General features: G+C 45.4%; 90 protein-coding genes, 1 tRNA gene and 1 pseudogene. 48 read left to right on the top strand and 44 right to left on the bottom strand.

What is annotated here, in order from left to right; genetic code table 11:
• Together rlmB and QUA42_RS05995 are read left to right on the top strand one after the other, a co-directional pair.
• Positions 1-1,002, top strand: a 1,002-nt coding sequence (gene rlmB, locus QUA42_RS06000) for a 23S rRNA (guanosine(2251)-2'-O)-methyltransferase RlmB (RefSeq protein WP_333135973.1), incomplete at its 5' end; no start/stop codon positions are given.
• 296 nt (positions 1,003-1,298) lie between these two features.
• Positions 1,299-1,577, top strand: a complete 279-nt coding sequence (locus QUA42_RS05995) for a DUF1816 domain-containing protein (protein WP_006632385.1) — start codon at positions 1,299-1,301, stop codon at positions 1,575-1,577.
• Between the two features lie 129 nt (positions 1,578-1,706).
• Here QUA42_RS05995 and QUA42_RS05990 read toward each other — a convergent pair whose 3' ends face one another.
• The 3 genes from QUA42_RS05990 to QUA42_RS05980 all read right to left on the bottom strand — a co-directional run bounded on the left by QUA42_RS05990 (position 1,707) and on the right by QUA42_RS05980 (position 4,571).
• Entirely contained in the window at positions 1,707-2,543 is an 837-nt protein-coding gene (locus QUA42_RS05990) for an alpha/beta hydrolase (protein WP_333135970.1), read from the bottom strand.
• 56 nt (positions 2,544-2,599) lie between these two features.
• Complete coding sequence (locus QUA42_RS05985) at positions 2,600-3,901, bottom strand: serine hydrolase (protein ID WP_333135968.1); 1,302 nt, start codon at positions 3,899-3,901, stop codon at positions 2,600-2,602.
• A 214-nt stretch (positions 3,902-4,115) separates the two neighbouring features.
• Positions 4,116-4,571 carry a helix-turn-helix domain-containing protein gene (locus QUA42_RS05980; RefSeq protein ID WP_333044446.1) on the bottom strand — a complete coding sequence of 152 codons (456 nt, stop codon included), beginning with the start codon at positions 4,569-4,571 and terminating at the stop codon, positions 4,116-4,118.
• A gap of 1,232 nt (positions 4,572-5,803) precedes the next feature.
• Between QUA42_RS05980 and gatA the strand changes: the two genes are divergently transcribed.
• Positions 5,804-7,264 carry an Asp-tRNA(Asn)/Glu-tRNA(Gln) amidotransferase subunit GatA gene (gene gatA / locus QUA42_RS05975; protein ID WP_333037285.1) on the top strand — a complete coding sequence of 487 codons (1,461 nt, stop codon included), beginning with the start codon at positions 5,804-5,806 and terminating at the stop codon, positions 7,262-7,264.
• A 118-nt stretch (positions 7,265-7,382) separates the two neighbouring features.
• Positions 7,383-8,366: an alpha/beta fold hydrolase gene (locus tag QUA42_RS05970; protein ID WP_333135966.1), complete on the top strand. Its 984-nt coding sequence runs from the start codon at positions 7,383-7,385 to the stop codon at positions 8,364-8,366.
• A 104-nt stretch (positions 8,367-8,470) separates the two neighbouring features.
• Here QUA42_RS05970 and QUA42_RS05965 read toward each other — a convergent pair whose 3' ends face one another.
• Positions 8,471-9,214: a pentapeptide repeat-containing protein gene (locus QUA42_RS05965; protein ID WP_333135964.1), complete on the bottom strand. Its 744-nt coding sequence runs from the start codon at positions 9,212-9,214 to the stop codon at positions 8,471-8,473.
• 608 nt (positions 9,215-9,822) lie between these two features.
• Here QUA42_RS05965 and QUA42_RS05960 point away from each other — a divergent pair.
• The 3 genes from QUA42_RS05960 to QUA42_RS05950 all read left to right on the top strand — a co-directional run bounded on the left by QUA42_RS05960 (position 9,823) and on the right by QUA42_RS05950 (position 13,523).
• Positions 9,823-10,473 (top strand): ATP-binding protein, encoded by a 651-nt coding sequence (locus tag QUA42_RS05960; RefSeq protein ID WP_333135962.1) that lies wholly within the window; start codon positions 9,823-9,825, stop codon positions 10,471-10,473.
• A gap of 298 nt (positions 10,474-10,771) precedes the next feature.
• A complete protein-coding gene (locus tag QUA42_RS05955) occupies positions 10,772-11,110 on the top strand; it encodes a DUF3593 domain-containing protein (protein ID WP_333073253.1) in 339 nt (112 codons plus the stop codon).
• A 325-nt stretch (positions 11,111-11,435) separates the two neighbouring features.
• Positions 11,436-13,523: a serine/threonine-protein kinase gene (locus QUA42_RS05950; protein WP_333135961.1), complete on the top strand. Its 2,088-nt coding sequence runs from the start codon at positions 11,436-11,438 to the stop codon at positions 13,521-13,523.
• Here QUA42_RS05950 and QUA42_RS05945 read toward each other — a convergent pair.
• From QUA42_RS05945 to QUA42_RS05935, 3 genes are all read right to left on the bottom strand, one after another.
• A complete protein-coding gene (locus QUA42_RS05945; RefSeq protein ID WP_333135958.1) occupies positions 13,500-17,339 on the bottom strand; it encodes a DNA polymerase III subunit alpha in 3,840 nt (1,279 codons plus the stop codon). The two genes, QUA42_RS05950 and QUA42_RS05945, sit on opposite strands and share 24 nt — an antisense overlap.
• 189 nt (positions 17,340-17,528) lie before the next feature.
• A complete protein-coding gene (locus tag QUA42_RS05940; protein ID WP_333135957.1) occupies positions 17,529-17,948 on the bottom strand; it encodes a lysozyme inhibitor LprI family protein in 420 nt (139 codons plus the stop codon).
• A gap of 16 nt (positions 17,949-17,964) precedes the next feature.
• The gene (locus QUA42_RS05935) at positions 17,965-18,279 is read right to left on the bottom strand and encodes a DUF2499 domain-containing protein (protein WP_333135955.1); all 315 of its coding nucleotides are present in this window, start codon (positions 18,277-18,279) and stop codon (positions 17,965-17,967) included.
• Between the two features lie 290 nt (positions 18,280-18,569).
• Here QUA42_RS05935 and csaB point away from each other — a divergent pair, with 290 nt between their 5' ends.
• The 3 genes and pseudogenes from csaB (at position 18,570) to trmB (ending at position 21,190) form a co-directional block, all read left to right on the top strand.
• Positions 18,570-19,613: a polysaccharide pyruvyl transferase CsaB gene (csaB, locus tag QUA42_RS05930; RefSeq protein WP_333135953.1), complete on the top strand. Its 1,044-nt coding sequence runs from the start codon at positions 18,570-18,572 to the stop codon at positions 19,611-19,613.
• A 31-nt stretch (positions 19,614-19,644) separates the two neighbouring features.
• Positions 19,645-20,398 (top strand): annotated as a pseudogene (locus tag QUA42_RS05925) (Uma2 family endonuclease).
• Positions 20,399-20,557: 159 nt separating this feature from the next.
• Entirely contained in the window at positions 20,558-21,190 is a 633-nt protein-coding gene (trmB, locus tag QUA42_RS05920; protein ID WP_333135951.1) for a tRNA (guanosine(46)-N7)-methyltransferase TrmB, read from the top strand.
• Between the two features lie 148 nt (positions 21,191-21,338).
• On the opposite strand, the gene QUA42_RS05915 is transcribed toward trmB, so the two are convergent.
• Positions 21,339-22,853, bottom strand: coding sequence for a phospholipid carrier-dependent glycosyltransferase (locus tag QUA42_RS05915; RefSeq protein ID WP_333135949.1), 1,515 nt, complete (start codon positions 22,851-22,853; stop codon positions 21,339-21,341).
• Between the two features lie 87 nt (positions 22,854-22,940).
• On the opposite strand from QUA42_RS05915, the gene QUA42_RS05910 reads away from it, so the two are divergent.
• Positions 22,941-26,309 (top strand): tetratricopeptide repeat protein, encoded by a 3,369-nt coding sequence (locus QUA42_RS05910; RefSeq protein ID WP_333135947.1) that lies wholly within the window; start codon positions 22,941-22,943, stop codon positions 26,307-26,309.
• Between the two features lie 142 nt (positions 26,310-26,451).
• Here QUA42_RS05910 and acsF read toward each other — a convergent pair whose 3' ends face one another.
• Positions 26,452-27,528, bottom strand: a complete 1,077-nt coding sequence (acsF, locus tag QUA42_RS05905) for a magnesium-protoporphyrin IX monomethyl ester (oxidative) cyclase (RefSeq protein ID WP_333135945.1) — start codon at positions 27,526-27,528, stop codon at positions 26,452-26,454.
• Here acsF and QUA42_RS05900 point away from each other — a divergent pair, their 5' ends adjacent.
• The 3 genes from QUA42_RS05900 (at position 27,529) to rpmF (ending at position 28,761) form a co-directional block, all read left to right on the top strand.
• Complete coding sequence (locus QUA42_RS05900) at positions 27,529-27,684, top strand: hypothetical protein (RefSeq protein WP_333135943.1); 156 nt, start codon at positions 27,529-27,531, stop codon at positions 27,682-27,684.
• A gap of 246 nt (positions 27,685-27,930) precedes the next feature.
• Entirely contained in the window at positions 27,931-28,407 is a 477-nt protein-coding gene (locus QUA42_RS05895) for a TM2 domain-containing protein (RefSeq protein WP_333135941.1), read from the top strand.
• Between the two features lie 180 nt (positions 28,408-28,587).
• Positions 28,588-28,761, top strand: a complete 174-nt coding sequence (rpmF, locus tag QUA42_RS05890) for a 50S ribosomal protein L32 (RefSeq protein ID WP_006632406.1) — start codon at positions 28,588-28,590, stop codon at positions 28,759-28,761.
• A gap of 42 nt (positions 28,762-28,803) precedes the next feature.
• Here the strand turns inward: rpmF and queA are convergent, their stop codons facing one another.
• On the bottom strand, positions 28,804-29,943 hold the full coding sequence (gene queA / locus QUA42_RS05885) for a tRNA preQ1(34) S-adenosylmethionine ribosyltransferase-isomerase QueA (protein ID WP_333135939.1): 1,140 nt from the start codon (positions 29,941-29,943) through the stop codon (positions 28,804-28,806).
• Positions 29,944-30,091: 148 nt separating this feature from the next.
• On the opposite strand from queA, the gene QUA42_RS05880 reads away from it, so the two are divergent.
• Positions 30,092-30,481 (top strand): hypothetical protein, encoded by a 390-nt coding sequence (locus QUA42_RS05880; protein WP_006632408.1) that lies wholly within the window; start codon positions 30,092-30,094, stop codon positions 30,479-30,481.
• A gap of 198 nt (positions 30,482-30,679) precedes the next feature.
• Here the strand turns inward: QUA42_RS05880 and QUA42_RS05875 are convergent, their stop codons facing one another.
• Positions 30,680-31,249, bottom strand: coding sequence for a YraN family protein (locus QUA42_RS05875; protein ID WP_333135937.1), 570 nt, complete (start codon positions 31,247-31,249; stop codon positions 30,680-30,682).
• 14 nt (positions 31,250-31,263) lie between these two features.
• On the opposite strand from QUA42_RS05875, the gene QUA42_RS05870 reads away from it, so the two are divergent.
• A complete protein-coding gene (locus QUA42_RS05870) occupies positions 31,264-31,788 on the top strand; it encodes a pentapeptide repeat-containing protein (protein WP_333135935.1) in 525 nt (174 codons plus the stop codon).
• Positions 31,789-31,945: 157 nt separating this feature from the next.
• Here the strand turns inward: QUA42_RS05870 and dnaG are convergent, their stop codons facing one another.
• Both dnaG and QUA42_RS05860 read right to left on the bottom strand, forming a co-directional pair.
• Positions 31,946-33,964, bottom strand: a complete 2,019-nt coding sequence (dnaG, locus tag QUA42_RS05865) for a DNA primase (protein WP_333135933.1) — start codon at positions 33,962-33,964, stop codon at positions 31,946-31,948.
• A 50-nt stretch (positions 33,965-34,014) separates the two neighbouring features.
• Entirely contained in the window at positions 34,015-34,140 is a 126-nt protein-coding gene (locus QUA42_RS05860; protein ID WP_333135929.1) for a hypothetical protein, read from the bottom strand.
• A 48-nt stretch (positions 34,141-34,188) separates the two neighbouring features.
• On the opposite strand from QUA42_RS05860, the gene QUA42_RS05855 reads away from it, so the two are divergent.
• Both QUA42_RS05855 and QUA42_RS05850 read left to right on the top strand, forming a co-directional pair.
• A complete protein-coding gene (locus QUA42_RS05855; protein WP_333135927.1) occupies positions 34,189-35,130 on the top strand; it encodes an NAD-dependent epimerase/dehydratase family protein in 942 nt (313 codons plus the stop codon).
• Between the two features lie 462 nt (positions 35,131-35,592).
• The gene (locus tag QUA42_RS05850; RefSeq protein WP_333135925.1) at positions 35,593-37,734 is read left to right on the top strand and encodes a tetratricopeptide repeat protein; all 2,142 of its coding nucleotides are present in this window, start codon (positions 35,593-35,595) and stop codon (positions 37,732-37,734) included.
• A 67-nt stretch (positions 37,735-37,801) separates the two neighbouring features.
• Here the strand turns inward: QUA42_RS05850 and QUA42_RS05845 are convergent, their stop codons facing one another.
• Both QUA42_RS05845 and QUA42_RS05840 read right to left on the bottom strand, forming a co-directional pair.
• Complete coding sequence (locus QUA42_RS05845) at positions 37,802-38,539, bottom strand: hypothetical protein (protein WP_333135923.1); 738 nt, start codon at positions 38,537-38,539, stop codon at positions 37,802-37,804.
• Positions 38,536-38,862 carry an MgPME-cyclase complex family protein gene (locus QUA42_RS05840; protein ID WP_333042436.1) on the bottom strand — a complete coding sequence of 109 codons (327 nt, stop codon included), beginning with the start codon at positions 38,860-38,862 and terminating at the stop codon, positions 38,536-38,538. Before QUA42_RS05840 ends, QUA42_RS05845 begins: the two co-directional genes overlap by 4 nt.
• A gap of 114 nt (positions 38,863-38,976) precedes the next feature.
• On the opposite strand from QUA42_RS05840, the gene QUA42_RS05835 reads away from it, so the two are divergent.
• Together QUA42_RS05835 and QUA42_RS05830 are read left to right on the top strand one after the other, a co-directional pair.
• The gene (locus QUA42_RS05835) at positions 38,977-39,183 is read left to right on the top strand and encodes a hypothetical protein (protein ID WP_333135921.1); all 207 of its coding nucleotides are present in this window, start codon (positions 38,977-38,979) and stop codon (positions 39,181-39,183) included.
• A gap of 384 nt (positions 39,184-39,567) precedes the next feature.
• A complete protein-coding gene (locus QUA42_RS05830; RefSeq protein WP_333135919.1) occupies positions 39,568-40,767 on the top strand; it encodes a glycosyltransferase in 1,200 nt (399 codons plus the stop codon).
• A gap of 388 nt (positions 40,768-41,155) precedes the next feature.
• Here the strand turns inward: QUA42_RS05830 and QUA42_RS05825 are convergent, their stop codons facing one another.
• The 3 genes from QUA42_RS05825 to QUA42_RS05815 form a co-directional block, all read right to left on the bottom strand.
• Positions 41,156-42,064 (bottom strand): MoxR family ATPase, encoded by a 909-nt coding sequence (locus QUA42_RS05825; protein WP_333135917.1) that lies wholly within the window; start codon positions 42,062-42,064, stop codon positions 41,156-41,158.
• A gap of 164 nt (positions 42,065-42,228) precedes the next feature.
• Positions 42,229-43,446 carry a bifunctional riboflavin kinase/FAD synthetase gene (locus tag QUA42_RS05820; RefSeq protein WP_333135915.1) on the bottom strand — a complete coding sequence of 406 codons (1,218 nt, stop codon included), beginning with the start codon at positions 43,444-43,446 and terminating at the stop codon, positions 42,229-42,231.
• 239 nt (positions 43,447-43,685) lie between these two features.
• The gene (locus QUA42_RS05815; protein WP_333135913.1) at positions 43,686-44,588 is read right to left on the bottom strand and encodes an MBL fold metallo-hydrolase; all 903 of its coding nucleotides are present in this window, start codon (positions 44,586-44,588) and stop codon (positions 43,686-43,688) included.
• 909 nt (positions 44,589-45,497) lie between these two features.
• On the opposite strand from QUA42_RS05815, the gene QUA42_RS05810 reads away from it, so the two are divergent.
• Complete coding sequence (locus QUA42_RS05810; protein ID WP_333135911.1) at positions 45,498-46,430, top strand: hypothetical protein; 933 nt, start codon at positions 45,498-45,500, stop codon at positions 46,428-46,430.
• Here QUA42_RS05810 and QUA42_RS05805 read toward each other — a convergent pair.
• Positions 46,398-47,012: a hypothetical protein gene (locus QUA42_RS05805; RefSeq protein WP_333135909.1), complete on the bottom strand. Its 615-nt coding sequence runs from the start codon at positions 47,010-47,012 to the stop codon at positions 46,398-46,400. The genes QUA42_RS05810 and QUA42_RS05805 overlap by 33 nt on opposite strands.
• Positions 47,013-47,541: 529 nt before the next feature.
• Here QUA42_RS05805 and QUA42_RS05800 point away from each other — a divergent pair.
• Positions 47,542-48,447, top strand: coding sequence for an alpha/beta hydrolase (locus tag QUA42_RS05800; RefSeq protein WP_333135907.1), 906 nt, complete (start codon positions 47,542-47,544; stop codon positions 48,445-48,447).
• 73 nt (positions 48,448-48,520) lie between these two features.
• On the opposite strand, the gene QUA42_RS05795 is transcribed toward QUA42_RS05800, so the two are convergent.
• Both QUA42_RS05795 and QUA42_RS05790 read right to left on the bottom strand, forming a co-directional pair.
• Positions 48,521-49,045, bottom strand: a complete 525-nt coding sequence (locus QUA42_RS05795) for a DUF4330 domain-containing protein (RefSeq protein WP_333135905.1) — start codon at positions 49,043-49,045, stop codon at positions 48,521-48,523.
• A 137-nt stretch (positions 49,046-49,182) separates the two neighbouring features.
• On the bottom strand, positions 49,183-49,314 hold the full coding sequence (locus tag QUA42_RS05790; protein WP_333135903.1) for a hypothetical protein: 132 nt from the start codon (positions 49,312-49,314) through the stop codon (positions 49,183-49,185).
• A gap of 102 nt (positions 49,315-49,416) precedes the next feature.
• Between QUA42_RS05790 and QUA42_RS05785 the strand changes: the two genes are divergently transcribed.
• A complete protein-coding gene (locus tag QUA42_RS05785; RefSeq protein ID WP_333058817.1) occupies positions 49,417-50,268 on the top strand; it encodes a M48 family metallopeptidase in 852 nt (283 codons plus the stop codon).
• A gap of 177 nt (positions 50,269-50,445) precedes the next feature.
• Here the strand turns inward: QUA42_RS05785 and QUA42_RS05780 are convergent, their stop codons facing one another.
• From QUA42_RS05780 to rfbF, 6 genes are all read right to left on the bottom strand, one after another.
• Entirely contained in the window at positions 50,446-51,216 is a 771-nt protein-coding gene (locus tag QUA42_RS05780; protein WP_333135901.1) for a metallophosphoesterase family protein, read from the bottom strand.
• A gap of 329 nt (positions 51,217-51,545) precedes the next feature.
• Positions 51,546-52,292: a DUF1995 family protein gene (locus QUA42_RS05775; RefSeq protein ID WP_333135900.1), complete on the bottom strand. Its 747-nt coding sequence runs from the start codon at positions 52,290-52,292 to the stop codon at positions 51,546-51,548.
• Positions 52,293-52,468: 176 nt separating this feature from the next.
• On the bottom strand, positions 52,469-53,200 hold the full coding sequence (locus tag QUA42_RS05770; protein ID WP_333135898.1) for a cyclase family protein: 732 nt from the start codon (positions 53,198-53,200) through the stop codon (positions 52,469-52,471).
• Between the two features lie 66 nt (positions 53,201-53,266).
• Positions 53,267-55,381 carry a tetratricopeptide repeat protein gene (locus QUA42_RS05765; protein ID WP_333135896.1) on the bottom strand — a complete coding sequence of 705 codons (2,115 nt, stop codon included), beginning with the start codon at positions 55,379-55,381 and terminating at the stop codon, positions 53,267-53,269.
• Positions 55,382-55,511: 130 nt separating this feature from the next.
• A complete protein-coding gene (locus QUA42_RS05760; RefSeq protein WP_333135895.1) occupies positions 55,512-56,579 on the bottom strand; it encodes an acyl-CoA dehydrogenase family protein in 1,068 nt (355 codons plus the stop codon).
• A 157-nt stretch (positions 56,580-56,736) separates the two neighbouring features.
• Positions 56,737-57,510: a glucose-1-phosphate cytidylyltransferase gene (gene rfbF / locus QUA42_RS05755; protein WP_333135893.1), complete on the bottom strand. Its 774-nt coding sequence runs from the start codon at positions 57,508-57,510 to the stop codon at positions 56,737-56,739.
• Between the two features lie 318 nt (positions 57,511-57,828).
• Between rfbF and QUA42_RS05750 the strand changes: the two genes are divergently transcribed.
• Together QUA42_RS05750 and QUA42_RS05745 are read left to right on the top strand one after the other, a co-directional pair.
• Positions 57,829-58,368 carry an RNase A-like domain-containing protein gene (locus tag QUA42_RS05750; protein WP_333135891.1) on the top strand — a complete coding sequence of 180 codons (540 nt, stop codon included), beginning with the start codon at positions 57,829-57,831 and terminating at the stop codon, positions 58,366-58,368.
• Positions 58,365-58,664 carry a contact-dependent growth inhibition system immunity protein gene (locus QUA42_RS05745; RefSeq protein ID WP_333135889.1) on the top strand — a complete coding sequence of 100 codons (300 nt, stop codon included), beginning with the start codon at positions 58,365-58,367 and terminating at the stop codon, positions 58,662-58,664. The genes QUA42_RS05750 and QUA42_RS05745 overlap by 4 nt, the downstream gene beginning before the upstream one ends.
• A gap of 95 nt (positions 58,665-58,759) precedes the next feature.
• On the opposite strand, the gene QUA42_RS05740 is transcribed toward QUA42_RS05745, so the two are convergent.
• From QUA42_RS05740 to QUA42_RS05730, 3 genes are all read right to left on the bottom strand, one after another.
• Positions 58,760-60,088, bottom strand: coding sequence for a GH39 family glycosyl hydrolase (locus tag QUA42_RS05740; RefSeq protein ID WP_333135887.1), 1,329 nt, complete (start codon positions 60,086-60,088; stop codon positions 58,760-58,762).
• A gap of 71 nt (positions 60,089-60,159) precedes the next feature.
• The gene (locus QUA42_RS05735; RefSeq protein ID WP_333135885.1) at positions 60,160-63,666 is read right to left on the bottom strand and encodes a glycosyltransferase; all 3,507 of its coding nucleotides are present in this window, start codon (positions 63,664-63,666) and stop codon (positions 60,160-60,162) included.
• A gap of 136 nt (positions 63,667-63,802) precedes the next feature.
• Complete coding sequence (locus QUA42_RS05730) at positions 63,803-66,370, bottom strand: glycosyltransferase (RefSeq protein WP_333135883.1); 2,568 nt, start codon at positions 66,368-66,370, stop codon at positions 63,803-63,805.
• 164 nt (positions 66,371-66,534) lie between these two features.
• Between QUA42_RS05730 and QUA42_RS05725 the strand changes: the two genes are divergently transcribed.
• The 4 genes from QUA42_RS05725 to QUA42_RS05710 all read left to right on the top strand — a co-directional run bounded on the left by QUA42_RS05725 (position 66,535) and on the right by QUA42_RS05710 (position 77,836).
• On the top strand, positions 66,535-68,853 hold the full coding sequence (locus QUA42_RS05725) for a tetratricopeptide repeat protein (protein ID WP_333135881.1): 2,319 nt from the start codon (positions 66,535-66,537) through the stop codon (positions 68,851-68,853).
• Positions 68,854-69,036: 183 nt separating this feature from the next.
• On the top strand, positions 69,037-70,329 hold the full coding sequence (locus tag QUA42_RS05720; protein WP_333135879.1) for an ATP-binding protein: 1,293 nt from the start codon (positions 69,037-69,039) through the stop codon (positions 70,327-70,329).
• Positions 70,330-70,744: 415 nt separating this feature from the next.
• Entirely contained in the window at positions 70,745-75,940 is a 5,196-nt protein-coding gene (locus QUA42_RS05715; RefSeq protein WP_333135877.1) for a PAS domain S-box protein, read from the top strand.
• A 510-nt stretch (positions 75,941-76,450) separates the two neighbouring features.
• A complete protein-coding gene (locus tag QUA42_RS05710) occupies positions 76,451-77,836 on the top strand; it encodes a lipid-A-disaccharide synthase-related protein (protein ID WP_333135874.1) in 1,386 nt (461 codons plus the stop codon).
• Positions 77,837-77,972: 136 nt separating this feature from the next.
• On the opposite strand, the gene QUA42_RS05705 is transcribed toward QUA42_RS05710, so the two are convergent.
• Positions 77,973-78,764, bottom strand: a complete 792-nt coding sequence (locus QUA42_RS05705; RefSeq protein WP_333058798.1) for a 2-phosphosulfolactate phosphatase family protein — start codon at positions 78,762-78,764, stop codon at positions 77,973-77,975.
• Positions 78,765-78,853: 89 nt separating this feature from the next.
• Here QUA42_RS05705 and QUA42_RS05700 point away from each other — a divergent pair, with 89 nt between their 5' ends.
• Positions 78,854-79,747: an EI24 domain-containing protein gene (locus tag QUA42_RS05700; RefSeq protein WP_333135872.1), complete on the top strand. Its 894-nt coding sequence runs from the start codon at positions 78,854-78,856 to the stop codon at positions 79,745-79,747.
• Between the two features lie 3 nt (positions 79,748-79,750).
• On the opposite strand, the gene QUA42_RS05695 is transcribed toward QUA42_RS05700, so the two are convergent.
• Both QUA42_RS05695 and QUA42_RS05690 read right to left on the bottom strand, forming a co-directional pair.
• Positions 79,751-80,005, bottom strand: coding sequence for a hypothetical protein (locus QUA42_RS05695; protein WP_333038214.1), 255 nt, complete (start codon positions 80,003-80,005; stop codon positions 79,751-79,753).
• A gap of 173 nt (positions 80,006-80,178) precedes the next feature.
• A complete protein-coding gene (locus QUA42_RS05690) occupies positions 80,179-80,307 on the bottom strand; it encodes a hypothetical protein (RefSeq protein ID WP_333135870.1) in 129 nt (42 codons plus the stop codon).
• A gap of 5 nt (positions 80,308-80,312) precedes the next feature.
• Here QUA42_RS05690 and QUA42_RS05685 point away from each other — a divergent pair, with 5 nt between their 5' ends.
• From QUA42_RS05685 to QUA42_RS05670, 4 genes are all read left to right on the top strand, one after another.
• A complete protein-coding gene (locus QUA42_RS05685) occupies positions 80,313-81,818 on the top strand; it encodes an MBOAT family O-acyltransferase (protein WP_333135869.1) in 1,506 nt (501 codons plus the stop codon).
• Positions 81,819-81,888: 70 nt separating this feature from the next.
• Complete coding sequence (locus tag QUA42_RS05680) at positions 81,889-82,782, top strand: hypothetical protein (protein WP_333135867.1); 894 nt, start codon at positions 81,889-81,891, stop codon at positions 82,780-82,782.
• Between the two features lie 171 nt (positions 82,783-82,953).
• A complete protein-coding gene (locus QUA42_RS05675; protein WP_333058793.1) occupies positions 82,954-83,685 on the top strand; it encodes a DUF7873 family protein in 732 nt (243 codons plus the stop codon).
• A gap of 457 nt (positions 83,686-84,142) precedes the next feature.
• Positions 84,143-85,099: a serine/threonine-protein kinase gene (locus QUA42_RS05670; RefSeq protein ID WP_333135865.1), complete on the top strand. Its 957-nt coding sequence runs from the start codon at positions 84,143-84,145 to the stop codon at positions 85,097-85,099.
• On the opposite strand, the gene QUA42_RS05665 is transcribed toward QUA42_RS05670, so the two are convergent.
• From QUA42_RS05665 to QUA42_RS05655, 3 genes are all read right to left on the bottom strand, one after another.
• Positions 85,093-85,719, bottom strand: a complete 627-nt coding sequence (locus QUA42_RS05665; RefSeq protein WP_333135863.1) for a DnaJ domain-containing protein — start codon at positions 85,717-85,719, stop codon at positions 85,093-85,095. The two genes, QUA42_RS05670 and QUA42_RS05665, sit on opposite strands and share 7 nt — an antisense overlap.
• A 130-nt stretch (positions 85,720-85,849) precedes the next feature.
• A complete protein-coding gene (locus tag QUA42_RS05660; RefSeq protein WP_190657906.1) occupies positions 85,850-86,443 on the bottom strand; it encodes an ATP-dependent Clp protease proteolytic subunit in 594 nt (197 codons plus the stop codon).
• 161 nt (positions 86,444-86,604) lie between these two features.
• Positions 86,605-87,264: an ATP-dependent Clp protease proteolytic subunit gene (locus QUA42_RS05655; RefSeq protein WP_190741967.1), complete on the bottom strand. Its 660-nt coding sequence runs from the start codon at positions 87,262-87,264 to the stop codon at positions 86,605-86,607.
• Positions 87,265-87,336: 72 nt separating this feature from the next.
• On the opposite strand from QUA42_RS05655, the gene QUA42_RS05650 reads away from it, so the two are divergent.
• The 4 genes from QUA42_RS05650 (at position 87,337) to thrB (ending at position 90,903) form a co-directional block, all read left to right on the top strand.
• On the top strand, positions 87,337-88,572 hold the full coding sequence (locus QUA42_RS05650; RefSeq protein ID WP_333135860.1) for a VWA domain-containing protein: 1,236 nt from the start codon (positions 87,337-87,339) through the stop codon (positions 88,570-88,572).
• 222 nt (positions 88,573-88,794) lie between these two features.
• Positions 88,795-89,361: a Uma2 family endonuclease gene (locus QUA42_RS05645; protein WP_333135858.1), complete on the top strand. Its 567-nt coding sequence runs from the start codon at positions 88,795-88,797 to the stop codon at positions 89,359-89,361.
• A gap of 3 nt (positions 89,362-89,364) precedes the next feature.
• The gene (locus tag QUA42_RS05640; RefSeq protein WP_333135856.1) at positions 89,365-89,856 is read left to right on the top strand and encodes a tetratricopeptide repeat protein; all 492 of its coding nucleotides are present in this window, start codon (positions 89,365-89,367) and stop codon (positions 89,854-89,856) included.
• Between the two features lie 90 nt (positions 89,857-89,946).
• Positions 89,947-90,903 carry a homoserine kinase gene (gene thrB / locus QUA42_RS05635; protein ID WP_333135855.1) on the top strand — a complete coding sequence of 319 codons (957 nt, stop codon included), beginning with the start codon at positions 89,947-89,949 and terminating at the stop codon, positions 90,901-90,903.
• A gap of 281 nt (positions 90,904-91,184) precedes the next feature.
• Here thrB and QUA42_RS05630 read toward each other — a convergent pair whose 3' ends face one another.
• On the bottom strand, positions 91,185-92,432 hold the full coding sequence (locus QUA42_RS05630; RefSeq protein WP_333135853.1) for a response regulator: 1,248 nt from the start codon (positions 92,430-92,432) through the stop codon (positions 91,185-91,187).
• 464 nt (positions 92,433-92,896) lie between these two features.
• Here QUA42_RS05630 and QUA42_RS05625 point away from each other — a divergent pair, with 464 nt between their 5' ends.
• The 3 genes from QUA42_RS05625 to QUA42_RS05615 all read left to right on the top strand — a co-directional run bounded on the left by QUA42_RS05625 (position 92,897) and on the right by QUA42_RS05615 (position 96,853).
• Entirely contained in the window at positions 92,897-95,599 is a 2,703-nt protein-coding gene (locus tag QUA42_RS05625) for an endonuclease MutS2 (protein WP_333136119.1), read from the top strand.
• Positions 95,600-95,764: 165 nt separating this feature from the next.
• On the top strand, positions 95,765-96,010 hold the full coding sequence (locus QUA42_RS05620) for a hypothetical protein (RefSeq protein ID WP_333135851.1): 246 nt from the start codon (positions 95,765-95,767) through the stop codon (positions 96,008-96,010).
• A gap of 39 nt (positions 96,011-96,049) precedes the next feature.
• Positions 96,050-96,853 carry a hypothetical protein gene (locus tag QUA42_RS05615; protein ID WP_015176537.1) on the top strand — a complete coding sequence of 268 codons (804 nt, stop codon included), beginning with the start codon at positions 96,050-96,052 and terminating at the stop codon, positions 96,851-96,853.
• A gap of 6 nt (positions 96,854-96,859) precedes the next feature.
• Here QUA42_RS05615 and QUA42_RS05610 read toward each other — a convergent pair whose 3' ends face one another.
• Complete coding sequence (locus tag QUA42_RS05610; protein WP_333136117.1) at positions 96,860-97,147, bottom strand: transposase; 288 nt, start codon at positions 97,145-97,147, stop codon at positions 96,860-96,862.
• Positions 97,148-97,348: 201 nt separating this feature from the next.
• Here QUA42_RS05610 and QUA42_RS05605 point away from each other — a divergent pair, with 201 nt between their 5' ends.
• The 3 genes from QUA42_RS05605 (at position 97,349) to QUA42_RS05595 (ending at position 99,605) form a co-directional block, all read left to right on the top strand.
• A complete protein-coding gene (locus tag QUA42_RS05605) occupies positions 97,349-98,290 on the top strand; it encodes a site-specific DNA-methyltransferase (protein ID WP_333135848.1) in 942 nt (313 codons plus the stop codon).
• A 492-nt stretch (positions 98,291-98,782) separates the two neighbouring features.
• Positions 98,783-98,852 (top strand) — tRNA-OTHER (locus QUA42_RS05600).
• 36 nt (positions 98,853-98,888) lie between these two features.
• Positions 98,889-99,605: a hypothetical protein gene (locus tag QUA42_RS05595; RefSeq protein WP_333135846.1), complete on the top strand. Its 717-nt coding sequence runs from the start codon at positions 98,889-98,891 to the stop codon at positions 99,603-99,605.
• A gap of 295 nt (positions 99,606-99,900) precedes the next feature.
• Here QUA42_RS05595 and QUA42_RS05590 read toward each other — a convergent pair whose 3' ends face one another.
• Both QUA42_RS05590 and QUA42_RS05585 read right to left on the bottom strand, forming a co-directional pair.
• Positions 99,901-100,092 (bottom strand): hypothetical protein, encoded by a 192-nt coding sequence (locus QUA42_RS05590; protein ID WP_333135844.1) that lies wholly within the window; start codon positions 100,090-100,092, stop codon positions 99,901-99,903.
• Positions 100,082-100,294: a helix-turn-helix transcriptional regulator gene (locus QUA42_RS05585; RefSeq protein ID WP_333135842.1), complete on the bottom strand. Its 213-nt coding sequence runs from the start codon at positions 100,292-100,294 to the stop codon at positions 100,082-100,084. Before QUA42_RS05585 ends, QUA42_RS05590 begins: the two co-directional genes overlap by 11 nt.
• A 166-nt stretch (positions 100,295-100,460) precedes the next feature.
• On the opposite strand from QUA42_RS05585, the gene QUA42_RS05580 reads away from it, so the two are divergent.
• Genes QUA42_RS05580 through QUA42_RS05570 form a run of 3 tightly spaced genes read left to right on the top strand, consistent with a single transcriptional unit; the run spans position 100,461 to position 102,943 of the window.
• Complete coding sequence (locus QUA42_RS05580) at positions 100,461-100,661, top strand: hypothetical protein (protein WP_333135840.1); 201 nt, start codon at positions 100,461-100,463, stop codon at positions 100,659-100,661.
• Positions 100,662-100,679: 18 nt separating this feature from the next.
• Positions 100,680-101,285, top strand: coding sequence for a DUF3038 domain-containing protein (locus tag QUA42_RS05575; protein WP_333044296.1), 606 nt, complete (start codon positions 100,680-100,682; stop codon positions 101,283-101,285).
• Between the two features lie 59 nt (positions 101,286-101,344).
• Positions 101,345-102,943, top strand: coding sequence for a DUF4335 domain-containing protein (locus QUA42_RS05570; protein ID WP_333135838.1), 1,599 nt, complete (start codon positions 101,345-101,347; stop codon positions 102,941-102,943).
• Between the two features lie 281 nt (positions 102,944-103,224).
• Here QUA42_RS05570 and QUA42_RS05565 read toward each other — a convergent pair whose 3' ends face one another.
• The 3 genes from QUA42_RS05565 to QUA42_RS05555 all read right to left on the bottom strand — a co-directional run bounded on the left by QUA42_RS05565 (position 103,225) and on the right by QUA42_RS05555 (position 106,174).
• Positions 103,225-103,608 (bottom strand): VanZ family protein, encoded by a 384-nt coding sequence (locus QUA42_RS05565; RefSeq protein WP_333135836.1) that lies wholly within the window; start codon positions 103,606-103,608, stop codon positions 103,225-103,227.
• Between the two features lie 121 nt (positions 103,609-103,729).
• On the bottom strand, positions 103,730-105,088 hold the full coding sequence (locus tag QUA42_RS05560) for a DUF3370 domain-containing protein (RefSeq protein WP_333135834.1): 1,359 nt from the start codon (positions 105,086-105,088) through the stop codon (positions 103,730-103,732).
• Between the two features lie 162 nt (positions 105,089-105,250).
• Positions 105,251-106,174 carry a nucleoside hydrolase gene (locus tag QUA42_RS05555; RefSeq protein ID WP_333135832.1) on the bottom strand — a complete coding sequence of 308 codons (924 nt, stop codon included), beginning with the start codon at positions 106,172-106,174 and terminating at the stop codon, positions 105,251-105,253.
• A 79-nt stretch (positions 106,175-106,253) separates the two neighbouring features.
• Between QUA42_RS05555 and QUA42_RS05550 the strand changes: the two genes are divergently transcribed.
• Positions 106,254-108,215, top strand: coding sequence for a S9 family peptidase (locus tag QUA42_RS05550; protein WP_333135830.1), 1,962 nt, complete (start codon positions 106,254-106,256; stop codon positions 108,213-108,215).
• Positions 108,216-108,381: 166 nt separating this feature from the next.
• On the opposite strand, the gene QUA42_RS05545 is transcribed toward QUA42_RS05550, so the two are convergent.
• Positions 108,382-108,498 carry a transposase gene (locus tag QUA42_RS05545; RefSeq protein ID WP_445301293.1) on the bottom strand — a complete coding sequence of 39 codons (117 nt, stop codon included), beginning with the start codon at positions 108,496-108,498 and terminating at the stop codon, positions 108,382-108,384.
• Between the last annotated feature and the right edge of the window lie 81 nt (positions 108,499-108,579).

The raw sequence follows: 108,579 nt of genomic DNA, 5'->3' as shown, positions 1-108,579 counted from the left end.
CAGCCGGCCCGCAACAATTTCCGAGACAGAGACAGAGACAGCAGCCCGCAGCCGGCCCGCAACAATTTCCGAGACAGGGACAGCAGCCCCCAGGAATCCAGGGGCAATTATTACAAAGACAGAGACAAAGACAATAGCCCGCAGGAATTCCGGGGCAACCATTTCAGAGACAGAGACAAAGACAGAGACACTCGCCCTGTTGACAGTGCCTCAAATACAGTCGTGCAACCAGACGCAGACACAGACGACATGATTTACGGCCGCCATGCGGTGCAAGCAGCTTTAGAAACAAACCAAGTCCTCAACCGGATCTGGGTTGTTCCGCACCTGCGCTACGATCCCCGCTTTCATAGCTTGCTAACCGAAGCCAAGGCCAACGGCAGCATCATTGACGAAGTTGACGATTTGCGCCTCGACTACATCACGCGCAAAGCAAACCACCAAGGCGTAGCCGCTCAAGTATCAGCCTACGAATACCTGGATTTGAGCGAACTGATCGCGAAGGCTAAGTCGGCTTGCGAAGATCCAGTAATTGTGGTAGCAGAAGGACTCAACGACCCGCACAATCTAGGGGCGATCATTCGCACCGCAGAAGCATTGGGCTCTCAGGGCATGGTGATTCCGCAGCGGCGCGCTGTTGGTATTACCTCGGCAGTAAGAAAAGTGGCAGCAGGGGCATTGGAAAGCCTGCCCGTGGCCAGGGTTGTCAATCTTAATCGGGCGCTGGAAGAACTGAAAGAGGCTGGATTCTGGATTTATGGCACTGCAGCAGGCGTCGGTCAATCTATAGAGACAGTCAAGTTCTCCGGACCCACTGTTTTAGTGGTGGGTGGTGAAGCTGACGGTTTGAGCCTTTTGATACAGCGCGGATGTGACGGATTAGTTTCAATTCCTTTAAGGGGCCATACTCCTAGCCTGAATGTCTCGGTAGCAACGGGGATGGCTTTATACGAAATTTACCGTCAGCGCGGGCCCAAAAAGTTTCACGTACACGGCTCGTAAAGGTGCTTGAAAAAAAGAGCACAACAGAGTAGTTTATTGTGAATGCTGCCCAGAATGGATCAGCACCACACCCGGAACAAGTAAGGAGAGCCGATCGACTGTCGTTACTTGTTCAGGCGAAAGTAGAAGGGGCCAGCCCCCCAGGTTCAAACAGGAATTCGACACCAATCTATTTAGATATCAGCTTTAAATAGGTTTGGATCGGTTCTTGGCAGCAGTCAGCCACGTGTAAATAACAACAGCCTAGGCGTGTTCGCAGCACCCTGAAAACACCGTCAAATACATTAGAAAAGCAGATGAAAGAATTCTTGATTAGCTTGCTCAACTTTTTCGGATTGGCTTGGTGGGTTGAAGTTAAAACTTCAGCGCCGCGGTGCATTTACTATTTTGGCCCGTTCTTAACCGATGGAGAGGCGGAAGCTGCAAAAGCAGGATATGTAGAAGACATAGAAAATGAAGGGGCAGAAGGTGTTAGTGTTTCGATTCAGCGCTGCAAACCAATTACTTTAACTGTTGCAGAAGATTTGGGAAAGCTTGGTGATGGAGGGCTGTGGCCGGTTTTGAGCGGTCAGTAGAAGCAGGGGGAATTTTGAGTTTTGAGAGGGCTACGCTTCCCTCGCAACGCTGTGCGGTTTTGAGGTGTGAGTTATAACTTCAAAACTCTTGAGTGTTGGGTAATAAATTGCTTGTGACAAACTCAAAACTCAACACTCGCAATTGTCAACTGCTTCGGGGTGACTCTCAATCCAGCGATCGATGTCTGCGAGTACCCGATCGGGAATTTCCCAAGGAAACAAGTGGGCTGTATTGGGATAGCACTGCCACTGACAGTCGTGCAGGTGGCGGGCGGTTTCTAAACTGGATGCTGAGGTGATGTGCCGATCGCCCTCTCCGGCCAACACCAAGCAGGGACATTGAATGTCGCCCAGGTGCATCAGTCGATCGTATCCAGCCCTCAGAGCGGTATTTAACGCCTTGGTTGCCGTGTTGGAAGTCTTGAGGTAAGCGGTGGTACCTGCCTGTGCTAAGTAGCGGTAAGGGGTGGCTGTATGCTGCTGTATCAAGTAGCGAAAGAGCGATCGCCTAGCAAAAGTATCAATATTCCACTGCCAACCGGGTATCGCCCAATTGATAATTCCGGCTAAACCGGTGTAAAGGTTATCTTGCCAAGAGATGGGAGGGTGACTTCCTCGCGGTTTGGCTGCGGATGCAAGTAGAATCAAACCAGTGACTCGCTGGGGATATTTCATGGCTAATTCCAGGGCTAAAATCCCTCCCAAAGACCATCCGATCACCAAACACCGATCGACTCCTAATCTGTCTAATAGTGCTTCTAAATCGACCAGATGATCGGTCATTTCAAAGAAAGTTGAGGTGCGGCTGTTGCCGTATCCGCGCAAGTCTGGGGCGATCGTTTGGAAGCGTTTTGATAGGTGTTCTGTGAACACCGACATACAATCGCCGGAACCTGGATGGCCGTGCAAGCAGAGAATGGGAAATCCTTTGCCTTTGACCGAAACGCTGAGTTGTTGATGCGGCATTTTTTAACTGTTTGGGCGGTGCGTTGTCCCCCGCTATAAATTGTATATTCCAGCGATTAAAAGTTGGGGTTTCTGACTATGTAATCGGCAATTTTAGAAATAGACTGGCGCATTTGTAGCTCGCCGCTGCGGCTGTCAATCACAGTAATCACATAGGCCTCGTCGTCAACGCTCATCGCTAAAGTTGTGCCGAGTACCCGAGAATTTTGGCCTGTTTTTTCGCCCAACCACTGAGCTTTAGTTCCTTCCAAGGCGGCAAATCCCAGAGCGTGATCGTACTGGCGGTTGAGAGTTTCTATTAATAGTTTAGCACCCGGTGTTTCGCCGTTGTAAATTTGCACCATCATTTCGGTTAGTTCGTTAGCAGTCAGGCGGTTGCGACCAGAACCGGGGTTGGAGGGCATAATTCTTTCCCCCATCAACTTGAAGTTGACGCGGGTGACTTCGTAGCCGCTATTATCTAAATATTGATTGATGTAATCCGATCCCAAATAATCGATTAGTTGATTGGTGGCGATATTGCTGCTGCGATAGATCATTTCTTCTAACAGTAGCTGTAGCGGGTAATTGCGATTGGACCTAATCTTTGCCGATGCGTCTTCGGTGAAATTACCGCGACTGACTAATACTTCCTGATTCAGACTAATTTTTTCTTTTTCGACTTTTTGCATCAGGGCAACAGCAATCGGCAATTTAATTAAGCTGGCTGGACTGGCTGGAGGTACATCGCCCCGCAGGTTTACGCATTCTCTATAAAGGTTGCAAACACCGATCGAAGCTTGAGCTGACAAACCGCTTTCTCGGGCAAGCGCACCCAAAAAATCAGATTTTGCTTGCTGCACTTGAAAGGTTGCTGCTGTTAAATTTTCCCGGTATTCTTGAGTTTTTGAGGCAGTGAGCGAAGCTAAAAATGAATTTTGAGGAACTTCCTGCAAGTTGTTGAGCGCCTGATGCCAGAAAAATTGAGTTTGCTGCGAAGATTCGATCGACTTATTTTGCTGCCGTTGAGTTTCTACGGCTCGGTTGGCTAAACGGACTGCTTGCTGTAAGTCGTCCTTAGCCCTCTGTTCTACTAATATTTGAGCTTCCACCGCTTGCAACTGCTGTAGCAGTTGTTCTTGAGGATTGGCGGCAACGGGAACTAAGCGCGAGAGCAGGGTTGGTTCTGGGGAGGGAGAGGGGGGTTGTTCTAATTCGGTGATCAGCCGATCGCGAGTTTTGTAGAGTTCGTCTAGGGAACGCGGGTTAGATGATTGAGAAAATGAACTTGCGATGGTTAACATCTGAACCAGTCCGATGCCGGCTACTACTGCCGCCATCTTGTTGGCGATCGACAAAAAACACCTGATATCTCGCATCTTTAACATCCTCAACACCACCACATTCAATATAAGCAGCTCTTGTTACATCAGTCAAATGGTTTGAGATTTTAGATGGGAGATTTTAGATTGAAGAACAACTCTAAAATCTCAAATCTCAAATGGTTTTAATCACGCCAATGTGGCAAAATAACCAAGATAAAGGGAGCGATCGCACCAAAGCAATCAACCCCCTTTAAATATTGGGAACTATCTACTTTTTGCGCCGCCGTCGCCAGTCAGCACCCAACCGCTTGAGGTAATCCCAGCCGCGTTGGGGCCAGACATGATCGCTACCGATTTTTTCGGCAATCCAGCGAGCTACTTTGGGGCCTGTCCAGTCTCCGCCGTCGGGGGCAGGGCCTTGCAGCGCTTGTCGCAGTTCTTCTTGCTCTTCAGGATTCAGCAAGGATTTCGCAGGAGGGGGCTGGCGGTCTCCGCTGCGATTTCTCACAGAGTTAGGCCCTTCTCGGTTGTAGCGCTGGACAATTTCTTTGGCGTAGTCGTAGTTGAGGCCTACGACTTGGGCTGCTTGTTTGATAGTCCAATTTCTGGAAACTAAGAGCAGCAAGTGCCAGCGGCGCGACTCTGTGGTGTTTTGTGCCTGCCGGTAGCGAATTTTGAGTTCCTCTGCCGTCAGGTGGGATTCTAAGTGAGCTTTAGGTGGCATTCCTCCAACGGGGCATCGGGAACTTCTTACCATATATCTTTGGTTTTGGGGATAATTCCGGATGAAATTATTTTCCTGGGGATCGTTCGGACAAATAAGTAGCTTTTTTTACCCCAGATGCACGCAGCTAGTCGCACTTGAGGAAGGACTGCTGTTTTTTTGCAGGTGCGCGCAACAAAAGACCTCGGCGTGGCGGTGAGCGTTTCGAGCTTTTTTGTGAACCCCAGATTTCTGACAGGCTTTTTGACCTCTGGCACAATGGGGGTGTATCAGAAAAGGTCGATCGCTATTTTCTTCGACCATCGCGCAGACGCCATTAATTCACTCGGATGACTGATAACTTTCATTCAGTTGACAGTTGACAGTTGACAGTTGACCTGGGATAGCGACCTCTACCTGGAAGGAAGAGGATGGGAGTAATGAATAGTCTTCTTTTAATTTCTCCCTACAAGGGTCCCGGCTTTAAACCAATTTTTATTGGTAATTTTTGGCTCAAAAATTTCCTTTCATAATATGGTTATAATTATTAGGGGATGTGCTGCCATTATCTAATATTTTATTTTTCGTATTTTTTTGTTTGGAGTTGATTCGTGGATAAGCAGGAGGCGAGTAATCTCGTAAAAAATCAGCTACAGATGCTTCAAAATATGTCTTTAAAAATAAATTATCTCTCACAAAACAGGTAAAATATTATTAGTATATATTTAATATTATCTGAATATTTGCCGGAATAAAGCAGTAATTATCGGGGATTAGTGTATTTTGAGACAATCTTTTTATAGCAAATCCTGGGTTGCATCGAAGAGAACCTGGGTTATAATATTTGATAATTTAGATGACCGAATTGGGAATGACTGATTTCCTAATGAGTGTGATCTTGCATACACATTCTTGGAGACAGAACTTAATTATGTAGAGACCAGATTGCACACCTTACCCCTTACTCATATAAATCTCGCGTCAAACAACTTTTGGCATCAGTCCTGATACACTTGCATACTTGGTTTGTTAAAAGATTAGGTAAAAAATTCGATCGCTATTTTGTGTTCTGTGGGATTTGGGGAATTTAATCTATTGTAGATAAAATGACCGATAGCGCCTTAGCGGAACCCTCTTCGAGACTCGAACTTTCGCCACAAAAATAGCAGACTTTGCCTTCGGGCTGTAAGCAGGTACAATTGCCAGTTATATTAACTGTATTGTCTCAAAGTAGAAATGATAAAGGTACGAGCATGGCATCCATCCGCGAGTTGCACCGACAACTGGTCAATAAAGAACGCTCTGCTGTGGAAATTACTCAAGAAGCATTAGACCGAATTACCCAGCTAGAGCCGAAGTTGAAAAGCTTTCTGTGCGTGACGGCAGACAGCGCATTGGCGCAGGCCCATAAAGTGGATGCCCAAATCGCAGCCGGAGAGCAAATTGGCCTGTTGGCCGGCATCCCGATCGCCGTTAAAGATAATATGTGTACCGAGGGCGTTCCCACAACCTGCGCCTCTCGGATTTTGGAGAATTTTGTGCCTCCCTACGATGCAACCGTCGTCTCCAAACTCCAAGCAGCCGGTGCGGTGATTGTGGGTAAGGCGAATATGGACGAGTTTGCAATGGGGAGCTCGACAGAAACTTCTGCCTATCAAGTTACCGCGAATCCTTGGGACTTGGAGCGCGTGCCCGGAGGGTCTTCTGGCGGCTCGGCCGCAGCAGTGGCCGCTGGAGAATGCGTCGTGAGTTTGGGTTCGGATACTGGGGGCTCGATCCGCCAACCTGCTGCTTTTTGCGGGTTGGTGGGGCTGAAACCGACTTATGGGTTGGTTTCTCGCTACGGTTTGGTGGCCTATGCTTCTTCTCTCGATCAAATAGGGCCCTTTGGTCGGACTGTTGAGGATACGGCGATTTTGTTGGGGGCGATCGCCGGTTACGATCCGAGAGATTCCACGAGTCTGAATGTCCCAATTCCTGACTACGCTCAAGCTTTAAGACCCAGTTTGCGACCGAAGGGTCAGATTAGAATTGGTGTAATTAAAGAAACTTTTGGTGTAGGGCTGGACTCGGGGGTTAAAGACGCTGTTACTAAGGCGATCGAGCAATTTCAACAATTGGGCGCAGAAATTCAAGTCATTTCTTGTCCCCGCTTCCGCTACGGTTTGCCCACTTACTACATCATTGCTCCCTCGGAAGCTTCGGCAAATTTGGCGCGATATGATGGAGTCAAGTACGGCTTCCGGTCTCCAGACCCCGATAATCTTTTGGATATGTATGCCAAAACCCGCTCTCAAGGGTTCGGTGCGGAAGTTAAACGCCGGATTGCGATCGGCACTTACGTATTGTCGGCTGGATATTACGATGCCTATTATCTAAAAGCTCAAAAAGTTCGGACTTTGATTAAAGAAGACTTTGAAAAAGCTTTTTCTCAAGTTGATGTTTTAGTCTGTCCCACTGCTCCTACTACCGCATTTAAGGCAGGCGAAAAATTCAATGACCCCCTGAGTATGTATTTGTCAGATTTGATGACTATTCCCGTGAATCTTGCTGGTTTGCCAGCTTTGAGTTTGCCCTGCGGATTTGATGATAAAGGACTGCCCGTGGGTATACAACTGATTAGTAATGTTTTGCAAGAATCTCGGTTGTTTCAAGTGGCTCACGCTTACGAACAGTCTACGAATTGGCACTTACACCACCCGGAATTGCATTAATTTTTGAAAATCGGCGGAATGCTGCGGCGGAAGTTAGTAATCGATCTTGGCTAATTGTCTGAATTAATTATTTGCCATTAGCTTTTGAGCGATCTCTACTTTCCCGCGTGCTCTATCTATGAACAATTTGCTAGTATTCCTTTTGTCTAAATCGCTAATAGCTTTTGGGATAGTTTTTGCCGTTGCTTATTCTGCTGCTTGTGTATTCCTATTTGTAGCGCAAGGTAAGTTTATCTTTTTTCCTGCGCGGGCGATCGAAACTACGCCAGATGATTTTCAGTTGAAATATCAAGATGTTTGGCTGCCAATTCCAACTAAAACAGGCGCGGTGGACAGCGTGCACGGGTGGTGGATTCCTGCCTCGGAAAATCCCCCCAGCCCCCCCAAAGCTTGGGGTGGAGCAAGAAAGGGGGAGTCGTTTCTGGCGACGGCCCGAAGTGACAAACAGGCCATCGCTGCGGTTCCCGCGCTTAACAAGGGGCTAGGGGGGGTAGTTTTGTACCTGCACGGTAATGCTTCAAATGTGGGAGCAAATGTCGAACACGCTCATCGATTTCATCGGTTAGGTTTGTCGGTATTTGTGATGGATTATCGTGGTTATGGAAAAAGCCAGGGCGATTTTCCGAGTGAATCTCAGGTTTATGAGGATGCTCAACTTGCTTGGGATTATTTGGTGAAACAGCGGGGGATTAACCCGAATCAAATTTATCTCTACGGTCATTCTTTGGGAGGGGCGATCGCGATCGATCTAGCGGTGCGTCACCCGGAGGCTGCGGGGTTAATAGTAGAAGGCTCTTTTACTTCGACGCGGGCGATGGTTAATTTCCAAAAAGGGCTGTTTTGGATGTTTCCGATCGATTTTTTGCTGACACAGCGGTTTGATTCTCTTTCAAAAGTCGATCGCCTGCAAATGCCGGTGCTCTTTATTCACGGGACTGCTGACAATGTAGTTCCTGTAGAAATGAGCAAAAAACTGTTTGATGCAGCACCTGAGCCCAAACAGCTTTACATAGTTCCTGATGGAGGTCACACTAATGTGGCGCAGATCGGGGGCGCAGAATATCTGCAAATACTGAGCCAATTTTTAGGTTCTTCAAAGTAGATAAAAGCTATTGGCGGTAACAGGTTAAGTTTGATATCTGTACCGCCTGCTCGCTCTTCTCACTGTACATATCTAAAGCAGAGAAGTTATCCCGATGATATCGCTTAGTAAAACCTTAATACATTCAGCCACCAGTCATTTAAGGCATAGCAATAATTGCAGTAATTGTTCGTGCTTATAGGTTGTTCTTTCTTAACTTCGCAGCCTCGCCGAGATGTTTTTCTGTTCGGCATCCGGGCGCCGCAGAGATTGGCATCTGTGAGATTAGCTTTGTTCAATCTCGCATCCCTCAAGTCGGCAGATCTAAGGTCGGCACCGCTGAGATTTGCACCGCTTAAATCGGCTTCTTGGAGGTCGGCACCCCTGAGATTTGCACCGCTTAAATCGGCATTTCTCAGGTCGGTTCTACTTAGTTTAGCGGCGCTCAAATTACTGCATTTTAAATTAGCCAACTGGAGCGATGCGTCTCGCAGAAAACTCTCGCTGAGGTTGGCATTTTCTAAGTTGGCTCCCCTGATGTCTGCCCTGCTCATGTCTGCTTTGCTGAGGTCGGCGTCAGCCAAAAAGGCGTTTCTCATGTTGGCGTTGTTTAAATTAGCTTCCATTAAGTCAGCCGCAGTCAAGTCGGCATCAACTAAGTCAGCCCTGCTGAGAGTGGCGCGGCTCAAGGAAGCGCCAAACAAATCTGCACGGCTCAAGGAAGCGCCAAATAAGTCGCATCCGGGACATCCTCTGGTTTCTAGCAGCCGCTTGACTAGAGACAGATTTTGAGCTTGTAAGGGAAGTGCGGCGCAAAATGGGAGTAGCATTATCGCTGCAGTCAGAATTTTCAGTTTGATTTTGGTCATAGTCTGGGTAAGTCCTGTAACTGCCTTTCATCACCGATTTGTCTGCTGGACTTACGTGCGGGAGACCAAAAACCCGGTTTCCTCGTTAATTCCTCGCTGTCAAACCCAATATTCTAAGCAGAAACTGGGTTGTTTGCGTAAGTCCTAGTCTAGTGGATGGACGTGAATCGACGGTGTAAGGTTCGTAGGCGTAAGCCGGGGCGTAGCCATCGCACTCACGGATATTACTTAGGGGTTGGGGATGAAAGCCCGCACATCAAGGCTCCGTGGCAGCGAACGGCGAACGGCCGGAGGCGCTAAATACCAGGGATTCTGGAGCTGGCGACGGCTGCGACAAGTGGCCGACTCCTACAACGGATAAGTATTTGTAATCGATGCAGTTGGATTTAGCTGCCGAGGGCGATCGTTCTCCGTACAGGGGATAGGTAAATAAGCCAATTGGCTTAGACTCTTAAGACATATTGCTGATGCGCTGCCTTCTCTAAAAAAGATAGCATTTTTGTATGATCCCCGAAATAATACCGAGCAAGCAAGTATAAAAAAAGTACCAAATGTCTCGGCGGGTGGGAAAATAGGGTACAGCTAATACTTTCAAACGAGGAAAATAGATGTCGAACAGCATAGATCAACTTGCAGAAGGCGGCAGGGGGATCAAACTCATGTGGCAGATTGCAGACGAGATCAGTTACACCCGGACTCTCGACAATCGAAATTGTTTGTCCCTGAGCAAAAGTTACGCAGTAGAAGGTCGCAATCGCTCCCAAAATATAAAAAAAGCTAGCGTTTTAGATGGGTTAATGAATTTATTAAACACCTGGGATTGGCAAACTGAAACAGAGCAGGAAGAAGAACTGCATGAAACTTGTATTCAACATATTAGCCTGCAAGTCAACACAGATGTCAATGCTTTAACTCAAGTTTTGTTGTGGTTTGAACAGTTGAAATATATATCGCTCCCCAATGAGGTTTGGTGTAAGTTTCAGTTGGCGTTGGCTGAAGGTTTCACTAATGCAGTTCGCCACGCTCACAAAAATCTGCCAGTAGAAACTCCTGTTCAACTGGAAATTAGGGTGTTTAACGGACGGTTGGAACTCAAAGTTTGGGATTGCGGCCCGTGTTTTGATTTTGATGCTAAGCTGAAAGAAATTCTGGCAGCAGATAGAAATAACGGCTTGGATTTAGAGGTTTTGAACGATGCTTGCTTGATGCCTAGCAGACAGAAAACTGTGGAACAGTCTCTATTTCTAATTGCTGGGTAGCTTTGGAGTGAGGGACAATTAAGAGACTGGCACGGTGAAAAATGTGTTATGCTAAAAACGGTGTTAGGGGAAAAGTTACGGGTTTTGTCTCCGCGTGGGTGAGGGTTTTTGAATAACGCCAACCTGCTGCGGCTTGGGTTAAGAGCTATGGTCTTGGGTGATTCTATACCGGTTCGATAGAAACGGGTGCATCTGTCTAATTAAATATTAAAAACTAAACATTACAAAGTTAAAAAATATTCACACTAATTTTTGACTTTTTAACTTATCATAGTATCTGGTCGCTCGCCCATTACTAATGATTTCCAAAGAAACTTTATTTGTTCTGTCTCTATTTCCCTACTTGGGATTTCTCTGGTTTTTGACTCGCTCGGGAAAAACACCCCGTTTAGCTCTGATGGGATTTTACGGCACTCTCGTTTTTGTGGCTGTGACGATTCCCGCCGCAATTTACGCAAAAGTTGCCTACAACGAATCCTTAGCAAATGTCGATTGGCTGCACGGTTCTGCGGAATTATTCTTAACACTTGCCAATATTTTATTAGTTTTAGGCTTTAGAGAAGCGGTGATTAAAGCCAAAGCATCGTCACAGAAGGGCGGCGAGGAGCAAGAGTGTCTTTTAGATGGGGGAGAATAGCCGGGATCGTCTCAGTGTTGTATTTACTCTGGGCATAAATGCTCCAGAATAGCCGTAGTTAACAGTTAACTGTTGACATACCAGTTTGTGAGCCGCCAACCTGCAAAATTTGAGGAAAGCATTAGAATATATGGAAACTCACATCAAGCACTTCTAGTGTCCTCACCTGGGTTTCTTGCCACGGGCTCAACCTGAGAGCCGAGATTTTGGGTCAAGAAAGCGAGTTTCTCAGGTATTATCGAGAATGGTGCTCTGGGCGTGAGTGGAAACAGACTACCATGTTGCTAAGTTTAGCTGTGGTGGGAATCTCCAGGCCGGAAAAAAGATGAGCTATTGCCTCAATCCCCATTGCCAAAAGCCGCAGAATGCTGACTCAACCAATTTTTGTCTGGCGTGCGGCTCTAAATTGCTACTGAAGGAGCGTTACCGCGCCATTCAGCCTATCGGTGAAGGAACATTTGGCAGAACGTTTTTAGCTGTCGATGAAGATAGGTTGAAAACTCCCTGCGCCATCAAACAATTTTTCCCCCAAGTTCAAGAAAAAGCTGAATTAGAAAAGGCAACTGCACTGTTCAAACAAGAAGCTCACCGGTTGCACGAACTCGGAGAACACCCGCAGATTCCCAGTTTGCTGGCTTCTTTTGAACAAGCAAAACGTCTGTATCTTGTGGAAGAGTTAATCGAGGGAAATAATTTGTTTCAGGAGTTGCAGCAGCAGGGAGCTTTTAGCGAGGAACAGATTTGGGAATTGTTGATCAATTTGTTGCCTGTTTTGCAATTTGTTCACGAGCAGCAGGTGATTCATCGAGATATTAAGCCGGAAAATATTGTGCGGAGAACTCCCCAAACCATGCGGGCGGCGGGATATCCCAGCTCGACTCCTGGTAAACGAAAAGGAGGGGCAAATTTACCTCAATCTTCTGCTGGTATGAAACGGCTAATTGTCGCTGAATCTCCTGCTGTACAGGGGAAGGCCAGGGGGGGTCAGTTTGTGCTAGTAGATTTTGGAGTTGCTAAGCACATTACCGGCCTTTCTGAGGCGCAAACTGGGACGATAACTGGAACTGCGGGCTATGCGCCGATCGAACAAATTCGCAGCGGCAAGGCGTATCCGGCGAGCGACCTTTACAGTTTGGGCGTTACCTGCATTCACCTGCTAACTGGGGCGGTATTGAAGGATTTGTTCGATGCTTTGGAATGCAAATGGATTTGGCGATCGCACTTGGCGCAAAAAGGCATAAAAGTCAGCCATAAATTAGCAACTATTTTGAATAAATTGCTCAAAGATTCGGTAAGAGAGCGATATCAATCCGCTACTGAAGTGTTGCAAGAATTGGTAAATGTTGGGCAATATCCCCGCTCTCAAATCAGTTATAATTCGCCCACCCAAATAGCTATTAATTCGCCAGTAACTAACTCGCAGACCAATACAGCAACCGCCGTCTCGGCCGCGCCGCCCCAGAAGATTCATGTTGTGCCATCCGCTGGCAATCCGAGGTTATTGTCGTCTAATAACTGGCGGTGCGAGCGCATTCTCCAGGGCCATTCAGCCCCGGTTAATGCTGTGGTTATTAACCCTCAAGGTAATATTCTCGCGAGCGCCAGCGACGATAAAACAATTAAGCTGTGGAACCTGCAAACAGGTGAATTCATCCATACTTTTTTCGGCCATTCCGCAACGGTTGATGCTGTGGCAATTAGCCCAGACGGGAGAATGATGGTTAGCGGCAGTTTTGACAGAAAAGTCATTGAGTGGAAGCTGGATAAAAAGGCGATGATTCGCGAATTTTACAGCGATTTTGGTTCGCCGTACAGTCATCGCTACGGCTCCGTGTATTCGGTGGCTTTTAGTTGCGACTCTGGAGCGATTGCGAGTGCCAGCGGCGACAAGAGTATTAAATTGTGGAACCAGCGCAACGGAGAATTGGTTCAAAAACTTTCGGGACATTCTGACAAGGTTTTATCTGTTAGTTTTCGCCCTCAAAGTATGATGCTTGCCAGCGGCAGTGCTGACACCACTATCAAGATGTGGCTTGTAGGTATTGGGGAGAGTGTACGGACTTTTGTCGGTCATTCAGATTGGGTTTATGCGATCGCATTTAGTCAAGACGGCAAAACGATTGTCAGTGGAAGTGCCGACGCTACTGTTAAATTGTGGAATGCCGATACAGGGGAATTAATTAATACTTTGAGCGGGCATTCTGATGCGGTGATTTCGGTGGCGATTAGTCCAGATCGCGAAACTATGGCTAGCGGCAGTCGAGACGGTACGGTTAAACTCTGGAACCTGGAAACAGGAGAATGTTTGTGCTCTCTTGCTGGGTGCAATCCGGTGGCTTTTAGTCCTGACGGTCAAACTTTAGTCACCGGTGGGGATGGCGGCGAAGTGCTAATTTGGCGGGCGTCTGTTTAGTTGGGCGAGATAATTGACGTACTTGTGAAGGCGATCAGTGTCAGTGTGCAGTAAACGACTGGCCCAAGAATGTACATTAAGTTGCGATCGCATTTCTCGAAACACCGCAGCATCCCCGCGATTGTGTAGAGGAAAAACCCAAGCATCAAATCCAGCCGACTTGAGACGGCTAACAGTTCCCTCGCCATCTTGAACCCACAATTGAGGGTTAATGCGAAGGGGTTGACAGGAATATTCACCGACAACAATTCCTCCCACAGAAACGCTAGCACCTTCTCCACGATTGGAAAGTTCTTGCAAAATAGCTTTGAGGGAATTGAGTTTTTTCCCGTCTTGTACTTGCTGCGGTGTCAGCTTGACAATCACCATTTCTAAAACTTCCACAGGTTTTGTCGATCGTACAATGTTGACTGGTTCCGCCGGCCAATGGTTATTTATTTCCGGTTCGACCCTCTCGATTTCCTCTGTAACCTGTACTGTTTCAACCGGCTTTGCAGTGTCTACAATTATCTGAATTTCCTCGCCATCTTTCTCAATTTTTCCACTAATCTGTAAGATAGCATTCTCTACAATGTAAGGTTTCACTTGTTCGTAAGCCTTGGGGAACACAACAGCTTTTATTTGATGTGTCAAATCTTCTAATTGCAAAATTGCCATCGCATCGCCTTTTTTTGTCACTACCATTTTGATAGCGCTGAGCATGACAATAACTGATACTTTCCCCTTTTTCTCTGCTAACTGTTCGAGAGTCACTACATCGGGGTCTGGGTTGGCTTGCAGGAGAAACTTTAGGGGATGTTCTGACACATAAAAGCCAAGCAGTTCTTTTTCTAAACGCAATTTCTCTTGTTTTTCAAAATCTTTTACCACTTTAGATTTTGGCGCAGACTCATAGGTATTGACCGACTTCCCGAAGCTATTCGCACCTAACAAGTCAAAAAGATTACCTTGGCCGCTTTCTCGGTCTCTTTTGCGCTCTTGGGCCCATTTAATCACCCCTTCGAGGTCGTGTACTAATTGATTGCGGTTGTTTTCAATTTTATCAAAAGCACCGCATTGAATTAATGCTTCTAAAGCGCGGCGGTTGACAGAATGAAGATTTACGCGATCGCACAAATCCGGCAGCGATTTAAACTTACCCCCTTCGTGCCTCGCTGCCAAAATATTTTCAATCGCCGCTTCTCCCACATTTTTAACAGCAGAAATCCCAAACAAAATTTTATCCTTTGCAGCTCCAGTCCTCTGTTTGGGAAGCGGTGTAAAAGTAAGTTCCGAGCTATTAACATCTGGCGGCTCAACCTCAATACCCAGCTTGAGACAATTGGCAATATATTTCTGTACTTTATCCTGATCGCCCCTGTTAGCAGTCAGCAGTGCAGCCATGTATTCTAGAGGATAATTCGCCTTTAAATAGGCAGTTTGATACGTGATATAGGCATAAGCCATTGAATGGGATTTATTAAAACAGTATTCAGCGAATTGCAGCATCTGCGCGAACAGTTTATCAGCAATTCTTTGACTGACTCCATTCTTAGTTGCGCCGTCGATAAACGTTTCTTTTTGCTTCTGCATTTCATCAGCTTTCTTCTTGCCCATTGCGCGCCGCAGCAAGTCAGCTTGACCCAAAGAATAGCCCGCCAAATCTTGAGCCATCCGCATAATTTGCTCTTGAAAACAAAGCGTTCCGTAAGTCTCTTTTAAAATCGGCTCTAATAGCGGATGATCGTACTCAACTGTTTTACCGTGCTTACAGTCAATAAACTGAGGAATCAAACCTGCATCCAGCGGGCCAGGTCGGTAAAGTGCCAAAATAGAAGAAATATCATCCAGACAGGAAGGTTTGAGTTTTTTCACTACATCCAGCATTCCAGAGGATTCTAACTGAAAAATACCTTCTAAATCTCCTCTTTCTAAAAGTCTATAAGTTTTATCTACATCATTTGGTAACTTTTTGATTCTGGCAAAAGCCTCTTGAGCTCTGCGCTCTATATCAGAAGGCAGCATTTCTGGATCGACTATTTGATTTTGGGTGTGCTTAATATAATCAACTGTTTTCTGGAGCGTTGTTAAATTTTTTAATCCCAAAAAGTCCATTTTCAGCAGCCCCAAAAATTCCAAATCTTCCATGAAATATTGGGTAATTACAGCACCCTCATTATTCTTTTGCAGCGGTACAATTTCATCCAACGGTTCTGAAGAAATTACCACACCGGCCGCGTGAACGCCATAGGTTTTGTTGGTTCCTTCAATGCGAATTGCCATGTCAATCCACTGACGAACAGGGACTTCTGTACCTGTTTCTTCATTAATGCAAATTGTCTTTTCATAGTTTTCTTTAAATTCCTGTGCAGGTGTGTCATCGGAAATCATTACTTTAAGTTTTTCCGGCTTTCCCCTGGACACGGGAATTAATTTTGCCATTTCGTCGGCTTTTTTGTAGGGAATACCTAACACTCTGGCAACATCTTTCAAAACAGCTTTTGATGTCATTCTGTTGAAAGTAATAATTTGCGCTACGCGGTCGCTACCATATTTTTCAGTAACATATTTAATCATGTCATCCCGCCTTTCTATGCAGAAATCGCTATCAATATCTGGCATGGATTTGCGTTCGGGATTGAGAAATCTCTCGAATAGTAGTCCGTGGTGTACGGGGTCTATATTGGTAATTTTGAGGACATAGGCAACTAGAGAGCCTGCGGCAGAACCGCGTCCTGGGCCTACTGGAATATTGTTATCTCTAGCATATTTTATGTAGTCCCAAACTACTAAAAAATATTCCGAAAAGCCCATCTGCTGAAGCATTTTCAGTTCGTATTCTAGTCTTTGTTTGTAGACGGGGGGGATTTCATTTCTGGTGCGGGCTTTGAGGCGTTCTAAGAGTCCCAGCCAGGATATTTCTTCTACATAAGTATCGGCTGTATGTTCTGGGGGAATTGGAATTGTGGGAATTCGAGCTTCTCCTGTCAGCTCGTATCTCGATACTTTATTTGCGACTTCTAAAGTGTTGTCGATCGCCTCTTTGATTGTTTCATCATCCAAATGGTCTCGAAACAGTTGCGCCATCTCCTCCGCAGACTTAAGATACTCAGTGCCGCTGTAGCGCATCCGCTTGTCTTCTTCAATCAGTTTGTTGGTGTTAATGCACAGCAAAGCATCGTGTGCTTCTACGTCGTTGCAGGAAATATAGTGAGAATCATTGGTGGCAATTATTTTAATCTTGAGTTCACGGGCAATTTTAACGATTTCAACATTAACAATCCGGTCTTCCGGGGAACCGTGGTCTTGAATTTCTATATAGTAATCTTCCCCAAATACTTCTTTATACCATGTGGCTACTTCACGGGCAGTATCTAGCTTGTTTTGCAGAATCATTTGGGGAACTTCGCCACCCAAACAAGCACTGGTGACAATTAAACCTTCGGAGTATTGTTTTAGCAGTTCCTTGTTGATGCAGGGGCGGGCAAAAATACCTCTTTCAGGCATTCCCTTTAAATGGGAAATTGTGGTTAGTTTGACGAGGTTTTTATAACCTTGGGTATTTTTAGCTAAAACAACTTGATGGTATTTTCTTCTACCTCGAACTTTTACTTCGATGTCGCCGTTGACGACATACATTTCATTGCCAATAATCGGCTTGATATTTTTATTTCGGCAAACTTTGATTAGCTCGATCGCCCCGTACATCACCCCGTGGTCTGTAAGGGCGATCGCGGGCATCCCCAATTCCACCGCCCGTTCTGCGAGCTGTTGTAGCTGAGAAGCCCCGTCCAGCAGGCTATAATCGCTATGAATGTGCAAACCAACGAAGGACATAGGGATTTAAAATATAAGATTTGAGAATTTAGATTTTACACCATCGGCGTGTCAAAGGGTAAAATAAAAAACAAAGCTTTATATCACTCTTGAGCTGGTTTGTGTTGGGGCTTATAAAAGTGCAAAAGATGAGGTTGTCGCTGTATTGATGATTGAATGGGTAAATTATTCTTGATCGCGATCGAACTTTTACAAATTGGCTTGTTTCAAATAACCTTCCAAATCTTTAATCCGTTCTTGCGTCACTCTGGCCCGGCAATAACCGTAGGTAGAAGCAGCCAAAGAACCGCCTTCAAACTGTCCTTTTGCATAATCACAATTTTCATCTCTAAATTTTATCCAAGTACGCTGTGCCGCAGTCAATCTCTGCTTTTGTCTACTGCTGATTTTTGCTTGCAGTTGCTGATAGACTTGATTGAGCTTTTTGTCTGCAGTCTCAAACTCTTGACTGGAACAGACATTCATCTCTAGCGTGGTTTGAGGACTTTTGCAGTTAGGCTGTTGGGCGACTTGTACAGGGATGTTGCTGGCTTTGCTGGGAAGCAAAAATCCGGCTTTCAACAAAAGCAAACTTGCCACAAATTTTACCCAAATAGTGCTATTTTTCACTTAGTTTCTCTCTTTTTTAATCTTTAATTTTCTCTGCTGGCTGAGCCGATCGCCAAATCCACCAAGCCGCCGCCCATAGAGTAAAATTGCCAATGAGAGTCATCGCCGCTTGCAGGGTAACGATCCATTCTAGGGCGGGAGAGTTGTCAAAATAGTGCCATGTACAGGCACACATAGCGCTGACAAGAGCGGGCAGCATTGCGGCGGAAAGGGCCCACCAAGCTCGGTTTTGAGTGACTTCGCCGTAAGTCCAAATTAACCAGATGGCGGCAATCCACTCGACGACGCTAGAGATGTGAATAATCCAGGTGGGAATTGACAAAGCGTGCATTTTTTGTATTGTGAACGAAGATGAAAGATTTATCGATAACGAAGATGAAAGATTTATCTATCGGGACTTACGCAACTGTCATATAAAGTATGATGCGTCATACAATTTTAGATTAGCGATTTGAGATTTTATTAGATTTGCGATTTGAGCTGACTTATGACGTAAAGCCGTGAAGCTTGCTGACAGTAGCATTTTTTGGTAGTAGGATCAAATCTCAAATATCAAAAAAATCTAAAATCTAAAATCTAAAATAGTTAGATTCCCCATCACAAACAAAGAAAAGAGTAGAAATGCGAGCAATTTTGTGCGGCTATTACGGTAAAGGCAACGGCGGCGACGAGGCGCTGTTGGCATCGCTATTGCAAATGTTACCAGATGGCGTGACGCCGATCGTCCTGTCTGGCAATCCTGTCGAGACAAATCAGCGGTACGGGGTAGCTGCGCGCGATCGCATGAATGCGTTCCAAGTTCTCGAAGCACTCCGCACATCCGACGCGCTAATTTGGGGCGGCGGTAGTTTAATTCAAGACGCTACTAGCATTGCGAGCCCTTTCTATTATGGGGGTTTGATGGGATTAGCGCAGCGGATGGGCTTAAAAACAGTTGCTTGGGCCCAGGGAATTGGGCCTTTGAAGCGCGAAATGACTCGCAAGTTATCTCAGCGCTGTTTTGCTGGATGCACCGCCGTCAGCGTGCGCGATAAAGGTTCAGCTACTTTACTTGCAGATTGGCAAATTCCCTTTACTTTAGCGCCCGATCCCGTGTGGGCTTTGGAGAATTCCCCCGTGTCGGGTTTGTGGGATTTACCGGCGCCCAGAGTTGCTGTTTGTTTGCGTTCTCATCCTACACTAACTCCCGCTCGTTTGTCAATCTTAACTCAAGCTTTAGTTGACTTTCAAAAAGCAACTCGCACCTTAATTTTGCTGCTGCCTTTTCAAGCATCTCACGACTTAGAAATTGCCAAACATTTGCATGAAGCCCTGCCCAAAACGAGCCGCATTCTCAGTTTAGACGATCCGAGAAAATTGAAAGGAGTGTTCCGGGGAGTCGAAATGGCGATCGGGATGCGCTACCACAGTTTAATTATGGCAGCATCCGAAGAATGCCGCTGTTTTGCCCTCAGCTACGATCCGAAAGTAAGCCAGTTAATGGAAGAGCTAGAAATGCCAGGATACTTATTATCAGAATTGCCAGACGATCCTTATTTAATTAGCAAAACCTGGATGGAACACTATGCTAACGGCGACGCCTTATCTCCAGACAGGATAAAATTTATAGTAGAGCGATCGCTCTTTCATCGCGAAGTATTGCGAGCCGCGCTCCAGCAGTCTTAGTAATAGCAGTCTTAATAAGAGGTAAAATACCGTGACAGTCAGTACAACCGACTTGAAAATTACCTGGGAAAAATTGCCAGACGACTTCATTTTAGAGGAGCAACCTCTGCAAAATATCGACCAGCCCTTACTCGCTGCCGCCTTGCGAGAAATCTTAGAAATCGCGGGGCTAATTTTGGAAGGAACATTAGTTGCCCCTAATCTGGGGATTTGTGCCACCTTAGATAATAAGCTAGTTATCAAAGCTCCAGATTTGTTTTATGCCCGCAACGTACCGTCGCTTTCTAGTCAAGAAATTCGCCGCAGTTACACTCCCAACTTAGAAGGGGAAATTCCGGCGATTGTCATGGAATTTTTGTCAGCTAGTCCCAACGATGAATATTCTAGTAAACAAACTTATACCCCCGGCAAATGTTTTTTTTTACGAGCAAGTATTGCGAGCACCAATATATGCTCTTTTTGAACCAGCCAGTGGATTCCTAGAAATGTACCAGTTGGATTCATCAGGAAAGTATCAAGTACAACAACCAGATTTAAATGGTCATTATTGGATTGCAGGAGTGGGGTTATTTCTGGGGGTTTGGCAGGGAACAAAAGCTGAAAGAACCGGATATTGGTTGCGGTGGTGGGATGAGAGCGGAGAGATGTTATTGTGGGGAGCAGAGATGGTAGAAAGGGAACGGCAGCAAAGGGATATCGTTCAACAGCAAGCCGAACAAGAACGAGAACGATCCGAAAGATTAGCCGCCCAATTAAGAGCAGCAGGCATGGAACCAGAAGCCTAATGCAATAATGAGCCGTTTAAAATTGTCCCTCTACAATTTAAGATTGCTCATTAATTAAAAAGTATTGAACAATATCGCAAAAATCAATATTTATCTGCGTTAATTCACGTTCATCTGCCCTAATCCGCGGTTAAACAATACATTCAGGAGACAGCAAAATTGGCAAGAGTAAGAGTGCGGGAACACGTCAATCCCCTATCAATTAGATATCAAGCATCTGCAAGTCCCCCGGATTGGACTAAAATCTATGCCGACTTAAATTTACCGCTGCATTTAGATATCGGCTGCGGCAGAGGACGGTTTTTGTGGCACATGGCGCAAATCCAAACAGACTGGAATTTTCTCGGATTAGAAATTCGGGAACCTCTGGTAGAGGAGGCGAATCTTTGGCGGGACGAAAAAGGCTTGACAAATTTGCACTATTTGTTTTGCAATGCGAATAGTTCTCTCAAACCAATTTTAGAAACTTTACCCGCAGGTATTTTGCAGCGGGTTAGCATTCAGTTTCCCGATCCGTGGTTCAAGAAAAAGCACCACAAACGGCGGGTGGTGCAGCAGGAATTAGTCAACGAATTGGCAACTTATTTGGCAATTGGCGGCGAAGTGTTTATTCAGTCAGATATTGAGGAAGTAGAAAGAGAAATGTGCGATCGCTTTTCATCTCACCCTAGTTTTAAACGTCAAAATGGGGGCGAATGGTTAGCAGAAAATCCCCTGCCTGTTGCTACTGAAAGAGAAATTGCTACTCTGAAACGGGGCGAACCAGTTTATCGAGCACTGTATCAAAAATAATGCTCGCTTTTGCAAACTCACCTTGGTAATAAATGTTATAAATTATATCTTGCACCTTGGTTAGGAACAGGCAAGATGCCAGTTCCACATAAATTAATTTTCTTGTGGAACTGGCATCTTGCCCGTTAATAAAAGAATTATTTCTAACTTAAACCCAAGACGCCAGCCACATCCTAATTTTCCATTCCATTTGCGACAAAGGCAGTCCCAAATAGATAGGCATCCAGAAAATAAAAGCACCCAAAACCAGAAAAATAATTGTTACCCCCATCCCTCGGAGTCGAGTTTGAGGGCTGTGCAGCCACCTGTCAACCCACCAAGCAAGTGCTAAGGCTGCAAACACAGAACAGCCCATATAATGGTACAAAAATATGCAGCGAGTCACCTTCACCCAAGGCAGCAAATTAGCGGCCCAATTAACTATTAAATATAACGCCAGCCACATTTCAGCAGTCGGCGGAAACAAAATCGGCCGCTGCTGTTCTATTGTGTCAGCAGAAGCCTCGCTGCGCGTTTGCAGCCACACCAAAATCCGGTGAACTAAAACTCCTATTACTAGCAGTAAAGCTAAGGTTGACAGCCACCAAAGCAATGGATTTCCCATTGCGTGAACGTCAAAATTTGCCTGAGTTGCACCTTCAGGTAAAGGGGGCAAAACCGGATCTGGTTGGGCATTGCTGCTAGCAGTTTTGTAGAAGTAAACTATGGGGCGCAGCATCAAAGGCCAACTGTACCACGTGGAACAGTAAGGATGTACATCTGGGCCGCTTTTAATCCGCTGGTGATAAGTCAAAATCTCCGTTTGCATCTGCCAGAAATTGGGAGTTGGATTAAAGTGCAGGTGAGGAATCCAAGAGATGCTGTAAACTAGAATAGGAATAATAGCTAGACTCAAGCAGAGTTCTATAAAATTGAGTTTAGTCAGTTTTTGTACGGGACTTTCGGCAGGAATTAGAGGTGAATTTACCTCGCGGCTTTGTTCTTCATTTTCTCTGTTACCCTGGATAAAACGCACTGCCCAAGCACAGATTAAAATTAGATAAGTACCGAAAAGAAACCACAATCCGTTCCATTTAATAGCAGCAGATGCGCCGAAACCTATTCCGGCGAGTACCAGCCAACGCCAGCGCTTTTTGCCTTCTGCTTCTACGGCTTTTAAAATAAATAACTGACCTAAAATTCCAAATAAAACCAGATAAATGTTGTTCAGCGCGTACCGAGACTCAACTAAAAACAGACCGTCGCAGGCGATCAATAAAGCAGCAATAAAAGCAAAGGTGCGGCGCGGAACTAGCTGATAAGCTAGTGCTCCCACAACTAGCGGAATAAAGGAACCCGTGAGAGCATTCAGCCAGCGGTAATCCCAAGGGGAAAGCAGGGAACCTGCCATACTGTTGACGGCTGTTTTGCCGAATGGAAGGTGAGTGCCGATCCAAATGCCGATCGCAATTATGTACTGGCTCAGAGGCGGGTGAGCGTTGAAAAACGGAGTTTTGGTGAGATAATCGTTGGCAAATTTAGCGTAATAAACCTCGTCAAATACTAAAGTGTTAAATCTCTCTAGTTCCCAAAAGCGGAGAGTTAAGGAAAAGAGGAACACCCCGAGCATTCCCAGGGCAAAAACAAAGATTGATTTGTGGGATTGTTTTTTGTTGGGGTTCATAAAACATCAAAAAATAGTAGATGCTAGGTTTGGGAGCGATCGCTAATTTAAAAATACTGAGTTGAGAATAGCGTAAAAATTACAGTTATGACTTTTAACCTTCGCGGAGGCAAATCCGCTGCGGGCGATCGCGCTTATCAGGTGCGGCACTACGTGCAGCGGCGGGATCGCACAATATGCCCCCGACGCAATCGGCACGCAGTCTGGGAAACCGCACCTGACAACCTGCAATCGACTATGATAGCGGTTAACCAGGTCTTGTTTGAGCAGGTGTTTATGAATCTCAGGCTGTGGGTTTGGGGGATCGCTGTAGGTGCGAGTATCCTGCTAGGAGTCCCGGCGGTAGCTGCGCCCAGCGTTATAAAAATTAGCCAAGGGGTATCGCAGCAGGGAGGGGGAAACCCGGTGGCGGATGCTCAAAGAGCCTTTACAGAAGGGGATCAACTGTACCAGCAGGGGACGGCGGAATCTTTAAGACAAGCGATCGCCAAGTTTGAAGAACTATTAAAGCTGTATCGGCAAGCGGGCGATCGCGCTGGGGAGGCTACCACCCTCCACAGCATCGGCAAAGTATACTCAGATTTGGGAGAAAAACAGAAAGCCCTAGAGTATTACAGCCAGTCTCTTCCCCTGAGTCGGGCAATAGGCGATCGTTCAGGGGAAGCTGTCACCCTCACCGACATCGGCAGAGTCTACTCAGTTTTAGGAGAAAAACAGAAAGCCCTAGACTATTACAATCAGTCCCTTTCTTTGAGCCGGGTAATAGGCGATCGCCAAAAAGAAGCCTACAACCTTTTAGGTATTGGCATGATCTACGCAGAATTTGGAGAACAGCAGAAAGCGCTAGAGTATTACAATCAGTCCTTTTCTTTGAGCCAGGAAATAGGAGATCGCCGTTGGCAAGCTTTCACCTTGATCGTCGTTGGCAATGTCTATTCAGGTTTGGGAGAGAAACAGAAAGCCCTAGATTATTACAACCAATCTCTTCCCCTCAGTCGAGAAACAGGCGATCGCTCTGTTGAAGCCTTCGCTCTGATTTGTGCTGGTAGAGTCTACTCAGAAGTGGGAGAGAAACAAACAGCCTTAGACTCTTACAACCAGTCCCTTAAATTGTTGCTGGCTATAGGTGAACGCGAACAAGAAGCTCGTACCCTTAACTACATAGGTATTGTCTATTCAGAAGTGGGAGAAAAACAGAAAGCCCTAGAGCATTACGGCCAGTCTCTTCCCATCAGCCAAGCTGTGGGCGATCGCTCTGGGCAAGCTGTTACTCTAATCAGCATTGGCCATGTCTACTCTGAATTGGGAGACCAACAGAAAGCTTTAGAGTATTACAGCCAGTCCCTTGCAATTTTCCAGACTCTAGGCGATCGATCCTCAGCAGCAACCACTCTCACCAGCATTGGCATTGCCTACTCAGAATTAGGAGACAAAGAGAAAGCCTTAGAATATTTTAACCAATCCCTTATCCTCAAGCGAATAGTAGGCGATCGCTCGGGAGAAGCTCGCACCCTCACTGGCATTGGTAACATATACGCAGAATTAGAAGACCAACAAAAAGCCCTAAACTATTACAATCAGTCTCTTTCTTTGAGCCGGGAAGCACGCGATCGCCAAAGAGAAGCCTACAGCCTTATAGGTATCGGCAGGAGCTACGCAGAATTAGGAAACAAAGAGAAAGCCTTAGAGTATTTCAATCAATCCCTTCCTCTGACTCAAGCCACCCTCGATCGCTCCTTAGAAGCTCTTACCCTCTATAGTATTGCTACTATCAAACGTGACTCTGGTAATCTTAACGAAGCTCTCACTGAGATTGAAGCCTCCCTCAAAATTATTGAAAGCCTCCGCACCAAAATTGCCAGCCCAGAACTCCGCACCTCATACTTTGCCACCGTACAAAACTATTACCAGTTCTACATTGACCTGTTAATGCAACTGCACAAAACGCAACCCAGCTCTGGTTATGATACCAAAGCCTTTGAAGCCAGCGAACGTTCCCGCGCCCGCAGTCTCCTCGAACTTCTGCAAGAAGCAAATGCCGATATTCGCCAAAGTGTCGCCCCTGAATTATTGCAGCGAGAACGCAGTGTGCAACAGCAACTCGATGCCATTGAAAAACGGCGCGTCGAAGTTCTCAATCGCCCCAACTACACTCCCACCCAAGAAGCAGAATTAGAACAACAGCGGCAAACTTTACTTGCACAATATCAGGACATTCAAACACAAATCCGCGCTACTAGCCCCCGGTACGCAGCCCTCACCCAACCGCAACCTCTAACGCTTGCACAAATTCAACAACAAATCCTCGATGAGAATACAATTTTACTCCAGTATTCTCTAGGAAAAGACCGCAGCTATCTGTGGGCTGTGACTAAAACCACCATCACCAGTTATGAATTGCCTCCAAGCGCCGACCTCGAAAAAGCCGCCCGCAATTTCCGCGATGCTGTAACCGATCAGCGCTACCGAAACATCCCCGATCGAGTCGCTGAAGCTAACAACACGCTTAGTCAAATTATTTTACAGCCCGTAGCAGCACAACTCGCTCAAAAACGCCTGCTGATAGTTGGCGATGGCATTCTCAATTACCTCCCTTTTGCCGCCCTCTCGCTCCCTGGAAAATCAGGTGAAAAGGGGAATCCGCCTTTAATAGTAGACCATGAAATCGTGCTGCTGCCTTCTGCTTCCACCTTGGGAATATTAAGACAAAACTACAGTGACAGACAACCTCCTACTCGGACTTTAGCGATTCTCGCAGATCCAGTTTTTAGCCCGGAAGATGAACGAGTCAAAAACCAGTCAACCGCCACCAATCTGCAAGCAATAGAATCAGTAAATCAGGGTTTAAGCCGCTCTGGTCGCGACAATAACTTACAGTTGAGCCGTTTACAATTCACTCGCCAAGAAGCTCAAATCATTCAAGCGTTAGTACCAGCTAATTCTCGCACCGAATCTTTGGATTTTGAAGCCAGCCGCGCCGTCGCAACCAGTCAGAACTTAAGCCAATATAAAATCATTCATTTTGCCACTCACGGTTTAGCGAATAGCACTAACCCGGAACTATCGGGAATCATCTTGTCACTGGTAGATGAAAAGGGCAATCCCTTAAACGGATTCCTGCGACTTACTGATATTTTCAATCTCAAATTAGCAGCAGATTTAGTAGTGTTAAGTGCCTGTCAAACCGGAATGGGGCAGAACATTCAAGGCGAGGGCATGGTAGGATTAACACGGGGATTTATGTATGCCGGGGCTCAGCGAGTGGTTGTGAGTTTGTGGAGTGTGGACGATGAAGGAACGGCTACGTTAATGTCGAGTTTCTATCAGGGAATGCTGCAAAAAGGGTTAACGCCAGCGGCAGCATTGAGGGCGGCGCAACTGGAAATGTTGAAGCAGGAAGAGTGGCGTTCTCCTTATTATTGGGCGGCTTTTACTCTTCAGGGCGAATGGCGATAAATTTTATGAAAAAAACCAGCATTAATTCCCATTCCGGGGGAGTGTAAGTCTGGCGAGAACTTTTTGCGGTGAATCTGGATACCAAAAAAAAGCGGCTCCGCTTGTCGCAGAACCGCCGTCACAGAGGATGAAAAATCAAAACTTAACGCACAGCGCCTTGTACTGAAGGTGATTCAATTGTTTTCATGAAGTACAGCTTCACTAATTGCCAGCCGTTCGAGAGATACAAAGGCAATTTTTGGAAGAATTGCAAGAATTTCGGAGTGTTAGAAGCAACAATTGCGGTCAACTTCTGATTGTTCTTGAGGCAAACATCCAGCCGTTCATAAAACTCGGGATTGTTCACGTCGAGCATCACGGGGAATACGCGGCCTGCTGTTTCGTTGGTCTTTTTAATCACTTCGATGTCGTATTCGCGAGCATCGAGACCGAGCGATCGATAAAAACCACCGCGCTGGATATCATTGAGATACATTGTCGCAAATACTGACAGCAAGAAGAAACGGCACCAAAGCTTAGCGCGCCAATCATTCAACATCTGAGGCTGAGCTCTCATCACCGCATCAAAGAAATCTCCGTGGCGGTTTTCATCTTGGCACCAATTTTCAAAGAATCGGAAAATCGGATAAATCTGGTCTTCAGGATGCGCTTTTAAGTGCTGGTAAATCGTGATGTAGCGCCAATAACCGATCTTTTCCGACAAGTAAGTCGCGTAGAAAATAAACTTCGGCTTAAAGAATGTGTAACTGCGGCTCTTTGTCAAGAAACCCAAATCCAGGGACAAATTAAAGTCCGAGAGGGCTTTGTTGAGGAATCCGGCGTGCCGCGCTTCGTCCCGCGACATCAGCAAGAAACCTTCGGCTAGCACTGGATTTTTGTCCTTGAGCTTGCGTGCCAATTCTTTGTAAAGCAAGAATCCAGAAAACTCAGCGGTGCAAGAGCGTTCCAGGAATTCAATGAACAACTGGCGCTTTTCGCCGTCGATGTGTTCCCAAGATTGATCGAACTCGGCATCACGCACGAAGTGGTTGCGGTTGTAGTCAACGCGGAACTCTTCAATAATTGCTTTTAGTTCGGCTTCATTTACCGAGATGTCCATTTTGGCCATCTCGTCAAAATCTGTTGTGTAAAATCTCGGCGTGAGAATAGTTTCTTTGGCTGGGGCTTTCACTCCCGGCCGCAGTTCTTCAAAAGTGGGTTTTTTGAGGGAATCTACCATATGTTTATTGGATTTTTGCTTATAACTACTCGCTTGTTTCCATTTTCGGGTACTGCGGGCGATCGCGCTCGTGTATGTCCGGCCAGCGCGGGCGGCGCGCTCGGTTTGGCGCTCGGTTTGGCGCTCCCTGTGGAATCCAGTTCTAAGCTGCTGTAATTTCCACGCCCTCCAGTTTACCAAGCTCTCGCCCGCGCAAATATGTTGCTGGCGTTAAGAATTGCTACGCAAAATTACTCATGGGCTTCCAGACAAGGTATTGGGAAACCAAATTCTGCCTTTTGTCAGTTTATTAGGCTACCACACAAATAAATTCCCCTGTCAAGCTGTTTAAACACCGCATAGAAAGTACAAAATGTATAGAGGGACTCCAATTCTAGAATAATCAGGCAGGACGGTCAGAAAATGAGCAATTTAGGTGTTAGTTACCTTTTATGGGCAGCTTGTTTTTTCGGCCCCTTCGGACTCCACCGCCTCTACAACGGCAAGATTGGTAGTGGTTTGCTGTGGCTGTTTACCTTTGGTTTGTTTGGGTTTGGGCAATTGTTTGACTTGCTGCTGCTGCCGAACATGGTGGACGAACGCAATGCCACTCTCAGGGGCAAACTCGGCGTCTCTCGCGAAGGTATACCGCTATATCCAGTCAGCGGGGCGATCGCCGCGACATATCCCAAGCCAACTCCAGACCAGTTAGGGGTTAAACTCCTGAAGGCAGCTTATACCAAGAACGGAAGATTATCTGTCACCCAAGGGGTGATGGCAACCGGCGCTACTTTTGCCGAAGTGGAGGAGGCTTTCACGGCAATGCTCAAAACTGGTTATGTGAGTATCGAGAACGATGCCGTAACTGGGGTCGTGATCTACCACTTTCACGAACTTTAGCTGCTGCGGGTGCGTTACCTAGGGGATTTTGTCTATTTTTCCAGAAGCTAATCGCTGACGCACCCTACTACTTAATATTGCTGACCGAGCAGTTATTGCCGTTTTTTGAGTAAGCATTGCCGGCAAAATCGGCTAGAATGTTTGTTTGTCTATATAAGCAAGCACAAAGTATTTAGCGTCATGGCAGTCCCTAAGAAGAAAACCTCCAAATCCAAGAAGAATATGCGTAAGGCCACATGGAAGCGCAAAGCTGTAGTGGCAGCTCAGAAAGCTCTGTCTCTGGGCAAATCTGTTCTGACTGGACGTTCCAACAGCTTCGTGTATCCCGGCAATGAAGAAGAGGAGGAAGAATAGAAACGGAATACCGGGCATGGGGCGAACCCGATGCCCGATCGATCAATCCTTTTTTGCTGTTGGTAAAATCAGCATGGCATCGCCAAAGGAATAAAAGCGGTACTGTTGCTCGATCGCTTCTCGGTACAAATCCAACAGCCGAGGCCTTCCAATCATCGCACTTACCATCATCATCAAAGTAGAGCGGGGCAAGTGAAAATTGGTAATCATCCCCTCTACAACCCGCCACTTGTAGCCCGGGTAGATAAACAAATTGGTCGGGCCGCAAAAAGGTTGCAAGGAAAAATCGCCACTCGCGGCGGCCGCTCCCTCTAAAGCTCGCACTGCTGTGGTACCCACGGCAATGATCCGCCCGCCTCGGGCTTGAGTTTCCCGGATTTTCTCGACGGTGGCGGGGGGTACTTCCACCCATTCGCCGTGCATTTTGTGAGCCGTCACGTCTGCCACCTCCACCGGGCGAAACGTCCCTACTCCGACGTGTAAGGTGACAAAAGTTTTTTCTATTCCCCGCTGTTCCAAGCGGCTGAACAATTCTTCGGTGAAGTGCAGGCCTGCTGTGGGGGCAGCCACGGCCCCAAGCCGATCGGCATAAACAGTCTGGTACTGTTCCGCTGAAGCTTGGGAATTTTCGATGTAGGGCGGCAGGGGTATGTGGCCGTATTCGTCCAAAAACTTCGCCAGATTTTCATCTGTGGGGATGTCAAACTCCAACAGCCGTCCTCCTGTTGCGTCGTCCCTCTCTATAACTGTTGCAGTCAATCGACGACGATCGGGCATAGTGGCATCGGGAAGGCAACAGCAAGGAGCTGTGGTCGAGTCCTCACAGCCAGGGGCGATGGGATCAAACTCAATTTTTGCTCCCAATTTTAAGCGTTTCCCCGGTTTAACCAAAGCCAGCCAACAGTTGTGCTGCCGTTCTTCCATCAACAATATCTCCACAGCCGGGCCGTTGGGTTTGTGCCCGTAGAGTCTCGCTGGCAGCACGCGGGTGTTGTTCAGTACCAGCAAGTCCCCTGGTTGCAGCAAATCGGGTAAATCCCTAAAAATCCGGTGTTGGTGGCTGCTGGGAGAATCTACAGCCAGCAAGCGAGAACTGTCCCTCGGCACTACGGGATTTTGGGCAATGCGTGAGGGCGGAAGTTCGTAGTCGTAGCCGTCCAAAGACCAGTCCATCTCTGTCATCGAGTGAATTCCTGTGCGATCGATCTGTCAACTGGGTAACAAATTGGGTAAAAACCCCCATCCAAAGTCGGGTGCTTTTCCCCTTGTGGTTGCGGATATAGCCCGCGAGGATAGAGGTATAGCATCAGCTTTGCTCATAAGGATCGTTATGGAATACCTCTACTACATCGCCAATACTAGCCTTACTCTGAGAGTCGTGGATTACCTACGCACGGCTCATCATCTTCCCTTGCAATTTATCACTGTTATTCACCAAATTGACGGCTGGGTGGTAAAGGTGAAAATGAGCCAATATTTAACACCCGAAATGCACGGGGATTTTAGGGCTTTTATGAACGAACTCGGGATTCCTTACGATCCTGAAATTCGCTTGCAAATGGCGCTTTGGAGCTTGGAAACCGGACAGTCGCCGCTGAGCGTGATGCGCCGCTACCAGGTGGCAGTGGTGTGTCATGGCAGCCCTGACCGTAAGGAAATTGAAGCGTTTCGCCAGCAGTTTGTCAAGGGTCTGGGATATTGCCCGGAAACTCTCGCCTAGATTGCTACGCATATAAATTAACTGTGATGAAAGAACAGGAGAGGGAGAGAAGGGAAAAGCGGGAGAAGATTTAACGCTTTTTTCAGCTCCGTTAAAGCTCAAGAGAGAAAAGCGCGACAGCCTAGGCAAGTTAACGATTAAAAATTACCTAGTGGCATTGCTTTGAGATTTTACCCTCTAACTTTTAATTATATATTTTTAATTGCTAAAAGCCGAGCGAATGTATTCTTGCAGGGTGAGTCGGTAGTTTCCTGCAACGGCGGATTGAGAGTTAGCTGCTGTTAATGCTGGTAATATTTGCTTGGTGTTTCGTCGTGAAGGTTCGCACATGACTAAGGCGACATCAAAGCGACAAGAATTATTTGCTAAATCTGGACGAGTGCTTAAAAATATTTCGGCTGTTTGCCAAAGCTTGGCTTGTTTTGTGCTACTAACAGCCAGCATTCCACCAGAATCCCAATTTCCCGGGCGGCGAGTTTTTACCTCTACAAATGCTAATGTTGGGGATGTGTGATTGGGAAGAAATCGGTTTTTTGCGATTTCTTCATCTTTTCCAAGTGCGATGATGTCAATCTCTCCCCAGCGACAGTGCCACTGCCGGTGCAGGATTTCCCAACCTTGCTGCTGCAACCAGTCGGCGACTAAGTTTTCTCCCAATGTGCCGATATCCCGAGAGTTTGGGGATTGGGGGCAATTGGAGTCAGCCGTCGCTAACGGGCGATCGCTCTTTCTGGTAGAATTCAATTCTGAACTGTCACGACTGCCCATTAGCTTGAACTTGTATGATGATTTCTCAAATTCGCCAACATCGCAAAAATATTTATACTTTCTTGCTGAGTTTTGTTATTTTAGCAGTAATTGCCGCTGGGGCGATCGCCATTAATCCCGCACCTGCTTTCGCTTTGGATCACGATAAAGAAATCCTAGTCGGCGCTGATTTTACTGGGCAAGTTCTGACTGACGACAGCTTTAATAAAGCCAATCTTCGCAACAGCAATTTTACTAATGCAGATTTGCGAGGTGTCAGCTTTTTTGCTGCCAATATGGAAGAGGCAAATTTAGAAGGCGCGAATTTTACAGGTGCGACTTTAGATTTAGCTCGCATGATGAAAGCAAATTTAACTAATGCTATCCTTGAGGGTGCTTTCGCTTACAATACCAGGCTGGAGGGAGCTATCATTGACGGTGCAGATTTTACTGAGACCCTGCTGCGAGACGATATGATAGAAAAACTTTGTAAAGTGGCAAAAGGTACTAATCCAGTGACGGGTAGAGATACTCGCGAAACTCTTTTTTGCGATTATTAAAAGGCTCGTTGAATAAAGGAATAAAGTCCTTAGTACAAACAGGTTGGTAGTAAGGACTTTATTATTGATATCAGTTAAAAAAATGTAACTGCAGGCAAGCTTCCAACGTATATCGAACGAGTCATCCCCAATCTAAAATCTAAAATCTAAAAGGGTATTAATCCCAAGGCACGGATGTTAAATCGTAAAAATTCACTTGACGCAGCCGCTCTAATTCCTTGAGCCATTCTTGTTCGGCACAGAATAGTTGGTGATATTCTCTAGCCTCTTCGCCACTGCTAGCGGCCTTGGCTTTTTCCCACATATTGAGTGCAATCCGGCGGCGCTTCATGCTAATTATTTGCTCGATACAGGCGAGGGTCGATCTAATGACTAGAGGGGCGCGATAAACGTTTCTTTCTGAGAACTCATTTAAGTGAAATAAATGCGAGATTTGATTTAGTTGATTCGGATATTCAATGAAGCTATCTTGCAATTTTAATATTAACTCTGAAGGCGCTACTTGTAAAGACATTTTGTGCAATATTTCTGCATTCACAATCTGATGCCACAAAAATCTGTGGTGAGAAAGGCTAAACTGCAGGTCTCTAGCTTCTATTGCTTCTCTGACATCTTGGCGGTATTCGGGACAGTGCAAGTAAATCTGCAATAATTGCGCTTCTGCTTCTTCTAAAAGACTGCGGGCTACGGCAGATAAGCTGGATTTTGAGTTTTTGTTTTCGCCGCTTGCACGCTGCTTTTTATATTGTTTGTTCGGCTTCAGCTTGTTTCTAATTAACAGGGGCATTGTTAAAGATTCGTCTTGACTCTGCCGCTTTGCCCAATCGCTGACTACTTGATTGAGCAAGTTTTCAGCAATCATTTTTGTGAGTCTAAAATCTCCTTTACTCAGAATTTCGGCGCACTTTTGCAGGTAATGTGCTAGCTGATTATCGTCAGTGATATTGGTTAATAAATTAATGATTTTTTTGGTGACTTGCTGGGAAGTATCGGCTTGCTTCAAATCTTGATTTACGAGCATTTGTTGCAGTTGCCAGTCGATCCACAACGGAGCATTTTCGAGCAATTCTCGATATTGTTCTGGGGAGTACGTTTTGAGGTATTCGTCGGCATCTTTGCCGTCGGGAATATTGAGCACCCGCAGTTGCACTTCTCCTTGATAAGCGAGTTTTTCTATTTCTCCAATAGCGCGTTCTGCTGCTTGATTTCCTGCTTTGTCGGCGTCGAAGTTGAGGATAATTTGTTTGGAGTCAGTGTACCGCAATAACTGCCGCACTTGGTTTAAACTTAACGCTGTGCCGAGGGAAGCGACGGCGTTGGAGATGCCGGCGGCGTGAAGTGCGATCGCATCAAAGTACCCCTCTACAACCACTGCGCGATCGGCTTTGCTAATGGCTGTTTTTGCTGTATCTAAGGCGAACAAAGTTTTGCCTTTGTCGAAGAGTTCTGTTTCGGGAGAATTGAGGTATTTCGGCTGTTCGTCGCCGAGGGCTCTGCCGCCGAAACCGATGACTCTGCCTTGGGTGTCGCGAATGGGAATCATAATGCGATTGCGGAAGCGATCGTAATAACCGCTGCCGCCATTTTTTCGGGGTACAATTAATCCAGCTTGTTCGACTAACTGCGCCGGATAGTTTTTCTGTTCTACTAAATAACTGTAAAGTGCTTCCCAACCTTGGGGTGCATAACCTAATTGAAATTGTTGGATAGTTTCTTCGCTGAGCTTGCGCTCTGATTTGAGATATGCTAAGGGTTCTTCTCCTTGGGTTTGTCGCAAAGCGTGTTCGTAAAAGTTGGCTGTTAGTGCTGAGATTTCATAGAGTTGTTCCCGCAGAGAAATTTGCCGCTGCAATTCTTGTCGGTGTTCCGGTTCGACAGTTTTGACGGGAACTTGATAATTTTTAGCTAATTCTAATACTACTTCGCTGAAAGGGCGTTTCTCCAGTTCCATGAGAAACTTAAAAGCATTGCCGCCTGCACCGCAGCCGAAACAATAATACATTTGTTTGCCGGGACTGACGGTAAAGCTGGGAGATTTTTCATCGTGAAAAGGACACAAACCTACAAATTCTTTGCCGCGTTTTCGCAACACGACGCGACCGGAAATAACGTCTACTATGTCGGCTCTTTGTTTGACTTCTTCGATTGTTTCTGGATGCAGCCGGGGAACTTGCATAGGGCTATTTTAGGTCAATTAAAATTATGTTTATTTTGAGCGGCCGCACTTTAGTAAAGCACAAAACTGAGTTTCAGGACTTGCACATAAAAACTCAAGCGTTCCGGTTTTTCGTACCAGGGCTGATCGCTGTTAATATGTGTTTTATTAAAAAAACTGGTTTCTCCGTAAGTCATAACTTTATTGTAAGATGTTTACACTAACTGTAAGGAGCATCGAAAATAATGCGAATTTTAATGATGGGCGGTACTCGGTTTATCGGGGTTTATCTTACTAAGATTTTAGCAGCACAAGGGCATGAAGTGGTGTTGTTTAACCGGGGTAACAAGCCTGTACCGGTTCCGGGCGTAAAACAGATTCAGGGCGATCGCACAAATGTCGAACAACTGCAAGAAAAGTTATCGACGGTCGAGTTTGACGCTGTTTTTGACAACAACGGCCGCGAACTCAGCGATACAAAGCCTTTAGCTGAAATATTTAAAGGGCGGGTGCAGCACTTTGTTTACATGAGCTCTGCGGGGGTTTATTTGAAGTCGGATCAAATGCCTCATATCGAAGGAGACGCTACCGATCCTAAAAGTCGGCACTTAGGTAAATGCGAAACCGAAAATTACTTGGCCGCATCGGGTTTGCCTTGGACTTCAATCCGCCCGACTTACATTTACGGCCCCCAAAATTATAACGATTTAGAGGCTTGGTTTTTCGATCGCATTGTGCGCGATCGACCGATTCCGATTCCCGGTAACGGAATGCACTTCACGCAGTTGGGGCACTGTCAGGATTTGGCTAAAGCAATGGCCGCGGTTTTGGGCAACTCTAGGGCGATCGGGCAAATTTACAACGTTTCAGGCGATCGATTTGTCACCTTTGACGGTTTAGCCCGCGCCTGCATTCAAGCCGCAGGCAAATCCCCTGATGCTATTAAGATTGTACACTACGATCCGAAACAATTTGACTTCGGCAAAAAGAAAGCTTTTCCAATGCGATTGCAGCACTTTTTTGCTTCAGTTAATAAAGCTGTCACCGATCTTAACTGGCAGCCGGAATTTAACTTAGTTTCTGGATTGAAAGATTCTTTTCAGAATGATTATGTAGTTTCGGGGCGCGACAAAGCTGAGATAGATTTTTCAGTCGATGATGAAATTTTGAAATCAGTTCAAAGTTAAGTTAGAGTGGGAGCATCCCCATGCCAGCAAAAATCTAGAACCCCACCCTAACCCTCCCCTTACTAAGGGGAGGGAACAAGAAATACAGCAAATAAACTGTCACAGTAAAGTTCGCACCGCGCACCTTACATCAAAACCAAAGATAGCTACTTAAAGGCGATCGCAAAACTCAACAACGACACCTTTGTTGTAATTATTGAAATTTAAGTTCTAAATCGGCAGGTCTTAAACAAGCTAGCTTTGTACAATACAGCAAAAACGGATGGAACTAAATTAATGATTGAAGAACTGCACAAAGGATTTCACCCTAAAAGTGATTTTATTAAAATTCAAACTTCCCAGTTGCGGTTCGACCAATAAAAAAAATTAGAGAGGCCATGTTAGAATTTTCAAATGCGGAAGATGTGACAGCTTGGTTGGAAGCTAATTCTCCAAACGACTAGGAAATATTAGGTGAATTTCATGCTTGGAATAACACTCGGCAATCGCTACAGTATTATCCGTCACTTGGGAGGCGGCGGATTTGCTCAAACTTATTTAGCTGAAGATAAGCAGCTACCAGGCAATCACCTCTGCGTCGTCAAGCAGCTTAAACCTCACGCAACCGATCCGGAAACTCTAAAGGTAGCAAGACGTTTATTCGATACTGAAGCACAAGTTTTGTACAAGTTGGGAAATCACGATCGCATTCCCCGACTTTTTGCTTTTTTTGAAGAGAATCAAGAGTTTTATCTAGTTCAAGAATTTATAGAAGGTCACGATTTAAGTCAAGAAATTATACCCCCCCAAACCCCCCCTTACCAAGGAGGAACTGCGGGAGGTGCCCCTTACCAAGGGGGGGCTGCAGGAGTCATGCAGGAAGATCAAGTCATTTGTATATTGCAGGAACTTCTCGAAATTTTAGACTTTGTACACCAGCAAAATGTGATTCACCGCGATGTCAATCCCCGCAATATCCTCCGCAGAGATAGAGACGGAAAATTAGTTTTAATTGACTTCGGCGCAGTCAAAGAAATTACTACTCAAATCACCACTCCTCAGCTCAAAAATAGCTTGAGTGTCAGCATCGGTACTCCCGGTTATATGCCCAGCGAACAAGCTCACGGCAACCCGAAACTCAGCAGCGATATCTATGCCGTCGGTGCGATCGCAATTCAGTTTCTCACGGGTATAAATCCTCACCAAATGCCAAGAAACCCCGATACAGAGGAAATTATTTGGCAGGACAAAACATCAGTCAGTCCTGAATTTGCGAAGATTTTAGATAAGATGGTAAAGTACGATTTTCGCCAGCGTTATTCTAGTGCCGGCGAAACGCTGCAAGCTATTAAACAATTGAAAGATTCTTTCAGCGGTACAGTTCCTGTATTACCTCCGGTTGTTGCTGCGAATAAGCTTGTAAAACCCCGAAAAAAACTGTATTTAAAAATATTGTCGATCGCCAGTTTAATAGGCGTCACTATCTTAGCATCAATTTATGTTGTAAATACTTTTAATTCAGCCAATGCAACTGACCTATATAACCGAGGCAATACTCTTTACAATTTAAGCCGCTTTGAAGAAGCTCTAGCCGCTTACGAGCGAGCAATAACTCTCAGGCCGGACTACGCGGAAGTTTGGCAGGAAAAAGCCAAAACTTTATATGAATTGAAAAAATACCGAGAATCGCAGTCAGCTTATGATAAAGCCATAGAATTAAAGCCGGAATACTTGGAAGCTTGGACGGGACGCGGTTATGCTTTGGATAAGTTGCAACAACCTCAAGAGGCGATCGCATCTTTTGATAACGCTTTGAAAATCCAGCCCGACTATGCCGCCGCGTGGGAAGGCAAAGGCGATGTTCTGTTAGATTCGCAGCGGTACGAAGAAGCGATAGTCTCCTACGAAAAAGCGGTACAATTTCAGCCCAATTTGTACCGTGCCTGGTACAATCGGGGACAAGCTCACCAAAAATTAAAACAGTACGATCGAGCCGTAGAATCCTATCAAAAAGCAGTTGAGATCAAATTCGATAATTATGAAGCTTGGTACAATTTAGGCAATGTCTTCCTAGAATTAAACAAGAACCAAGAAGCTTTTGAAGCCTACGAAAAAGCCGTGCGATTTCAGCCAAATTTTTATCAAGGGTGGTACAGTAAAGGCATCGCTTTGCTGAAAATGCGGAGGCATGAACAAGCGGTAGAAGCTTACGAAAAAGCTGTTAAATTAAAACCGGATTATTATCAAGCGTGGTATAACTTAGGCTGGTCTTACCACGAATTGCGGAGGTATGAACAAGCAATTGAGTGTTACAGCAGAGCCTTAGATTTAAACCCGAAAGAGTATCAAGCGTGGTACAATAGAGGAAATGCTCAGTCCAATTTAAAGCGGTACGAAGATGCGCTAGTATCTTACAATGAAGCTGTCTATGTCAAGCCTGACTACTCGGAAGCCTGGTACAGCCACGGCAATGCGCTTGTGGCGGTAAAAAGATACGAAGAGGCGATCGCCTCCTATGACAAAGCAATTCGCTACAACCCCGATTACCGAGCCGCAATGGAAGCAAAAAAGCGGGCCGAAAGTCAGCTAGGAAGCAGCCCGCTAGAGTCCCAACAACAACAATAATTGTTATTAGTCCGCTTAGGCGGACTTTGTTTGACAAGAAGCAATTTTAATTGCAAAGTTTTATCTTTTAGCGAACAGCGGGAGCAATTACGGTAACTCGGCGGCTGTCTACTAACATCGGCCAAAAACCTCGATCGCTCAATGCTTTTACAGCAGCAGTAGCGGCGTTTTGATCCGTTGTATAAGCGACGAATAAAAAGGGACGCTGGCCGTAGGAAGCTAAGCCTACTTGCGTGCCTAATGCTTGCCTGACTTCGGCGGCTAATTCCGGTTGGTTGAAGTAATCTACTAACACTGCATAACCAGGACCCAGGGGTTGGGGATTGAAGGCAAGATTGCCGGTTGAAGGATTGGTTATTGGTTCAGAATCGGGCGCTGGCTGAGGGTTGTAGACTGGCAAATTTTGGGGTAGCGCCGCTGCGGGCGATCGTACTACGTAAGCTTGCAATCCGACAACATCTTCGATGTATTTAACCCAATCGCTGGCGATTTGCGAGTCGCGAAAGCCACCAACTCGCGTCACCGTGTCATTGATGTACCGACAAACTGTGTTGTTAGTATTTCCAGGGAAAGAGCGTTTTGCTCTTTCTTGCTGTTCGGGTGTTGGGGTGACAATTAACAGTAGATATTCATCGGGCTGAGGCGGTTGGCAGCTCGATTGAGCTTTAACAGAACTCGATAAAATGGTCAATCCCAAAAGTGCGATTGAAGTAGCAGAAAATAGGGGGAGAGACAAAATAAATTTGTACAATTTACCCCTAATTGTTGTTAGTTGTTTTGTCGGATATTTTGCTATTTTAGTCATGCTGTCTGTAGGGATGCGAGGGCATCGGGAATAGTTGCTGACGGTGCTTGAAATTCACCTGTCAGTACATATTCTAATCGCAGTTTCAACCAGGTGATGAAGACTGGATCGGTAGAAATAATAGCGGCGGCTGGTTGAGGGCATTTTGCTTTAACTTCTGCCATTGTCGGTGCTTCTAGGAAAGCGGGCTGTTTGACTAGCCAGAAGTCTATTTGTTTTTCTTGTTCGTTGTAGTTGCGAGTTCTTTCTTTAAACACTTCATCTAGGGCTTCTTCTTCTAGCAAAAAGCGTTGGCTGGCTAAAACGTAGTAGTAGGTTTGCATTTTTCTGGGTTGTTAGAGGTTGACGGTTAGCGGTTAATGCCACCTGTACCGGCCAGTTTTGCTGGTCAGGGGTGGGTTTGCCGAGTTGCGGTCGTTGGAGAGTTCTAGACTCTTGTGCCGTTTACTTTACCTTATTTGCTGTCATCTTGGGTAGATGCAGAGCAAGTCGCCTCAGAAAAATCTTTGGTGGTGAGAGTTGGGAGAGTTGTGAGAGTTGCGAGAGTTGCTGGTTTTTTGGGGATTTGGGCGATTATTTTTCGGGCTGGTGATTTTCGGGAAAATTTAGGTGACAATAGGAAATTAGATGGAATTGCAGGTTGAATAATTACTAATTATTGAGGTAAACAGGGGGCTGTTAAACCGGATTGGGAGTGGTTTGCATATGAAAATACTTCAGACAGTTTTTGATTGGAAACCCTAAAAAAAGGCTTTGATGGTGATCAATGTGCTCGCGGGAAAATCAAGGGTTTGTGACTACTACCTAAAAACAGTCCTAACTATTGTATTAAAAATGTAAAATGTGTGGATTGATTTCCTCTCGCCGGAATAGCCATCGCCCCGCTGTCACTTCCGCCATCCCACCAAAAGCGATCGCCCTCAGCCCCTGCTCAAATAAGCTCAACAAATCAGCTAAATTTGTTACCCACGTACTGCAGCCAAAGGCTAAACTAATCTAAGTTTTACCATAAAATTTTCTCCCCGTTCATGAACATCGCTTATTTAGTCAACCAATATCCCAAAGTCAGCCACAGCTTTGTCCGCAGAGAAGTGCTAGCCGTTGAAAATTGCGGCATGAAAGTCGCACGTTTTTCCATCCGCTCCTGCGAGTCTGAACTTGTTGATGGGGCCGACAAAGTAGAGCAAGAATTGACTAAAGTAATCTTAGGAGTTGGTGTACAGGGGTTAGCGTGGGGTTTGCTGCGCGTTGCCGCAACTAGACCAATTCGATTCATCGAAGCTGTGCGGTTAATGTTCAAAGTTGGCTGGCACTCGGAACGGGGGATTTTGCTGCATCTAGCTTATTTAGCAGAAGCTTGCATTCTTTTAAATTGGTTTGCAGAATCCGGTACAGCACACGTTCACGCTCACTTCGGGACAAATTCCACAACAGTCGCAATGCTGTGCCGCGTGCTTGGCGGCCCCACTTACAGTTTCACCGTTCACGGCCCTGAAGAATTTGATAAAGCGACACTTCTTTCCTTAGACGAAAAAATTAAGCGATCGACCTTTGTAGCGGCGGTTAGTTCCTTCGGTAAAAGTCAGCTTTTTCGGTGGTGTGATCGCACTTTTTGGTCAAAAATTCACGTCATACACTGCGGCGTAGATGCTGCATTTTTAGCTGCACCCTACGTCCCCATACCCGCAGCACCCCGCTTAGCTTGCATTGGCCGGCTCAGCGAACAAAAAGGTCATTTGTTATTGCTAGAAGCTGCTAACTTGCTAGCAGTTCAAGGCTTAGAGTTTAAGTTGATACTTGTAGGAGACGGGCCGCTGCGATCGGATATTGAACACCAGATTCTGCAACTCGGCCTGCAAAATCATATAGAAATTACCGGCTGGGCCAGTGGCGATCGAGTTCAGCAAGAGATTTTAGCTTCACGGGCAATGGTATTGCCTAGTTTTGCTGAAGGTTTGCCCGTCGTAATTATGGAAGCCCTCGCTCTCAATCGACCTGTAATTAGCACTTATGTGGCTGGCATCCCGGAGCTCGTAGAACCCGGTGTTTGCGGTTGGTTAGTTCCTCCCGGTTCCGCAGAAGCATTAGCGGTAGCGATGCGCGCGGTATTGGAAGCACCTCTAGAAAAACTAGAACAAATGGGGAAAACAGGAGCAGAACGGGTTGCTCAACAACACAATGTTGATTTAGAGGCAAAAAAATTAGTGGCGCTGTTTGAGAGTGCTTGAGAATGGTGCAAAACCTATTGATTAACTGACATCAAATCTGTTAGCATCGGAATTATTCATATATCTCTTCTCGACCTCTGCGTGATTCAGCGTCAATCCATTATCATCGGCGGCCCGAGAAATTATATTTTTTAACCGCAGATAGAGGCAGATAAACACAGATTAACGCAGATGAATTAGATTAATTCCGGTTTCAGCGTCCGTGATTGTTGACTGCTGACTGGATTTTACAATTCCGATGCTACCAGATTTGATATGACATCTTGCACAATTATTAATAAGTCTTTGAATGGCGGGTTCTCCTGCCCACTCTACAGGAAAATTAATTGTTTTTGGAACAGGTCGGAAAGCCTGTTTTTTTAATTAAGGCAACCTACTTACAAACTTTTTAAGGAATAGGAACTGATCGCAACAACTTGTCAACAATCGTCTTAGCCCTCCTTCCCCCCGCCGGAATCAACCTGTGAGACAGTACGTGCGGCGCCAAATCCTTCACATCATCCGGGGTAGCAAAATCACGCCCTGAAATAAACGCCAAAGCCTGGGACGCCCGGTGCAAAGCCACCGCACCTCGGGGACTCACCCCCAGAGTAATCTCCTCATCCTCCCGCGTCGATCGCACCAAATCTACAATATACTGTTTCAAAGAGCCTTCCACCTTCACACCAGCGCACAAACGACGCAATTCCTGCACTTCTTCCAAAGAAATACAAGGCTGCAAATCTTCAACAGCAAAACTATCAGAAAGCCGTTCCAACATTTGCAACTCTTCCAACGCAGCGGGATAGCCCAAAGTCAAAGACAAAGTAAACCGATCCATCTGGGCTTCCGGTAGCGGAAAAGTGCCTTGATATTCGATCGGGTTCTGAGTCGCAATCACAAAAAACGGTGCCGGAACATTTCGAGAAACTCCATCTACTGTCACCTGCTTTTCTTCCATCACTTCCAGCAAAGCTGACTGAGTTCGCGGCGTCGCCCGATTGATTTCATCGGCAAGCAAAACATTAGCAAAAACTGGCCCGGGCAAAAACTCAAACTCTCCGCTGCGCGGATTCCAAATATTAGTACCGGTGATATCCGTCGGTAACAAATCGGGAGTGCACTGAATCCGCTGAAACTTCCCATCGATCGATCGCGCCAAAGACTTCGCCAGCAGCGTTTTTCCCACACCCGGCACGTCTTCCAGCAGCGCGTGGCCGCCCGAAAGCACGGCTACCAGCACCAAGCGAATAGCATCCGCTTTGCCGACCATAGTTTTGCTTAGATTTTGTTTGAGCCGCTCAATATGTTGTCTCATATCCCTGATTACTAAGTGCTAATTGCTAATTGTGGATCAAACATCAAATGACCCAAATCTTGAGTCTTTGCCTTGCGGACTTCGTATTTGTAAAACTACAATTGATTCTGACTCATTTTGCACCATTTTTTAAACCTATGACGCTGTTCTAGATCACATAATTATTAGACTTTAGCAGTTAATACGCTTCTAGCAATATCGCAATCTGCCTGAATTTGAGTTTTGAGAGCATCCAGAGAAGCGAATTTTTGTTCGGGTCGCAAAAACTCTACCAAACTCGCGCTCAAGGTTTGACCGTACAAATCCCCAGACCAATCTAACAGGTGAACTTCCACAGTGGGTTGCAACCCGTCTACCGTCGGGCGACAGCCAACATTCATCACCCCATTGACAAAAGATAAATTTGATGCTGCGCCGGGAATTAGAGATTTGGGATTTTCCCGCTGATAGGAAGAACTTTCCTCTTTCATCTTTTCCCATCCATGCTTCAGCGAGACTCGCACCGCATACACGCCAAAACGTGGCAAAAATTTTTCCGGTGGCAGTTCGATATTAGCAGTAGGAAATCCGATCGTCCTGCCCAGCCGCTGTCCGCCAACCACAGTCCCGACTAAACTGTAAGGTCGGCCCAGCAACTGATTCGCTCTTGTGAGGTCGCCGGATGCCAGACCTTCGCGGATTGCAGAACTGCTGATCCGATCGCCCTCACCGCAATTGTGCAGCGGTACAAGAGCAACATCAATACCGTAACCCGAGGCGATCGACTGCAAATCCACAGCCGTCCCAGCGCGTCCCCGCCCAAACCGAAAATCAACCCCCACACTAATTCGACTCGCTTTTAGTTGTCGCACCAAAATTTCCTCGACAAACTCACAAGCAGTCAAAGCCGCCAATTCTCGATCGAACGGCAGCAGCACAAGTTGCTCGACACCCATTGCTGCGAGCAATTCTACCTTTTCTGCCAGAGGCGTCAGCAGTTTTTTCGGTTGACCCGTAAAAAATTCTTGCGGGTGGGGATCGAATGTCACCACAGTGCCGTAAAGCCGATCAACTCCATCAGAATCGATCCCAGAGAGGCTGTTCCCCTCTGCCTTCGTCTGACCTATCAAACCATCATAATTACGGCCGCTGTCGGCTCCATCGGGTGGTGGTGCTGAGTTGTTGTAGCAGGTCGCCGGAGGTTCGCTTTCCCAATTTTGATCTGTGCCAGCGTTTGAACGCAAGTTTTCTGCGGACGCAAAAACCGTCGCAGAATTTGGCCCAGGCGATCGATTTAAAATTGGCTGCACGACTTGTCGATGCCCTAGGTGCAAACCATCAAAGTTTCCCAAGGCAACAGAAGTTGGAGTCAGAGCAGCGGTACAAGAAGAAGTTACCCACACGCTTAAAATTTTGACATACTTAGCCAGATTGCGATCGCCAGTCGATTTTAGATTTTAGATTTTAGATTTTAGAATTGACTCCCCAGATTAATCTGGGAGGTTCAACTAGGGTCTAAACTTTTGGATTTTCCACGACACGAGTCGGGGGCTTGTATCCGTCTTTGAGTGAGGTCAGCCCTAACTTAAATTTCAGATTTCACAGATCAAGATTTCAGAACCCTCTGGCAACCTCAAATCCATCAGACAGGCACTTTAGGCGCTTGCACCCACGCTTCAGACAAATCCTTATCAGGAGGCAGCAACTGTAACGACAAACCTTCCCGCGCCATCAAACTATTCGGGAATCTTTGAGCCACTTGTTCTCCCACCCTGTCTAAAAACTCGTCATTGTGCAGGGGGTCGTGGTGAAAAATCACCAACTTTTTGACATTAGCAGCCTTTGCCACCTTCACTGCTTCCTGCCAAGTCGAATGTCCCCAGCCGACCTTGCTGCTCTTCTCCGCATAATACTCCTCATCGGTATAAGTAGCGTCGTAGATCAGCACCTCAGCATCTTGAGCCAAAGACAGCACATTTTCGTCTAAACGATCGGGAAAATGTTCGGTATCAGTCACGTAAGCAGCCGAATACCCCCGCCAGTTGACGCGGTAGCCTATAGCTTCCCCAGGATGGTTCAGCAAAGCAGTTTCCACCTTAATCTCTCCGATTTCCAGCGGTTTGCCCACTTCTATATCGTTAAATTTCAGGTCTGCCCCCATAATTTGCAGGGGTACCGGAAAATTGGGGTGCAGCATCTGGTCGTGCAGGCGCTGCTGGATAGTAGCCTTATTAGGAGCAATAGCGCCATAGATGTGAAAGCAGTTCCCAGGAATAAAAGCTGGGACAAAAAATGGGAATCCTTGAATGTGATCCCAGTGAGAGTGAGTAAAAAACATATGAGCTTTTACGGGCATCTGGGACAGGAGAGTTTGTCCCAAAACCCGCAATCCAGTACCACCATCGAAAATTAGGCGACTGTCACCCACTCGCATTTCTACACAGGGCGTGTTGCCCCCGTAACGTACTGTTTCTGCCCCGGGAGACGCTATGCTACCTCTAACGCCCCAGAAGTGAACCGTGAATTGGTTGTGCATACTAGACATGAGTTTTCTTGCAAGATTGTTCCGGCGAGTTATCGATAAGGTGTTTACATATTACTAAGGGCTTTACCATCAAACCCAAGCTCTTTGACGGTCGAGTTCCCCACTTGTTGGAAGTGCCAAGAGTCTCGCTCATCGCGAGAATGCAAAACTGTTGGGCTTGACAACTGAGCAATAAATTACAAGGTAGACTAATGAAGTCTCGATCGTAACTATTTTTTTCCTATCTTCACTAGCCTAACCTCCGCAGACACACTTTGGGGCAGCAGTTCTGTCTGAGTTTGGTCAAAAGCCGCTGTTTTTCCAGCCTCCGCAATTGCCGAACACGATCTATCGGTTGTTTGCCTTGCTGCTTTACCGGTTTGAACCCGGATGATCGGCTTCCTCAACTCCCATTAATTCAAAAATCTTAGCAGTTTAGGAATGCTCCTGCTAATTATCCAACAATACTGTCTGTGTCTGGATTCTCGGCCCGCCCGGAGGCGGCGGTTCGTCCCGCTGGTCAAGCTGATCCCAGCCTCATCTGACACCGGGGTAGCAGCGATAGTCCGGGCCTGCGGGCAAAAGGCTAAATTTTCGTCGTGCATTTCTTAGCGGACAAATTGAATCACTCAAAATTCCCCTATTTTTGGAAATTAAAAAATATCGATTTTTGGCCATCATGCCAACTCCGATCGCCATTCTGTCTCAAGAGTGATGCAGAAATATTCGCTGTTAACCTATCGTGATTTTCTCAACCATCTTCAATTGCTCTATTTTTGGTAAGGATTTATCGGAATTCAGCGCATTTGCGGTACTCGCCACGGGGTTGAATTTCCGGTATCATAGAAGCTTAGAGTCTTATTTGCCAAGAATCTAAATCAGTGCTAAAAAAGCCTGGATAACTTTAAGTTATTTTTCAAAAAAGTCAGTATGAATCAAGTTAAAAAAACTACAACCAAGCTGAATAGATCGCCTGTAAAAGTGTCCGATCGCACTTTGGAGCTCGGTAATCTTCCCTTGAGCGACCTGTCTTTAGAAATAACTGATGGTCAAGCTTTGAGGGATTTTAGTTCGGACGATCGCCCGCCGGGAACCCCAACAGCCACAGGCCGGACTGCCGCAACAAGACGCTTGAGGCTAGATGGCAAGAGCGAGTGGGCCCGATCGCCTGTGGTTTCTACTGCGTTTCTCAAGTGGCTGCTAGAGAGTTTGACTCGATCAAAAGGTTGGCTGGCAGTTGTCACCCTGGCAGCAGTTTGGGGGTGGTGGAACAGTGAATTACTGTTTTCCACGGGCCTGGGGATAGCAGCGATGATGCTGGTTTACCGAGGGCAATCGTGGGACTGGCAATTGCTGCGGGCAAAAGGCGAGCAATTTTGGGAGGGCCCGAACCGTCGGTTCGTTTTAGCCGTCGGCATCGGCGGCATTGCTACCTTGGGCGCTTACATGAGTTTGGCAATTTGGGCGGACTCCGAGAGCCCGTGGATGGCTTTGAGCCTAATTTTGCAGAATTTGGGTACGATCGCGATTGCAGGGCTGTTGCTGCAGCAAGGGTTGAGTCGGAGGGCCGCAAAAGATGAAGTGGCACTCGATCGCATCTTGGCTGATTTGACTGATGCTGACCCCGTGAAGCGTTTGATTGCTGTGCGGCAAATGACTGATTTGGTGAATCAGGGTGGGTTTGGTCCTGTGAGCTCTGTCAAAAGTTCGATCGCCCGTTCCCGCGCTGCCGAGTGCTTTCGCCTGATGCTGAGTCGGGAACCAGAAGCTTTAGTCCGCAATGCCCTTCTCGAAGGTTTGCAGACTTGGGACGCTACTTATGGCATGGCTTTAAAATCCAAAAATCAAGTCATCGACTATTAGCTGACCGTCAAAAGCGTAAAAAGTAATTTTATGAATATTCGGAGCTTTTACGCGCAGGGGAGCCCTAGGGGCGATCGGAGAATTAGACCCGACCAGATTGGGCGCCGGCATTTCATCCTGAACAATTGGGTTGCCGTCAATGTCACAAGCAGATAAAACAGTTCGTCGCGAACTGGTGACAAGTCCTGACACCCAGCGAACTGGATACTTAAAAGTTACTTCTATCAGTCCGCTTTTGGGGGCCCCCATTAACACTGTTGCCCCAGAACCCGTGAAAAACGCAGGGTTTGAAGGTTGGATGGCGACGGCATTGCTAAAAGTCACCCCCCAATGTGCAAACTGGTGTTCTACTACTTCAAAGCATTTCAAGTCTTCTAAAGCTACGCGGACGATTGCAGGTACCGTGGCGCGCGATCGCACATCTGAACCTGCGCCTGAGCGTTCTGGAGTGGCGACAAAAGACTTTTTGCCGTTTAAATCCATGCTTCGACAGGCTGTGTCAAATTCTGCCAACCCGTCAGATTGAAGACTTTTCGCATCAACCATAAAACCCTCGCGATCCCTTTTTCTGAGCAGTTGCATTTTAGTAGACCTCCCTGAGATTAGTTGTTTCTTGTGTTTTGGAATTGATAACGGCGAGGCCCGTGATTGCCAAACCTGCAATTAGGAATCGAAACCCCATCGCCCGCCCTCCAACAAAGACTTTCGACCTCAAAAGCCACTGCTCCGCAAAATATCGTGATTAATGATTTGTGATTGGCGAGCGTCGGCAAACCTGCCGCCTGCCTGAAAGCGAGTTCTAATAGTCCTCCTTTCCGAGCGCCTGCTTTCGGGGTTGGCGAACAGACTCTATTTTGTTGAGGGGTCTTACCCATCATTTTGCTATTATCTCCGATCGGCGGTAGTTTGCAAGGGTAAGGATAACTACACAGCCGAATTGCCCAAATCGCAAAACTTACTTGCTGTCTGTAGTTTCACGCTTCACCTGTACTAAAATAGATTTAAATCATTACTCAATCTTTACAAAAACGCCACCAGCTTTGCAAGTTTTTTAAACAGAGACGGGGCGGCTCAAAAGAATCTAAAATATAACAGCGATTAAGGTTAGTTTATGCTTGTACCCCTCGGCTTCGGTCAGCGATCAATAGTTACTTCTCTCGGCAGAATGGTTTACTACACTGCTGAAAAAATGCCTTGGATGGGGTTGCCGACCTCAACTTCGGAAAATAAGCCAAACTTAGTATTTTTTCACGGTTTTGGCGGCGGGTCGAGTGCCTACGAATGGTCGAAAGTTTATCCGGCTTTTGCGGCCGAATATCGAATTTTAGCACCTGATTTAATCGGTTGGGGGCGATCGGAACATCCGGCAAGAAATTATCAGGTTGAAGATTATATCACAACGTTGATCGAATTTCTAGAAAAAACTTGCGGTAGTCCGACAGAGGTGATTGCTTCTTCGCTGACAGGGGCGATCGCGATTCGAGCTGCGATCGCACGGCCGGATCTCTTCAAATCCCTAATTTTGACCATACCCAGCGGTTTGTCGGACTTCGGACAAGATTACGGCAGCAGTTTCTTCGCTAAGCTAGTCAACACGCCGATTTTAGATAAATTGCTCTACAGCACCGGCATCGCCACAGACGGCGGCATCCGTAGCTTCCTAGAACAACGACAATTTGCCGATTCGCGTCGCGTTTACCAAGAAATTGTAGATGCTTACCTCGCATCTGCTTTGGAACCAAATGCAGAATATGCCGCCCTGTCTTTTGTGCGGGGAGATTTGTGCTTTGATTTGTCGCTGTACATCACTCAGCTAACAACGCCGACAGCGATTATTTGGGGAGAAAAATCGCAGTTTACCGGGCCCGATATCGGCCAGCGGTTGGCAAACCTCAACCCCGAAGCAATCAAAGTTTTTCAACCTCTGGAAAACGTAGGTTTGACTCCGCAGTTAGAAATTCCCGCTGTCACGATTGGCTTAATTAGGCAATACTTAAAATTGCTTTCGGAAGGGTGAAGAAGGAAGAAGGAAGAAGGAATATGAATTCCCTCTTCCCTATTAGCAATGACTACTGACTACTGACTACTAATTATTCTTTTACTCGCACGTCGATGACGCTGGCGTTGAAAATGTACTTGTTGCCTTCAAGCTCTAGCGTAGTACCAATTTTGACTTTCGTATTACCTAAAACCGGGCCATTTTCAGTAAGTTGACCTTTTCCCTCTAAGGTAAACATCATATTTTTGCTGAAGGATTCTTCTTCTCTGGGGTCGGGGAGAGCTTTCAGAGTGCCGTTGGGCTGAGGAACTGCTAGGGTTCTGGTGAGAGTTTTGACAGATTTGATGGTAATCTGACCGGAGGGTTGATTGCGGATCACCACATTGATTTTATCGCCTGCTTTGAACAAATCTGGAACGTTTGTTCCTTTGAGACCGATCGCAATTGCATCAATCTCTACAGGTTTGACACTGGTGCCGACTTGGGCGACGGAACCGCCAGAAGTGCCGGGAAAGAAGAAGATTCCGACTGCAACTAGCAGTACGATCAGAGCGGCAGCTACGTCTAGAATGCTGAGTTTGCCGAACAGTCTGCCTTGAGAATCCAAAATTTTCATAATCGCCTATTATACTGATAGCGACAGGAGTATGTTTACAAGCTCAGGACTTACACAGACATCGATGAAAAACAGATGCTGCTATTGCTGAGCTACCGCTGGCAATGACATACTTTATTGATGCGTAAGTCCTGAAGCTAAAAGATATTACCACAACGATCGCCCAAAATCCGCATGATTGGGGCACTTAACCCAGAAGGCAGTTGACGGCGGTTGGTTAGGCTTGGCTCGATCGCCCAGAAGCTGGTGGCGACGGTAAAAATTGACAAAAAGCTAGAATAGCAACTAAGCAGCCTCAAATTACGTCTGCCTATTTAGTGACTTTTCGAGTTTTTCCTACAATTTTATCTAACTTCTGGCACCTATCACTCATGTTAAAAAGTTTTTGGTTGACTTGCCGGCGTACTTGTGGCCGGGGGATTTATCTGTTTATGTCCCTGATTGTGGCTGCGGGTATTGGGATGGTTTCCCCGGAACCAACTCAAGCATTTTCTTTGCCTGAACTGATTTTTCGAGGCATTCAAGTTATTCAATTGTCCAATATGTCCGATCGACAAGAGGTGGCTATTGGCCAACAAATTAATCAGCAGTTAACGAACAGCGAGTTTAAGATTGACCGCGATCGGGACACTACAGAATATATCAACCGCATCGGTCAGCGGCTCGCTCAAGAAAGCACTCGCCCCGATATTCCTTATACTTTTCAAGTGATTGACGACGACAATATTAATGCTTTTGCGACAATGGGCGGTTTTGTTTATGTGAATAAAGGTTTGATGGCAGCGGCGGACAATGAGGCAGAATTGGCAAGTGTGATCGCCCACGAAATCGCTCACATTAATGCTCGCCACGCGCTTAAACAAATGCGTCAAATGGCCATAGCTTCAGGCGTAGCTTCGGCGACAGGGCTCGATCGATCTCAGGCGGTTCAGATTGGGGTGGAATTGGCTTTGCGCCGTCCCCACAGCCGCCAAGCTGAGTATGAAGCCGATCAGTTGGGATTGCAAACTATGGGGCGAGCGGGCTACGCTCAATCTGGGATGGTTGATTTTATGAAAAAGTTGCTCAACAAGCCTTCTCCTCCTAGCATTTTGAGCACTCACCCGGCAACTGGCGATCGTATTGCTGCTATTTCACAGGCTATAGATCCGGATCTTGCTAGCGGTGAAGGTTTGAATAATGAGGATTACAGGCTAGAAATCCGCAGGCTTTTAGGTTCGTAGTAAACGTAAATCAGTCAGACACTCTCTTATTTTCACTTCTCTTTTCTTACTTCGCGATCTTCGCGTCTTCGCGGTTCCTTAAAAAATAAATCCAGTTACTAAGGTATGTCAGCAGCAAGTTAATTTCGATTTAAGAGATCGGACTTAAGCGGACATACCCTACAACTAAAACTTGATTTAACACTGCTGTTGAACAACAGAATCGATCGCAGGTTCCGGGGGTGCAATCGGCTGGGGCTTCAATTGCCTGACAACTTCGTCAAACGGCAAAATTCTGACTTGATTGTTAAATACATTTACTTGATAAACTCTGCGGTAGCTGAGGTCAAATCCTGTCAGCCAGCCGCTTTTGGGATGATAAGCACCCGTGTCAATATCCAACCACCCTTCGCCCCTGACTAATTCGCCCGGTCTGACCCCATGAAAGGTAAAGGTGATCGTGTGACCGGTGATAATTAATTTATTGGGAAAATAGGGTTTCGACATGGTGTGAAATTCCCTGCGAATCCAACACAGTTGTTCGATCGACTGTTCATCGAGGGACAGATGGGGGTCAACGCCGGCGTGAACCAGCCAGATGTCCCCTAAGTCCAGGTGCGTGGGGAGCGATCGCAGCCACTCTAAGTGTTTGTACGGCATCATCCCTGTATCTCTGTAGCTCGCTACTGTCGCATCGCCACCACTGTAGAGCCAAGATTGCCACGCTCGCATATCCATCGGCGTCCCTGACAAAGCCTCCAGCATCAGTTGTTCATGGTTGCCCAACAGAGTTTGGTAGGGGCTTTGCTGCACAAAATCTAATACCTGAGCGCTTTTGGGGCCACGATCGATTAAGTCTCCCAAAAAATAGACGCGATCGTTCGAGCTGGGGGCCAGTGCCTCTAGCAGGGTCATTAACCCGTCGTAATGCCCGTGTACGTCCCCGATAACAATGCGCCGGTGCTCCATTGTGTTTATCCGCTTCCCTGACTCAAAAGCCCCATCTCTAGCTTATAGCATCTGATTTTGCTGTTATTTGCCTCCCCTCTTTTACGGTGGAGGGGTGTCACCCATTATACTGCTTTTTATAAAGATTCTGTAAAGTTCACCAGTAGCTGTTTGCGTACCTACTGATAGAAACACAGGCAACCTGTTAATTGTGCTTCTGCAACTGCTGTTACTGAGGCAAAGCTTTGAATTATTTCACGCTTTAGGGTGCATCAGCGATTAGCCGACGGATTAAGTCGAAAATAATCCTAGCTGACACACCCTAAAATACGAGCGAGCCTTAACGATGGTCACTGAGTCAAAGCTTTGAGGAATGTCTGGAGTTCTGCCAAAAAACCTTTCTTTTTTAGAGGTTTTGCAGGTGTGGTGGACTCAGGATCGGCGCTTGGGAGAGAAGCGGCTAAAATCCGCTCTAAATCGTCTCCGACAGGTTTTTGGGCGGTTTCAGAAATTAGTTCGTATTCGTCGTTTGTTTCCAGCCACACTTGCCACGATTGGGGGTAGCAGCGGAATAAAGCAGCAGTGTCTAGGGGTCTGATGTAGTAGCAGGATTCAATTTTGCTGAGGAATCGATCGCGCAATTGGCGGCCCGCATAGCCTATACCTATGGTGGCAACATCTTCCAGGCGCGGGTTGAGTAGAATTACTGGGCGACCGGCCGCAGCTATATAAATTTTTTCGACTTGGGCAACTTCTACGGCTGCTGGATTGATCAAAAGGAAAAGTTGATCTTCTGGTGATATTTTATCTTCAACAGGGGTGCGGCTGCTACCCAAATCAGTGACTTTAAACGGTGTTTCTCCCCAGTCGCGGCGCGCGAGGGCTGCCGCACCCGTGTCGGGAAAAAAGACTTTTACTCCGGAGTAGATTTCCTCAAATTCTGGGAGAAATTGTAGGGTGATAGATTGTGCTTGCAGGGCGATTTCTGGAAATACTAATTCGACTTGCAGTAGAGTTTTGCCGTCCGAGAGGGCAGCGGCGGTGGCAATGCGGGATTGGGCGATCGCCTCGTTGAGATCCTTGGGCAGTTCTGTCATTAATCTTATTGTTTTTACTCGACTTCTCTCAATCTAATTTTACCTGAGATATTGCACTATTCTCAATTACATGTTTATAAACAGGCAAGATGCCTGTTCCACAAAAAAAATCCCTCTTTGTGGAACAGGCATCTTGCCTGTTATTGAGCATAGTGCAAGATGTAAGTTTTACCGCCTCAAGCAACAAAAGCTAACACCGACACGGGCGAACCGGAACCTCCCACAAGGCGCAATATTCCGATAACTAAAGTGATGTCAGCCGCAGGTAACAAGTCGAGATTTGCTAGATTTTCCAGCACTATGCGCTGCTTTTCCAATACCAATTTGTTAACTGCAAAACTTTCATCTCTGCCGGTATCTACCCCGTGACTGTCGGTTCCAACTCCTGCTATAGAGCGTTCTTCTAGCAAAAATTGAGTTACTGGTTTGCCAAATCCGGGAAAGTGGCAAATGCCGCGATCGTCGCGGTTGAAAAATGCTCCCTGATTATCCCAGTTTTCTTGCCACCCAGTATACAATAAAACTAGATTTCCCGGTTCTATAAGTTTGTGCTGCCGTTCCCAAGTCAATATATCCTCAATTGTTAAAGTGTAGTCGGGATTGGCAAGACTTTGCTCTCGGATGTTGATCGCAATTGCCGGCAAAACGAGCGACTGCGGGGAATAATTATCAATGCTGGCGCCTCCTGCATAAAAGCTGTTGGGTGCGTTGATGTGAGTGCCACTGTGTTCTCCCATCGAGAATTTCCGCAAGAAATACCCGTCTGTTTCTATTTGAGAGACTGTGGCAATTTCTGTCGCTGGATCTCCTGGCCAAATGGGAATGTTTGGGTGAATTGAATGGGTTAAGTCTACAATTTGGCTGTAAGCGATCGTTTTTAAGTTATTTGAGTTGAAGTTGTTTGTCATCTCTCTAAAAAGTTGCGTTATTTTGCTGGGAGTAAGGTAAGTCCTTCGAGATCCGATATCGGCCGCCTATCTTGGCAAAAGTGCTTTAACAATCTTCACTACTTCATCATAAACCGCTGACCAAGGGCAGTCATAATCACTATTAGGGAAGCCAACCATATGCTCCTTAGAAACCAATCTGGCAGGTATAATATTTTCTCGAACCAGCGGAGACGACCAGTGTTCTTCAACCCAATCCACACCGTGAAAAACAGGCCCTGCATGGACTACACCAGGCTTATTAGCAATCCATTGTACTTTTGCGATTCCAGAACTGGCGGGTATGCAGTATAAATCTACTTCATTAATAAAAACTACCTTTTCATAAGTAGTGCTGCCAATTAGAGAGTATATTGGAATATTAAAAGGCAAAAGAGTGAGAATTTCATTCAGAATATCCTTTTCCGCTACAATCATCGACTCCCCTAAAGGGTATTCTACTTCGTGGCGCCCCCAGCCATCAATAACTACTCCCAAATTAGGAAATTCCTTTGCTAGTTTTTTGATCATATTAGTATTTCCCTCAACCTGAGATACCCAAGTTCTAATACTTCTAATTTCGATCCACAAAAGAGGGAAATGTTTTTTAGCATTTTCTACTTTTTCTAAAAAATCTGGATTTTCAGAACACTTTTTTAGAGATAATTGAGTGACGCGATCCGCTAACTCTTGACTCATAAATAAGTCACTGACTTGAACAGCAAAATAGTTATTATCTAATATAGTTTGAAATAGCTCGTCATTATTAGCTAATTGAGTAATTTTATGGCTGGGTATTTCAGGAAAAACACCGCCGACATTAAAAAACTGTTTATCCCCCACTAAAAAATTTTCTATTTTCTCTAAAAGATTATTGTGCTGAAGATAGAGAATACCTGATAAATCATTCCAGTAGTAGTGGCCAAAGTTTCTATTAAATCCTATATCAAATACGAGGTTTTTAGGAATTTCGCTTTGTATATACAATTTAGTCTTTGGATAACTACTAATTAGATTACTTTTTAAAATATTGATAATTCTGTGGATTTCATCACCGAGCAACCAGTGAGGAGAAAATTTTATAATGAGTTCTTTTCCTGGTAGATAAATACACATTTTTCCGCGACAAGTATTACCAATTGCTAAGTAAAATATTTCCTGGCTAACAAAGCGGTAAAAGTGCATTGATACACCGGATTCAAAATAAACATAAAATGATTGATTAGACCTGAGAATTTTACCGCTAAAAGGGCAGACTGAGTAAATATAACCTGTTTCTACTATCGCCTTGCTACAAGCATAGTTTTTATGAGGTTCCCATACTTCAGAGACTGTTTCGACAAATTTTCTAGAAAGTTTTACTTTCGGTGTAGAAACGAAAGTATTAATATAAATTTCTTCTAAAAAAAGATTATCTTTTTTTATTATTTGTAAATTAGCCCAGGATAAGCCATAATTAGTGAGAGAAAGTTTGTCTGCTTCCTTTAAATTATTCATATCAATAATTTTATAGTGGCTGTTTTTATCAAAATAGGATTCTGCTTCAGCTTTTGTGGGAACTGTCTCAGAGATATCATCACTTTTTCCTAAATGATTTAAGTTTTTCCACAAAATTTCATAAATTTCTCCTGTTTCAGGGAATTTTTCTTGTTCACCCTTATTATTAACTTCCTGGTTGTGACTAAATTGCGGGGCTTTCTGGAAACAAGCGATCGCTTCATCCATTAAATCTCTTTCTGCCAAATACAGACTAAAATTATAATAGACCATCGCCTGATGAGGCTCGGGCTTCAATACACAATCAAAACAAGCAATAACTCGCTCGATTCCTGCTTGCTTAACTAAAAGCACTCCCCAATTACGATTTAACTCAATGGCACGATAATAAGCTAAATTAGCTGGCTCGCTCTGTCCAGTTTGTAATAATACTTGGGCCATATAATAATAGGAACATGGACCATCTGGATTAATATCTATCGCCTGTTGAAAAGAGGATATCGCCTCTTCAAAGCGCCCTAATTTGGTCAAAGCCTCTCCTAAATTATGGTGAGAACAATAAAAGTTAGGGTTTGCTTCTATGGCTTGATAGTAATAAGCGATGGCTTCCAATAATTTTCCTTTTTGTTTCAATTGGTTAGCAGTTTGAAAATAGGTATTAATCATGGTGTGGGGTTATTGGCTATTGGCGAAATGAACTTAATTTATCAGTACTGGATGCGGTCAAATTTAGGGTCGATTGCTCTAATTGTGATTGATTGGGATTGTTTCAGTTTTAAGGGCGCTCGCTCCACCACTACAAACTTGCGCTCAACCGATCGAGCGTTGCTTCCATCACATCCTTTGTTTGCCCGGAAACAGTATACACCAAAGCCTCTCGATAAACTCTCCCTGCCGGGTGCAGCGTACCGTTAGCCGCACCGCTGGAAACTGCAACCGCAGCGTGCCCGCAGCGCACGGCTAAATCAATGGCTTCGGCTCGGAGCGCTAATTGTTCTGCTTTTGAGCTATGTTGAGATTGTGGGAAATGCTGTTTTAGCCGATCGAGCTTTTGCTCTAGTTTTTGGCAAGCCGCCGTTATAAAAGGTGAATTCTTAGCAGCCGCCGCTGCTGCAATTACATCCAATCCCGCTTGAATACAGCCAAAAGTACCCGGAACAAAATTCAGTATATTTTTGCTGTCGTTTTCCGAAATCCAGCCGACAGGTTTAACTGAAATTATTTCCGATTCATGCAGCAACCAATTATCGAGAGTGGCTGTCACAGTATTAGTCGACTTCATGGCGATTAACTGCATGATTTCGCTACAAGCTATTTTACCCGATTCGCGTTCAATATTGGCAAAAGGCACTAAACCGAAAACTGCGCGATTGTCAGGAAGTACCGCAGCTACAATAAACTTTTGAAACAATCCAAAACCTGTTACCCAAGGAACTTTTCCTGACAGTAAATAGCCCGCTTTTGTGGGAGTTGCGGTGACGGCCGGATCGCCCGATCGCCTCAAATGCGAAAACCCAATACCCAAGCGTAGCTCTTTTTGGGTGATCGCGGGCAAGTATCTGCTTTTTAGGATTTCATTGTCGCTGTTGGCAAGCATCGCAGTTGCGCTGTGGTGCTGAGTTTGCAGGAAAGACAAAGCGCCGGAATATCGAGCCGTCAATTCCTGATATTTGTAAAAAATCTCCGGTGAAATTTCAGCGCCGCCCCATTTTTGGGGAACTCGCAACGCTAAGAGCGATCGATCTTCCAATCCAGCAACTGCTGTTTTCAGCGCTTCCGAGTCGCTGTCGATAATTTCCGCGTGGGGTGCAACGCACTTTTGTAGGTAAGTTTCTGTGCTGTTGAGAATATCTTGGGAATCCATTTTTTATAATTATTTTATAGCAGAGGTAGGGACACGGCACTGCCGTGTCCCTACTACTCCCTCGCTCGCGGGGTGTACTTTATAAACGTATAATCGGCTTTATATTTATTCAAATTCTTATGAAGCGAGCCTAAAAGCCCGCCTCATAACTAACTCACTACCAAACTTTCCAAGGAGCCTTTCCTTCATCCCAAAGTTCGTTTAAATACTTGTATTCTCGAAAAGTATCCATTGCAAAGAAGAAGCCCTCATGACGGTAAGCCATCAATTGTCCGTCTGCGGCCAAACGCTGCATCGGCTCTTGTTCTAAAATACAATCATCTCCCCCCAAATACTCAAACACCCGGCGGTTGAATATCATATATCCAACACTGATCCAGCCGTCGATTTGAGGTTTTTCAGTAAATTGAACTACGCGGCTATCGCTGTCTACCTCCAAAATTCCAAAGCGAGAAATCGGGCGAAATGTAGTGACAGTTGCCAGCTTCCCGTGAGACTTGTGAAAATCCATCAAGGCGTCAATATCGACATCAGCTACTCCATCGCCGTATGTCACCATGAAATTCTCGCGATCGATATATTTTTCGATCCGTTTTACCCGCCCTCCCGTCATGCTTTCCGCGCCAGTGTCAGCTAGTGTCACTTTAAAATCTTGTTCGAGATGTTCCTCGTGATAAGTGATGGTATTTTGGCGTCCCAGACAGATAGTAAAGTCATTATTCATGGCTTCATAATTGAGGAAATATTCCTTAATCATGTTGCCGCGATAGCCCAAGCACACAATAAAGTTTTGGAAACCGTAGTGTGCATAGATCTTCATGATGTGCCAAATAATTGGATGGCCTCCCACCTCAACTAAGGGTTTGGGACGAAATTCTGTTTCTTCTCTGAGACGAGTACCGAGACCGCCGGCTAGGATAACTACTTGCATTTTGTCACATTTTTAAAGATGATAAATTAATTTATCATCAATCATCAGGGATTTTTTCAAAGAATTATTAACATTTTTTCATAGTGAGTGAAGCTTTGTAAACCGCAGAAATCACGAACTCTTATAAATAATTCTAGGGTACGCGCGACCGCACCGTGTATTTGAATGCTGCGCGCACTTTCTAACTAACAGTAGGGTGGGTACTGCAGACAGTATATTTGAATACAGCGCAATTTCTAACTTATTAAGGGTCGATTAAGAAATAGACAAAAGAACAGCAAATACCTATACTAAATATAAGAAATAAATTCAACAGCAATGAAAAATCAACTCGATCGCCTAAAAAAGTTTTTAGGTATCTTCTGTGCGATCGCCTCAATAATTATATTATTCCAATCGGCTATACCTGGTGTTTACGCCACGGTTGTTGCACCGAAAATCTCAACCCTACCACAAACGACCGTAGCTTTTGTACCCAACATACCGGGCGGCGGGTTAGACTTTCACGAATCAGCAGGAGGACACACTTTAGAGAGACACGTTGGTAAAACAGAAGCAGAACTAGCACAGCGACTCGCAAGCGAAACGATAATTTCTGCCGCATCTTCTTTTACTGACCGTTCCGTCGCCGAAGCGGCTATTGCAGAAGCACTGAACAGAAATCAAAGTGCGATCGACTCCTGGGTGAAAAGTCGAGGAAATCGTTATACGATCGACTACAATGCCAACAGAATCATTGGCATTACTCTGCGTCGCCGCGCATCCAAAGCAACTTCGGCAACTAGCCTGAGAGTCGTCCTCCAGCGCAGCGCCAAATTACCTCCCGGATACTTTATTCTCACAGCTTATCCCCAATGATCAATCAATTTCCTCATTTAACCCAATTTTTCAGTTCCTACTTTCACCAAGACTGGCCTTTAGAAGCTGACACTCCCAGTGATGTAGTGAACAACTACCGCAGCAGCGAACCACCCGAAAGTGTTGAAGCTGCATCCCAAGAACTCAGCAAACTGCTAGAAATGCCGATCGCCCCAGCCGATTTAGTAGCATTCATCCTGGATGAATTAGGGTGTTACTACGATCCACAATCCGAAAATCAAACAGTCCGAGAGTGGTTGGAATCGGTGCAAAAATCTTTGAATAATCCCAGCTAAAATCTATATATTTGTAAGAACACGGCTATATATTTATAAGGACACGGCACGGCCGTGTCCCTACAACTTGTCCGCAATTAAATAGGATAGCTAGCTCACTTAGTAACCGTCAATAAGTAGCCTTCGTGGACGTTGAAATTAGGGATAACATAAGCCAAGCTGCCACTACCCACCGAAAAACTTTCTTCTTTAACGGTGACAAGCTGTGGCACGGCTCCTTCTTGATTGTTGGGAATTTTTTCTAATTTTAGATTGATTTTCTGACCCCTTTGAATACCTAGCTGCTCCAAATTTCCGAGGCTTAATGTTACCGTTGTTGCTGAGGAAAAATTGGGATCGAAATAACCTAAAAGTATCTGTGCTTTACCTTCAGGATTTGACTTGCTGGCTAAAGCGACAAGGCGATTGTTATTTGACCAACTCCGCACCCGCGAATTAACTCCGTCAGCATAAGCTTTGTAAGTCCACCAAGCGGCTCTCGGCTCAAAAGTATTAGGCGTCACCATCCCACTCAGCGTATTGTTGAAGCAATTGCTAACTTTATTTGGCCCTTGAGTATCCCAACAAGCTCTGCAAGCACCGTCAGCTTTTGCATACTCTAAGTTATACAAATAACCTAAGATTTCCCCCGGCTGGTACTGCGCTAAGTTCCCGACAATTTCGTTGACGTAAATTTTTTGCAATTTCAGTTCTTTGTAAGAGGGACTTTGCTGAAAATTGCGTTTAGCATCAATTACATGGTCGTCAACAAATAAGATCATGGTATCGTTGAGTTCGTGCCAAGCTAGGAAATTTACTTCCAGTTTGTTCGCTTTGCAGTAATCCAAAAAAGCCGCGAGATATCCTTTGTTGTAGTTGGTAATGCTCGGACCGCCAATAATTGCTGATGGCCCCAATTCTTCTCGCAAAATTTTGTAAGCTCTTTTGTAGGTTTCAAAGAATTGTTCTCTGCTTCCATTCCAAAAAGGATTTTTTAAATCTGGTTCATTCCATACATCCCAAATAATTTTCTTGCCTTTATTTTGCTGGGCTAACTGTCGGATGAATGCTTCCCACGCGGGGTAGTTTTGATAGGGCCAGCCATTGGGATTGCTACCGTAGCCCCACAAGTCGCTAACTACTAACTGAAACTCGGCTCCGCTGGCGATTACTCGATCGTAAATATCGAGTCTCCCCACCCGCCAAAGTTTGGGCTGCAAGGGTTTGATCGAGCTATCCGGCGGTTTGGCAGTGTCGATTCCGTGCAGGATGCCACTCATGGAAATTGTAGCGGTGGCTGGCTGTCCAAAATCTACTGTAACGTTCGATCGGAGTTGGGCGATCGCTTTTGGCTGTCCCAAATAGGCTATTAACAGAACAGTGACAATAGCTAAACCAATTGGCAGCAGTTTATTAATACGTGGGAACTTGAATGTAAATTGCATATCTTTCTTTGGTTGATGTTTGGTGAAATGGGCATCTGGCCCGTTCCTAAGAATGCTGCTAGAGCTCAGTTTTAACGAACAGATGACAACACTTCAAAACCCTGTATTAATTCTATCACTTGTTGCCAGGAGCGGGAGTTAATCAACTCGTTGGTATCGAAAGTAACTCCTTTTTCCGCAGCGAAGATACCAAAATTTTTCACCCAATCAAAGATAGTTTCTGTGGTAAAATAAGGTGTGCAAGCCCAAGCAGATTGCAAATTATTCACCATCTCGGACATATCTCCCCGATCGTAAGCCTCCCAAGCTTTCCAAACTAAATAATAGTATTTCAGCAAGCTATCCACTTGCTGTACCTGCTTTTTGAGTTTCGGACTAATAGAGAAACTGTCCCTATCATCCTCAGCTACAAATGCCTGTTCAATTATTTCTCCATATTCCCGAAGCATCCGTTCTTCTTTGAAGAGTTCTTGGGCTCGCGCTTTGCACGCTTCTCCTGCAAGTCGGCGCGATTCGGGATTTTCTGTCCATATTTCGACCGTTTCTACCAACTCTTTTACGGTTCCTGCTGGGTCGATTGTAGGATCGGGAAGCAACTTTCCCGTATCTCCTAATTCTTCAGGAATCCCGCTGACTGCTGTGGCAATTACGGGCAATCCTTTCGCCATTGCTTCCATAATTGCTAGCGGCATTCCCTCTGCTTCGGAAGATAAAATAAAGATGTCGCTGGCATCGAGCCAATCGGCAATATCCCAGCGCTGTCCTAAGAATTTAACCTGTTCTTCTACTCCCAATTTGCTCACAGTTGCTCTTAATTCAGGTTCCAGATTGTCGTGAGTAGTAGACCCAGGTCCGGCCCAAACAAAGTAAATTTGGGACCATATTGGACGATTTTTCAATTGGGCTATCGCCTGCAATTGATACTGATATCCTTTAATTGGAGTCAATCTCGCCGCCGTAAAACAAACAACAGCATTTTCGGGGATTCCTTGTTCTTGACGCAGGCGTTGGCGAGTGGAAAGATTCGGTGGCTCAAAATAACTATTTGGTCTGCCATAATAGATTACTTTCCCCCGTTCTAGACGCGCTTTAAATAGACTTTGGAACAAGTTTAAATTTTCGTGCGAAACAGCTACCGCTGCTTTGGCTACAATGTACTGGTAGGCAACTGCATCGAAATAGGGAATTTGATCGCCGCGATCGAAGGTTTCATAATTCCGATTGATATAACCCAGACTGATTATGTACGGTATATTTTGCTCGATCGCAACTTGTTTGGCTGCAAAGTTAGCCATCGGCCAGCCGTCACTAAATATAATTAAATCCGGTCGAGCCTGGGCGTAAATCTTTTGAGCATCATCCAAATTGTAAGCTATTCGCAAAAACTCTTTCATCGTGTCGAACTCTAGCCAAATATGTTCGATACCGAGCTGTTTTTGTTCGCTAATTAAAGGATTAGAAGCTTGACTTTGAACGCTGGTAACTCGGTAGCCATCCGCAGCTAATTTACACATCAGGGAGTGGTTAAACTGAGCCAAACCGCCGACTCCTGAGTCTTCTGTGTACAGGAGTACGTGCTTTCTTGGCTGCCGAGAAGTCGAACTGGGAGCCGATTGAAACTGATAAGGATTGTTCGCTGCGATCGCCACTATGTCTTGCCATTCCTGTAAATTGGTTAAGGCATAGGCATCAAAGTTGTAGCCGTACTGTTCCGAAACTCCCTTAAAAGTTTCCAACCAATTAAAAACAGTTTCAGTACCTGTCAGATTAGTGTAATGCAGAGATTTTTCTAGACTTTCGACCATTTCTGGCAAATATCCGTCGCGGTACATCCGCCATGCTATCCATACGAAACACTTGTAACGTTCCGCACGTTTCAAGTCGCGGATGTGCTGAGGCAAATCTGGTCGCGCGAAAAATTGCTCCATCAAAATTTCCGTATTTTTCATTAATTTGGAGCCGTTGGACATGATATTGCTGTCGTGCTGACGATAGCAGGTTAATATCTCTTTTAACCAAACTGACTTGCAGCCTTTTAAAGCTAAACGTAGGACAAAATCTAAATCTTCGGTTGGTGGCAAGCGAGGATCGAAACCTCCCAAGCGTTCCCACCACTCTCGCCGCAGCATCATGGCACTGGGACGCACTGATTTGTAGAAAACAAAGGCTTCTAAATCTAATTTTGGTTCTTCTTCCCAAGGCTTGACTCCATAGATGGCTTCGTCGTTGTCGCCAACTATCTGCCAACCTGTTTGCACCATATCTAATGTGGGATCAGCGTCAAAACAAGCTACTTGTTTTTCTAGTTTTTCTGGTAAAAAGAAGTCGTCAGCATCTAGAAAAGCTAAGAATTCCCCTTTGGCTAACTTACAAGCATGATTCCGAGCAATTGCTGCTCCTTGGTTATCTTGATAGATGTATTGAATTAAATCGAGGTAAGGTGCTAAAACTTGGCGAGTGTTGTCAGTTGAACCATCGTCTATGACGATAATTTCCCAGTTTTGATAAGTCTGGCCCAGAACACTCTCTACGGATTTGACAATGTAGCTATCGCTGTTGTAAGTGGGAATGATGACGCTGACTCTGACTATTTTTTCGGGAAGTATGTTAACCATTAACTTTTTCCATTCTGGTAAGTTTCTTAAAGATTGAGTGTCGGGGTCAATTCCGTAAGATTTAGAAATTGCCGTCAGACGAGCAAGCCAATCTATTACTGTTTTTTCTGGCGAGTAAGGAGTATAAATGAAAGATTTTTGGTAATAATCTACTGCTTGTACCGGATAGCCACTGTAGAAAAGTTGCCACGACATCCATGTTAGAATCTCATAAAAAGCCGGTTTTTCCAATTGACGGATGTCCTCGGGCAAGTCAGATCGGGCGAATAAGTTTTGCTTTAATTTAATAGCAAGATTTGCTTGTTTTTCCGCTCTATGGATGGACACATTTTGCCCGTGCTGGCGGTAGCATACTGTCACTTGAGGCAACCAAGCAGCTTCGCAGCCAGATAGTGCTAAACGCAAGATTAAGTCGGCATCATCTACTGAATCATATTGAGAATCAAAGCCACCCACTCGTTCCAGCCACTGCCGTGAAAACATCATGGCGCTGGGAAGTAGGGGCATATAAACAATCCAGGTTTTTAAGTCTAGCTGAGGCAAGTATTCCCAGGGTGTTACATCGAAAATACTTTCGCCTTGTTCTTTAACAATTCGCCAGCCACTATTAACAATTCCTAGTGATGGCTGAGCGTCAAATACCGCAACTTGTCCAGCCAACTTATCTGACAGTAAAAAGTCATCTTGATCTAAAAAAGCAATTAATTCACCTCGGGATTCCTGAATTCCTCGGTTGCGGGCGGCAGCTACTCCTTGGTTTCCCTGATAAACATAGCGAATTTTGTCAAAATAAGGTTGCAATGCTTGGCGGGTGTCGTCGGTTGAGCCGTCGTCTATGACGATAATTTCCCAGTTTTTATAGGTTTGGCTAATAACGCTTTCTACCGCTTGCGCGATATAGCGATCGCCATTATATGCTGGAATAATTACACTTACTCGCGGTGTCGAATTTGCCATTGACATGAGTTTTATCGGTGATCGGGAAGGGTTCGGCAACAGATTCTGTAAGGGATGTAACGGAGCTAACGGAGGTCAGGCAGAAGGCAGATGCAATTCTACTGCTAACAGCAATCCGAATTTCACAGGTAAATTTGGTATTTTAACGTGCATAAAATACAGATTCAATTCCCTGTACTTCCTCGACTAATTGTTGCCATTCTGCTGAATTAATTAGAGAATATGTATCTAACTTATGCCCTTTGTTGGAGGAAAAGTTGCCAAAATATTCTACCCAATTTAATAGGGTTTCTGTAGTCAAAAAAGGTGTGTACTTCAAAGATTCTTGAAGCCACTTCTGCATTCCGCTTAGATCTTCTTGACAGTAAGCCTGCCAAGCATTCCACACTAAAGAGCTGTAGTACACCCGGCTTTCTATTTTCGCCATTGACCTCTGCACCTCTTTTTTATTAACCAATAACTCTGTTTGGCGATCGCCAACTAAAGCTTTTTCGATCGCCTCCATCGACTGTGCCAACATCCGTTCCTCTTTGAATAGTTTTTCGGCCCGCTGCTTGCAAGCTTGACCGAGTTGATGCCGTAATTCTGGATTCATCGCCCAAGCTTCTACAGTTTTCGCCAATTCCCTCGCGGTTCCCTCTGGATCGGTATTCGGATCGGGCAACAATTTCCCCGTATCGCCAAGCCCTTCAGGAATACCGCCCACAGCCGTTGCAACTACCGGCAATCCCTTAGCCATCGCTTCCATGACTGAAAAAGAAGGCGCTGCATCTGCAAGAGAAGTCAAAATGAATATGTCGCTAGCATCCAGCCAATCTAGGATATCCCAGCGCTGTCCGATCAACTTCACGCGATCGCTCACCCCTAACTCTTTAATAGTTTCCCTCAATTCTATTTCTACATTGTCAGCGCTTCCCTCACCAGTTCCGGCCCACAGAAAATACAGTTTAGACCACACAGGAGACTGCTGCAACTGCTTGATTGCTTCGATCTGATATCGATGCCCTTTAATAGATGCCAATCGAGCAGATGTGAAACAGACAATCGCATCTTCAGGAATTTCTATTTCTTGTCGCAGGCGTTGACGAGCCCCAGCATTAGGAGGTAAAAAATATTCAGGAGAACGCCCCAAGTAAATCACTTGTCCTCGCTCTTTTGGCAACTTGAAATGTTGGCACAATAAATTCAAATGTTCGTAAGCCCCAACAATCAAGGCTCTAGCTTGCAGGCAGTGGTGAAGCACTCCTTCTACATAAGGAACTACATCCCCGCAGGCAAAAGTTGCGTGTTCTGGCATAACTAACCCAATCACCATCATGTATGGTATTCCCATTTGAATAACTACCTGTTTTGCTGCAAAATTGGAAAATGGCCAGCCATCGCTAAAAATAATCATATCCGGTTTATTACTAGCAAAAATTTCTCGTGCATCCTGAGTATTTCTTAACACCCGCTGTAAATCTTTATGGCCGCTAAAATCCAGCCACAAATGCTTTATACCTAACTCTCGTTCTCGATCCAGCAAGGGGCTAGAATGTTTCGTTTGCACGCAAGTAACTCGATAGCCCAACATGGCTAACTTACAGAGAATGGCATGATTATACTGCGCTAATCCTCCCACGCCCGGATCGTCCGTGTTGTAGAGTAAAATGTGCGATTCCCTCCGGGATAGCTTCGCTTCACGCGCTTGTGAAGGTGTGGGAATAGAAGTCTGTTGAGATTGGGGTGGATTAGTCATCACCATCAAAATTATCTCTTGCCATTCCGCTAACTTACTCAGCGAATAAGCGTCAAAAATTTCCCCATATTCTTCAGAAGCTATCCTAAAAGTTTCCAGCCAATTCAATACTGTTTTTGTAGGCGAAAAAGGCGTATAGTGCAATGATTTTTCCAAACACTGCGCCATCTCTGCTATATGACCGTCGCGGTACATCCGCCATGCCAGCCACTTGAAGGATAGATAGTGTTCCTGGTTTTTTAACTGGCGGATTGACTCAGGCAAATCAGCTCTATTGAAGAATTCTTTCATCAAAATTTCTGTATTCTTCATTAGCGGCAAACCGCTGGACATGATATTAGAATTGTGCTGGCGGTAACAGGTAAGAATCTGTTCTAACCAAACTGCTTTGTACCCCTTTAAAGTCAAACGCAAAGCAAAATCTAAATCTTCGGCTAGCGGAAAGTGAGAAGCGAAACCACCCAAATCTTCCCAGCACTTTCGGCGCAGCATCATCGCACTCGGACGCACACATTTATATATAATAAAGCTGCCTAAATCTAATTCGGGTGCTTGCTGCCAAGGCTTGACAGCAGAAATCTCTCGCCCGGTTTCATCGACTAGCAGCCAACCTGTTTGCACCATGTCTAATGCGGGGTCAGCGGCAAAACAAGCTATTTGTTTTTCGAGCTTGGATGGTAAGAAATAGTCATCAGCATCTAGAAATGCCAAAAACTCGCCTTGCGCTAGTTGGCAAGCACGATTCCGGGCTACCCCGACTCCTTGGTTTTCCTGATAAATGTAGCGAATTCTGTCAAAATAAGGTTGCAATACTTGCTGCGTGCGATCGGTCGAACCATCGTCTACAACTATAATTTCCAAATTAGTAAAAGTTTGACTTAGGGCGCTTTCTACCGCTTGCACGATGTAGCGATCGCCATTATATGCTGGTATAATTACGCTAATAAGCGGTGTTCGATTGACGGTTGACATTATTTAGCTCGCTATTAACCTATTATTGTCTAGTTTATATTAAGGTTGCTGACATTTAGCACTATTTATTAGCCCATCGGCAGATGTATTTACTTGAATTTGAAGTTAGACAAGTTGTACCATACAATAATACATAGAATTATTACTCAACAGGAACGCCAAAAGTGAATTCAGAAACAGCAGCGGTTGATTTTCAACAACAGGCCGAAGTCTATTTGGCTTTAGGGAAGTTGGATGAGGCGATCGCACTTTGCCAGCAAGTTTTGGCATCGCACCCCAATTCCGCCAAGACTTGCAAGACCTTGGGGAAGGCGCTGCAAGCTCAGGGTAAACTAGAAGACGCAAGGTATTGGTATAAAGTTGCGATCGCTCTGCAACCCGATTTTGCCGAAGCTTTTGCTAACCTCGGCACTCTCAGCGCTACTTTGGAACAGTGGCAAGAGGCGATCGCCTGTTACCAAAAAGCCATCTCCCTGCAACCAAACTTGGCAGGATTTTACCGTAATTTGAGCCGGATATTTACCCAAGTCGGCCAAGCTGAAGAAGCAGCAGACTGTTGGTATCAAGCACTTATGGTGGAACCGATAGAGATAGCGGAAGAATATCTCGATTTAGGTAATACTTTGTTGGCGCAAAACAAGCCAGAAAAAGCGCTGACTTGTTACCACCGCACGATTTATTTAAACCCGAGTTTTTGCGAAGCTTACTGCCAATTAGCAGAAGCTGCTAGCGAGCTCAAAAAGTGGGACGAAGCTATTATTCACTACCGCAAAGCTATTCAACTCCAGCCGGAGATTTCGGAGTTTCATTACAAATTAGGCAATGTTTTGCAAGCTAAGGAACTCTGGCGCGAAGCGGAGGCTGCCTACCGAAAAAGTATTGATTTAAATCCCAATTCTTTTTTGTCATACTACAACTTAGGCAGCGTGCTGCTCAATTTAGAAAAATGGCAAGAAGCTGCGATAGCCTACCGCACGGCTGTTGAAATTAACCCGGATTATTCTTGGTCTTACTACAGCATCGGTGCAGCTTGCGATCGATTAGAAGAATGGTCTGAATCCGCCGCTGCTTACCAGCGCGCGACTGAAGTAGACGAGAATTTTTTCGCAGCTTTTCACAAGTTGGGAGATGCTCTTTTTAAACTAGAAAAATGGTCAGAAGCTGAGGCTGCATACGAACGGGCGATCGCCCTAAATGCAGATTTATTTTGGTCTCATTATAACTTAGCTTTGACTTTAGTTAAACTTCAAAAGTTTGCAGAAGCAACACTCGCTTATCGGCGGGCGATCGCACTCAATCCAGAATTCTCTTGGACTTACCACAATTTAGGAGAAGTGCTGTTAAAAACTAAACAGTGGAAAGCCGCAGCTACCGCTTACCAACGTGCTATTGAACTTAATCCCACTATTTCGTGGTCTTATTACAATTTAGGCGATGCATTGAGTGAAAGTCACGAATGGAACGATGCTGTTTCCGCCTACCTTTGTGCGCTTAAAATCGACCCGTCTCTACCGAAAATTTACATAAACTTAGGTAATGCTCTAATTAAAAGAACTCCGGTAGATTCAGATCTAGCAACTAGCTACTATCACCACGAAATGCAGCCGCTGCACGCTCCTGAATTTTACTGCGAAATCGCCCAAAAGTTTGTTGAGAGCGATCAGCGTAACGAAGCCATAATGTTGTACTTGATGGCATTAGAAATTAGACCCAAAGATCCAAAAATCTCCCAAAAATTAGAGGAGATTTTAGAAAAACAGCGTCAAACAGGGGAATCTACTCTATTATTAGAGTTAGAAGCTAAGGATATTCGCGATCGTTACATTGCCCGAGTCGCCAAAGGCAAGACTTTTGCAGAAGTCGGTGGCTTGTGGGGAACTGTCAGCGAAAAAGTATCTATAGCTAGCAAATACGGTGCAGTTTCTCTTACAATGATTGATGCCATGTCGGCATCCCTCCACTGGTGGCAAGATTTTCACGATCTGATGACAAGTTTAAATATTGCTAATTATCACTGTATCAATCGAGATATAACTCAGATTCAGCTTGCCGACATTGGCGAGCCTTACGATGTAGTTCACTGTGCAGGAATTTTGTACCATCACCCCCATCCGTTGCAGATTTTAGTTGCCTTGCGTCAGATAACTCGCGAGCATTTAGTTTTAACTTCAGCTATTACTCAAGAAGTGATAGAAAATGAGTTGGGACGCTATGAAATTCCAGCTTCGGGAGTAATGTTTATTCCCGCTTTGGACGACGCAGAACGAGCAATTTTAACAGCCTACTGGCAGCAATACCTCAACAACAACCCACTTATAGGGATAACTGAAAAAGCAGTTTTTGACATCAACGACTTTGCGCCGTGGTGGTGGCTACCTACAGCTACTGCTTTAGAATCTATGTGCGAAGTTGCGGGATTTAAAGTTTTAGACAAAGGATTGACTTGGGACAATAATGCTTTGACTCTGCTGCTGGGGATTTGAGGATTGGTAAACGAACAATAACAGGACTTGCTTGTACACAAACGGCTAAACACCCGGTTTATGAGCGGATTCCTCATTTTCTTTCCCCAATATTCCTACTAAAAACCGGGTGTTTTCCGTAAGTCCTAAGTAAAATAGCTGCCAACATTTTTTGTGAAGAAAATAGTAACTGGGAAATAATCAATGAACAATCAGCAACCAGGGACGCCGTTAGGAAACATTTTAGTAGTAGACGATACACCAGAAAACCTGCGTCTGTTGTCTACGATGTTGACTCAGAGGGGGTACACCCCTCGCTGCGTAATTAACGGAAAAATGGCTTTGAGAGCCTGCAATTCTAATCCACCCGATTTGATTTTGCTCGACATAATGATGCCGGAAATGAACGGCTACGAAGTCTGTCAGCACTTGAAACTAGAAGCAAAAACTCGCGAAATTCCGGTAATTTTTATCAGCGCTAAAGATGAAGTATTTGACAAAGTAAACGCATTTGCTGTGGGAGCTGTTGACTATATCAGCAAGCCATTTCAGTTTGAAGAAGTGCTAGCCCGCATCGAAAGTCACCTCAGCCTGCGGAATTTACAAAAGCAGCTAAAAGAACAAAATATGCTGCTGCAAGAAGAAATCACGAGCCGCTTAGCAGTCGAAAAAACTCTTCAGGAAAAAAACCAAATCTTGCAACAAGAAATCAGCACCCGTCGCGCTGTTGAAAAAGCTCTGCAAGAGCAAAATTTGGTACTCCAACAAGAGATATCCCACCGCCAGCGCGCCGAATCTGCTCTATTAAAATCTAACCAAGAATTAGCGCGTTCAAATGCAGAACTAGAACAATTTGCTTATGTGGCTTCTCACGACTTGCAAGCGCCTTTAGCAACCATTGCCAGTTACGCTCAACTTTTAGAAAAACGCTACAAAGACCAACTCGACAGCCAAGGTAGTAAGTTTATCGGTAATATCGTTCAGGGCTGCACCAGAATGCAAACTTTAATTGACGATTTACTCGAATATTCGCGCGTTGGCAGGAGTCGGAAACCTTTTCAACTGACAGATTGCAATCATGCAGTCGAGCAAGCACTCGCGAACCTACAAGGGGCGATCCGCGAGACTAAAGCCGTTGTCACCTACAGCGAATTACCTGCGGTAATGGGGGATATCTCTCAACTCGTACAGCTCTTTCAAAATTTAGTCAGCAATGCGATCAAATATCGCCACGATGCACCGCCTGTTGTTCATGTTACCGCTTGCAAACAGGAGGAAAACTGGTTGATTTCTGTCTCAGATAATGGAATTGGGATTGCTCCCCAGCATCAAAAACGTATCTTTCAAATTTTTCAGCGCTTGCACACTCAAAGAGAATATTCGGGGACAGGTATTGGTTTAGCAATTTGTCAAAAAATTGTAGAACTTCACGGCGGATGTATCTGGGTGGAATCGGAACCGGAGCAAGGTTCAACTTTTTACTTTACTCTCGCTTAATAGAGGCATAATTTCGGCAAAAAATATAAGCTATAAGGTAGGTACAATTAATTAATTAATTTCTATATTACAACTCTTAACCGGGAAAATATGCTCTAGAAGTTAATACTATTTAATATGGGAGATAAAATCATTGAATAATTGGGAAGGAGTGTGAGTATCAGGGTGGGGAGATGGGCTACAGTTGCCTTCCTTTTTTTAGTGGTATAAATGGCCAGTTAGAATAAAAAAGTTTTCCGTTGACAGTCGACTTGGTGCGTGATACAATTTTAATTATTAAACATATTTTTGTAACGCTTGCTTACCCTCCCAATCTGACGATCGATGTATGTGTACGTGCAATTGAATTACTGCCCTGGAAATAAAAGGTAAAATTCAAGTTAGTTTAATATTTAATTGATCGACAAATATTATTATGAAAGCAGTGTTTGACTTAGCTTTGCCTCCTATCTGCTTTAAAGTTCTGTTAGTAGAAGACAACCATCAGGAAGCTGAGCTGATTGAAGATTTACTGTCAGAAATAGGTGGATCGCAGCGTATAGTGCTGACGAAAGTAGAGCGCCTCAGCGAAGCGCAGCAGCGATTAAATCAAGAAACTTTTGACATAATTTTATTAGACCTTTCATTGCCAGATAGTCTGGGAATCGAGACGGTGGCTCGGGTACAAGAGTACGGGGTAAATGTGCCGATCGTAGTTCTGACCGCCCAAAACGACGAAGAACTTGCCCTGCGGTTGATTTCGGTCGGCGTACAGGATTACTTGGTAAAAAGAAAAATCGACAGCGAACTGTTAATTAGATCGCTCCGTTACGCCATAGAACGCCAGAACAGTCAAGATGCTTTGCGAAAAAGTGAAGAAAAATATCGCTCGGTGGTGGAAAATTCCCTGATCGGCATTGCAATCATCGCTCCAATTATTGACAGCGAAATTCCTTTAAATTGCCATTGGATAGAAGTTAACGATGCCCTGTGCAATTTGCTGGGCTATGAGCGCTACGAACTCGTGCAAAAGAATTGGCTAGAGTTGACTCATTCAGAGGATTTGGAGGGTAATTGTGAAAAATTTTCTCAGATGTTAGCAGGTAGGCTCGACGGTTACATCTTAGACAAAAGGTGGCTCAGAAAAAATGGCGAAATAGTTCACACGCGAGTTTCCCTTCGCTGCCTCCGCCGCATGGACGGGTCTATCGACCGGATAATCGAAGTAGTGTTGGACGTGAGCGATCGCTACCGCTACGAAGCAAAACTGAAAGCGTCAGAAGAATTTTTAAACCACACCATAAATGCTACGCCAGACCCAATTTTTGTCAAAGACGAGCAACACCGCTGGATGATATTAAATGATGCTTTCTGTCAGTTGGTCGGCAAATCGCGGCAAGAACTGATTGGCAAATCAGATTATGACTTTTTCCCCCAATCAGAAGCTGCTGTTTTTTGGACAAAAGATGAAGAAGTATTGACAACGGGGATCTGCTTGGAAACCGAAGAAAAATTCACAGACTCGGCAGGGAGAGAACACATAATTTCTACCAAAAAAAGCGTCTTCCAAATAGCAGACGGCAGTAAAGTAATAGTGGGTACAATTAGAGATTTTACCGAATACAGACAGCAACAAAAAGCCCTGGAACAAAGCGAAGCTCGCTTTCAAAAATTGGTAGCTAACCTGCCGGGAATAATTTATCAATTACGAATGTCAGCAACGGGAAAATTGTCTTTCCCCTACATCTCTTCAGGCAGCCGCCAACTCTACGAATTAGAGGCAGAAGCAATAGAGCAAAATGCGGAACTGATTTCCAAGGGAATTCACCCAGACGATCTCTTAGATTTAAAAACCTCGATCGCCATTTCAGCCACAACGCTGGAACCTTGGCAGCAGCAGTGGCGGCAGACTTTACCATCTGGAAAAGTTAAGTGGCTGCAAGGAGCGGCGAGACCAGAAAGGCTCACTAATGAGAGCAAATCTGGCAGCGAAGGCGATATTCTCTGGGATGGTTTAGTGATGGATATCACTGAATTAAAGCAGGCACAAACAGAGCGCGATCGTTTTTTTACCATCTCCTTAGACTTGCTTTGTATTGTAGGTTTTGACGGTCATTTTAAACGTTTAAACCCAGCTTGGTCAACAGCTTTAGGCTACAGTATTAGTGAATTGTTTGCCAAGCCAATGATCGAATTTGTTCATCCAGACGATCGAAAAGCCACCGCAGCCGAAGGAGCAAAGCTAATAGCGGGTACGTCCAGTATCTCCTTTGAAAACCGCTACATCTGCAAAGACGGTTCTTACAAATGCTTCCTGTGGACCGCATCGCCATTTAGCGAAGAAGGTTTAATCTACTCAGTCGGTCACGACATTACCTCTCGTAAACAAGTAGAGTCCCAACTCCAGCGACAAGCAGTAGCAATGGCCGCTGCTTATGACGGCATCGCCATTTTTAATAATAATAAAGAATGTATTTATTCAAACGACGCTTATCTCAAAATGTACGGATTGGCTAGCAGTAGCGAACTGTATGGGAAGAAATGGAAAATGCTCTACAGCAAAGCCGAAAATTTATTTTTTGAACTCCAAATAATGCCGATGCTCCTGCAAAAAGGGTACTGCAATATAGAAGCGAGCGGTCAGCGCCGTGACGGTACTAAGTTCCCTCAAGAATTGTCGCTGACAATGCTTGTAGGTGGCGAAATCATTTCTATAGTCCGCGATATAACTAATAGAAAACAGGTAGAATCAGCCCTGCGATCGAGCCAGCGGCGGTACCAAACTTTAGCAGAAGCATCGCCAGTTTGCATATTCCATACCGACACCTTGGGAAATTGCCTTTATGTGAATCAACGGTGGAGCGAAATTACGGGATTAAATGCAGAATTAGCCGCAGAAATTGGCTGGATGAATGCCATACATCCCGACGATGTTGCTCGGGTAAAAAATGAATGGCATCGAGCAATTATTGAGAAAATTCCTTTTAAATCAGAATACCGCTTTCAGCGTCCAGACGGTCGGGTAATTTGGGTGATCGGTCAGGCAATTGCAGAAATCGGAGACAAGCAGGAAATTAAAGGCTATATCGGCACTATTACTGATATTAGCGATCGCAAACAAGCAGAACTAGATTTGCTGCGAGTTACTCAAGCGGTGGAAAGCACCAGCGATGCGATCGGCATTGCTGACTTGACAGGGCGATCGCTCTACCACAATCAAGCCTTTGTTCAACAGTACGGCTACACAGCAGAAGAACTAAACACAGCAGGCGGATTAACAGCAATTTACCCCCAAACTAAAGTGCTGCTAGAAATGTTTAAAACGATTCGTAAAGGCAAATCTTGGCAAGGGGAACTCAAAATCAACACTAAAAACAACGAACTGGTAACAACTTTATTTCGCGCCGACGGCATTAAAGATGAAACTGGTCATTTAATCGGGTTAGTGGGAGTAATTACCGACATCACCGAACGTAAACAAGCGGAGATGGCACTGGAGCAGCAATTAAGGCGAGAACGGCTGGTAGTGGCCATGCTCGATCGCATTCGCTCCTCCCTAAATTTAGAAGAAGTCCTGACAACTGCTGTCGAACAAGTGCGGCAATTTTTGCAAACAGACCGCACAGTTATTTACCGTTTTAATCCCGACTGGAGCGGCTTTGTCGTGGTGGAATCCGTGGCAAAAAATAGAATTTCGCTGCTAAATTTTAACAATATAGATGGCTGTTTTAGAGAAAAATTTGTTGATATTTATCAGCAAGGCGGTATTAGATCTATGGAAGATATTTACCGGGAAAATTTGACGGAATGCCACATGAAATTTCTCGAAGGATTTGAAGTAAAAGCTAACTTAATAGTGCCGATTTTAAAAGCACGAGAAAGCATTTCACAGACCCAACCGACGGCAGAAAATGAGCTCTGGGGACTGCTGATCGCCCAGGATTGCAGCGGCCCCCGTCCCTGGGATTCCTCAGAAATAGAATCCCTCCGGCAATTGTGCGTGCAATTGGCGATCGCGATCCAGCAATCGACGCTATTTCAACAAGCACAAACGGAAATTGTCGATCGCAAACTGGCAGAATCTGCCCTCCAACAAGCTGCATTAGCAGCAGAAAGTGCCAACCGTGCCAAAAGCGAATTTCTTGCCAATATGAGCCACGAACTACGCACGCCTTTAAACGGCGTTTTAGGTTACGCTCAAATCCTCAAAACCGACAAAGACTTAAACTCAGATCACCAAGAAAGTCTCAGCAATATTCAACAGTGCGGTCAACACCTGCTGATGTTAATCGACGATGTTTTAGATCTTTCCAAAATTGAAGCTAGAAAAATGGAACTCTACCCGGAAGAGTTAAATTTTCTAAATTTTACGAAAAACATTGCTGATCTCTTTCAGATGCGGGCCTCTCAAAAAGAAATTTTATTCCATTACGAACAAGTCTCTCCCCTGCCTAGCTGCGTTCGTGTCGATCCCAAAAGATTGCGCCAAATTCTCATAAATTTACTCAGCAATGCCGTGAAATTTACTAACAGTGGCGGTGTGACTTTCAAAGTCGGCTATGTCGGCACAGGGGCCTGGAGTCGAGGGCAAGGAGAAAATTATGAGTTCTCGACTTTGAGTTCTGAACTGAAACAAAATTATATGCGATTCGCCCACAATCCGATCGCAGCCAAACACGCTTTAAAAATCCGCTTTCAAGTCGAGGATACCGGCACTGGAATAGAGCGAAGCAAGTTAGAAGAAATATTTTTGCCTTTCCACCAAGTAGGAGGCAATACGTTTGTTGAAGGTACAGGTCTTGGACTCTCAATCAGCCAGAAATTAGCGAAACTAATGGGTACCGAAATTCGCGTCCACAGCACTTTGGGAAAAGGCAGCACTTTTTGGGTAGATTTAGAATTGCCCGCAGCTAAACGGTACTTGGAGGTGTCTCCTTTGCAGGAAAAACGCTGGCTGGTGGGTTTTATCGGCAACAAGCGCAAAGTGCTAATCGTGGATGACAATCAACTGGATCGCGATTTGTTGTGCAGGCTGCTGCGGCGTTTGGGATTTGAGGTTGCAGATGCGAAAAACGGGCAAGACTGCCTCGGCAAAACAGTTGAATTTCAACCGGATGTGATTTTAATGGACTTGCGAATGCCTGTAATGGATGGCTTAGAAACTGCAAGAAAACTGCGGCAGTTGCCGGAAGTAAAAGATGTTGTGTTAATCGCTATGTCAGCTAGCGTTTTCGAGGCTACGCAGCAAGATAGCATCCTCGCAGGGTACGATGCTTTTCTTCCCAAACCAATCGAAGCAAATCACTTTTTGGAACAGTTGCGCGTGCATTTGGGACTAGAATGGATTTATGGGGAATCTTCGGAAAACAACAAACGCAAAACTCCCACTTTGTCACCCGCCTCTGATTTTCCTGCTTATTCTTCTTTGTTACCTGCGGCTTCTGAGTCAGTAGCAAAACTTTTGAAACTCGCAGCTATGGGCGACATTGAAGAAATTTTTGAGGAGAGTGCTAAGCTGGAGAGTTTAGAACCTAATTTAGTGCCGTTTGTCTCGAAGCTGCGCCAACTTGCTAAGGGATTTCAGCTCAAACAAATTCGGAATACTTTAAAGCAATATATAGAGGGAAAATAGTATGACTCTCATGGTTGAGAGCTTGGCTGAATACAGATAATTTAGATGTGCAGCAACTTACCGCCGCGTTATTCAGCCGGATATCTGGCAATTGTAGATCGCGCAATTGTCGGGATCATCTCACTTTTACAGCCAAGCTAGAAGAAATTGGAGTTTTGAGGCCCGAGGCAGGAGGCAGAAGGAAAAAGGCAGAAGAAGTGTTTTTACAAATATGAGATGCTCCCCAATTGTCAGTGCAGGCTGCTGTAACTCCCAACATTAAACAAATTATTTTGCCACTTCAGAAGTTGTATCCCCGAGTCCGAGCAACTGCTGTTAAATGCCCGCTATCTTTGGGTAAAGCAGAGATTTTGAGCAGCGCCGGAGCGCGTTATATCCTACCGTGTTTTGTACTATTTCCAACAAGATTTTTCTGGTAAACTAAAGTGGAAAGTTGCTTTCCATCCCTAGACTGAAGTCCCAGGGTTTGCCGGCTATTTTTTGACAATAGAGTTTTTGAGAGAGTTGGGATTGAAATTACTTTGCCTCAGTAACGGCCACGGAGAAGACGCGATCGCCCTTCGCATCTTGCAGGAACTGCAACAGCACCCGCATCCGCCAGAATTAGCCGTGTTTCCGCTAGTGGGTGAAGGGCAAGCTTTCGCTCAACTAGAAAACGCCCGCATCATCGGCCCGGTGCAGCGGATGCCTTCGGGCGGCTTTATTTACATGGACGGGAGGGAATTTTTGCGCGATGTCAAAGGCGGCCTGCTTCAGTTGACCATCGCTCAGTTTAAAGCCATCCGCGCTTGGGTGCGGACCCAACAACAGTCTGGGAATCAAGACGGCGTTATTTTAGCCTGCGGTGATATTGTACCGCTGCTGTTTGCTTGGCTCAGCGGCGCGCCCTATGTTTTTGTCGGTACTGCTAAGTCCGAGTATTATTTGCGGGACGAGGACGGGCCTCTGGGTCGCAAATCCAGGGTCTTTGGTGGGTGGAGTTGGTCGCGATCGGTTTATTTGCCTTGGGAGCGCTGGTTGATGACTCGATCGCGCTGTAGAGCCGTTTTTGCCAGGGACGCGCTGACCGCCGAGACTTTACAAAAGTTGGGAATTGCCGCTTACAATCTCGGAAATCCGATGATGGACGGACTCGAACCGGAAAACCCAGCCGGTTTTTACGGCCCTGATGCAGAGTTTCGGGAAATTGAGCGATCGCTCATCATCACCTTACTCCCCGGTTCTAGAGCGCCCGAAGCCTATGCTAATTGGCTGCTAATAGTAGAGGCTGTAGCCGGAATTTTGTCGCTGTTTGCCGATCGCAAATTGTTATTTTTCGGAGCCATTTCTCCAGAGTTAAACTTAGAAGCTTTGCGACCTAGTTTAGAATTTTTCGGCTGGCGACAAGACGGCGAAATTAGAACGCAGCGGCGTGAAGGAAGTATTTTGCGACCTCCTGTTTCTAGCGCTCAAGAAATTCAGCAAGAATCTCCTAATTTACTATTGCCCCTGACATTTGTGCAGAGAAACGCCACAATGATTTTGACTCAGCAAAGTTTTAACGATTGTTTGTACGAAGCAGATTTAGCAATAGCAATGGCAGGAACGGCTACAGAACAATTTGTAGGTTTAGGAAAACCGGCGATCGCCATTCCCGGAAGCGGCCCGCAATTTACTTTCGCTTTTGCAGAAGCTCAAAGTCGCCTGTTAGGCCCGTCATTAATTTTAGTCAAACATCCCGCTGAAGTTGCCGGCGCCGTGCAGTCTTTGCTCCGCGACCCCGATAGGTTGCAGCTAATCGCTGAAAATGGCTGGCGCCGCATGGGAGAACCCGGTGCAGCAGCCAGAATTGCCCAGTGTTTAATTCAGCGCTTCGGCGGTGAAGACAGCAATTCTCAATTGCCTGCAATAGACTAGGGACAAAACAATGTTTTGTCCCTACCAAGTATGTTTAATTCTACTTGCTTTAAAAAAATATTGTTCATTAACTACCTACTAATTTTCGTAGGGTGCGCCTAGGCGCACCTTACTAATACTGCATTCGCAGAAAATTTCAATTCGCGGTTTTTTCGGATGATGGAACCCAGAAATTAGCTTGAGGGATTTTAAAATCCGACTTAACCAACACTCCCGGTTCTCGCTGCACAGGCAGCACATCTAAAGTATCCGTTTGCGCGCAATATTTTAAATCTTCAATAACACCTAAACCGAGGAGGCGCTGACCGTGGCTGGCCCTTTCCAACAATTCGTGTAACCGATCTTGCCAGTGCAAATAAAGAGCAATAGCCCCAAATACTTCATCGTTACCAGCAAAATCGCTCGCAGGAATACCGCTTTCTGCTAGGAGACTTTGGGCGATCGCACCAGCACAAACCGTATCTTCCAACGAATAACTCCCTTCCCAACCAGAACCCACAATCCAAATAGTTTCCGGCTGTTTATTTAACAAAAACTGCACCACAGATTTGCGGTTAATCAAAGCCGCCGTTAACACAGTTGCAGCCGCTTGCACTCGTTCCAAAGCGCGAGTACCGTTAGTTGTGCTGATAAAAATTCGCTTCCCAGTCACCTTTTCTGGCGTGCAGTCCAGTGGAGAATTCCCCATGTCAAATCCGTCAACTTTGCCGCCGCCGCGCTCTCCAGCGCGAATCCGCTTATCAGCAGGCCAGTTTTCGCTCTCGGCCATTAGCTTCTCTAAGTCGCTGAAAACTTGGACAGCTTCCGCCCCATTATTCAGGGCCGTTGCCATTGTCGTAGTCGCCCGCAGCACATCAACTGCGATCGCGCAAGCCGGCATTTTGTCGGCTGGCGTAAGTTCCGGGGTATGGTAAATAAAAAGCTTCACTGTTGGGCTACCTGCGATAAATCCTCATCAGCAATAATAATGGAAAGTGGATAATAGAAAATAGAGTCGAGTCCTCAAAAGCAGAAAATATGTCAAAACAGCTAAATTCAAACCCCGCCCACGCCGCCATTACCGCACCAATTCGACTCCTGGCAGGTTTCACCTATCCTTTGCGAGCTTTCACGCTGATTTTGCAAACTCCCAAGCTGTGGACTTATGTATTAGTTCCCGTGGTGCTAAATTTTATAATTGGTATTGGTCTTTATTTAAGCTTGCTATTTCCCAGTCTGGCAGGGATAGACGTTTTAGTTGCCGATTTATCCGTCCGATTTAATGCTCTAATTGCTAGTTTTCCCACTTGGCTGAGCTTTCTCGGCGGGTTAACAGTCGCTTTTGGCTGGCTGCTGCGCGTACTCCTAGTGTCAGGACTTTTGCTGATAATTGGATTTTTGTTAGTGCAGTTTGGCGTGATTTTAGGTTCGCCCTGGTACGGCAAACTTTCCGAACAATTGGAACTCCTGCGGAACGGTCAATTGCCCGCAGAAGCACCAATGAGTTTGGCGAGTAGTTTTGGGGATATTCAAAGGGCGATCGCCTTTGAACTGCGAAAACTACAAATTTTGTTGAGCGTCGGTATACCGCTGCTGCTGCTGAATTTTATCCCTGGTGTCGGCTCTATTCTTAGCAGTTTGGGTGGCGTAGCTTTGGGTGCGACTATTGTCTGTTTGGACTTTTTAGATGCACCTTTGGAGAGGCGGAGGCGACCTTTTCAGGAGAAATTGGAGATAATTTGGGCGAGTTTGCCGGCCAGCGGGAGTTTTGGTGTGGTTTGTTTGGGTTTAGTGAGTATTCCCCTGTTGAATCTGTTGGCGATTCCGCTGTGCGTGACGGCGGGAACTTTGTTTTTTTGCGATCGCATTTGGCCGGCCCGCTTTGCCCCAGAAGAAACAAAGAGCGATCGAGAAACTAACATTACAACTTAAAAACTAGGGAGATGCTTCTTCCTTCGGCTGACTCTGGGAGTTAAGACCCAAAAACGGGCTTAAAAACAGCCAGCTAAGGAAGAAAAATGATGCTGTAAATAGCTGGACAATATCGATCGCCGACAAATATCCGTCAGATAATAGTGCAATAGTTCTATCTGTCAGCCCGAATATCCAAGAGAGAATCCCAAACAGCCAAATGCCTTTTTGGAGCATGGGCAAAAATGCTGAAACTTCGGAGTTTTGCTGCTTGTTCATTGATTTAGCCCTTGTTTGCGAAAAGTCTGATTAACCGGGGCACCCCAAGGGCTTAAGGATTTTTAGTGTCTCCTCGGATTCCCTTTGTTATCTATATGTTAAGAAATGTTTCCCGATATGACAACGCGCCCTGAGAGGGATTTCCGCATCTATCTCAAGAGGTAGTCGCAGCGCTAACAAAGAGTGATATTTGCTACACTTTGGTAGGATGCGCGATCGCGATCGGGTTCTGGGTCACTCTTGCCATTAGTCCCAGGCGCTTGATATAGTGGGTCACAGGCTACGTAAAAGAGCGAAATCATAAATTATGTTATTTAACAGTATTGAATTTTTAGTATTTTTTGCGATTGTTTTCGCCATATATTATTTCCCTCCCTTGCAAAAAGTGCAGGTTCCCATCCTGATCATTGCCAGCTTTATTTTTTACAGTTGGAGCGCCCCCGCACTATTGCTGATCCTGCTACTCTCCATTATTATCAACGCTACAGTCAGCTTTCAAGTTGCCCGAAATTCTGACAAGAAACAGCGATTTTTTTGGGCTTTATCGGGAGTCGTTCTCAATGTATTAATTTTGAGCTTGTTTAAATACGCCGGTTTGCTAACTAACTTTGTTGCCGAGGTTTTTAATATTGCTAGCTCCGAAGGCAGCATTGCTTATTTATTCTTAAAATTGCCTCTGCCTATCGGCATTTCTTTCTACACATTTGAAGGCATAAGTTTAATCGTAGACGTACTGACTCAAAAAAACAAAAGCGAAACCGCAGCCAACACTTACGTCTCGCCCAACTTTAGCCAACACCTGCTAAATACTTCATTTTTTATTGGCTTTTTTCCCAATTTGCTGTCAGGCCCGATTTTAAAATCTCAGACATTTTATCCCCAGATTGCTCCTAAATATTTTAAAGATATTCCTTGGAATTTCATTTTTCGCTCGCTCGTTGTCGGCTACTTCCTAAAAATGGTCATCGCCGACAACTTAAAAGACTATACCTTCTGGATTAGCTTTCCCTACTACCGAGGATTTGGAACTATTACCAACCTGACACTGCTGTTTGGCTACTCAATACAAATTTTCGCCGATTTTGCCGGTTACTCCTTAATTGCGATCGGTTTTGCGGGTGCTTTGGGTTACAAAATTCCCGACAATTTCGACTTTCCCTACATCTCGCGTTCCCTCTCCGAATTCTGGAGAAGGTGGCACATTTCCCTCTCAACTTGGCTCCGAGATTATCTATACTTTCCCCTCGGCGGAAACCGCAAAGGGAAAATCAGAACTTATGTTAACTTAATGATAGTAATGACTTTAGGAGGATTATGGCATGGGGCTGCTTGGAGTTATGCAGTTTGGGGAATTTATCACGGATTAGGTTTAGCAGTAGAACGCTTTTTTGGGTTCGACAAATCCAAAAAAAAATTACAAGAATCAAATCAAGTAAAAACCAAACCCATCTGGCAGCAATTATTATTGGACAGCCTTAGCGTTTTAGGAATTTTCTCTTTTGTTTCCGTGGGATGGCTGCTTTTCAAACTGCCTCGATTTGAAGAAGCGGTTGACTTCGCAGTTACTTTAGTTCGCAACTATAAAGTCAAGCCGGGTTGGAGTCACATTATTCCGACGCTAATTTTTTCGCTACCAGTAGTGATTTATCACATTCCCCATTTTCCCACTTGGCAAAATCGGATGAAACAGGATTCAAATAAAAACAGTCAAAAAGTCTGGAGCCTTTATCAAGATTTAGCTTTAGGAATTATGCTAGCAATGATATTCCTCAACAGTGGCAGCTCGAAACAATTTATTTATTTCCAATTCTAGAAGGTGTTCTATGTTTGTCAAATTCCAGTTGCGACCGATTTTACGGCCGATACTAATTTTTCTGTTTATAATGAGCTTTTATCAAGTGCTCGTCACCGGCGGAGTTTTGCCTGCTTCCGACGGAGTTAGCCTGCTTCAAAATAATATTGTTAAAACTCAAAGGTATGTATATCAGGATAATTCCGATCTAAAAATGGTAATGGTAGGTAGTTCTCTAGCTGCAAACCTTAATATTAAAGACATTGGAGAGGGCGTAAAGAGCATAGCTTTGGGGGGAGGAGCGAGCCAAACAGGTTTAGAAATAGTTAAAAGAAGTAAAAGCAAGCCTCCTATTGTTTTGGTAGAAATTAACGATACTATTGTTCGCAAAATAGATACAGAATTAATGGATTCTTTGTATCATCCTCTTTTTTATTGGTTACGCCAGTATCTACCGATGATGAGAGAGGAATACCGTCCGATTAGCATTTTTGTGGATTTTTTTAAAAGTCGAGCGAAGCCGAATCACAAAGTGACGCGAGAGGCTCTAGACAGATTAGAAGGTCGATATCTTACTCCCGACTTATCGCAAAAAACTATCCAAACGATAGTTGATCTTCAAAGTCAACCTTTGTCTAAAAAAGATGCAGAAGCTATAAAAAAAGAATCTGAGTTTATTAAAAGTCAAATCGCAGAAATAAAAAAAAATAGCGGGGCGAAAGTAGTTTTATTTGACATACCGCAAGAGTCACGAGTTAACGCTGCCATCAGGAGAAAACAAGTCCAAGAATTGGCTAAAAAGCTGTTTCCGTCCGATCGTTTTGAGTGGCTGCCACCCCCGAAAGAGCGAGAATGGCGTACCAATGACGGCGTTCACTTGATCCGCAGCGACGCTAGAGATTTTGCCGAGTTTTTGAGGGATAAATTGCTGGGCACGGTAGTGGCGGGCTCTCTTGGCACCGCGCCTAGAAAAGAAAGCTTGTAATTTACTGTGAAGTGTGTCATACTACACAATGAGCAAGTTTGGTGCAAGAACGATCGTGAGGTTTGTACTGAGGAGGGAGAGTTATCAAAGCTCTAAAAGCCACAGGACGAACAATTTGATGATCAGTATCAACCCGGCTTGATATGAGTTCAGCGTCAATAAAATCGAACAATGGCACGCTTAAATCAGATTATTGCGATCGAAAAAGGCATCAAAAGCCGATCCGTCCAAGAACTCGCAGAAGCTCAAAAAGCACTCCAGAAGCCCGCTGTGCTTTCTGGAATCTCTCGTACTTACCGCCCCAAAGACGAAGAAGGCGAACAACTGCCACCAGAGTCCAAAAAAGTTGAAGTCAAAGCCGAAGAGATTATCCGCAAAACGACTGAAGTTTTGACCAAACTCTTCGACGTAACCGCAACCAAAGATTGGACAAATTGTCGGGCTCGTGCTGACGTAACTGTAGACGGAAACGTGCTTTTGAGCCAAGTTCCTGTGAGCTATTTGCTATTCATTGAAAAGCAGTTAGCAGATTTGCAAGCATTCATCAAAAAACTTCCTGTCTTAGATGCTTCCGAGACTTGGAACTTCGATGCTTCGGCAGACTGTTGGGCAACTGAACCGGTGCAAACTCTCAAGACTTTTAAAACTCCGCGCAATCACGTTAAAGCTGAAGCTACCGAACACCATCCGGCTCAAGTCGATGTTTATTACGAAGATATTACGATCGGCTATTGGCGGACTGTCAAGTTTTCTGGAGCTTTACCAGCGCGGCGGATCAATGAGTTGCTGCAAAGGGTCGAAATATTGCAGCAAGCTGTTATGTTCGCCCGCGAAGAAGCTAACAATTCTGAAGTGGAGGAACAGAGAGTGGGAGAGCGAATTTTTCAGTTTATTTTTCGCTGATTGCTTGCTTTTTTAATAGTTATGGTTTAAGATATAAACAGAGTACAAATTAAAACTCAAACTTCAACTTAAACCGTACAAATGTGACAGTGCAGGTTCGACTCCTGTCCCTCCTACCCAAAATAAAGCCCAAAATAGGGGGGTAGCCCAATTGGCAGAGGCAGCATTGCGTACAAATTCAACAGCAAGTTATTACTCTAAACTCAGCATTCATCGCCGATCGTTAAAACGAATGTCAGGAAAAAATAACATCATCGAGGTTGCTGGCTCATATCCAGCCCCCTCTACCAAACGCAGGGGGGTAGCTCAATCGGTAGAGCGCGATGCTATTAATCTTAAATCCTTGACTTAAATGTGATAGCGTGCGTAAATGGGCGGTAAATATAAACCCAGTAGTAAGGTCAGAACTGCTGGGTTTTATGCTAATAATTGAATCAATTTGTTAAATCCGTCTGTCGTGGACGTATCAAGGCCGATGATTTACTGCATCAATCCTCAATGCGAACAACGCGAAAATCCTGCTGCTGCTCAAAATTGTCAGGCTTGTGGCACGGATTTGTTAATTGGCGATCGCTATCGTATCCTTAAACCAGTGCGATCGCCCAATCCCGCACGCCCCACAGACATCTTTGAAGTCGAAGATTTGGGAACCGGGGAAAACGAATGGGGAACTGTCAAAATTTTAAAAGTCTTGAAACACACCCACAACCCCGATTTAGTTCGCTTGTTCAAGCAAGAAGCGCGCGTTTTGATTTGGCTGGCTGGAAAGGGTTCCGTTCCCCAAGTCGAACCTGATGGTTATTTCCAAATTAAACTCCCTCATAATTTCCAAAAACTGTCTTGTTTGGTGATGGAAAAAATTAGCGGAGAAAACGTGGCAGAATTATTAACTAAAAAACAGTACGTTTCTCAAAATCTCGCTCTTGATTGGATGCAACAAATGCTTCATATTTTGCAGGAAATCCACAAATACCATTTAGTGCATCGGGATATTAAGCCATCCAACCTGATGGTTGAAGCCACTGGGAAATTGAGATTAATTGACTTCGGCGCCGCCACAGAAGCAGAGATAGATAGCGCACCCATAGGTTCTGCTGGATACGCCGCACCGGAACAAATTCTAGGTAAAGCAGGCGTGCGATCAGACTTTTTTGCCCTAGGGCGTACTTTTGTACATTTATTAACAGGCATAGAGCCGAGCTACTTTCCCGTTAATGAAAAAACTGGTAAAATTAATTGGAGGAACCAGGCTGTAGATATTGACCCCTTACTCCTAGACTCGATCGACGAATTGATCGAACCGCTACCAGAAAATCGACCTGAAAATACCCAAGTTATTTTAGAAAAATTAGAAAAATTAAAAATTCACGACGCAGACCCCCTGCAAAAGGGGGACGCAACATCGCTTCAATAAATCTCTTCCAACCTGCGAAAATCCCGCTCAACTTCCGCCCACAAAGCCCGATTGTGAGGGTCTGTTTTCACAGCCTTTTTCAAATAAATTCTCGCCTTATCAACCTGCTTTTCTCCGATCAAATGCCGTCCCCAGCGCTGATAGGCGATGGCTTGCCACTGACGCACCTCCAAATCTTCGGGAACCCGCTGGGCCAAACCCTCAATCAAGGCGATCGCCCGCGGGAACCTCTGATATTTCAGCAACTGCTGCAGCTCAAAATAAGCATCTTGCTTTAACTTTTGTTCCACCGCCGACAGATCCGCATTAGATTGAACGGGAGGCTGTTTTCGAGTCACATTAACTGCTTGGGGTTGAGCTTTCACCCTCTGATCCGGCGATGTCCAAGTAGGCGACACAGTTGAATTGGCAACTTTCGAGTCCGCAACATGATGGGGGGCAACATTCACCAAGAACTTATAAGCCTCAGTAATAGCAATAAACTTATTCTTAGCCTGGTCGTTTCCCGGATTCACATCGGGGTGATACTGTCTGGCTAACTGCCGATAAGAGGCCTTAACTTGCGATAAACTCGCACCAGACCTCAGTCCTAACTGTCGGTAATAATCTGCAATATCCATCTAGCATGAATGAGCGTTGATAATACCATTAAATATGGCAGAATCCTTAAATGTAAAGATTCTGCCAAAATTTACTGCGAACTAGGTTGTAGTGCGAGGGTTGCCCGCACTACTGAAGCGCAAAAATAACTTACGGACGATCTTCGATCACTCTGTCAATCAAGCCGTATTCCTTGGCTTCCTCAGCGGACATGAAATAGTCGCGATCCATGTCCTTCTCGATTTTCTCGATCGGCTTGCCAGTATTCTTAGCATAGATATTATTGAGTTCGTGGCGCAGCCGCAGAATCTCTTTCGCCTCAATCTGAATATCCGTTGCTTGTCCCCGCGTGCCCCCAGAAGGCTGGTGAATCATGATTCGCGAGTGAGGCAAAGCTAACCGTTTCCCCTTCGCACCGGCAGCTAACAGGAAAGAACCCATCGAAGCAGCCAAGCCCACACAAATCGTCACCACGTCCGATTTAATGTGCTGCATGGTATCAAAAATAGCCATGCCTGCCGACACCATCCCACCTGGGGAATTGATGTACAAAATAATATCCTTACCTGAATCTTCCGAATCGAGATAGAGCATCACAGCGATGATTTGATTGGCAATTTCATCGTCAACGTCCCTGCCCAAGAAAATAATCCGTTCCCGGTAGAGGCGATCGTAGATATTAATCCACTGAGTATCATAACCACCCGGCATTTTGTAGGGAACTTTTGGCACACCTATAGGCATAATTCGGAACTCCGTTTAGTTGGTAATTGGTGATCGGGCCATTGGTTAGGGTTTATTAGTTATTTGTTACTTGTTATTTTAGGTTTTTTAGTTTTTGGCTATAAGGACCAATAAACCCTAACCAATAACTAATAACTAATAACTAATAAGCAATAACCGAATTAGATGACTCCGGCAGGCAGCGGTTTCGGCAATTCTTCCGAACTTTCAAGAACGCGATCGATCAAACCGTATTCTTTAGCTTCATGGGGCGTCAGGTACAGCAACCGATCCATATCTTTAGTAATCTTTTCGATCGGTTGGCCAGTACAGCTTGCAAAAATCTCAAGCATCGTCGCTTTATTTGCCAGCACTTCCTTAGCCCGAATTTGAATGTCGCTTGCTTGACCCCGCGTGTAAGCCTTGGGTTGGTGCAACACAATCGAAGCGTGCGGCAAACTCGCCCGAAAGCCTTTTGTACCAGCCGCTAAAAGCATCGCAGACATCCCCATTGCCGAACCGAGGCAAATAGTGTGCACGGGCGGCTTAATATACCTGATCGTATCGCAGATAGCGAAGGCTTCTGTTTCAAAGCCGACGGGTTCGCCACTGTAACCAGAAGTGCCGGTCGAGTTGATGTAGATTTTGATCGGCTTATCCGGGTCTTCGTACTGCAAGAACAACAGTTCAGCGATAATCAGTTCTGTTACCGCAGGCACCAGAGGCATCCCCAGATAAACGATCCGCTCCTTCAGCAACAGGGATGGCAAATCGGGAGGTGGCGTCCGAGAGTTCCCTTCCCCGTAGTATGGCGATTGCACAGCTTTAATTGGTGTGTTCATATAACCGAAATGTTGCCTGAACTGATGGAGCTATTCTTAAAGAAATACTAACGCAATCTTTAGGTATCCCGCATGAAAGTTAGTTTGCTCCCGGTTTTAAACGACCCTAACCTTGACGCTGCTGCGCCCTCAACGCAGCGCCAGCTAGCGATTTCGGTGTCTGCGACGGCAAGCTCGATCGACTCCAGCGTACCCTTAAACCTGTGCCTGATTCTCGACCACAGCGGTTCGATGGGCGGACGCCCCTTGGAAACCGTCAAACAAGCCGCCGGACGGTTGCTAGACAGGTTGAAGCCCGGGGATCGCTTTTGCGCGGTGGCTTTCGATCATAAAGCCAAAGTCCTCGTCCCCAATCAAATTGTGGGAGATCCCAGCAGTATTAAACGGCAAATTGAGCAATTGCGCTCGGCCGGTGGCACAGCAATTGATGAGGGCATTAAGTTAGGTATTGAAGAGTTGGGCAAAGGCAAAAAAGAAGCTATATCTCAGGCATTTCTGCTGACTGACGGCGAAAATGAACACGGCGACGACAGCCGCTGTTTGAAGTTGGCTAAATTGGCTGCTGACTACAACATGACTTTAAATTCTCTGGGATTTGGCGATAACTGGAACCAGGATATTTTGGAAAAGATTGCTGACGCTGGCGGCGGTGCTCTGGCACACATTCAGCGTCCCGAAGATGCGGTTGACGAGTTTGGCAAACTATTTACTCGCATCCAAGGTGTAGGTTTGACTAATGCTTATTTGCTATTTTCGCTAATGCCAAAAGTGCGGTTAGCCGAACTCAAACCGATCGCCCAAGTTTCCCCGGATACGATCGAATTACCGGTACAGCAAGAGGGCGATCGTTTTATGGTGCGCCTGGGAGATTTAATGAAGGATATAGAGCGAGTAGTTTTGGCTAATATTTATATTGGACAGTTGCCCGAAGGTACACAGACGATCGGGCAATTGCAAATTCGTTACGACGATCCGACTGTCGGTCAAAGTTTGCTTTCCGATCCTGTTGCAGTTTCCGCTAATGTCCTGAAAGTTTATCAGCCGGCAATTAACCCGATGGTGCAGCAGCACATTTTAGCTTTGGCTAAATACCGCCAAACTCAACTCGCAGAAACCCGATTGCAACAGGGCGATCGAGCCGGCGCGGCGACAATGCTGCAAACTGCTGCTAAAACTGCTCTGCAAATGGGCGATAAAAGTGCCGCAACTGTGCTGCAAACCTCTGCTACTCGCTTGCAGTCTGGTGAACAATTGAGTGAAGCCGATCGCAAGAAAACTCGGATTGCTTCTAAAACTATTTTGAAGTAATCGCGCGATTTGAAATTTTAAATAATTTTAAATTGGGCGATCGGACAATTCGGTGATGCGAAATCGCCTCTATAAAAACGAAACCCGCGCCAAGGCGGGTTTCAATATTCTGAGTCTCGCCTGCAAAAAACGAAAGTCAGTATATGCCGATTGTTTCAAGCTGTGGATCGTGTAGAAGCTCGATCGTTTAGAATGTTTCTATCACCTATCAAGAGTGTTTGTATGAGCCAGACAATATCTGATAAAGTACGCTGGACTACCGCCGATTTAGAACTATTGCCCGATAACGGCGATCGTTACGAAATTATTGATGGGGAGCTCTTTATGACTAGAGCACCGCATTGGGGGCATCAACAGACTTGTGGCAGATTTTTTTCTTGCCTTGATACTTGGTCGATGTCTAGTGGTTTGGGACGAGCCGCCATCAATCCAGGCCTTATTTTCAGTGATGCTGATAATGTCATACCTGATGTAGTTTGGGCGAGCAATGAACGCTTAGCTATCTTGCTAGACGAAGCAGGCCATTTAACTGCCGCACCCGAGTTAATTGTTGAAGTATTGTCCCCCGGTGCAGACAATCAGAGACGCGATCGAGATTTAAAACTCAGACTCTATTCAGTGCGAGGAGTGCAGGAATACTGGGTTGTGAATTGGCAATTGCAGCAAATAGAAGTTTATCGCAGGGAACAAGTAAGTTTAAGGCTCATGGCTACGCTGTTGAGCAATGATGCACTAACTTCGCCTTTGTTGCCCGGTTTTAGTTGTTCTATCGCTCAAATTTTTGCCTAAATTATGAAATCATCCTTTTACAATTTAATTGCTACTCTAGTAATCTTTACTATCTTTGGTAATATATCCCCTGTCTGTGCTAAATCCTCCGCAATATTAATAGCTCAAAAAACGATTGTTCAAAATCCTGCTGAAGATTTATTCAATAGTGCTTTAGCCAAATCAGAGGCAGGAGACATTCAAGGGGCGATCGCCGATTACACCGAAGCCATCCGCCTCAACCCCAACTATGCCAAAGCCTACAACAAACGCGGCATCATCCGCGGCCGCAATCTCAAAGACTATCCAGCAGCTAAAGCAGATTTCGATCGCGCAATTGAAATCAACCCCAACTACGGCGACGCTTACTACAATCGCGCCCGAGTCCGCGAGTTCTTAGAAGACAAACCGGGGGCGATCGCCGATTATCAGAAAGCAGCCGAACTCTATCAAAAAGATGGCAACACCAACGATTATCAAGATGCCATCAAGCACATTGAAATGCTGCAAGAATAAATGGCTTTTGAAAACATAGTATAATATCCTGCGCTCGGCGTTAATCCGCATTCATCTGCGGCTAAACACTCCAAATTAACTATTCAAAAAATGCCCGAAACTTCCACTGTCACCGTCACCGTACCCGCCACAACCGCCAACCTGGGCCCCGGATTCGACTGCATAGGCGCCGCTTTAAGCCTCTACAACCGCTTCCAATTCTCCCGACTCGAACCCTCAGCAACCGAGAAACTAAAAATTACCGTTACGGGTCAAGAAGCCACCAAAGTCAAGACAGACGACAGCAATCTCGCTTATCAAGCTTTTCTCAAGTTATACGATCGCCTCAACCAATCGCCGCCCTCTGTAGCGATACATATAGATATGCAAGTGCCGCTGGCTAGAGGTTTGGGGAGTTCCGCCACAGCTATTGTCGGTGGGTTAGTCGGTGCAAATGAGTTAGCCGGTGCGCCTTTGAGTCAAGTGGAAGTGATGCAATTGGCGATCGAACTTGAAGGACATCCAGACAACGTTGTCCCCGCTTTATTGGGAGGTTGTCGCCTCGCTGCTAGCAATGCACCCCCCCTTAGCAAGGGGGGGCAAGGAGGGGGTTCCTGGGAGATTTGCGATATTCCCTGGCATCCGAATATTGTGCCCGTGGTAGCCATCCCCGATTTTGAACTGTCTACAGCCGAAGCCCGCAAAGTTTTGCCAGCAGATTACAGTAAAGCTGACGCGATTTTTAATGCTGCACACCTCGGTTTGCTAGTGCGCGCTTTGGAAAGTGGCAATGAAAACTGGCTGCGCTGCGCCCTCCAAGACAAAATTCACCAGCCTTACCGGCAATCTCTGATTAAGGGATATGAAGGGGTGCAACAAGCTGCCCTGAATGCAGGGGCCTATGAAATGGTAATTAGCGGTGCCGGGCCAACGCTTTTAGCTTTAACGGATGTGGCTAACGCTGTTGCGGTTGAGAAAGCGATGGCGGCTGCTTGGATGGAATTTGGGGTAAAGGCTGAGGTGCGTGCGATCGGCCTCGATACTCAAGGCGCGCAAGTCTCCCTTTAGTTATTCCAATCCTACACACACAACATCTACATAACCGTGTTTTGTAGGGGCAATCTCCCGTGGTTGCCCCTCTCGATGGAATTATTCATATTTCTATTCTCTTCCTCTCTCCTTCAAATCTCTTGAATATCAACTCAAGTCTCTTTTCGATAACTTCTGCCATTCCCTCTACAAAATTTTACCTTAAAAAAGTGCAGTCATTGTAGGGGCGGATTGACCATAATCTCAGGCTAAAACAAACAATCTCAAAAACCCGCCCCACCAACGGTAAATAGTATTAATTAGCTGTGACGCAGGGGAATTTCTATGTAAATTTTAGTACCTTTACCGGGTTCCGAAAAACACCTTAACTCTCCTTTGTGCTGCTCTACAATTATCTGATAGCTGAGAGCAAGTCCAGAGTATATGGGTGGTTCCGCAGGTTGGGCTACCAAAAATGGTTCAGAAAGTTGCGCTGTGATATCTTTGCTAATTGCCATGTCGTTATCAGCAATCTCAATAGAAATTCGATCAGCATCGACTACCTGAGTGCTAATCAAAATTACAGGCTTAAATTTGAGTGATTCCAACTCTGCCAACTCTTGAGCAGACTCTTCCAAAACATCGATCGCGTGATTGATGATATTCAGAAAAGCTTGATTGAGCAGACCTGCGTAACACTCAATCTGTGGCAAATTGCCGAATTCTTTCATCACTTTGATGTCTCGCCTTCCCTCGCGAGCCGGCAAGCGGTGCTGCAACAACAACAGAGTATTTTCTAAACCGTCGGAAACATCGAATAACTGCCAGCCCGATCGATCGCTGCGGGAAAAATCCTGTAGCGACAAGATTATTTGGCGGATGCGATCGCTCCCGGTACGCATGGAACTCACAATTTTTAATAAATCGTCGAGTACGAATTCGACATCCATATCTTGTTGTTTTTGCTGAATTTCAGCTCCGGGTTCGACTAGCTCTTGTTGATACAATCGCAGCAGTTCAATTAAATCGGCAGCGTAACTTTGGACGTGAGTTAGATTGCTGTAAATAAAAGTAATTGGGTTGTTAATTTCGTGGGCTATCCCTGATACCAATTCGCCCAAACTAGACATTTTTTCAGTTTGCAGCATTCGATCGCGCGACAGTTGCAATTCTTGCTGGGTGAGAGCCAACTGCGCCCTCAACTCGCGCGATTGCTTAGAAGCGCGCACCCGCGCCAACAATTCCTGCTTAACTATGGGTTTAAACAGAAAATCGTCAAAGGGCGCATCCAATTCTTGAATTTCATCAAATTGCTCGGCTGTTGTCAGCAGAATAAAATAGGCGGCCGCCAATTCTCGATCGGCCTTCAGCAGCCGGCACACCTCCAAAAAGTTGATTTGAGGCGAAGTCCCGTCGCAAATTATCGCATCGGGGGACACTTCCCTCGCCAAGTCTAAACCCTCTTTGTCGTCGGAAACGACTCTCACCTGATGTCCCTCTTGGCCGAGTAACTCTTGCACCACTTGAAAAGTCACAGTATCCGCGACGATCGCCAGAATCTTTGCCATACTTCTATAATCTCCACAAATTACTTTTTAGGATACAACCGCCAGAATTGCGCTGACAGATTTAAAATTCCCAAATAGTTCAATTACATCAAAAAACAACCGATGCCCGCTCCCTCAAAACCGAAAATAGCTCATACCATTTTAGATTTTATATCTAAGAGTAAAAAATTGGGAATGACTTACTGTATAATAATAGTTGGGAGCTTGCCTACAGTTGCATATTTTTTGGGGACTGGTATCACTAGAAGGTATAATTTTAGACTGTAATGCAAAAATGCAAATTTTATCCTTCGTAATTAATGTACATCAGAGCTTTCTGCCGAAAGACTGCTGAGGGCGATCGCAGATACTTTCTCAAGTTGCGCCAGGAAACAATAAAAAACTTTAAAATCAATTAATAGTCTCGTTAAATTCACCTTCTCGGTCAGCGCCTGAGAATGCCAATTACCAACACCACCTCAACTTTGATTCAAGCCGAAACACTAGAACTATTAGAATGGCCGCGCCTGTGTCAGCACTTGGCTACCTTCGCGGCCACCAAACTCGGCGTCGCCGCCGCCCTCGACCTCCCAATCCCGGCAACTCAAGCTCAAACAGCAGAACTACTAGCCCAAACTCAGGAAGCTTATCAGTTAGAGAGCCGCGCTGGCGGTGCTTTGAGTTTTGAAGGAATCCAAGACATCGGCACTTCGCTGCAGCGAGCCGAACTGCAAGGTTTGCTCAGCGGCGAAGAATTGCTGGCAATTGCTACTACCCTCGCCGGAGCAAGGCAATTGCGCCGGATAATTGACTCTCAGGCAGATGTGCCGACGCTCCAAGAGCTTGCATCCCAATTGCGGACTTATCCCGAACTAGAGCAAGAAATCCATCGCTGTATAGACGATCGCGCTCAAGTAGCAGACAGAGCCACTCCTAAATTAGCAGGAATTAGAGTTCAAATGCGACAGTTGCGCGATCGCATTTATCAAATATTGCAGGGGATTTTGCAGCGCCAATCCAACGCCGTACAAGAACAGCTAATTACCCAAAGAAGCGGACGCTTTGTCATTCCAGTCAAAGCTCCCCAAAAAGATGCCATACCGGGCATCGTTCACGACTCCTCGGCTAGCGGCGCGACACTTTACGTAGAACCCCACAGCACAGTCAATCTTAACAACCAAATGCGGCAGTTGCTCAGGCAAGAACAAGCCGAAGAAGAAGCAGTCCGCCGCGCCCTCACCGAGCAAGTCGCAGCAGTAAAACCCGATTTAGACAGATTGGTGGTGGTAGTTACAACTTTAGATTTAGCGGTCGCTAAAGCGCGTTATAGTTTTTGGTTGCAAGCAAATCCGCCGAAATTTATCGAATTGGGAGAGCCAGAATTAGCACCAAAAAATCCCGAAACAGAAGATGAGGAAAAAGAGGAAAAAGAAGATGAGGAAAACTCAGAACACAGTCAATTATTAATTCGCAACCTGCGATCGCAAATTACCCTCCGCCAGTTGCGCCATCCTTTATTAGTTTGGCAGCAACAGCACGAGCAAGGCTTTCCAGTGGTGCCGGTCGATTTAACGATCGCGCCGCACATCCGCGTCGTCGCCATCACCGGCCCCAACACTGGCGGCAAAACTGTCACCCTCAAAACCTTGGGCTTGGCAGCTTTAATGGCGAAAGCCGGAATGTTTGTTGCCGCCCGCGAACCCGTAGAATTGCCTTGGTTCGACAATATTTTGGCCGATATTGGTGACGAACAATCTTTGCAGCAAAGTTTGTCTACTTTCTCCGGCCATATCCGCCGCATCAGCCGCATTTTAGAAGTTTTACACAATAAATCGCAGGCTGAAGGGGAAGAAAATTCAAACCTTCCAATTACTAATTCCCAACAGCAAGACCACGAAGTCACAGATACACAAAACGCTGTTTCTACTCTCCCAATTCTCAAACCTAAATTACAAATTCCCCAACCCCAAAGCCCAATTACCAATTCCGAATTACCAATCCCCAAATCTTTAGTTTTGTTAGACGAAGTAGGAGCGGGGACAGACCCCTCAGAAGGCAGTGCATTGGCGATCGCCCTTTTGAAATACCTCGCCCAACATTCCCTATTAACAGTTGCAACTACTCACTTTGGCGAACTCAAAGCCCTCAAATATCAAGACTCCCGCTTTGAAAATGCCTCAGTAGAATTTGACGACAATTCCATGCAGCCAACCTATCGCTTGCTGTGGGGAATTCCCGGACGTTCCAACGCCCTCACCATTGCCCAAAGACTCGGTTTGCTAGCATCCATAGTCGAAGAAGCTCAAACCTATGTCGGGGGAGCCTCTCAAGATGTTAATCAAGTGATTGCTGGACTCGAAGCACAGCGCCGGAAACAGGAAACAAAGGCCAGAGAAGCAACTCAACTGCTACACCAAACCGAAAAACTGCACAGAGAAGTTTCTCAAAAAGCAGCCGCTTTGCAAGAGCGGGAGCGAGAACTAAAAATAGCTCAGGAAGTGGCAGTAAATGAGGCGATAGGGTCGGCAAAATCAGAAATTGCTCAAATCATTCGTCGCTTGCAGTCGGGCAACCAGACGGCTCAAAATGCCCAACAAGCTACAGAAACCTTAAATCAAATTTCTGAAAAACACCTGCCCTCTCGCCAACAACCGGCTAAACCCAAACCGAGTTTTATGCCGAAAGTGGGCGATCGCATCCGCATTCCCAGCTTGGGCCAAACCGCCGAAGTCCTCAGCGGCCCCGACGCTAACGAAGAGTTGAGCGTTCGGTTTGGGATTATGAAAATGACTGTCAAACTGGGAGAAATTGAATCCCTAGACGGTCAAAAACCGGAAACTAAAGCTCAATTAGCCAAGGTTGCAGCCCAAGCACAAGCACTCGCTACCGCTAAAGCTAAGCAAGCAGCGTCGGAACCTGCAAAACCCAATCCCGAAATCGCCATTCGCACTGCTAATAATTCGATCGACCTGCGGGGTGCGAGAGTCTCTGACGCAGAAATCGAAATAGACAGAGCTCTTTCCAAAGCCGTGGAATACGGAGTTCTGTGGATAATTCACGGCAAAGGTACGGGACAGTTGCGGCGCGGCGTTCACGAGTTCCTCGCGAATCACCCGCAGGTTTCCCGCTTTGAACTCGCCAGTCAAAAAGAAGGAGGTGCAGGTGTGACGGTGGTTTATTTGAAATAATCAAAATTTACGCATTTCCGGTTGACTCGTAATTATATATTTGTATGCAGCCAAACAAGTCGCAACGAACATATCATACTGATGCAACCGGAATGGATTATACTGCAAATGTGGCATAATTAAGAGTTGATTTACCACTTTAGTAACTGCCTGACTAATGACGTAATGCTCTCTATTGCTAAAACCGAAGGTGGTTTATCTCACCCCGAAGCCGTCGGGTTCTTCGACAAAATGAAGCAAGAAAAGCGCTTCACGAGCGATGTTTGGGGCGTACAGTTGAACTTCAAACAAGCTATTAAACAAGTGCAAAAAGATAACTACTCCCAAGCCGAAGGGTGGCTGATTCGGGTGCAGCAGCCAGATGACCGTGAAGCACCTGTCAAGGAATTCGTGCAACCGTTAACAGTTTAAAGTGAAGGATCTCACCAGTTAATTAAGAGTAGCGAAAAGATGACCCAGAATCCTATCAATCAGCTTAGCGAAACTATCCCCCAAACACTAAATGGTTATGATCCTAATGTGTTTCCAGCTTTTCATCAAATGCTCACTACTCACTTTCCAGGGGCATTACCCATGAGCAAGTACATGAGAAAGACGTTCCAAAGCTTGAGTACCTACGGTTTTTGTGATGAAAATACGATGGGAATGATAGCAATTTGTCGAGATGAAATCGCCGAACCCCTATTCGCCGAAGTAATTCGATACTGGGGGAAAACCTTTAATTGTTGCAGCTTAGCTGGATTTGTGATGATGGGCAAAACTGGGTTAGCTTCTGCGACAGACCATACCCCTATAGTTGATGGCATCCGTCGTTTTACCTTTTATGCCATGCCCCACATCGCTATTTCTAGACATGGCGATATTGGCATGGTTTATCGAGATGGTATTCAAAAAGCTTCCCATGCCTGTGGAGCATTAGAAGCGATTGTTGAAGAGTTGGCAGCGGGGCACCTAAAGCTAGAAATGGATATGCAGGATATTGAACAAACAATTATTCGGCAAAAAATTCTTTCAACCATTACCTATGGAGATAAACCCGATTTAATAGAAATTACAAAATTGGCATCTCGAATTATTTCTGAGGATGTCGAACATCTTTTAGATACCCTGGATCGATCTATTTTTACCTATGCCGTTATGACCGGCATTCAAATTCACGGTCCCCTGGGCACCCAGTGGATTTATCCGCAAGATTTTTATGTTGTTAACAGCGATATTCCGGGAGGGAAAAGAACACTTCAAGCTGTTCGATAATCTCCACTAAAAGGAAGATTCAAGGATGTCAGCAGCAGTTAAAAAGGCAGCACAGCCGCTGATCATCTCAGGGGAAGTTGCCCCTTTGATTGATGCTAATTTATGGGCGGGTAAATTATCCATTACTACTACCGCTCCTTCCCATAATTGAGGACATAAAAAATGCTGAATAAATATAGCAAATGCCTGTCCATCCATTGAATCATTCATTGTCATCAATGCCAACACTTTATTCATACTAATTGCGCCAATAGCTGTGACTTTGGCACCCCGATAGAATGCTTTTTTTTGTATACTCTTGTCCCGTGCTGGGAGCGGGCATAAGTTCTACTCAAACGAGCGTAGAATACCAGTTTCATCCAAAAATACTGGAGGGGTGACAAAGAGGCCTAAGAGATAGACCGCATCATCGTACTGAGGCAACTGGAATGGGTACTATACTGCAAATGTGGCATAATTAAGAGTTGATTTACCACTTTAGTAACTGCCTGACTAATGAAAAAAACTCCCTCAAATGAAGTTTTGGTTGGCGACTGTCGTGAAGTGATGAAGACATTGCCAGAAAATTATATTTCTGTGTGTATCACTGACCCACCTTATAATTATGAATTTATTGGTCATAAATGGGATGACTCAGAAATTCAAAGGCGTATTGAAAGAGTCAATGGCAAGGGAAATAAAACCCTTGTTAAAAACATTCCCTATGGCAGTGGTTTAGCAGGTGGAGTCAGAAACGAAAAATGGTATCAAAGGAATCGGAACAACACTCTGGATTATGAAAAGTGGTGCTTTGAGTGGGGTGAGCAGCTTTTTCGTATCTGCAAACCGGGTGCGACAGTTTTAGTTTTCAATAGCACACGGACTGTTGCTCACGTACAAGTTGCACTGGAAAGTGCTGGTTTCTATGCGAGAGATATTCTTGTTTATAAAAGATCGAGTGGTATCCCTAAAGGTGTCAATATCAAACAACAGTTAGAGAAGAAAGGATATGAAAATCCTGAACAATGGGATGGTTGGCACAGTTGTCTGAGGAACGAATGGGAAGCAATCTGCGTACTTCAAAAACCACTGGTAAATAATTACTTGGAAACTCTACAGGAGTATGGTACTGGTCTATTTTATACTAAAGATCAGTTCGGTGGTTTTCAGTCAAATATTTTAGAAGGTATACAGCGTGAGAAAACCGAGGAGTTTAACGTCCATTGCACAGTTAAACCAATCGCTCTCATGAGAAAGCTGGTCGAAATATTTGTACCGCGTTTGGAAAATTCTATTCTAATCGATCCTTTCGCAGGATCGGGAACCACATTGCTGGCGGCGCAAGAATTTGGCATTAGGTATATTGGCATTGAAATAGTACCTGACTATATAGAGATTATCAACAAGCGCCTTGATAGTTTCAGCGGTATACAGGGAATTCTCCCACTTTTTCAATAAGAAATGACTTTAAATCAAACCCGCTTATTGTTTTTATGAACTCAAACGAATCCTCCCCAGTGTAAACTTTCCAAGTCCCTACTTGGCACGCTGTAATAGCTGCGGGCCAATTATCTTGTCTAAGAATTAAAAATACGGGTTCGTAATTATAAGTACGAAGTAGTGGGCCATAAGATTTGAACTTTTTCAGTGTTCCAGAATCTCCGGAGCCAATACGATATTTTGTATCTATTGCGTACCCATCAACAATCACATCGCACGGCTCATCGCTTCCCACTTTAAATGCTGGCTGAAAACTACTGCAATATGCTTTGCACGTTTCAGTTGGGGAGTCAGAAGGAGTTGACATATATCCTATATCTGCGGTATTGTTAGACTACATTCATTATTGTACCGTAATTGCGATACGATTATAAGATAGTGTTCAATTTTTTGACAACTATTTTACATTTTTTATTCATGATGCTAAAATAGAGATGTTTGTTACTTCATGGGGTGGTGCAGCAAGGTTAGCACGCTTCGGTTTTCCGAAGAGACGTGGGTTCAATTCCCATCCCCCCCACTTACATTCATTATATTTTACGATCGTCGTTATAAAGTGAATACGATTACTCGTGATACAATTTTTTCGCTTGAAACAGAGAATGTCAGTAAAGGTTTTTATGGGCATCGTAAGCAACTTTTGCGTGTTCTTAACACTGCCCTTTTAAAAGGCGAACAACCAGTTCTAATTACTTTAACTTTTTCCTACGTATTGCTGTTTGCAGCATGGTCTGAAGCTCAGTTCATGCAAGTAATACATACACCCGATACTTTATCAGATTCGCAGGTAAATAGTATAAAGGACGCTAAGAATCGACTGGGTATGGGTGAGGGATGGAAAGCTTTAATCAAATGTGCTTTTGCAAAAGTTCCTGGAGATGATGTACAGGTTCGAGAAAAAGAAGCTCGTCTAATTAAGGTTATTGAAGAATGTATAATTCCCAATTCCTTACTGAGGAATAAGATTGCTCATGGTCAATGGTCTGTTGCGCTAAATAGAGAACACACTGCACAGAATGCTGATCTAACAAACCAATTAAACGAATTAGATTATGTAAAGATCGACTTGTTGTTTCAAATTCAACAAGTTATTGGATTTATTGTGCGAGATTTGTTGCAGTCTCCTGATCGTGGTCATTTTCGATTTTTCTGGCAGCATGATACAAAGTTGCAGGAATTGTTAAGTAAAAGAAGTTCTTGGAATATCGATTCAAAACTAGCTACTCTCCGAAATCGCAAGAAAAATGTTTCATGTGTAAAGAATGGTACGTAGAAATCTCTCTGATAATAAGCTCCAGGTTAACAATGCGCTCGCACCAGGCCGCCCAATTATAGTGGTTTTGAGCGGAGCCAGTCTGCGGCTGGTGAAGCGCGACGTTATACTGCTCAATCCTAAGTAGGCACTAGAGTGTGGGTACAGTAGAATATTTTGACAAAAAGAACGAAATATATATTATGTAGGGCGAAGCATGAGGGCGACAGTAGATCGCGGCGATCGCCAACCATTTTTTGTCCTTATGCAACGCCGGGCTAAGGTCTAAATCAACATACATACTATGCCGCTTGTGTCAACTCCCAATACCGAACCGACGCCCTAGCTTGCGTCCCCAATATTGCTTATTTTCTTTTTTTATTATGGGAGAGATACCAAACACATCCCTTAAAATATCGTGTTCTTCATTCTCTTCTGCATAAACTTTTTCGATAAATGAATTTTGGTATCTTGCTAAAATTTGCTCTAGTTTTCTTTCAGTCATCATCACTTACCAGTTCAGCTAGACTAACGGATAATGCTTTGGCTATTTTGCTGGCATTAAGCAGTGTTATATTCCTTTCACCTCGTTCCACTGAGCCAATATAGGTGCGATGTAATTCAGATAGTTCTGCAAGCCGATCTTGGGAAAGATTTCTGAGCTTTCTGAAATGTCTAACTTTTTTACCAAATTGCTCCGTAATATCCATAGATCGCGCCAGATGAAGCAATGACAAATATAATCTGACAGACTATAAGTAGCGACAGACTATAAGTAGCATTCGAGAGCGCTAGGATCTTGGCATTGATATAAGTCCCAATAGTTTCAAAGCACTGATTTGATTTCGGTCACTGTGTGGCGTAGGATGGTTAGGGGTGAAAATCTATGGGTTTTGCGGATTGCGCTTGATCGAACTTGAAGCCGCAACTTTTCACCCGCAACTCCGTCCAGCAGATAGGATTGCCGGAATCAAAGCAACGAGCTATGGAGAAAAATTAACAGATGTGCTGTTGCCCACAGGCCGCAAAGCTTTAATCACTGCATACTGTTTGATATCCTGCCTCAACCTGTCTTAAATTTCCCGTGCTGAAGCCATGCGCTCGACCGTAAAGTCCTCCGCTCCCACAAACGAAACGGGCCCATCTCCCAACTGGGAAGAATTGACCCAAAAAGCACCAGAACCTACCCAGTTGGACAACATTAAAGCCCAACTGGATTTGGTGCTGTTAGCCCTAGAAGCACTGGCAGAAATTGGCTCAGAGGCGATGCTCAAGGTAGCAGCCGAACTGAATTTAGAGCCAATGGTAGCCGATCGGGTAGCTTTGTGGCGGCTGCGCCAATCTAACCCGCTGCGGAAAGGCCACGGAGGCCGCAAAAAACTTGATGTGGAGGAAGCTCGATCGCTCGTTTTGATAAGCTGTCATTTGGCAAAACAGCACCAAGCTTTAATCCGCCGGGCTGTTGCTTTGCTCGAACAAATGGCAGAGCAAAACCGCGAACCTCACACCATCGCTTTGCTGGGAGATTATATTGACAGGTTCAGCAACACTTATGGCTCGCGCATGGAAGATGCAGAAAATTTATCGGCGCGAGAACTAACTGATTTAGCCCTCAAACTCCTGATCGATTTGCTGTTTTACAGCAGTCCCGGCGGCCACCGCCGCCTCTGGCTGGCTCTTCTAGACCGTGCTAAAAATTAAACAACAGTCAACGGTCAACAGTCAACGGTCAACAGTCAACAGTCAACAGACTTTCTGCTATGGTTCTCAAACGGTACACGCCCCCCACTTGCACGCTGCAAATTACAGCCAAAAGTTCGCCTCTATCTCGCTGGGCGGGCCAACCGGTGTTTAAATCTTTAAGTTTCGAGCTGCGACTCGACGACCCCAGGCTGCCAGATACCGAACACGTTACTCTCAGGGGCGATCGAATTCAACTCGAAACCCTCCACGAAGCTGTTAGCACCTACGTCCAAAACTTCCTCGGCGAATCCCGCGATTGGGAAAGCAACCTTAACTCTCAAACCGCTCGTACCGCAGCAGGGCCAGACTCGCCACAAGCCGCGCCTAACGCCGTCCTATTCGATCGAGCCGTCAACACTTCCGAACTAGCAACTTCCAACCCCTACTCTATCCCAACCCCCGCCCCGAACCCTTCCTACCTTCCGGTTCCCCCCCGCTTAGAACCCCGCGGCTTGCTTGCCCACAACTTGTTTTTAGGCTCTTTGAGCGCCGCAGAATCCGGGCCAGTAGTTCCCTTGAGCACCCTGCAACTGTTTGACTTGGCCACAGCACTAGATGACTGCGCCGCCGAAGTGATGGCGCTTCCCAACCTCAACCGCGAACCCCGACGGCCGCTGTCCTCACCCTGGCTTAAGGTGGCAGCAATGATGGTCGCCAGCGCGGGTCTGACGACAGGAATTATCAAAATGCTCGATCGATCCGCCACCTCCCCGCAAACCGCCACAGCCCCCGCTCCCGCCCCCGCTCCAGGAAACCCCCAGCTAGCTGCAGGCGTCTCCCCCAGTCCAGTTCCCGCCCTACCAACACCTCCCGCACCAAAACCCTCAGCCACACCCGGTTTACCGCCCCTGCCGCCCCCACCCATCAACACCGCCACCTCCCCCAGCCCCAGCTTACCTCCCATCGCCCTCGCCCCAAATACCCCCAGCAACAGACCCAGCCCCATCCAGCAGCCACCCCTGCTATTTCCCCCCAACGGCAGCGCAGCCAGCGCCCCACAGAGCGCCCCAGCTTTCCCTCAAGGGCAAACAATCACAATTCCCGCCCCCGAAGAACCGCCCATTTCCGCCCCCCAAGCACCCGCACCAGTACCCTACGTGCTGCCCCCCCTACCGCCGAGACTAGCTCCCGCCGTACCGCCCCCCCTGCCGCCCTCCCTGTCTGCTTCCCGATTTCCCGTTCCCCCGCCGCAACCCTCCCCCCGCCCCATCGAGCCGATTGTCCCCCCAGCCAGTACCCAACTCCCACCTCTTGAGGATGCTCAACCCCCAGCCGAACCCGAGGACAACAACCAGGCCGCGGCGAGTCAAAAAAACCGCACTTTATTTGATACAATTCCTCAAGTTTCAGAAGCTAGAACTTACTTTGAGGAACGCTGGAAGCCTCCAGAAGGAATGGAACAAACTTTGGAATACAGCGTGCTGATCGATGAAAATGGGTCAGTTCAAAATATTGTGCCGATGGGAAAAGCAGCAGCAGATTATATCGAGCAAATTAATATGCCATTAGCCGGCGAGCCGTTTGTTTCTGCCGTTTCTAATGGCAAAAACCCGAAAATTCGAGTTGTTTTGCGACCGAACGGTCGAGTACAAACCTTTTTGGAAGAGAGTGATTAAACGCTCTCAAACACATTGTCGAGATGGGAAATCCCGGTTAATTGCTAATCTTAAACAAGTTCAAAAAAAATTAATTTTTAACGGCGGCCACAGCAGCCAGCGTATTGACATTTGCTCCGCTTTGTGCTGCAAATATTTCTTTACCCGTGCGCGCAAAGCCACCAGTAAAAAAAGTGGCTGACACTCGTCAACAGGTTCGCATTGTGCACTCTAGAAACTTCCTTCTTCTTTCTTCCTTTTTCCTTCTTCCTTTTTCCTTCTTCCTTCTTCCTTCTATATCATCAATGCCCTTTTTTTCTATCCCAAACTTCTCCAATCCAATAAAAAACTGCAATCCCCCCAAAACTAAATAAAAAATCTTCAATACTAGCACTGCGATTGGGTAAAATCCCTTGCAGCATTTCTTCCGCAGCAGTGAACATGGTAAAAATTGCGGGTCCGAAAGGAATTGAAAAATTCAACAAATTGATATTTTTTTTGCCAGTTGCTCTATGGCACAGAAAAGATGCTATTCCGTACAAAATAAAGTGGCCGATTTTGTCATAAGGCGGATGAGCTAGAGGAAAGTTGACTAATTTCCCCGTACCTGCTAAAAGCATGATACTGAGAAGAATTAAAACGTACACAAAACAAGCAACAATCCAGAAATTTTTTGATAAGTTCATCTTTTTTTGCCGATAGCAACTAGAGACAAATCAATTCCGCGCAGCGCAAAAATAAAAACACATCTCGTTAATTACGCATTGTCTTTATAGGCGTCTGCCTACCCGTAGCAGCCGCTAAAATTTAATTGGTTTTCACTGTCAAAACTTGTGGCGGCGACGAATCGGGCGGATAAATAAAATCCACTTCTACAAGTCGCTTTTCTCCTGATTTCATCTCTAATTTTACCAAAGGTTCCCCCTGCTGTCCGCGCCGCTGCACTAAATGCACGTACCGAGTTTGAGGCACTTTATTGTCATCAGTATAGCGCACTCTGACCGTTCCCCTAAAAAAAGTTTGAGGTGCCGGAGGTTCTAAAAAACTAAGTCCTCCTGAAGTTAATTTGTCTGTCTTAATTGGAGTTTGAATGGCGACAGTTACAGTTTGGTTGTTGGTGGTAGAATTGTACAGCGGCAAGCTGAGACTGTATTGAATTCCGTAATTGCCGTGGGCGCGGTATGCTGTATCTGGGTAGCGGACTAACATCCTCGCACTTTGCACTTGATTTGTTCCCAGCATTCCGCGCGGGAGGCTGCTTAATGGGTAGGAATATGCTGTTCCGGGTTGGGGAATTGCTAGGTTTGATGTTTCCCGGTTGTCTGAGAGAAGTGCTCGCCATTCTGAACCTAATGCTACACCGGCAACTCGGCCGTAAATTAGTTGACCTTCGGTGATTTCTGGCGGTGTGGGAACTCGATCGCGCGGCCCGGCTATATTACCATTGTCTAATAAGTTTTGCCATTCTGCTAAGTTGGGCGATCGCTCGTTTCCCTGTCCGTTTTCCTCTGGGTCAAGTCGGGCAAACATCGCCAGACTGGCAACATAGACTATACCATCGCTGCGTAACCGCATCAAGGTCGATCGACCGTTTAGGGGCGGTACCAATCCCCGCACCGGTATCGGATGATTCATCAACAGTTCGCTTTTTCCCGGTGGAATAATTAACCCCGGCCCAAACTCTGACTGTCTCCTTCCTCTGAGAATATCATTCACAGCGCGACTTCCCGGCCCCGCGTAAATATTACTGTTTGAATTATCGACTTGTGGCGGCAATTCAATAAAAGGTGCATCGGGTTGACTGAGATAACTCGCAGCTTGCAATATATCTAATGTTACAGGTTTATTGCCCGGATTATAAACAATTACTCCTTGATACAATGTTCGCAAATCTTCCGGGGAAGGTGCGCGGGCTATGTGGTGGGCAAATATGTCGAAACGTCCTTGAAACGGAAAGTTTAAATGTGCAGCCGGAAATCTTTTACCATCCGGGGGAAATGTCGAAAGCAAAATTCCTTCTTGCAGCACTACTTCTGGACTGTTGCTGTTAAATACTGGTATGTTGTCTAACTGTCCGGGGAGAGGTCGCACTTCTTGAATCTGAAGTATTTCTTGAGGTGCGGGAGGGGTTTGGGCTAAGGGGATAATTGATAGAACTGGCAGCATTTTTTGATGTTTTGCACTTGGTAGATGAGATTTTTTTGTTAACCGCAGAGGGCGCAGATTGGGCAGAGAAAGAGAGAGAAGAGAAGAGGAGGTAAATCTTCGCGTCAGGGCGGATTTTTTACGGAGATTTGGCGCACTCGTCCATAGCAGATATGGTGATTTTTACCTAGCCCACTGTTGTAATATGTAATTGTAAAATTTGGCGGTGTCTACTTGATCCATTGCTTGAATTTTTCGCCCTCCCGTTTTAACTTTTGTGCGTCCTTGACTGATGCCTTCGGTAATAATTTCTGTTTCCCATTCTCGCAGTTGGTAAAATTCGGGATGCGCTAAATAAGCGGTTGCCAAAATGTCCCAAAAATAGTAATCTTGAGATATTGCTAGGGCATAACACTGTCCTGCTAAGTCGGAAATTGGATATTTGCGCTGTTTTGCTAAGAGATTGGAAAATTCAACAGTCAGCGGTACATTATTAGTGATATCTAAAGGACACATGACAACGGGAATTTTGGTTTGCCAAATTCTCTCGATTGCTATCGGGTCCCAGTAAGCATTCCATTCCGCCGACATATCTTGTCCGGGTTCCATATCTTTGCTAACATTGCCCATAACATTTAGCGCGCCTCCCATCCAGACAATTTCTTGAATTTTGCTTTCAATTTCTGGGGCGATATCTAAAGCTTGCGCTACTGTTGTTAACGGCCCCGTTACCATTAATGTGACTGGTGCGGCGGCATCCCGCAAAACTCGCACCATAAAGTTTTGTCCGGGTTCTGATATTAACGGCGTGTCAATGGTTCCTTTTTCATTTAGAATGGGAAGTCGATCGACTGCAAAGGAATCTCGTCGAAATAACACCGGAAATGGGTTGAGTCCCCGCACCGTACTCGCCGCCACCGGAACTTCTGAACGCCCCATCAAATCGAGGATTTTGCGCGTTGCACTCACAGCCGGTTGAATGTAGCAGTCCGCAGGAGTTACAATTACTCCCAGAGTTTCGACTTCCTCCATTGTCATTAGCAACACGACTGAGAGATAGTCGTCAACTGCACCGTCGTGATCCATGAGTACGAGTTTTTTTGACATTTTGCTTCCCCAGTGACTGAAGTAGTGTAAAGTACAAATATTAATTTTTTTGTGCGAGAAACACAACTGCCTCAACTATATGAATAAAGTATCACCTTACGGCTCTTGGAAATCGCCTATTTCTTCCGATTTAATTGTTTCTGGAACTGTCGGACTCGGACAAATTGCTATTGACGGCGATGATATTTATTGGGTTGAGGGAAGACCTTCGGAAGCAGGAAGAAGCGTCCTCGTGCGGCGCACTCCTGACGGTACAATTAGCGACGTGACACCGCATCCTTTTAATGTTCGCACTCGCGTTAACGAATACGGCGGCGCTGCTTTTGCAGTTGCTGGCGGTGTTGTCTATTTTTCTCATTTTGCCGACCAACGTATTTATACTCAAAGATTAAATTCTCAACCAGAACCTCTGACACCTACTGCTAATTCTCGCTATGCAGATGCGATAGTTGACAAGCAAAGAAATCGCCTGATTTGCGTGCGCGAAGACCATGCAGGTGAGGGCGAACCTGTCAATACTATTGTTAGCATTAATTTAGATAACGGCGCAGATATTCAAATTTTAACTCAGGGCAATGATTTTTATGCTTCCCCTCGTTTGAGTCCAGACGGTTCTCTACTTTCCTGGATTTGTTGGAACCATCCAAATATGCCGTGGGATGGCACAGAATTGTGGGTGGCAGAAATTAATGCTAACGGTTCTTTAGGGGAAAAATACTTAGTTGCTGGCGGGGTTGATGAGTCGATTTTTCAACCTGAATGGTCGCCCGATGGAGTTTTGTATTTTGTTTCTGACAAGTCTAACTGGTGGAATTTCTACCGCTGGCAATCTAGAACCCCCCTCAATCCCTCCTTGTTAAGGGGGGAAGCAGAGATAGAAACCAGCTTGTGCGAAATGGCGGCTGAATTCGGACTTCCTCAGTGGGTTTTTGGAATGTCTACTTATGCCATTGTCTCGGCAAGCAAAATTATTTGCACCTACACTCAGCAAGGCAAGTGGCATTTAGCGAGTCTCGATTTAACGACTAAGCAGTTGACAACAATTGAGACGCCTTACACTGATATTTCGTCTGTCACAGGGCAGGGAGAAACTGTTGTTTTTTTGGCAGGTTCGCCGACTGAATCTACTGCTATTGTACAACTAAATCTAGCAACAAATAAACTCGAAATCTTGCGCCAATCGAGCAAGTTAAGCATCAATACGGGTTATCTTTCTGTACCGGAACCAATTGAATTCCCCACGGAAAACAATTTGACTGCTTTCGGTTTCTTCTATCCTCCGAAAAATCAAGATTTCGCAGGGCCTGCGGGTGAAAAACCGCCGCTTGTTGTCAAAAGTCACGGCGGCCCCACTGCTGCTACTTCTAGCAGCATGAATTTGAAAATTCAATATTGGACGAGTCGCGGTTTTGCCGTGCTCGATGTTAATTACGGCGGCAGCACTGGTTACGGCCGAGAATACAGAAAAAGACTGCAAGATAGTTGGGGAATTGTCGATGTTGACGACTGCGCTAACGGTGCTAAATATTTAGCTCTAAAAGGTTTAGTTGATGGCGAAAGAATGGCGATAGCCGGAGGCAGCGCAGGGGGGTACACTACTCTGTGCGCTCTTACTTTCCGCGATGTGTTTAAAGCGGGTGCGAGCTATTATGGAGTTAGCGATTTGGAAGCTTTGGCCACGGATACTCACAAGTTTGAAGCGCGGTATCTGGATGGATTGATCGGGCCTTATCCTGAAAGAAAAGATTTGTATGTGGCTCGTTCGCCCATTCATTCCGCCGAACGTTTATCTTGTCCGGTTATCTTTTTTCAAGGATTAGAAGATAAAGTGGTTCCTCCCAATCAAGCAGAAATGATGGTAGAGATATTGAAAGCTAAAGGTTTGCCGGTTGCTTATGTTGCTTATGAAGGGGAACACCACGGTTTTCGCCGCGCTGAAAATATCAAAAGAACTCTTGACGGCGAATTCTATTTCTATTCCCGGGTGTTTAAGTTTGAGTTGGCTGAACCTGTGGAGGAAGTGGTGATTTTCAATCTTTAGAAAACATCAAGTTTGCAGTTGCTCGGTCTTCCCTAAAACGCACCTGCAAGCTTTATCATAATTTGCCAATTTTAAATGTGATTTACTTCACAAATTTTGCTGTTTATTGTCACACGTTTAAAGGCAATACAGCTATAAATTTTGGCTCTTCCTTACTTACCGCTGCTCATTTTTTAGGAAAATGCCAAAAAAGTAATGCCCGTATTTCAAAATTTATCAAATTTCTAACTCCCAAACCACACCTTTTTAATAGCTGTAATTTAGTATTAATTCCCTCTACTATCCCATTATAGCAATCCTAAATCATTATCATGAGTACGGTACAATTATATGCAATACTTGATTATGACAAAAAAAATGAATA

Origin of the sequence: Microcoleus sp. Pol11C2 (assembly GCF_036701505.1) — a bacterium.
Lineage (GTDB): Bacteria > Cyanobacteriota > Cyanobacteriia > Cyanobacteriales > Microcoleaceae > Microcoleus.
Note: the sequence above shows the minus strand (reverse complement) of the source record. Positions and strands in the feature narration are given on the sequence as shown.

Excerpts from the sequence above, each read along its gene's own strand:
- QUA42_RS05845 (WP_333135923.1), bottom strand. The coding sequence starts at position 38,539 with ATGACTAAAATAGCAAAATATCCGACAAAACAACTAACAACAATTAGG.
- QUA42_RS05805 (WP_333135909.1), bottom strand. The coding sequence starts at position 47,012 with ATGCAACTGCTCAGAAAAAGGGATCGCGAGGGTTTTATGGTTGATGCG.
- QUA42_RS05575 (WP_333044296.1), top strand. The coding sequence starts at position 100,680 with ATGCGCTCGACCGTAAAGTCCTCCGCTCCCACAAACGAAACGGGCCCA.
- dnaG (WP_333135933.1), bottom strand. The coding sequence starts at position 33,964 with ATGCAAGTTCCCCGGCTGCATCCAGAAACAATCGAAGAAGTCAAACAA.
- QUA42_RS05965 (WP_333135964.1), bottom strand. The coding sequence starts at position 9,214 with ATGACCAAAATCAAACTGAAAATTCTGACTGCAGCGATAATGCTACTC.
- QUA42_RS05615 (WP_015176537.1), top strand. The coding sequence starts at position 96,050 with ATGACCCAGAATCCTATCAATCAGCTTAGCGAAACTATCCCCCAAACA.
- QUA42_RS05810 (WP_333135911.1), top strand. The coding sequence starts at position 45,498 with ATGAATCAAGTTAAAAAAACTACAACCAAGCTGAATAGATCGCCTGTA.
- QUA42_RS05830 (WP_333135919.1), top strand. The coding sequence starts at position 39,568 with ATGAACATCGCTTATTTAGTCAACCAATATCCCAAAGTCAGCCACAGC.
- QUA42_RS05750 (WP_333135891.1), top strand. The coding sequence starts at position 57,829 with ATGAAAAATCAACTCGATCGCCTAAAAAAGTTTTTAGGTATCTTCTGT.
- QUA42_RS05655 (WP_190741967.1), bottom strand. The coding sequence starts at position 87,264 with ATGAACACACCAATTAAAGCTGTGCAATCGCCATACTACGGGGAAGGG.
- QUA42_RS05780 (WP_333135901.1), bottom strand. The coding sequence starts at position 51,216 with ATGGAGCACCGGCGCATTGTTATCGGGGACGTACACGGGCATTACGAC.
- QUA42_RS05665 (WP_333135863.1), bottom strand. The coding sequence starts at position 85,719 with ATGGATATTGCAGATTATTACCGACAGTTAGGACTGAGGTCTGGTGCG.
- QUA42_RS05685 (WP_333135869.1), top strand. The coding sequence starts at position 80,313 with ATGTTATTTAACAGTATTGAATTTTTAGTATTTTTTGCGATTGTTTTC.
- QUA42_RS05550 (WP_333135830.1), top strand. The coding sequence starts at position 106,254 with ATGAATAAAGTATCACCTTACGGCTCTTGGAAATCGCCTATTTCTTCC.
- QUA42_RS05700 (WP_333135872.1), top strand. The coding sequence starts at position 78,854 with ATGTCAAAACAGCTAAATTCAAACCCCGCCCACGCCGCCATTACCGCA.
- QUA42_RS05630 (WP_333135853.1), bottom strand. The coding sequence starts at position 92,432 with ATGGCAAAGATTCTGGCGATCGTCGCGGATACTGTGACTTTTCAAGTG.
- QUA42_RS05555 (WP_333135832.1), bottom strand. The coding sequence starts at position 106,174 with ATGTCAAAAAAACTCGTACTCATGGATCACGACGGTGCAGTTGACGAC.
- QUA42_RS05850 (WP_333135925.1), top strand. The coding sequence starts at position 35,593 with ATGCTTGGAATAACACTCGGCAATCGCTACAGTATTATCCGTCACTTG.
- QUA42_RS05745 (WP_333135889.1), top strand. The coding sequence starts at position 58,365 with ATGATCAATCAATTTCCTCATTTAACCCAATTTTTCAGTTCCTACTTT.
- QUA42_RS05605 (WP_333135848.1), top strand. The coding sequence starts at position 97,349 with ATGAAAAAAACTCCCTCAAATGAAGTTTTGGTTGGCGACTGTCGTGAA.
- QUA42_RS05945 (WP_333135958.1), bottom strand. The coding sequence starts at position 17,339 with ATGTCCTTCGTTGGTTTGCACATTCATAGCGATTATAGCCTGCTGGAC.
- QUA42_RS05570 (WP_333135838.1), top strand. The coding sequence starts at position 101,345 with ATGGTTCTCAAACGGTACACGCCCCCCACTTGCACGCTGCAAATTACA.
- QUA42_RS05855 (WP_333135927.1), top strand. The coding sequence starts at position 34,189 with ATGCGAATTTTAATGATGGGCGGTACTCGGTTTATCGGGGTTTATCTT.
- QUA42_RS05960 (WP_333135962.1), top strand. The coding sequence starts at position 9,823 with ATGTCGAACAGCATAGATCAACTTGCAGAAGGCGGCAGGGGGATCAAA.
- QUA42_RS05840 (WP_333042436.1), bottom strand. The coding sequence starts at position 38,862 with ATGCAAACCTACTACTACGTTTTAGCCAGCCAACGCTTTTTGCTAGAA.
- QUA42_RS05730 (WP_333135883.1), bottom strand. The coding sequence starts at position 66,370 with ATGTCAACCGTCAATCGAACACCGCTTATTAGCGTAATTATACCAGCA.
- QUA42_RS05875 (WP_333135937.1), bottom strand. The coding sequence starts at position 31,249 with ATGGGCAGTCGTGACAGTTCAGAATTGAATTCTACCAGAAAGAGCGAT.
- QUA42_RS05785 (WP_333058817.1), top strand. The coding sequence starts at position 49,417 with ATGTTAAAAAGTTTTTGGTTGACTTGCCGGCGTACTTGTGGCCGGGGG.
- QUA42_RS05740 (WP_333135887.1), bottom strand. The coding sequence starts at position 60,088 with ATGCAATTTACATTCAAGTTCCCACGTATTAATAAACTGCTGCCAATT.
- QUA42_RS05675 (WP_333058793.1), top strand. The coding sequence starts at position 82,954 with ATGGCACGCTTAAATCAGATTATTGCGATCGAAAAAGGCATCAAAAGC.
- QUA42_RS05800 (WP_333135907.1), top strand. The coding sequence starts at position 47,542 with ATGCTTGTACCCCTCGGCTTCGGTCAGCGATCAATAGTTACTTCTCTC.
- thrB (WP_333135855.1), top strand. The coding sequence starts at position 89,947 with ATGCCCGAAACTTCCACTGTCACCGTCACCGTACCCGCCACAACCGCC.
- QUA42_RS05645 (WP_333135858.1), top strand. The coding sequence starts at position 88,795 with ATGAGCCAGACAATATCTGATAAAGTACGCTGGACTACCGCCGATTTA.
- QUA42_RS05690 (WP_333135870.1), bottom strand. The coding sequence starts at position 80,307 with ATGATTTCGCTCTTTTACGTAGCCTGTGACCCACTATATCAAGCGCCT.
- QUA42_RS05760 (WP_333135895.1), bottom strand. The coding sequence starts at position 56,579 with ATGGATTCCCAAGATATTCTCAACAGCACAGAAACTTACCTACAAAAG.
- QUA42_RS05955 (WP_333073253.1), top strand. The coding sequence starts at position 10,772 with ATGATTTCCAAAGAAACTTTATTTGTTCTGTCTCTATTTCCCTACTTG.
- QUA42_RS05915 (WP_333135949.1), bottom strand. The coding sequence starts at position 22,853 with ATGAACCCCAACAAAAAACAATCCCACAAATCAATCTTTGTTTTTGCC.
- QUA42_RS05620 (WP_333135851.1), top strand. The coding sequence starts at position 95,765 with ATGCTCTCTATTGCTAAAACCGAAGGTGGTTTATCTCACCCCGAAGCC.
- QUA42_RS05900 (WP_333135943.1), top strand. The coding sequence starts at position 27,529 with ATGTTTATTGGATTTTTGCTTATAACTACTCGCTTGTTTCCATTTTCG.
- QUA42_RS05970 (WP_333135966.1), top strand. The coding sequence starts at position 7,383 with ATGAACAATTTGCTAGTATTCCTTTTGTCTAAATCGCTAATAGCTTTT.
- gatA (WP_333037285.1), top strand. The coding sequence starts at position 5,804 with ATGGCATCCATCCGCGAGTTGCACCGACAACTGGTCAATAAAGAACGC.
- QUA42_RS05825 (WP_333135917.1), bottom strand. The coding sequence starts at position 42,064 with ATGAGACAACATATTGAGCGGCTCAAACAAAATCTAAGCAAAACTATG.
- QUA42_RS05990 (WP_333135970.1), bottom strand. The coding sequence starts at position 2,543 with ATGCCGCATCAACAACTCAGCGTTTCGGTCAAAGGCAAAGGATTTCCC.
- QUA42_RS05640 (WP_333135856.1), top strand. The coding sequence starts at position 89,365 with ATGAAATCATCCTTTTACAATTTAATTGCTACTCTAGTAATCTTTACT.
- QUA42_RS05815 (WP_333135913.1), bottom strand. The coding sequence starts at position 44,588 with ATGTCTAGTATGCACAACCAATTCACGGTTCACTTCTGGGGCGTTAGA.
- QUA42_RS05660 (WP_190657906.1), bottom strand. The coding sequence starts at position 86,443 with ATGCCTATAGGTGTGCCAAAAGTTCCCTACAAAATGCCGGGTGGTTAT.
- QUA42_RS05590 (WP_333135844.1), bottom strand. The coding sequence starts at position 100,092 with ATGATGACTGAAAGAAAACTAGAGCAAATTTTAGCAAGATACCAAAAT.
- QUA42_RS05910 (WP_333135947.1), top strand. The coding sequence starts at position 22,941 with ATGACTTTTAACCTTCGCGGAGGCAAATCCGCTGCGGGCGATCGCGCT.
- QUA42_RS05715 (WP_333135877.1), top strand. The coding sequence starts at position 70,745 with ATGAAAGCAGTGTTTGACTTAGCTTTGCCTCCTATCTGCTTTAAAGTT.
- QUA42_RS05995 (WP_006632385.1), top strand. The coding sequence starts at position 1,299 with ATGAAAGAATTCTTGATTAGCTTGCTCAACTTTTTCGGATTGGCTTGG.
- QUA42_RS05935 (WP_333135955.1), bottom strand. The coding sequence starts at position 18,279 with ATGCACGCTTTGTCAATTCCCACCTGGATTATTCACATCTCTAGCGTC.
- QUA42_RS05650 (WP_333135860.1), top strand. The coding sequence starts at position 87,337 with ATGAAAGTTAGTTTGCTCCCGGTTTTAAACGACCCTAACCTTGACGCT.
- acsF (WP_333135945.1), bottom strand. The coding sequence starts at position 27,528 with ATGGTAGATTCCCTCAAAAAACCCACTTTTGAAGAACTGCGGCCGGGA.
- QUA42_RS05720 (WP_333135879.1), top strand. The coding sequence starts at position 69,037 with ATGAACAATCAGCAACCAGGGACGCCGTTAGGAAACATTTTAGTAGTA.
- QUA42_RS05565 (WP_333135836.1), bottom strand. The coding sequence starts at position 103,608 with ATGAACTTATCAAAAAATTTCTGGATTGTTGCTTGTTTTGTGTACGTT.
- QUA42_RS05770 (WP_333135898.1), bottom strand. The coding sequence starts at position 53,200 with ATGACAAACAACTTCAACTCAAATAACTTAAAAACGATCGCTTACAGC.
- rpmF (WP_006632406.1), top strand. The coding sequence starts at position 28,588 with ATGGCAGTCCCTAAGAAGAAAACCTCCAAATCCAAGAAGAATATGCGT.
- QUA42_RS05765 (WP_333135896.1), bottom strand. The coding sequence starts at position 55,381 with ATGATTAATACCTATTTTCAAACTGCTAACCAATTGAAACAAAAAGGA.
- QUA42_RS05695 (WP_333038214.1), bottom strand. The coding sequence starts at position 80,005 with ATGAACAAGCAGCAAAACTCCGAAGTTTCAGCATTTTTGCCCATGCTC.
- QUA42_RS05735 (WP_333135885.1), bottom strand. The coding sequence starts at position 63,666 with ATGTCAATGGCAAATTCGACACCGCGAGTAAGTGTAATTATTCCAGCA.
- QUA42_RS05585 (WP_333135842.1), bottom strand. The coding sequence starts at position 100,294 with ATGGATATTACGGAGCAATTTGGTAAAAAAGTTAGACATTTCAGAAAG.
- QUA42_RS05860 (WP_333135929.1), bottom strand. The coding sequence starts at position 34,140 with ATGACTTACGGAGAAACCAGTTTTTTTAATAAAACACATATTAACAGC.
- QUA42_RS05795 (WP_333135905.1), bottom strand. The coding sequence starts at position 49,045 with ATGAAAATTTTGGATTCTCAAGGCAGACTGTTCGGCAAACTCAGCATT.
- QUA42_RS05980 (WP_333044446.1), bottom strand. The coding sequence starts at position 4,571 with ATGCCACCTAAAGCTCACTTAGAATCCCACCTGACGGCAGAGGAACTC.
- QUA42_RS05895 (WP_333135941.1), top strand. The coding sequence starts at position 27,931 with ATGAGCAATTTAGGTGTTAGTTACCTTTTATGGGCAGCTTGTTTTTTC.
- QUA42_RS05680 (WP_333135867.1), top strand. The coding sequence starts at position 81,889 with ATGAGCTTTTATCAAGTGCTCGTCACCGGCGGAGTTTTGCCTGCTTCC.
- rfbF (WP_333135893.1), bottom strand. The coding sequence starts at position 57,510 with ATGCAAGTAGTTATCCTAGCCGGCGGTCTCGGTACTCGTCTCAGAGAA.
- QUA42_RS05775 (WP_333135900.1), bottom strand. The coding sequence starts at position 52,292 with ATGACAGAACTGCCCAAGGATCTCAACGAGGCGATCGCCCAATCCCGC.
- queA (WP_333135939.1), bottom strand. The coding sequence starts at position 29,943 with ATGACAGAGATGGACTGGTCTTTGGACGGCTACGACTACGAACTTCCG.
- QUA42_RS05950 (WP_333135961.1), top strand. The coding sequence starts at position 11,436 with ATGAGCTATTGCCTCAATCCCCATTGCCAAAAGCCGCAGAATGCTGAC.
- QUA42_RS05985 (WP_333135968.1), bottom strand. The coding sequence starts at position 3,901 with ATGCGAGATATCAGGTGTTTTTTGTCGATCGCCAACAAGATGGCGGCA.
- csaB (WP_333135953.1), top strand. The coding sequence starts at position 18,570 with ATGCGAGCAATTTTGTGCGGCTATTACGGTAAAGGCAACGGCGGCGAC.
- QUA42_RS05560 (WP_333135834.1), bottom strand. The coding sequence starts at position 105,088 with ATGCTGCCAGTTCTATCAATTATCCCCTTAGCCCAAACCCCTCCCGCA.
- QUA42_RS05880 (WP_006632408.1), top strand. The coding sequence starts at position 30,092 with ATGGAATACCTCTACTACATCGCCAATACTAGCCTTACTCTGAGAGTC.
- QUA42_RS05870 (WP_333135935.1), top strand. The coding sequence starts at position 31,264 with ATGATGATTTCTCAAATTCGCCAACATCGCAAAAATATTTATACTTTC.